Source organism: Breoghania sp., from assembly GCF_963674635.1.
In the GTDB taxonomy this organism is placed as follows: Bacteria; Pseudomonadota; Alphaproteobacteria; order Rhizobiales; family Stappiaceae; genus Breoghania.
In genome coordinates this window covers 2011381-2126723 of sequence record NZ_OY771475.1, presented here as the reverse complement: position 1 = coordinate 2126723, position 115343 = coordinate 2011381, and the positions used below count along the sequence as shown (strand labels likewise).

The 115343-nt window shown below is 63.3% G+C and carries 84 protein-coding genes (2 of these 84 only partly in view); 63 read left to right on the top strand and 21 right to left on the bottom strand.

Annotated features, from left to right (window positions below; translation table 11 throughout):
- Positions 1 to 1028, bottom strand: partial view of an ABC transporter substrate-binding protein gene (locus ABGM93_RS09175; RefSeq protein ID WP_321505543.1) — the 5' portion only. The gene continues 100 nt to the left of window position 1, outside the view; the window shows 1028 of its 1128 coding nt (coding positions 1–1028); the start codon lies at positions 1026 to 1028; the stop codon falls past the left edge of the window.
- Between the two features lie 387 nt (positions 1029 to 1415).
- Between ABGM93_RS09175 and ABGM93_RS09170 the strand changes: the two genes are divergently transcribed.
- Complete coding sequence (locus ABGM93_RS09170; protein WP_321505541.1) at positions 1416 to 1886, top strand: MaoC family dehydratase; 471 nt, start codon at positions 1416 to 1418, stop codon at positions 1884 to 1886.
- Between the two features lie 37 nt (positions 1887 to 1923).
- On the opposite strand, the gene ABGM93_RS09165 is transcribed toward ABGM93_RS09170, so the two are convergent.
- Positions 1924 to 2793, bottom strand: coding sequence for a MurR/RpiR family transcriptional regulator (locus ABGM93_RS09165; protein ID WP_321505534.1), 870 nt, complete (start codon positions 2791 to 2793; stop codon positions 1924 to 1926).
- Positions 2794 to 3164: 371 nt separating this feature from the next.
- On the opposite strand from ABGM93_RS09165, the gene ABGM93_RS09160 reads away from it, so the two are divergent.
- The 20 genes from ABGM93_RS09160 to ABGM93_RS09065 all read left to right on the top strand — a co-directional run bounded on the left by ABGM93_RS09160 (position 3165) and on the right by ABGM93_RS09065 (position 31401).
- A complete protein-coding gene (locus ABGM93_RS09160) occupies positions 3165 to 3941 on the top strand; it encodes an N-formylglutamate amidohydrolase (RefSeq protein ID WP_321505533.1) in 777 nt (258 codons plus the stop codon).
- A gap of 73 nt (positions 3942 to 4014) precedes the next feature.
- The gene (locus tag ABGM93_RS09155) at positions 4015 to 4524 is read left to right on the top strand and encodes a TRAP transporter small permease subunit (RefSeq protein WP_321505531.1); all 510 of its coding nucleotides are present in this window, start codon (positions 4015 to 4017) and stop codon (positions 4522 to 4524) included.
- Positions 4521 to 5846: a TRAP transporter large permease subunit gene (locus tag ABGM93_RS09150; RefSeq protein WP_319772171.1), complete on the top strand. Its 1326-nt coding sequence runs from the start codon at positions 4521 to 4523 to the stop codon at positions 5844 to 5846. The genes ABGM93_RS09155 and ABGM93_RS09150 overlap by 4 nt, the downstream gene beginning before the upstream one ends.
- Before the next feature lie 156 nt (positions 5847 to 6002).
- Positions 6003 to 7055 carry a TRAP transporter substrate-binding protein gene (locus ABGM93_RS09145; protein WP_321505529.1) on the top strand — a complete coding sequence of 351 codons (1053 nt, stop codon included), beginning with the start codon at positions 6003 to 6005 and terminating at the stop codon, positions 7053 to 7055.
- Between the two features lie 642 nt (positions 7056 to 7697).
- Positions 7698 to 9068 (top strand): glutamine synthetase family protein, encoded by a 1371-nt coding sequence (locus ABGM93_RS09140; RefSeq protein ID WP_321505527.1) that lies wholly within the window; start codon positions 7698 to 7700, stop codon positions 9066 to 9068.
- A gap of 260 nt (positions 9069 to 9328) precedes the next feature.
- The gene (locus ABGM93_RS09135) at positions 9329 to 10717 is read left to right on the top strand and encodes an aldehyde dehydrogenase family protein (RefSeq protein ID WP_321505525.1); all 1389 of its coding nucleotides are present in this window, start codon (positions 9329 to 9331) and stop codon (positions 10715 to 10717) included.
- 103 nt (positions 10718 to 10820) lie between these two features.
- Entirely contained in the window at positions 10821 to 11987 is a 1167-nt protein-coding gene (locus ABGM93_RS09130) for an iron-containing alcohol dehydrogenase (RefSeq protein ID WP_321505523.1), read from the top strand.
- Positions 11988 to 12755: 768 nt separating this feature from the next.
- The gene (locus ABGM93_RS09125; RefSeq protein ID WP_321505521.1) at positions 12756 to 13418 is read left to right on the top strand and encodes a pseudouridine synthase; all 663 of its coding nucleotides are present in this window, start codon (positions 12756 to 12758) and stop codon (positions 13416 to 13418) included.
- Positions 13419 to 13555: 137 nt separating this feature from the next.
- A complete protein-coding gene (locus ABGM93_RS09120; protein ID WP_321505519.1) occupies positions 13556 to 15169 on the top strand; it encodes a GMC family oxidoreductase N-terminal domain-containing protein in 1614 nt (537 codons plus the stop codon).
- A 56-nt stretch (positions 15170 to 15225) separates the two neighbouring features.
- Complete coding sequence (locus tag ABGM93_RS09115) at positions 15226 to 17292, top strand: 3-hydroxyacyl-CoA dehydrogenase NAD-binding domain-containing protein (RefSeq protein ID WP_321505517.1); 2067 nt, start codon at positions 15226 to 15228, stop codon at positions 17290 to 17292.
- A gap of 143 nt (positions 17293 to 17435) precedes the next feature.
- On the top strand, positions 17436 to 17879 hold the full coding sequence (locus ABGM93_RS09110; RefSeq protein WP_321505515.1) for a thioesterase family protein: 444 nt from the start codon (positions 17436 to 17438) through the stop codon (positions 17877 to 17879).
- 308 nt (positions 17880 to 18187) lie between these two features.
- Positions 18188 to 19300, top strand: a complete 1113-nt coding sequence (locus tag ABGM93_RS09105) for an efflux RND transporter periplasmic adaptor subunit (protein ID WP_321505513.1) — start codon at positions 18188 to 18190, stop codon at positions 19298 to 19300.
- Complete coding sequence (locus ABGM93_RS09100) at positions 19297 to 20406, top strand: efflux RND transporter periplasmic adaptor subunit (RefSeq protein WP_321505511.1); 1110 nt, start codon at positions 19297 to 19299, stop codon at positions 20404 to 20406. Before ABGM93_RS09105 ends, ABGM93_RS09100 begins: the two co-directional genes overlap by 4 nt.
- Positions 20403 to 23468 (top strand): efflux RND transporter permease subunit, encoded by a 3066-nt coding sequence (locus tag ABGM93_RS09095; protein ID WP_321505509.1) that lies wholly within the window; start codon positions 20403 to 20405, stop codon positions 23466 to 23468. Before ABGM93_RS09100 ends, ABGM93_RS09095 begins: the two co-directional genes overlap by 4 nt.
- A gap of 271 nt (positions 23469 to 23739) precedes the next feature.
- Entirely contained in the window at positions 23740 to 24462 is a 723-nt protein-coding gene (locus ABGM93_RS09090; RefSeq protein WP_319772159.1) for a response regulator transcription factor, read from the top strand.
- Positions 24459 to 25790, top strand: coding sequence for an ATP-binding protein (locus tag ABGM93_RS09085; RefSeq protein ID WP_321505507.1), 1332 nt, complete (start codon positions 24459 to 24461; stop codon positions 25788 to 25790). The genes ABGM93_RS09090 and ABGM93_RS09085 overlap by 4 nt, the downstream gene beginning before the upstream one ends.
- Before the next feature lie 9 nt (positions 25791 to 25799).
- Positions 25800 to 27338, top strand: coding sequence for an efflux transporter outer membrane subunit (locus ABGM93_RS09080; RefSeq protein ID WP_321505505.1), 1539 nt, complete (start codon positions 25800 to 25802; stop codon positions 27336 to 27338).
- 284 nt (positions 27339 to 27622) lie between these two features.
- Positions 27623 to 28852, top strand: coding sequence for an efflux RND transporter periplasmic adaptor subunit (locus tag ABGM93_RS09075; protein ID WP_321505503.1), 1230 nt, complete (start codon positions 27623 to 27625; stop codon positions 28850 to 28852).
- 2 nt (positions 28853 to 28854) lie between these two features.
- The gene (locus tag ABGM93_RS09070) at positions 28855 to 30828 is read left to right on the top strand and encodes a MacB family efflux pump subunit (RefSeq protein WP_321505499.1); all 1974 of its coding nucleotides are present in this window, start codon (positions 28855 to 28857) and stop codon (positions 30826 to 30828) included.
- A gap of 216 nt (positions 30829 to 31044) precedes the next feature.
- Complete coding sequence (locus tag ABGM93_RS09065) at positions 31045 to 31401, top strand: YbaN family protein (protein ID WP_321505792.1); 357 nt, start codon at positions 31045 to 31047, stop codon at positions 31399 to 31401.
- Positions 31402 to 31417: 16 nt separating this feature from the next.
- Here ABGM93_RS09065 and ABGM93_RS09060 read toward each other — a convergent pair whose 3' ends face one another.
- Positions 31418 to 34009 carry an ATP-binding protein gene (locus ABGM93_RS09060; RefSeq protein ID WP_321505497.1) on the bottom strand — a complete coding sequence of 864 codons (2592 nt, stop codon included), beginning with the start codon at positions 34007 to 34009 and terminating at the stop codon, positions 31418 to 31420.
- Between the two features lie 209 nt (positions 34010 to 34218).
- A complete protein-coding gene (locus ABGM93_RS09055) occupies positions 34219 to 34557 on the bottom strand; it encodes an Hpt domain-containing protein (protein WP_321505495.1) in 339 nt (112 codons plus the stop codon).
- A gap of 391 nt (positions 34558 to 34948) precedes the next feature.
- Between ABGM93_RS09055 and ABGM93_RS09050 the strand changes: the two genes are divergently transcribed.
- The 3 genes from ABGM93_RS09050 to ABGM93_RS09040 are packed head-to-tail and all read left to right on the top strand — an operon-like array spanning position 34949 to position 38006.
- Positions 34949 to 37129: a PAS domain S-box protein gene (locus tag ABGM93_RS09050; RefSeq protein ID WP_321505493.1), complete on the top strand. Its 2181-nt coding sequence runs from the start codon at positions 34949 to 34951 to the stop codon at positions 37127 to 37129.
- A 37-nt stretch (positions 37130 to 37166) separates the two neighbouring features.
- On the top strand, positions 37167 to 37568 hold the full coding sequence (locus tag ABGM93_RS09045; RefSeq protein ID WP_321505491.1) for a response regulator: 402 nt from the start codon (positions 37167 to 37169) through the stop codon (positions 37566 to 37568).
- Between the two features lie 57 nt (positions 37569 to 37625).
- Complete coding sequence (locus ABGM93_RS09040) at positions 37626 to 38006, top strand: response regulator (RefSeq protein WP_321505489.1); 381 nt, start codon at positions 37626 to 37628, stop codon at positions 38004 to 38006.
- Positions 38007 to 38166: 160 nt separating this feature from the next.
- Here the strand turns inward: ABGM93_RS09040 and ABGM93_RS09035 are convergent, their stop codons facing one another.
- From ABGM93_RS09035 to ABGM93_RS09020, 4 genes are read right to left on the bottom strand one after another with little or no spacing between them, the layout of a single operon-like run.
- The gene (locus ABGM93_RS09035; protein ID WP_321505487.1) at positions 38167 to 38514 is read right to left on the bottom strand and encodes an Hpt domain-containing protein; all 348 of its coding nucleotides are present in this window, start codon (positions 38512 to 38514) and stop codon (positions 38167 to 38169) included.
- On the bottom strand, positions 38511 to 39614 hold the full coding sequence (locus ABGM93_RS09030) for an HlyD family efflux transporter periplasmic adaptor subunit (protein WP_321505485.1): 1104 nt from the start codon (positions 39612 to 39614) through the stop codon (positions 38511 to 38513). Before ABGM93_RS09030 ends, ABGM93_RS09035 begins: the two co-directional genes overlap by 4 nt.
- Before the next feature lie 2 nt (positions 39615 to 39616).
- Complete coding sequence (locus tag ABGM93_RS09025; RefSeq protein WP_321338427.1) at positions 39617 to 40870, bottom strand: glycosyltransferase family 2 protein; 1254 nt, start codon at positions 40868 to 40870, stop codon at positions 39617 to 39619.
- 5 nt (positions 40871 to 40875) lie between these two features.
- Positions 40876 to 42720: a response regulator gene (locus ABGM93_RS09020; protein WP_321505483.1), complete on the bottom strand. Its 1845-nt coding sequence runs from the start codon at positions 42718 to 42720 to the stop codon at positions 40876 to 40878.
- Between the two features lie 473 nt (positions 42721 to 43193).
- Between ABGM93_RS09020 and ABGM93_RS09015 the strand changes: the two genes are divergently transcribed.
- A complete protein-coding gene (locus ABGM93_RS09015; protein ID WP_321505480.1) occupies positions 43194 to 43892 on the top strand; it encodes a type 1 glutamine amidotransferase in 699 nt (232 codons plus the stop codon).
- An 85-nt stretch (positions 43893 to 43977) separates the two neighbouring features.
- Here the strand turns inward: ABGM93_RS09015 and hpaR are convergent, their stop codons facing one another.
- Positions 43978 to 44436 carry a homoprotocatechuate degradation operon regulator HpaR gene (gene hpaR, locus ABGM93_RS09010; RefSeq protein WP_321505478.1) on the bottom strand — a complete coding sequence of 153 codons (459 nt, stop codon included), beginning with the start codon at positions 44434 to 44436 and terminating at the stop codon, positions 43978 to 43980.
- Positions 44437 to 44800: 364 nt separating this feature from the next.
- Here hpaR and ABGM93_RS09005 point away from each other — a divergent pair, with 364 nt between their 5' ends.
- Together ABGM93_RS09005 and ABGM93_RS09000 are read left to right on the top strand one after the other, a co-directional pair.
- Positions 44801 to 45940: a D-alanine--D-alanine ligase family protein gene (locus tag ABGM93_RS09005; protein WP_321505476.1), complete on the top strand. Its 1140-nt coding sequence runs from the start codon at positions 44801 to 44803 to the stop codon at positions 45938 to 45940.
- Positions 45941 to 46088: 148 nt separating this feature from the next.
- A complete protein-coding gene (locus ABGM93_RS09000) occupies positions 46089 to 47222 on the top strand; it encodes an amidohydrolase (RefSeq protein ID WP_321505474.1) in 1134 nt (377 codons plus the stop codon).
- A gap of 95 nt (positions 47223 to 47317) precedes the next feature.
- On the opposite strand, the gene ABGM93_RS08995 is transcribed toward ABGM93_RS09000, so the two are convergent.
- Positions 47318 to 48205, bottom strand: coding sequence for a LysR family transcriptional regulator (locus tag ABGM93_RS08995; RefSeq protein ID WP_321505472.1), 888 nt, complete (start codon positions 48203 to 48205; stop codon positions 47318 to 47320).
- A 123-nt stretch (positions 48206 to 48328) separates the two neighbouring features.
- Here ABGM93_RS08995 and ABGM93_RS08990 point away from each other — a divergent pair, with 123 nt between their 5' ends.
- The 8 genes from ABGM93_RS08990 (at position 48329) to ABGM93_RS08955 (ending at position 56096) form a co-directional block, all read left to right on the top strand.
- Positions 48329 to 49156, top strand: coding sequence for a putative hydro-lyase (locus ABGM93_RS08990; RefSeq protein ID WP_321505470.1), 828 nt, complete (start codon positions 48329 to 48331; stop codon positions 49154 to 49156).
- A gap of 19 nt (positions 49157 to 49175) precedes the next feature.
- Positions 49176 to 50222 carry a TRAP transporter substrate-binding protein gene (locus tag ABGM93_RS08985; protein WP_321505468.1) on the top strand — a complete coding sequence of 349 codons (1047 nt, stop codon included), beginning with the start codon at positions 49176 to 49178 and terminating at the stop codon, positions 50220 to 50222.
- Positions 50223 to 50233: 11 nt separating this feature from the next.
- Positions 50234 to 50767 (top strand): TRAP transporter small permease, encoded by a 534-nt coding sequence (locus ABGM93_RS08980; protein ID WP_319772138.1) that lies wholly within the window; start codon positions 50234 to 50236, stop codon positions 50765 to 50767.
- The gene (locus tag ABGM93_RS08975) at positions 50764 to 52044 is read left to right on the top strand and encodes a TRAP transporter large permease (RefSeq protein WP_321505465.1); all 1281 of its coding nucleotides are present in this window, start codon (positions 50764 to 50766) and stop codon (positions 52042 to 52044) included. Before ABGM93_RS08980 ends, ABGM93_RS08975 begins: the two co-directional genes overlap by 4 nt.
- Positions 52045 to 52056: 12 nt before the next feature.
- The gene (locus ABGM93_RS08970; RefSeq protein WP_319772136.1) at positions 52057 to 52710 is read left to right on the top strand and encodes a DUF2848 domain-containing protein; all 654 of its coding nucleotides are present in this window, start codon (positions 52057 to 52059) and stop codon (positions 52708 to 52710) included.
- Between the two features lie 120 nt (positions 52711 to 52830).
- Positions 52831 to 54114: an amidase family protein gene (locus ABGM93_RS08965; protein WP_321505464.1), complete on the top strand. Its 1284-nt coding sequence runs from the start codon at positions 52831 to 52833 to the stop codon at positions 54112 to 54114.
- Between the two features lie 220 nt (positions 54115 to 54334).
- Complete coding sequence (locus ABGM93_RS08960) at positions 54335 to 55129, top strand: enoyl-CoA hydratase-related protein (RefSeq protein WP_321338409.1); 795 nt, start codon at positions 54335 to 54337, stop codon at positions 55127 to 55129.
- A gap of 280 nt (positions 55130 to 55409) precedes the next feature.
- Positions 55410 to 56096, top strand: a complete 687-nt coding sequence (locus tag ABGM93_RS08955; RefSeq protein WP_321505462.1) for a TetR/AcrR family transcriptional regulator — start codon at positions 55410 to 55412, stop codon at positions 56094 to 56096.
- Positions 56097 to 56115: 19 nt separating this feature from the next.
- On the opposite strand, the gene ABGM93_RS08950 is transcribed toward ABGM93_RS08955, so the two are convergent.
- The 4 genes from ABGM93_RS08950 to ABGM93_RS08935 all read right to left on the bottom strand — a co-directional run bounded on the left by ABGM93_RS08950 (position 56116) and on the right by ABGM93_RS08935 (position 61618).
- Positions 56116 to 58107, bottom strand: a complete 1992-nt coding sequence (locus tag ABGM93_RS08950; RefSeq protein ID WP_321505460.1) for a TRAP transporter fused permease subunit — start codon at positions 58105 to 58107, stop codon at positions 56116 to 56118.
- Positions 58108 to 58267: 160 nt separating this feature from the next.
- Complete coding sequence (locus tag ABGM93_RS08945; protein WP_321505458.1) at positions 58268 to 59449, bottom strand: TAXI family TRAP transporter solute-binding subunit; 1182 nt, start codon at positions 59447 to 59449, stop codon at positions 58268 to 58270.
- 203 nt (positions 59450 to 59652) lie between these two features.
- On the bottom strand, positions 59653 to 60735 hold the full coding sequence (locus ABGM93_RS08940; protein WP_321505456.1) for a phosphotransferase family protein: 1083 nt from the start codon (positions 60733 to 60735) through the stop codon (positions 59653 to 59655).
- 13 nt (positions 60736 to 60748) lie between these two features.
- Positions 60749 to 61618, bottom strand: coding sequence for an enoyl-CoA hydratase (locus tag ABGM93_RS08935; RefSeq protein WP_321505454.1), 870 nt, complete (start codon positions 61616 to 61618; stop codon positions 60749 to 60751).
- A 617-nt stretch (positions 61619 to 62235) separates the two neighbouring features.
- Here ABGM93_RS08935 and ABGM93_RS08930 point away from each other — a divergent pair.
- The 13 genes from ABGM93_RS08930 to ABGM93_RS08870 all read left to right on the top strand — a co-directional run bounded on the left by ABGM93_RS08930 (position 62236) and on the right by ABGM93_RS08870 (position 75251).
- A complete protein-coding gene (locus tag ABGM93_RS08930; protein ID WP_321505452.1) occupies positions 62236 to 63546 on the top strand; it encodes a 3-hydroxyacyl-CoA dehydrogenase NAD-binding domain-containing protein in 1311 nt (436 codons plus the stop codon).
- On the top strand, positions 63543 to 64322 hold the full coding sequence (locus ABGM93_RS08925) for an enoyl-CoA hydratase-related protein (RefSeq protein WP_321505450.1): 780 nt from the start codon (positions 63543 to 63545) through the stop codon (positions 64320 to 64322). Before ABGM93_RS08930 ends, ABGM93_RS08925 begins: the two co-directional genes overlap by 4 nt.
- Before the next feature lie 29 nt (positions 64323 to 64351).
- Entirely contained in the window at positions 64352 to 65662 is a 1311-nt protein-coding gene (locus ABGM93_RS08920; RefSeq protein ID WP_321505447.1) for an acyl-CoA dehydrogenase family protein, read from the top strand.
- Positions 65663 to 65664: 2 nt separating this feature from the next.
- Entirely contained in the window at positions 65665 to 66438 is a 774-nt protein-coding gene (locus ABGM93_RS08915) for an SDR family oxidoreductase (protein WP_321505443.1), read from the top strand.
- 5 nt (positions 66439 to 66443) lie between these two features.
- Positions 66444 to 67235: an SDR family NAD(P)-dependent oxidoreductase gene (locus ABGM93_RS08910; RefSeq protein ID WP_321505440.1), complete on the top strand. Its 792-nt coding sequence runs from the start codon at positions 66444 to 66446 to the stop codon at positions 67233 to 67235.
- A 45-nt stretch (positions 67236 to 67280) separates the two neighbouring features.
- On the top strand, positions 67281 to 68483 hold the full coding sequence (locus ABGM93_RS08905; RefSeq protein ID WP_321505438.1) for an acetyl-CoA C-acyltransferase: 1203 nt from the start codon (positions 67281 to 67283) through the stop codon (positions 68481 to 68483).
- A gap of 70 nt (positions 68484 to 68553) precedes the next feature.
- Positions 68554 to 69741 carry an acyl-CoA dehydrogenase family protein gene (locus ABGM93_RS08900; protein ID WP_321505436.1) on the top strand — a complete coding sequence of 396 codons (1188 nt, stop codon included), beginning with the start codon at positions 68554 to 68556 and terminating at the stop codon, positions 69739 to 69741.
- 3 nt (positions 69742 to 69744) lie between these two features.
- Positions 69745 to 70815 carry an acyl-CoA dehydrogenase family protein gene (locus tag ABGM93_RS08895; RefSeq protein ID WP_321505435.1) on the top strand — a complete coding sequence of 357 codons (1071 nt, stop codon included), beginning with the start codon at positions 69745 to 69747 and terminating at the stop codon, positions 70813 to 70815.
- 37 nt (positions 70816 to 70852) lie between these two features.
- Entirely contained in the window at positions 70853 to 71362 is a 510-nt protein-coding gene (locus tag ABGM93_RS08890) for a MaoC family dehydratase (protein WP_321505433.1), read from the top strand.
- Positions 71362 to 72354, top strand: coding sequence for a nitronate monooxygenase family protein (locus ABGM93_RS08885; RefSeq protein ID WP_321505432.1), 993 nt, complete (start codon positions 71362 to 71364; stop codon positions 72352 to 72354). Before ABGM93_RS08890 ends, ABGM93_RS08885 begins: the two co-directional genes overlap by 1 nt.
- Positions 72351 to 73025 carry a histidine phosphatase family protein gene (locus ABGM93_RS08880; RefSeq protein ID WP_321505430.1) on the top strand — a complete coding sequence of 225 codons (675 nt, stop codon included), beginning with the start codon at positions 72351 to 72353 and terminating at the stop codon, positions 73023 to 73025. The genes ABGM93_RS08885 and ABGM93_RS08880 overlap by 4 nt, the downstream gene beginning before the upstream one ends.
- A gap of 12 nt (positions 73026 to 73037) precedes the next feature.
- Positions 73038 to 73475, top strand: coding sequence for a PaaI family thioesterase (locus ABGM93_RS08875; protein WP_319772117.1), 438 nt, complete (start codon positions 73038 to 73040; stop codon positions 73473 to 73475).
- An 81-nt stretch (positions 73476 to 73556) separates the two neighbouring features.
- The gene (locus ABGM93_RS08870) at positions 73557 to 75251 is read left to right on the top strand and encodes a long-chain-fatty-acid--CoA ligase (protein ID WP_321505426.1); all 1695 of its coding nucleotides are present in this window, start codon (positions 73557 to 73559) and stop codon (positions 75249 to 75251) included.
- Positions 75252 to 75378: 127 nt separating this feature from the next.
- Here ABGM93_RS08870 and ABGM93_RS08865 read toward each other — a convergent pair whose 3' ends face one another.
- The 3 genes from ABGM93_RS08865 to dctP form a co-directional block, all read right to left on the bottom strand.
- Positions 75379 to 76692 (bottom strand): TRAP transporter large permease subunit, encoded by a 1314-nt coding sequence (locus tag ABGM93_RS08865; RefSeq protein WP_321505424.1) that lies wholly within the window; start codon positions 76690 to 76692, stop codon positions 75379 to 75381.
- Complete coding sequence (locus ABGM93_RS08860; protein WP_321505422.1) at positions 76689 to 77282, bottom strand: TRAP transporter small permease subunit; 594 nt, start codon at positions 77280 to 77282, stop codon at positions 76689 to 76691. The genes ABGM93_RS08865 and ABGM93_RS08860 overlap by 4 nt, the downstream gene beginning before the upstream one ends.
- Positions 77283 to 77410: 128 nt before the next feature.
- On the bottom strand, positions 77411 to 78502 hold the full coding sequence (gene dctP / locus ABGM93_RS08855) for a TRAP transporter substrate-binding protein DctP (RefSeq protein WP_321505420.1): 1092 nt from the start codon (positions 78500 to 78502) through the stop codon (positions 77411 to 77413).
- A 479-nt stretch (positions 78503 to 78981) separates the two neighbouring features.
- Here dctP and ABGM93_RS08850 point away from each other — a divergent pair, with 479 nt between their 5' ends.
- The 4 genes from ABGM93_RS08850 (at position 78982) to ABGM93_RS08835 (ending at position 83792) form a co-directional block, all read left to right on the top strand.
- Complete coding sequence (locus tag ABGM93_RS08850) at positions 78982 to 79794, top strand: FkbM family methyltransferase (protein ID WP_321505418.1); 813 nt, start codon at positions 78982 to 78984, stop codon at positions 79792 to 79794.
- Positions 79795 to 79932: 138 nt separating this feature from the next.
- Entirely contained in the window at positions 79933 to 81234 is a 1302-nt protein-coding gene (locus ABGM93_RS08845; protein ID WP_321505416.1) for a cytochrome P450, read from the top strand.
- 63 nt (positions 81235 to 81297) lie between these two features.
- Positions 81298 to 82557, top strand: a complete 1260-nt coding sequence (locus ABGM93_RS08840; protein ID WP_321505413.1) for a cytochrome P450 — start codon at positions 81298 to 81300, stop codon at positions 82555 to 82557.
- Positions 82557 to 83792 (top strand): cytochrome P450, encoded by a 1236-nt coding sequence (locus ABGM93_RS08835; protein WP_321505411.1) that lies wholly within the window; start codon positions 82557 to 82559, stop codon positions 83790 to 83792. The genes ABGM93_RS08840 and ABGM93_RS08835 overlap by 1 nt, the downstream gene beginning before the upstream one ends.
- A 227-nt stretch (positions 83793 to 84019) precedes the next feature.
- On the opposite strand, the gene ABGM93_RS08830 is transcribed toward ABGM93_RS08835, so the two are convergent.
- A complete protein-coding gene (locus tag ABGM93_RS08830) occupies positions 84020 to 84919 on the bottom strand; it encodes an acyltransferase domain-containing protein (RefSeq protein WP_321505409.1) in 900 nt (299 codons plus the stop codon).
- A gap of 40 nt (positions 84920 to 84959) precedes the next feature.
- On the opposite strand from ABGM93_RS08830, the gene ABGM93_RS08825 reads away from it, so the two are divergent.
- Positions 84960 to 85796, top strand: a complete 837-nt coding sequence (locus ABGM93_RS08825; RefSeq protein WP_321505407.1) for a 4'-phosphopantetheinyl transferase superfamily protein — start codon at positions 84960 to 84962, stop codon at positions 85794 to 85796.
- Positions 85797 to 85805: 9 nt separating this feature from the next.
- On the opposite strand, the gene ABGM93_RS08820 is transcribed toward ABGM93_RS08825, so the two are convergent.
- Complete coding sequence (locus ABGM93_RS08820) at positions 85806 to 86627, bottom strand: metallophosphoesterase (RefSeq protein WP_321505405.1); 822 nt, start codon at positions 86625 to 86627, stop codon at positions 85806 to 85808.
- 240 nt (positions 86628 to 86867) lie between these two features.
- Between ABGM93_RS08820 and ABGM93_RS08815 the strand changes: the two genes are divergently transcribed.
- The 5 genes from ABGM93_RS08815 to ABGM93_RS08795 are packed head-to-tail and all read left to right on the top strand — an operon-like array spanning position 86868 to position 91664.
- On the top strand, positions 86868 to 88127 hold the full coding sequence (locus ABGM93_RS08815) for a cytochrome P450 (RefSeq protein ID WP_321505403.1): 1260 nt from the start codon (positions 86868 to 86870) through the stop codon (positions 88125 to 88127).
- Entirely contained in the window at positions 88124 to 89380 is a 1257-nt protein-coding gene (locus ABGM93_RS08810; RefSeq protein WP_321505401.1) for a hydroxymethylglutaryl-CoA synthase, read from the top strand. Before ABGM93_RS08815 ends, ABGM93_RS08810 begins: the two co-directional genes overlap by 4 nt.
- 19 nt (positions 89381 to 89399) lie before the next feature.
- Positions 89400 to 89645 (top strand): acyl carrier protein, encoded by a 246-nt coding sequence (locus ABGM93_RS08805; protein ID WP_319772103.1) that lies wholly within the window; start codon positions 89400 to 89402, stop codon positions 89643 to 89645.
- Between the two features lie 4 nt (positions 89646 to 89649).
- Positions 89650 to 90897, top strand: coding sequence for a beta-ketoacyl synthase N-terminal-like domain-containing protein (locus ABGM93_RS08800; RefSeq protein WP_321505395.1), 1248 nt, complete (start codon positions 89650 to 89652; stop codon positions 90895 to 90897).
- The gene (locus ABGM93_RS08795) at positions 90894 to 91664 is read left to right on the top strand and encodes an enoyl-CoA hydratase/isomerase (protein WP_321505393.1); all 771 of its coding nucleotides are present in this window, start codon (positions 90894 to 90896) and stop codon (positions 91662 to 91664) included. The genes ABGM93_RS08800 and ABGM93_RS08795 overlap by 4 nt, the downstream gene beginning before the upstream one ends.
- 356 nt (positions 91665 to 92020) lie before the next feature.
- On the opposite strand, the gene asnB is transcribed toward ABGM93_RS08795, so the two are convergent.
- Entirely contained in the window at positions 92021 to 93985 is a 1965-nt protein-coding gene (asnB, locus tag ABGM93_RS08790) for an asparagine synthase (glutamine-hydrolyzing) (RefSeq protein ID WP_321505391.1), read from the bottom strand.
- A 24-nt stretch (positions 93986 to 94009) separates the two neighbouring features.
- Positions 94010 to 94366, bottom strand: a complete 357-nt coding sequence (locus tag ABGM93_RS08785; protein ID WP_321505388.1) for an acyl carrier protein — start codon at positions 94364 to 94366, stop codon at positions 94010 to 94012.
- A gap of 353 nt (positions 94367 to 94719) precedes the next feature.
- Between ABGM93_RS08785 and ABGM93_RS08780 the strand changes: the two genes are divergently transcribed.
- The 5 genes from ABGM93_RS08780 to ABGM93_RS08760 all read left to right on the top strand — a co-directional run.
- On the top strand, positions 94720 to 96354 hold the full coding sequence (locus tag ABGM93_RS08780) for a cyclic peptide export ABC transporter (RefSeq protein WP_321505386.1): 1635 nt from the start codon (positions 94720 to 94722) through the stop codon (positions 96352 to 96354).
- A gap of 3 nt (positions 96355 to 96357) precedes the next feature.
- Complete coding sequence (locus ABGM93_RS08775; RefSeq protein WP_321335695.1) at positions 96358 to 98007, top strand: cyclic peptide export ABC transporter; 1650 nt, start codon at positions 96358 to 96360, stop codon at positions 98005 to 98007.
- The gene (fabD, locus tag ABGM93_RS08770; RefSeq protein WP_321505384.1) at positions 98004 to 100376 is read left to right on the top strand and encodes an ACP S-malonyltransferase; all 2373 of its coding nucleotides are present in this window, start codon (positions 98004 to 98006) and stop codon (positions 100374 to 100376) included. Before ABGM93_RS08775 ends, fabD begins: the two co-directional genes overlap by 4 nt.
- 13 nt (positions 100377 to 100389) lie before the next feature.
- The gene (locus tag ABGM93_RS08765; protein ID WP_321505382.1) at positions 100390 to 106149 is read left to right on the top strand and encodes an SDR family NAD(P)-dependent oxidoreductase; all 5760 of its coding nucleotides are present in this window, start codon (positions 100390 to 100392) and stop codon (positions 106147 to 106149) included.
- Positions 106150 to 106352: 203 nt separating this feature from the next.
- Positions 106353 to 115343 carry the 5' portion of an SDR family NAD(P)-dependent oxidoreductase gene (locus ABGM93_RS08760; RefSeq protein WP_321505380.1) on the top strand. It continues 5640 nt past the right edge of the window, so only the first 8991 of its 14631 coding nucleotides appear in the window; its start codon is at positions 106353 to 106355; its stop codon lies off the right edge, out of view.

Genomic DNA, 115343 nt, shown 5'->3' with positions numbered 1-115343 from the left:
ATATGCCGTATATCGGCGATCTCGGCTGCGATCGGGCGCGAGGGGATGCCCTGTCGGAAGCGGGTGCGAAGCGTCTCGAAGGTCGCCTCGTCCGCCGCCTTCATCGCCGGGCGCAGCGCCTCCCAGGCCTCATCGGAGGTCTTCAGAAGCGCCTTTGTCTGACGGGAGGCGGCGACGAACCCCAGCATGGCGCTGCGATGCGTGTCGGCCCAGGTCTCGTCGAACACGTAGCCGATGGCCGAAATCGCGCCTTCCGCACCCAGGCGGATGGCCGCGTCATTGGCATCCAGAATGCGGGTAAATCCCTTGGCTTCCAGGCGGGCGGCGTAGTGCCAGTAATTGAGGGTGGCGTCGAGTTCGCCCTGTTCCAGTTTCTTGGCCAGAAGCGGCGGCGCGCCGAAAACGATCTCGTTCTCGTCCGCCGGATCGAAGCCCGCTTCGCTCTCTGCCAGCCCGCGCAGGGTGAGCCACCCCTTGTCGAGGGGGCCGCCCGCAACCCCGATCTTGCGCCCCTTAAGATCCTCAAGCGACGTGATGGCGGAGGACGGCGCGACCATCAAGGCGGCAACGGCGGAGGAAAACGGCACGAATGTGTAGGGCCTGCCTGAGGCGCGCTGGCGCGACACCCACAGCCAGTCGGAAACGATCACGTCCACCTCGCCGCCTTGAAGCGCCACAAGGGTCGCCTGATTGGAGGCATAGGGCACCATTTCCACCGTGATGCCGTTGGCGTCATCGATCCCATTGTCGATGAGCGTGCTCAGCTCCCAGTTCACCGTGCCGTATTTGAGAACACCGACGCGAATGGTCTCGGTGGCTGCGGCGGACAGGGTGAAGATGCTCATGCTTGCCCAGAGAACGGCGAACAGAGCGAGGAGGGCGGCTGACAGGTCGGTCGTGGCGCGGCGCAGAGATGCGCACGTGCCCGTCCGGGCCATGGCTTCTCGGTCCATGGTTGCCCGGCCCATGGTTGCCCGGCCCATGGCTTCGCGATCCACGGTCTTATGGTCCATGGGTTTATGGCCCATTGCCTCCTCCCAAAACGCTTCCCCAACAACCGGCCAATCCTCGTGCGCGCTTCCGCGTCTCATGCGGGAATGCGCGCCGCGCGTGGCTTTTTTGATTGCGGAAACGATGGTAGCGGATCCAGCGCGTCGTTGAATATAGGTCCTATGATCGAGATCGAGGCGTCCCGGTTTACCCGTAAAACCCGTTGGCCAGAGCGTTGAAAAGTCAGTCGCATTTTCGCAGGTCCTGTCAGCGTGGGACATCTTGCGGGCCTGCGCTTCTGTAAAAAATACCATATGACACAAAACGAAATTTACCTCAGGCGCGCGGGTGGGCTAAGAGGGCGCTTCAAACAGAAGGGGGTGTCTTTTCATCCCTTGCGCATTCGGGAACTGGAGGGTTGCGACATGCCGAACCGGAAGATTGACGCGCATGCTTATGCGCAGCGGATTGGCGAGGAAATCGGTGTTTCAGGCTGGATGCCCATCACCCAGGACATGATCGACACCTTCGCGGACCTGACCTACGACCATCAGTTCATCCATGTGGATGCGGAACGCGCGGCCACCGAAGGGCCCTTCGGTGGCACCATCGTGCATGGGTTCCTGACCCTGTCGCTGATCACTCGCATGGCGCGCGAGGCCGAGCCTGGCATCGAGGGCGCCGGCATGCTGATCAATTACGGCTTCGAGAAGGTGCGGTTCCTGCACGTGGTGCCGACAGGCTCGCGGGTGCGAGGCCGCGTCGTGCTGACGGAGGCGCAGGAGAGAGAGCCCGGCGAGTTCACTTTCACCCATCGCATCACGGTGGAAATCGAGGGTATCGACCGTCCAGCCCTTGTCGCTGACTGGATGACAAGGCTGTACGTGCAGCCTTGAACGGCCGCGTCGTCCAATCGCTCGCTCGCCCGGACATTCAGTTGTTACGCAATTCCTCCAGCGTATCGATGCGCGGGCGCGCGCTCTCCCACATGGCTTCCGTCGTTGCCGCCACCAATGCCTCGACAAGCGCCAGCAGCGCGACGGAACTGTCCCAGTTGGACGGTGCTGCCACCCGCGCCGCCAGCACATGGCGGGCATGGGCGGCAATCGGCGAGAGCCACTGATCCGTCAGCAGGACGATGGGCACGTTGCGCTTGGCCGCAACCGCTGCAATCCGCGCCAGATCCTCCTGATAACGGCGGATATCGAAGACGATCAGCAGATCGCGGCGCGTGATGTCGAGAAGCTGATCGCGCCAGTTGTCGCTTTGGCCGGCCAGATGCACCACGCCCGGTCGCACGATGCGCAGATGCGCGGAGAGATAGCGCGCAAGCGCATCGGTGAACCGTCCTCCGATGATGTGAATGCGCGCCCGCGTCTGGGCGATCAGCGCCACCGTAGCTTCGAATTCGCCGGGCGGCAGAAGCGCGAATGTCTGCGTGATGTTGTCGTCGAGCGCCAGGCGGAACCGCTCCAGAAAGGCGCGCTCGCCATCCCCTCCGGCTCCACCTGCGGGCTCCGGCGGTGCATCGCGTTTGGCAAGCGGGGTTGCGAGCTGCGCATTCAGTTCCGCCCGCAAGGCGCGCTGGAAATCGGGATAGCTGTCAAAGCCGAGTTTGGAGACAAAGCGCAGAATTGTCGGGGCGCTGACGCAGGCATGGCGCGCGAACTCGGCAACCGTCTCCAGTCCGGTCACCGGGTAGCTTGCCAGAAGTGTCCGAGCCGCTTTTTGTTCTGTGGCGGTAAGTGCCTGAAGTCCCGTGCGGATCCTCTCCGCGACCGTTTGCTGTCTCCCATCCGTCACATCGCCCCTCCCGATATGTGTGACTTCCCCAGCGTATTTTCCCGTCAGACCAAATTGACAGGCCTGTCAGGCTCTGTAATATCTCAAAAACAAAGTAACCGAAATTCTCCTTTTGTAACATCCGTTACGGAAGTGATCTTCTGGGTAGTGGGTGTAGTGTTCGGGGCTTGACGTTGGTTTTCGGATAGAGGGAAAACTCAGCGTCATGCGCGGCAAGGGCATTGCGGCATGCGATCTTCTGCATGCGTTTCTTGCGTGCGTTTCTGGTGAGTGTCGGGGGCGGCCAAAGCGCGGTCGGCCTTTGGTGAGAGGCTGGACATACATCGATGGGTCTTGTCGATGAGGTGTCCGATCGGGCGGGGGGAGTGGCCATGGCGGTTGATACCGATCCGGCGGGAGAGCGGCCGGTCGTGTTGGAAAACACCTCCGGCAAGTCGGACTTCGTCATCCTGTGCGATCATGCGTCCAACCGGATACCGCCATCGCTTTCAGACCTTGGCCTGCCTGCCAATGCGCTTGAGGCGCATATCGCATGGGATCCGGGCGCGCTGGGCGTTTCCAAAGCGCTGAGCCGGATGCTCGACGCCACGCTCGTCTATCCGACGATTTCCCGCCTTGTGGTGGATTGCAACCGCAGGACCGATGCGCCGGATCTGGTGCCAGAGATCAGCGAGACAACGCTCATCCCCGGCAATGCCGGGCTCGATGATGAGGCCCGGGACAGGCGGATCAAGCTCGTCCACGAACCCTATCACGAGATGATCGACGCGGTACTGGAGGAACGGTCCGGGCAGGGCCGCGCCAGCATGCTGGTCGCCATCCATTCCTTCACGCCAGTCTACAAGGGCGTCGCGCGGCCATGGGAAATCGGCATCCTGTCAGATAGCGACCGTCGTCTTGCGGATCCGATGCTGGCGGATCTTCGCCGCGACGCAGGCCTGACGGTTGGCGACAACGAACCCTATGCGCCGGGCGACGGGGTCTATTTCACGCTGACCCGACATGGCGAGGCGCGCGGACTGGCTTGCGCGATGGTGGAAATCCGAAATGACGAGATCGCCGATCCCGAGGCCGAAGAGGCCTGGGCGCGGCGTCTTGCAACCACATTGCAGGCCGCTCGGGAGGCGGTGGTTTCGAAATCCGTCTGAGACCCGACGTCAGATCGGGCCGGACACCTCGCCCAAATGTTTGGGCAGGCGAATGCGACAGGGAACAGCGGCAGTGCCGAAAGCAATCAGGACATATGTGCGCTGGGTCGATGCGACAAACCGTTATGTCGGCCTTCTCGCCATGTATCTCGTCTTCGCGATGATGGGGATCCTTCTCTATTCGTCGTTCATGAAGTCGTTCTTCATCCCGCCCTTATGGGGGCTGGAAATGGCCCAGTTCCTGCTGGTGGGCTACTACATCCTCGGCGGGGCCTGGTCGCTGCAAAGCGATGAGCACGTACGCATGGATCTGATCTATGGCCGCTGGTCGCCGCGCTCGCGCGCCATCATCGACGCCATCACGGTCATCTTTCTGTTCGTCTATCTCGTGGTGCTGCTCTACGGCGGCATCTCGTCCACGTCCTACGCGCTCCAATATGGCGAGCGCAGCTACTCCGCGTGGCGGCCCTACATGGCCCCGATCAAGATCATCATGTGCGTCGGCATCGTGCTGATGCTGCTGCAGACGATTGCCGTGTTCTTCAAGGACGTGGCGGCCGCGCGCGGGGAGGACGTTCTGTGAGCTATGAACTCATCGCCATTTTGATGTTCTCCACCATGATGGTGCTGCTCATCACGGGCCAGCGCGTCTATGGGGCCATCGGCTTCGTGGCCGTTATTTTCTCGTTGCTGCTTTGGGGCGACGGCGGCGCGGAAATCGCCTTTTCCTCCGGCATCAAGCTGATGAAGTGGTATCCGCTTCTCACCCTGCCCATGTTCATCTTCATGGGTTACATGCTGTCGGAATCCGGCATCGCGGACGATCTCTACCGCATGTTCCACATCGCCATGGGCCCGGTGAACGGTGGGCTGGCCATCGGCACCATCCTGCTCATGGTCATCATTTCCGCCATGAACGGCCTGTCGGTCGCGGGCATGGCCATCGGCGCCTCGATCGCGCTACCGGAGCTGCTGCGCCGCGGCTATGACAAGATCATGGTGACCGGCGTCATCCAGGCCGGTTCTTCGCTCGGCATCCTCGTGCCGCCGTCGGTGGTGCTGGTGCTTTACGGCATGATCGCGCGCCAGCCGGTCGGCAAGCTGTGGCTGGCGGGTGCGCTGCCGGGCCTTCTCATGGCGGGCATGTTCATCGTCTATATCGCGGTGCGCTGCTGGATGAACCCGATGCTCGGGCCCGCGCTTCCCAGGGAAGCGCGCGAGGAACTGACCGCCCGGGACAAGCTGCGCTTCGTCGTGGCGGGCCTCATTCCGCTGGCGATCTTCGCCTCCATGATGGGTCTCTTTGTCACCGGCAAGACCTCGCTGGTGGAAAGCTCCGCCGTGGGGGCCGTCGGCGCGATGCTGGCCGCACTGGTGCGCGGGCGTCTCACCTTCAAGGTCATCCACGATACCTGCCAGAAGACGCTCGGCATCTCCTGCATGTTCATGTGGATCATCCTGGCTGCCCTTGCCTTCGGCGCGGTTTTCGACGGGCTCGGTGCGGTCAAGGCGATCGAGGCCTTCTTCGTGGACCGGCTGGCGCTCTCGCCCTGGGAGATCCTGATCATGATGCAGATCTCCTATCTGATCATGGGCATGTTCCTAGATGACACCGCCATGCTGGTCATCGTCGCGCCACTTTATGTGCCGCTCGTGGGCGCGCTCGATTTCGATCTCGTCTGGTACGGCGTCCTCTACACGATCACCTGCCAGATCGCCTACATGACCCCGCCCTTCGGCTACAACCTGTTCCTGATGCGGGCCATGGCCCCGCCGCAGATTTCGTTGGGCGACATCTATCGCTCCATCGTGCCTTTCGTGGCGGTGATGCTTGTCGCGCTCGTCATCGTGATGGCTTTCCCGCAGATCGCCCTTTGGCTTCCGGGCCTCGTCTACGGGCACTGATCGCGGGACGACGGATCGGGTCCGGTACGCCGGGCCTGCGACTGCCGGGCGCCTGTCGTCCGGATCAATGGAGAGAAAACGGAGGAGGTTCTCCGGGCGAAGGCGTCAGACCGTAAGTGCCCACGGAGCCGGACTATCACCAGGGGAATGAGAGACATGACCAACAGACGCGATTTTCTCAAGAATGCCGGTCTGGCGACGGCCGCCGCCGCCGGTGCCACCACGCTTGCCGCTCCCGCGGTGCACGGCCAGTCGCCGATCAAATGGCGCCTTCAGACCTATGCGGGCCCGGCTCTGGCCGAACACGTGATCAAGCCCTCTATCGATGCCTTCAACAAGGTCGCCAACGGCGAGATGGAGATCGAGCTTTATACCGCCGACCAGCTGGTGCCGACGAGCGAGCTTTTCCGCGCCATGCAGAACGGCACCATCGACGCCGTGCAGTCGGATGACGATTCCATCGCCGCTCCCGTCGATGTGTCGGTTTTTGGTGGCTACTTCCCGTTTGCCACCCGCTACTCGCTGGACGTGCCGGTGCTGTTCAACCAGTGGGGCCTGAAGGAAATCTGGGAAGAGGCTTACGCGGAAGTGGAGGGCGTGAAGTGGCTCTCCGCCGGGTCGTGGGATCCGTGCCACTTCAACACCAAGGATCCGATCCGTTCGCTTGAGGATCTCAAGGGCAAGCGCGTCTTTACCTTCCCCACCGCGGGCCGCTTCCTGTCGCGCTTCGGCGTCGTGCCCGTCACGTTGCCGTGGGAAGACGTGGAAGTCGCGGTGCAGACCGGCGAGCTTGACGGCATCGCATGGTCGGGCATCACCGAGGATTACACGGTGGGTTGGGCCGACGTGACGCCCTACTTCCTCACCAACAACATCTCCGGTGCGTGGATCGGTTCCTACTTTGCCAATTCCGAGCGCTGGGAAGCCCTGCCGGAGCATCTCAAGACGCTGTTCAACCTGTGCATGGACAGCTCTCACTACTACCGCCAGCACTGGTACTGGGGCGGCGAGGCGAAGCTGCGCGTGGAGGGCACCAAGATGCAGCTCACCACCATTCCCGATGCCGAATGGCAGACGGTGGAAAACGAGGCCCACAAGTTCTGGGACGAGATCGCACAGACCAGCGACCGCACGGCCCGGGTCGTGGAGATCTTCCGCACCTATTCGGCAGCGATGAAGAAGGCCGGTCCTCCGTATCGCTACAGCTGATCGGGTCTGGTCAAAAGCCCGGCTCAGTCACCTCTCCCGGGGGGAGAGGTCGGAGCGAAGCTCCGGGTGAGGGGGTGGAGTTCTCGGGGGTACGGAGAGATCGCATCCCCTCACCCCAACCCTCTCCCCACGGGAGAGGGGGCGGCTACGGAGAGGTTTGCGAGTGGGGGCGGATGAAGGTGCTTCTTCCTAACCCACCAAACCGGGCTGGAGAAAACGAAGACAAGTGCGGCCCACACCCATCACCTCTCCCGGTGGGAGAGGTCGGAGCGAAGCTCCGGGTGAGGGGATCAGGCCTCACGTGGGTACGGAGAGATCGCATCCCCTCACCCCAACCCTCTCCCCACGGGAGAGGGGGGGGATACGGAGAGGTTTGCGACTGGGGATGGATGAAGGTGCTTCTTCCTATCCCACCAAACCGGGCTGGAGAAAACGAAGACAAGCGCGGCACACACCCATCACCTCTCCCATGGGGAGAGGTCGGACCGCAGGTCCGGGTGAGGGGATCAGATCTCTCGTGGATACGGAGATATCTGGTCCTGCGCGCTGATCAACGACAGGACGGCGGGGGAACATCCCCTCCGCCGCTCCCATCACAGGAACACACGGGCCACTGTGCGCCGTAACAGAAGACGGTCTCCCATGACAGGCAATCTCTCTTTCGACGAACTCACGGCATTGGTAGACGCAGACGAGATCGATACCGTTCTGGTGTGTCTGGTCGACATGCAGGGCCGCCTGATCGGCAAGCGTTTCCACGCCCGCTTCTTCGTTGATGGTGGGTATGAGGAAACCCACGGCTGCGACTACCTGCTCGCCAATGACATCGACATGGAGCCGGTGCCGGGCTATGCGGCGACCAACTGGGCGACCGGCTACGGCGATTTCGTGATGAAGCCGGACATGAGCACTCTGCGGCGTGTGCCGTGGCTGGAAGGCACCGCGCTGGTTCTGTGCGATGTGCTCGATCACCACCATCACGAGCCGCTGCCTCATTCCCCGCGCGCGATCCTGAAATCGCAGATCGACCGGCTGGAAAAGCTCGGCTATCGCGCTTTCTTCGCCTCCGAGCTTGAGTTCTATCTCTTTGATGAGAGCTATGAGAGCGCGCGCGTGAAGCGTTATGGCGATCTGGACACCGCGGGACGCTATATCGAGGATTACCACATCTTCCAGACCTCCAAGGAAGAGGGCGTCATGCGCGCCATCCGCAACGGGCTTCAGGGCGCAGGCATTCCGGTTGAGAACTCCAAGGGCGAATGGGGCCCCGGTCAGGAGGAAATCAACGTCCGCTACACCGATGCGCTGGAAATGGCCGACCGGCACGTGATCATCAAGAACGGCATCAAGGAGATCGCGCATCTGGCGGGCAAGGCGGTCACCTTCATGGCGAAATGGGACTACGACCTTGCCGGAAGCTCTGCCCATGTTCATGCCTCGCTGTGGGACGAGGCGGGCCGCACGCCGCTCTTTCGCGATGAGAACGACCAGTATGGCATGTCGTCCCTGATGAAGAGCTTCATGGCGGGCCAGCTGAAATATGCTGCCGACATGACGGTGTTTCTGGCCCCCTACATCAATTCCTACAAGCGCTTCCAGTCAGGCACCTTTGCCCCGACCAAGCTTGTGTGGAGCCGAGACAACCGCACCGCGGGCTTCCGGCTCTGCGGGGAGGGCACCAAGGCCATCCGCACCGAATGTCGGATCGGCGGCGCGGACCTGAACCCCTATCTCGCCTTCGCAGCCCTTCTCGCCACCGGCCTTGCGGGCATCGAGGAAGGTCTGGACCTCGGCGCGCCTCACGTGGGCGATGCCTATGTGGGCGAGGATCTTCGCGAGATTCCAAAGACCTTGCGCGAGGCGACCGCCGCGCTCGATGGGTCGGCCCTCATGCGCAAGGCCTTCGGCGACGCCATGGTCGATCACTATGTCCACACCGCGAAGTGGGAGCAGATGGAATATGACCGCCGCGTCACCGATTGGGAGTTGAAGCGCGGCTTCGAGCGGTATTGAGTGGGGATCTGACGATGGGGGAGGCGGCAGGGAGTTCGTGCCGTCTGGCCCATCCTTCGAGACGGCCCTTCGGGCCTCCTCAGGATGACGCTGAGTGTGTTGCTGGCCTTTGAGGAACCAACTCCACCCGCCAACGTCATCCTGAGGAGACCGCGCAAGCGGTCGTCTCGAAGGATGGGCCGCTCGGGGAAGTCCGCCCCCTCCTTTCGAACTGCAAATGACGATTACCGGCGCAAAGCCGATCAACTCTGGAACCTGACATGTCGGAAACCGTGAAACTCGTCTCTCCCGTCGATGGCTCGATCTATATTGAGCGCCCCCTGGCCACGACCGGCGAGATCGCCGGCGCGATCGCCGCCGGAAAGGCGGCGCAGGCCGATTGGGCGCATGTCTCCATCGCTGAGCGCGGCAAGCTGTGCCTGGCAGCCCTTGAGGCGCTTCTGGCCATGGGCGAGGAAATCGTGCCCGAGCTTGCCTGGCAGATGGGCCGTCCGGTGCGTTACGGCGGCGAAATGGGCGGCGTGGAAGAGCGCGCGCGCTACATGGTCGAACTTGCCGAGACCGCGCTGAAGGACGTCGTGCCCGCGCCGAAAACCGGGTTCACCCGCTATGTGAAGCGCGTGCCTGTGGGCCTCGTCCTCGTCATTGCGCCCTGGAACTATCCCTTCCTGACGGCCATCAATACCATCATCCCGGCGCTGATGGCGGGCAATGCGGTGATCCTGAAACACGCCGCCCAGACCCTGCTGGTCGGTGAACGCTTCCAGAAGGCGTTCGACGCGGCGGGCCTGCCCAAGGGCCTCTTCCAGAACATCGTTCTCTCGCATGGCCAGACGGAGGCTTTGCTTGGCTCCGGCGATATCGACCACATCAACTTCACCGGCTCGGTCGCCGGTGGCCGCGCCATCGAGCGCGCGGCGGCAGGCACCTTCGCCACCATGGGGCTTGAGCTTGGCGGCAAGGACCCGGCCCTGGTCCGCGCCGATGCCGATCTCGACTACGCCATCGCCAATCTCGTGGACGGCGCTTTCTTCAATTCCGGCCAGTGCTGCTGCGGCATCGAGCGGATCTATGTCCATGAAAGCGTCTATGACCGCTTCGTCGACGGTTTCGTGGAGCTGACCAACCAGTATGTGCTGGGCAACCCGCTGGAGGAGGCGACGACGCTCGGGCCCATGGCGCAGGCGCGCTTTGCCGACTGGGTGCGCGAACAGACCGGCGAGGCCCTTCGCAAGGGCGCCAAGGCGATGATCGACACCTCGAAATATGATCTCGACAAGCCCGGCTCGCCCTATATCGCGCCGCAGGTGCTCACCCATGTCGATCACCAGATGTCGGTGATGCGCGAGGAGAGCTTCGGACCCGTCGTCGGCATCATGAAGGTGCATGGCGACGAGGATGCGCTGCCCTTGATGAATGACAGCCCCTATGGGCTGACGGCCTCCATCTGGACCTCGGATGCGGAGGCTGCTGCCGCCATCGGTGACCGGGTGGAAACCGGGACGGTCTTCATGAACCGCTGCGATTATGTCGATCCGGGGTTGGTGTGGACCGGCGTCAAGGACACCGGCAAGGGCGGGGCGCTGTCCTCCATCGGCTACGAGCATCTGACGCGGCCGAAATCCTACCACCTGAAAACGGTGCTCTGATCGCGGCGCGCCGCAAGCACGATCCGAAGCGCGGTCCGCCACGGCGGGCCGCGTCTTCCCTCCTGTCACAGCCTCCTCTTTGTGTCACAGCCATGGGTCCATCATGACGACATCGCCCACTGCAAACTGGTCCTACCCCACCTCCATCCGTTTCGGCGCAGGCCGCATCAGCGAGCTTGCCCGCGCGGCGAAATCTGCGGGCTTTTCGCGCCCGCTCTTTGTCACCGATCCCGGCCTTGCCGGTCTGCCGATCACAGCCGCCGCGATGGATGTGCTGAAGAGGGAAGGCATGGAGGCGCAGCTTTTCTCAGATGTGCAACCCAACCCCGTTTCCGCCAATGTCGCGGCGGGCGTAGAAGCCTACAAGGCGGGCGGGCATGACGGCGTGATCGCCTTTGGCGGTGGGTCTGCACTCGATGCGGGCAAGTGCATCGCCTTCATGACGGGCCAGACCCGCCCGATCTGGGATTTCGAGGATGTGGGCGACTGGTGGAAACGCGCCGATCCAGACGGCATCGCCCCCATCGTTGCCGTGCCGACGACAGCGGGCACCGGTTCCGAAGTGGGGCGCGCGGGTGTGATCTCCAACGAGGAGACCCACACCAAGAAGGTCATCTTCCACCCGCTCATGCTGCCCAAGGTTGTGATCTGCGATCCGGAGCTCACTGTTGGCATGCCGCCGGCCATTACAGCGGGCACCGGCATGGATGCGCTCGCCCACTGCCTTGAGGCCTATTGTGCGCCCTCCTATCACCCGATGTCGGAAGGCATCGCTTTGGAAGGCATGCGCCTGGTCAAGGAAGCCCTGCCGCGCGCCTATGCGGACGGAACCGATATCGAAGCCCGCGCGCACATGATGTCGGCGGCTGCCATGGGCGCCACCGCCTTCCAGAAGGGGCTGGGCGCCATCCATTCGCTCTCCCACCCCGTCGGCGCGATCTACAACACCCATCACGGCCTGACCAATGCGGTCTTCATGCCCTATGTGTTGATGCAGAACCGGGCGGCCATCGAGGCGAAGATGGGGCGTTTGTCGGCGTTCCTCGAATTGCCCAAGCCCGGCTTCGATGGTTTCCTTGACTGGGTCATGGAAATGCGCAGCAATCTCGCCATCCCCCACACGCTCGCCGAACTCGGCCTCAACAGCGACAAGGCGGATCTGATTGCGGAAATGGCTGTCGTCGATCCGACCGCGGGCGGCAACCCGGTGGAACTGACCGTCGAAGGCGCGCGCGCCATCTTCGATGCGGCGATGTCCGGGACGCTTTGATCCGTTAGCGGCGAGAAAAAATGGCAGGGGCGCGCGCATTGTGATGTGCGCTCCCGAGCCGGTCTTGCAAGTCCGGGAGCTGTGTGCCGGTCGAATTGCGTTGGCTCCGGCACCATCCTTGTCACATGCCCGTCAGACTTTTCCGGTAATGACTTCCCTGGATCAAGAAAATGCACGTATAGGTTGTATTTTCGTGGGTAACATACTGCGCCATTCCATCTGAATAGATTTCTGGATCAAATACTTGAGCTGCTTAATTTTTGAATCTTGCTCGAAATAGGCAAAAATAGTTACAACCATATATAGAAATATCGATTGGCCCGTGTTAGCTTCGTATTCGTCGGTAGGCAGTGGTTTCAATGTCTGTCCGGAGGGCAATCCCGGAAATAGCTCATAAAAATAGTGGGTTTAGGGGTTGTCTGGCAGAAATATATTTTAATGAATAAGTGCAAGTATAGTGTCGGGATCATGTATATTGTGAAAAATATATTATTATTTACAGTTCTTCCGTGAGTATGAATCGTTTTAAATCCCGGCATTTCGTCGCCGGTTCTCGCTCCCATTAGAGCCGGTTTACGGAAAACGTGGCCCTTTGCTTGGTATTCCCGAGAAGGCTTGGGGCTCAATTCCTCCATGTTCGTTCCCCCACTTTCGGGGCGGGCCGCATTTTTGAAAGCTGCGGTCCGTTCCGGCCTTTTCACCATCGCAGGGGCGAACGGCCTTCCCCAAATTGACCTGCCCGCCGGGGGCTGATATCGGCATGTCCCCATGCCCGACCAGCGTCCCTTCACATACGACCCGCCCGCGGGGCCTTTGACGATCCTGCACGAGGATGCCGACATCCTCGTAGCAGCGAAACCGTCCGGGCTGCTGTCCGTGCCGGGCAAGGCGGCGGATCACGCCGATTGCATGATCTCCCGGCTGAATGGGCTTTACCCCGAAGCCACATTGGTCCACCGGCTCGATTGCCCGACCTCCGGCGTCATGGTTTTTGCGCGAAATCGCGCCAGCCACCGTCATCTTGGTCTTCAGTTCGAACGCCGCAAACTCTCCAAGACCTATGTCGCCCGTGTCTGGGGCGAGGTGATGGAGGACGAGGGGGTGATCGACAAGCCCATGCGCTGCGACTGGCCGAACCGACCGCGTCAGATGATCGATTTCGAGCTGGGTCGCCCGGCGCTCACCCGCTGGAAGGTGGAGGCGCGCGAGGATGGCGTGACCCGTGTTCGCCTGTTCCCCGAAACGGGCCGCTCGCATCAGCTGCGCGTTCACATGGCCGATCTGGGGCACGCCATTCTGGGCGACGCCATTTATGCCGACGACGCGGCCTTCGCAGCAGCGCCACGCCTCCAGCTCCACGCCGAAACCCTGACCTTGCGCCACCCGCAAGGCGGGGCGGAAATGACCTTCCGGGACCCCTGTCCCTTCTGAGCGAACCGCTTGCCCGTCTGGGCCGAGCGTCAACTTCTTCCCGGTGACAACCATCGCGCGCTTGACGTTGCGGCGCGGCAATGCTCAACCCTTTTGACTACACGCTCAGGGAGAGGGCGTTAAAGGGGAGGGCGCTCATGGCGCGGGAGACGTACGACTATATTGTTGTGGGATCCGGCTCTGCCGGATCGGTGCTGGCCAACCGCCTGTCGGCGGATCCATCAAACCGGGTGCTCGTGCTGGAAGCGGGCGGCAAGGACAACTGGATCTGGTTCCACATTCCCGTTGGCTATCTATTCGCCATTGGCAATCCGCGGTCCGACTGGTGTTTCAAGACCCGCGCCGAGCCCGGCCTCAACGGGCGGTCCCTCATCTATCCGCGCGGCAAGGTCATTGGCGGGTCGTCGGCCATCAACGCCATGATCTATATTCGCGGTCAGGCGGGTGATTATGACCATTGGCGTCAGCTCGGCCTCAATGGCTGGGGCTGGGAGGATGTTCTTCCCATCTTCAAGGCTCACGAGGATCATTTCCTCGGATCGAGCGACATTCACGGCTCTGGCGGCGAATGGCGTGTGGAAGCCCCGCGCGTGCGCTGGGACATTCTCGACCGTTACCGCGATGCGGCGATCGAATGCGGTGTGCCGGACATTGCCGACTTTAACAGCGGCGACAATGAAGGGGCGTCCTATTTCCAGGTCAACCAGCGCCGCGGTGTGCGCTGGTCTGCGGCTCGCGGCTTCCTGAAGCCCGTCCTGAACCGCCCGAACCTCACCCTTGAAACGGGTTGCTCGGTCGACAAGCTGACGTTTGAGGGCAATCGCGTCACCGGTGTGGAGTGGATACAGGACGGAGTGCGCCGGTCTGCCACCGCGAAGCGTGAGGTGGTGCTTTCTTCCGGTTCCATCGGCTCGGTGCAGATCCTCCAGCGTTCCGGCATCGGTGATGGCGCGCATCTCTCCTCGCTTGGCATTCCGGTGGTGGCCGACAGGAAGGGCGTCGGCGCGAACCTTCAGGATCACCTCCAGCTTCGCATGATCTACAAGGTCTCCGGGGTGCGTACGCTCAACGAGACCTATCACAACCTCTTCCGACGGGCGTGGATGGGGGTCGAATATGCGGTGAACCGCTCCGGTCCGCTCACCATGGCGCCCTCGCAGCTCGGCATCTTCACCCGCTCCGGCGACGATGTGGACCGCGCCGACCTGCAATTCCACGTTCAGCCGCTCTCGCTCGACAAGTTCGGCGAACCGCTGCACAGGTTCCCCGCTTTCACCACCAGCGTGTGCAATCTGCGCCCCGAAAGCCGGGGCCATATCCGCATCACGACGCCGGAGCTGGATGCTGCCCCGGAAATCGCGCCCAACTACCTTTCTCACGAGCGCGACCGCGAGGTTGCTGCGCGCTCGCTTCGCATCGCGCGCAAAATCACCGCCGCTCCGGCGCTTTCTGCCTTCAATCCGCAGGAATATCTGCCCGGTCCATCGGTCGGGGAAGACGATGCCTCTCTGGCCAAGGCCGCAGGCGATATCGGCACGACCATCTTTCACCCTGTCGGCACCGCGAAGATGGGGCTCGCCTCCGATCCGGGCGCGGTCGTCGATGAACGGCTGCGCGTTTTCGGCGTGGAGGGCCTTCGTGTGGCGGATGCCTCCATCATGCCCACCATCACCTCCGGCAACACCAACTCGCCCACCATCATGATCGCCGACAAGGCGTCGAAAATGATCCTTGAAGACAATCGCGGCTGACACCGGCGTCACCGCTCTGAACGACTTTGAACAAAAGACAAGAAACGGGAATCCGCATGTCCAACGAGAAAAACACGGACACTGTTCACGTCGCCCACCGCACCGCCGCCACGGGCGAAATCGCGGTGCTCACCATCGACTTTCCGCCCGTCAACGCCGGCTCCACCGCCATGCGCACGGCCCTCATGGGGGCTCTGGAAGGCCTGGAGCCTGCGCGTCTTGCCGGTGTGATCCTGACCGGTGCGGGGGGCAATTTCGTCGGCGGGGCTGATATCCGGGAGTTCGACGCGCCCGCCGTTCCTCCGCATCTGCCGGACATCATCGCGAAGATCGAGGCATTGCCCGTTCCGGTGGTCGCCGCCATGGAAGGCGCAGCGCTTGGCGGCGGCTATGAACTGGCTTTGGGCTGCGATGCCCGCGTCGCCGGTCCGCGCGCTGTCGTGGGCCTGCCGGAAACCACCCTCGGCCTCATTCCCGGGTCCGGCGGCGGTGTGCGTGTCTCGCGTCTTGTGGGGGAGGTTCGCGCCATCGAACTGGTCACCTCCGGTCACCGGGTCAAATCGGCGGAGGCGCTGGAACTCGGCATGATCGACGCGATCGCCGAGGGTGACGTGGTGGAGGCCGCGATTGCCCATCTTGAGAAGATGGACGGTCAAAAGCGCATCCTGCGCGAACTGCCCGCCCTCCCGGGCGAGCGGCAGGCGGTGGAGGCCGCCAAGGCGGCTGCCCTCAAGAAGGGGCGCGGTTCGCTTGCTGTTGCCGAAGCCATCGAGGCGGTTCGTCAGGCGCAGACCCTGCCGGTAGGTGAGGCGCTGGCCGCCGAACGCGAAACGAGCCTGCGCATTCGCCGCGGCCCGCAATCGCGCGCCTTGCGTCACCTCTTCTTCGCAGAACGCGCGGCAACCAAAATGCCCGAAGGTGTTGAACCGGGCAGGGTGGAAACCGTCGGCATTGTTGGCGGCGGGCGCATGGGGCAGGGCATTGCGCTTGCCTTCGCGCAGGCGGGGCTCTCCGTGCGCATCGCCGAGCGCGACGCCACCTTCCTGGCCACCGCCATGAAGGCGCTGGAAACGGCTGCGCAGGATCTGGCCGCGCGCGGGCGCATTGCTTCCGCTGCGGCCCTCATGGAGCGCCTGCTTCCCGCAGAGCTTGAGGCCATGGCCGATTGCGATCTCGTGGTGGAGGCGATCATCGAGGACATGGAGGCCAAGAAGGCGCTCTTCGGCCAACTCGATCAGATCCTGCGCGACGATGCGATCCTCGCGACCAACACCTCCTATCTCGACATCGACGAGATCGCGGCGGCGACGAAGCTGCCGGGCCGCGTGGCGGGGCTGCATTTCTTCAACCCGGCCAATGTCATGCGGCTGGTGGAAGTGATTGACGCGGAGGCGACGACTGGCAAAGTGCTGGCCACACTGGTCGCGCTGGCCAAACGCATCCGCAAGCTGCCGGTGGTCGCCAAGGTCGGCGAGGGCTTTATCGGCAACCGGGTCTTTGCCGCCTATCGCCAGCAGGCGGAGTTCCTGATCGAGGAAGGCGCGCTTCCCTGGGAGATCGATGCGGCCATCGAAGACTTCGGTTTCGCGATGGGCTTCTTCAAGGTCTACGATCTGGCCGGTCTCGACATCGCCTGGGCCCGCCGCAAGCGCCTTGCGCCCACCCGCGATCCCAAGGCCCGCTATGTCGAGATCCCGGACGTGTTGTGCGAGATGGAGCGCTTCGGCCGCAAGACCGGAAGCGGCTGGTACGACTATGCCTCCGGCAAGCCGGTGCCCGACCCGAAGACGGAAGAGGTGATCGCGAAGGAGATGGCCCGCAAGGGCATCGAGCCGCGCACATTCACCGCGGATGAGATCATCTCCCGCATCATGGCGGCCATCGTCAACGAGGCAGCGCTGTTGTTGGGCGAGGGGATCGCCGCGCGCGCCTCCGATGTCGATATCGTGCTGGTCAATGGCTACGGCTTTCCGAAACTCAAGGGCGGCCCGCTGCATTGGGCGGCAGCCCAACCGCGCGAGGCGTTCCTTGAAAGCGTTGCCGCCATGGCGGATGCTTCAGGCCACGGCATCGAGCCTGCCGCCAATCTGGAGGCGGTGCTGAAAGAGGCGGAAGACCTGTAGCGATGCGCCCTTCTCTCCCGTCCGCTGCTAAGGGACGGGAGAGGGCGGCTTGTCTGGGAGGGGGAAGACACGATGTTGGGGAATGACCGGCGCGCGCGAAAGCCCGCGCGCATGTTCGCGAGTGCATGTCGGAAGGGGCGGACATGAGCCCGCGCCCGAAACCCTCCGCGCGCGCCGCCTATCGCGCCTTTCGAACCATCCAGACCCGCTGGATGGACAACGACATTTACGGCCACATGAACAACGTGGTCCATTATTCGCTTTTCGACACGGCGGTGAACGGCTGGCTGATCGAGCAGGGTGTGCTCGATATTCACGGCGGCGCGCGCGTCGGGCTGGTGGTGGAAACCGGCTGCCGTTATTTCGCGGAAATGGCCTTTCCCGACGTGATCACCGCGGGCATCCGGGTTGCGCATATGGGCACCTCCTCGGTGCGCTACGAGGTCGGGCTCTTTCGCAATGACGAGGATACAGCCAGCGCGGAAGGCTTTTTCATCCATGTCTATGTGGAGCGTTCAAGCCGAAAGCCGCTGCCGCTGGATCCCGGTTTGAGGGGCGCTCTGGAAGAGATTTTGGTGCTCACCTAAGGGCTGAGCGGCTGTGAGGTTTTGACGCAAGAGCGATGGAATGTCTCAGGCCCGGCGCAGGTCCATCGTGGGAGCACAGCCCGTTGATGACAACTTTTTGGTGAAAACGCGGTTGAACTACAAAGGGCTTTGGGCGTTTAACTGAAGTCGGTCGCGGGCTGGCCGGGGCGTATCCGGGCGGCACCGCGCATCATTCGCGTCGTGAGTTTTGCCGCAATGAACAGCCTGTCATTCTTCGAGATCTGCTCGGGAGTGTGCTCTTGAGCCGCCCGTGCGAAAGCGCGGGGGGGGTGCGAAGGCACACCCGCATGCGCGCCTGTGCGCTCGTGCTGGCGGCAACGGGGCTGTTGCTGCTTGGCGGATGCGGCCGGGAAGACAGCGCGGTGAGCAAGGAGCCCGCCCAGCGCGTCGAAACCGTCACCGTGGAAATGGAGCCCTACCGCAAGCTTTTCACCCTCACCGGCGAGATCGAAGCGCGCAACGAAGTGGCATTGTCTTTCGAGGTCGGCGGTCGCGTTCTGGACGTTCGTGTGGATGTGGGCGCGCATGTGGAAAAGGGACAGGTGCTCGCGCGCGTCGATCCGACCGAGCAGGAGGCCGACGTGGTCGCGGCCGAGGCGTCCGTGTCTGCCGCAGAAGCGCAACTGAATACCGCCAGGGCCGCCTTTGAGCGGCAGAAATCGCTTCTGGCGCGAGGGTTCACAACCCGCAGCGACTATGACGAGGCCGAACGCGTTCTGAAAACTGCGCAAGGCTCGCTCGATGCCGCGCAAGCGCAGGTCTCCTCCGCGCAGAGCGATCTCTCCGATACGACCCTTCGCGCCGAGGCGGCCGGTGTCATCACCAAGCGCAATGTCGATCCCGGTCAGGTCGTCGGTGCCGCGCAAAGCGTCTTCACACTGGCCCCGGACGGCGAGCGGGACGCCGTTTTCCTTGTTCAGGAACAGCTGCTGACACGCAAACCGCCACAAGACATCACGATCGAGCTCGTCTCCGACCCTCAGGTTTCGGTCGCTGGCTATCTGCGCGAAGTGTCGCCTCTCATCAGCGCGACCACCGGCACCGTGCTGATCAAGGTCGGGCTTGAGAACGCACCGCCCGCCATGCAGCTCGGCGCGGCCGTTTCCGGCACAATCACGGAAGAACTCGCCGCCTCGGTCGCCCGTCTGCCCTGGCAGGCGCTGGTGGCGTCCGAAGGCAAGCCGTCAGTCTGGGTGGTCGACGAGAAGGACATGACCGTCTCGCTGCGCGCGATCGAGATCGAGCGTTACGATTCCAGCACCATCCTCGTGCAGAGCGGCCTTGCCGTCGGCGAGCGCGTCGTCACCCGTGGCTCGCAGCTTCTGCGACCGGGCGAGACGGTGGCCGATGTGCCCCGTGACGCGGATCGAGACAACGATGCTGCGGAGGCAGGGCAATGAACGGAACGCGGGTGTCCTGGCTGAAACCGTTTTGCCTCCCATCCCTTGTGCCGCTGGTCCTGTGCGCCGGTCTGCTGGCGGCCTGCGGACAGGACGAGGAAACGACGGCGAACGATGCCGGCCCGCGTCCCGTCCTGACCGAAACCGCCCGACGCGCCGCTGAGCGCGTGGACGGGTTTTCCGGTGTCATCAAGGCCCGTTTCGAAACGCGGCTGGCTTTCCGCTCGCTCGGGCGCATCGTTGCGCTTCCGGTGGATGTGGGCGATCAGGTCAAGGCCGGGCAGACGCTCGCCCGCATCGATGCGCAGACCTATGAGGCCGCCGTGCGTCAGGCGGAGGCGCAGGCGTCCTCCGCCCGCGCGCGCGCCGAAAACGCTTCAGCAAGCCTCAGGCGCGCCCGCGCGCTGTTCAAGAAGAACACCATATCCTCCGCCAATCTCGATGTCGCCGAACAGGCAAACAGCGCCGCCTCCGCCGGGTTGACGGAGGCGCTGGCGACACTCGCCAAGGCGCGCAATGCGCTGGCCTATGCCACGCTCGCCGCGCCCTTTGCCGGTGTCGTCACCGAGCGTCCGGCGGAAAACGGTCAGGTGGTGGCCGCGGGCGAACCTGTGCTGACACTGGCGCGCAGCGATATCCGCGAGGCGGTTGTCGATATTCCCGGCGAACTTGTCGGCGGCTTGTCCATCGGCTCGCCCTTCACCGTCCGCCTGCAGATCGATCCCCGCATCGTGGCGCAAGGCGAGGTGCGCGAAATCGCACCGCAATCCGATGCCCTCACCCGGACCAACCGGGTGCGCATTCTGCTGAAATCCCCGCCCGACGCCTTCCGGCTGGGCGCGCTCATCACCGCCAATGCGCAAGGTGGCAAGGCGGATGCGCTGACCGTTCCCGCCGCCGCGATCTTCACCAAGGACGGGGCCTCCTTTGTCTGGGTGGTGGAAGCTGGCAAGGTGGCGCGTCGTGCGGTGACGACAGGAGCGGCTCTCGGCAAACGTCTTGTCATCCGCTCGGGGCTTGAACCGGGGGAGCTTGTCGTCATTGCCGGGGTGCGAAGCCTTGAGGACGGTCAGGCGGTAACGCTCGCCGAAGAGGTGCGCCCATGAAGTCGTTCAACCTTTCCGACTGGGCGTTGCATCACCGCTCGCTTGTCTGGTTCCTGATGATCATCGCGCTGGCGGCGGGCGTATTGTCCTATTTCAGCCTGGGACGCGAGGAAGATCCGCAATTCACGGTGAAGACCATGGTCGTCTCCGCCGCGATGCCGGGTGCCAACGTGCGCGAGATGGCGAGCCAGGTCACCGACCGCATCGAGAAGAAGCTCCAGGAACTCGACAGTCTCGACTACACCCGCTCCATCACCACGCCGGGAAAGAGCGTCGTTTTCGTCAACCTTCTGCCGACCACGCCAACGCGCGACGTGGAGGAGATCTGGCAGAAGGTCCGCAACATGATGGCGGACATACGCCCCACCTTTCCAAGCGAGTTTCGCGGCTTTGCCTTCAACGACGATTTCGGTGACGTCTTCGGTAATGTCTATGCCTTCACCTCCGATGGGCTGACCCATCGCCAGTTGCGCGACTACGTGGAGAACGTGCGCACCCGCATCATCGCGCTGCCCGATGCGGGCAAGGTCGAACTCGTGGGCGAGCAGGACGAGGTGATCTATCTGGAGTTTTCGCTGCGCAAGGTCGCGGCCCTCGGGCTGGATCGCCAGCAGATCCTCCAGACCCTCCAGAGCCAGAACGCCATCGCGCCCTCCGGTGTCATTCATGCGGGCAATGAGCGCATTGTGGTGCGCGTCGATGGTCAATACAGCTCCGAGGAGAGCCTTCGCGCCGTCAACCTGCGCGTCAATGACCGGTTCTTCCGCCTTTCCGACGTCGCCACGATCACGCGCGGCTATGAGGATCCGCCGGAAACGCTTTTCCGCTACAACGGCGAGCCGGCCATCGGTCTCGCCATCGGCATGCGCGCGGGCAGCAACATTCTCGATTTCGGCAAGGAGCTGAAGGCGGAAATGGCGCGGGTGGAAGCGCGCCTGCCGGTTGGCATCTCGATTCACTCGGTCGCCGATCAGTCGACCATCGTCACGCACGCCGTGGGCGGCTTCACACGGGCGCTGGCGGAGGCCGTCGGCATCGTGTTGCTGGTCAGCTTCGTCAGCCTCGGCTTCCGCGCCGGGCTGGTCGTCGCCATGTCCATTCCGCTGGTTCTCGCCATCACCTTTGTCGGCATGGACCTGATGGACATCAACCTGCAGCGGGTCTCACTGGGCGCTCTGATCATCGCGCTCGGCCTGCTGGTGGACGATGCAATGATCGCCATCGAGACGATGGTGTCCCGGCTTGAGGCGGGCGACAGCCGCGAAAAAGCAGCGAGCTTCGCCTGGACCTCCATCGCCTTTCCGATGCTGAGCGGAACGCTGGTGACCGTCGCAGGCTTTCTGCCCATCGGCTTCAACACCTCAATGGCGGGCGAATACACGTTTTCGCTGTTTCAGGTTCTGGCGCTCTCGCTGACCTTGTCCTGGATCGTGGCGGTCCTTTTCGCGCCGCTTCTGGGCGTGGTCTTCCTGCCGCGCCAGATGAAGAAACACGAAGAGACCCCCGGCCGTGTGCGCGCGGCCTTCTCAACCCTTCTGTCCACCGCAATGCGCTGGCGCTTCACCACCATCGCCGTCACCGTGGCGCTTTTCGCGATCTCGGTCTTCGGAATGAGTTTCGTACAGCAGCAGTTCTTCCCCTCCTCCGACAGGCCGGAACTGGTGGTCGATTTCACGCTTCGCCGCAACAGCTCGATCGAGGCCACGCAAAAGGCCATGGACTCGCTGGAGGCGACGCTTGTCGGCGATGAGGATGTGGACCACTGGTCGTCCTATGTGGGCCGATCCGCTGTGCGCTTCATCCTGGCCTACGACATCCAGCCCTCCAATCCGTTCTTCGGCCAGATCGTCATTGTGACCAAGAACCTCGAAGCCCGCGAACGCCTGCGCGCGCGGCTCGATGCCTTTGCGCAGGACAAGCTCTTCGATGCCGATGTCTATGTGAAGACGCTGGAACTGGGCCCGCCCGTCGGGCGTCCTGTCCAGTACCGTATCGGTGGTCCGGATATCGAGACCGTGCGCAGCAAGGCCCGTGAGCTGGCCGCCCTGATGGGCCGCGACGAGCGATTGAGCAAGATCGTCATGGACTGGAACGAACCGGCCCGTGTGCTTCAGGTCCGCATCCTTCAGGACAAGGCCCGCCAGCTCGGCGTCAGTTCGCAGGTTATCGCCACGACGCTGAAACAGATCCTCGATGGCGTCACCGTCACCCAGGTGCGCGACGACATCTACCTCATCGACGTGATCGCGCGCGGTCGCCAGTCGGATCGCGACACCATCTCCGCCATCGAAACCCTGCAATTGACCGGTTCCTCCGGTGTTCCCGTGCCGTTGGCGAGCCTGGTGAGCTATGGTTATGGCTACGAGGACCCGATCCTCTACACCCGCTCCAGAACGCCCACGGTCACCATCAGCGCCGCCATCGTGGGCCATCTCCAGCCGGCCACGATGGTCAAGTCGTTGCAGCCGAAGATCGATGCCTTCGCCGCCGCCCTGCCGGAGGGCTATTCGGTGGAGATCGGCGGTGCGGTGGAATCCAGCGCAGAAAGCCAGGGGCCCATTCTGAAAGTCGTGCCGGTCATGATTCTCGTCATGCTGGCGCTGATCATGTTCCAGATGCACAGTTTCGGTTCGCTGTTCATCGTGCTCAGCGCCGCTCCGCTGGGGCTGGTGGGCGTTGTGGCGGCCTTGGTGCCAAGCGGTGCGCCGCTGGGGTTCGTGGCCATTCTGGGTGTGCTTGCCCTGATCGGCATCCTGATCCGAAATTCCATCATTCTCGTCCATCAGATCGATATCCTGAAGGGGGAGGGGCTCGATCCGTGGATGGCGGTCTTCCGGGCGAGCCAGATGCGCGCACGCCCGATCCTGCTGACCGCCGCGGCGGCGAGCCTTGCCCTGATCCCGATCTCGCGGGAGGTGTTCTGGGGGCCGATGGCCTATGCCATGATGGGGGGCATCATCGCCGGAACGCTGATCACGCTGCTTTTCGTGCCCGCGCTCTACGTGGCCTGCTACCGGCTGCATGAGCCGGATGGGGAGCTGGAAGACGTGTCTCGGGCTTAGTCGCCGCTGCCGCTGCTGCCGCTGCTGCCGCTGCGATATGTGTGCGCAAAAAGACGCGGTGTGACCCAAAAAACGCCGAAATCACGTTGCGTTAGGTGGTTTCTCGGCTTGGTCAACCACCATTTTGCCCGAATCTCAGAGAACAGAACTCATTCCCTGATCTCAGGCAATTGGCCTTTTCCGATGGGAGGCGGAAATGCTTCGTTGCGGATCCGTACGCGTGCGTGCGCCGGGCTCGGGGCAGTTCGGATAGGCAACCGTTGGAAAGAACATGGTCCAGGCAACGCGCATTCTCGTGGTCGACGACGATCAGGAAATCAGCTCCCTGCTTGGGCGCTATCTGACGGAGCAGGGGTTCCGCATCACCTTGGCGGAGAATTGTCGGGAATGCGAAAGAGCGATTGCCGACACCAAACCGGATCTCATTGTTCTCGACGTGATGCTTCCGGACGGATCCGGCCTTGATATCTGCCGCGCCATGCGCAGCCACAGCCCCTCCGTTCCGGTCATCCTGCTCACCGCGCTGAAAGAGGATGTGGACCGCATCATTGGTCTGGAAATCGGCGCCGACGACTATCTTGCCAAGCCGTTCAATCCGCGTGAGCTGACCGCCCGCATCAAGGCGGTCTTGCGCCGGACAAATGCCGACGCCCGCGCCAAGGGCGAGGTTCGCGCCTACCGGGTCTCGGATCTGGTGGTCGAGCCGAGCCTGCGCAAGGTGACGCGCATTTCCGGTGAGGAGGTCGACCTGACAGGGGCGGAATTCGAGTTGCTGCGGGTGTTTCTGGATCGCCCTGGACGGCTGCTCTCTCGCGAACAGTTGCTCGATATCACGCAAGGGCGCGATTGCGAACCGGGGGATCGGTCCATCGATGTGTTGATGAGCCGCCTGCGGCGCAAGCTCTCCAATGGAAACAGGGATTCCATGTTTCGCACCGTGCGCAACGGCGGGTACCAGCTCGTCGTGCAGGTCGTGTGCGAGATGGTTGAATGACCTGCGCGTCCGAGGCCCATGCGACCTTGCCCAAAACCCGCGCCGTGAAAACCCTCGGCTTTCGCATCGCCGTCCTCCTGGTGCTCGCCATCATGGTGGTGGTCGCATTGGCGACGCTGGCCGCGCGGACCGCTTTCCACAAACCGCTGGAGCCGGAGGCCGTCAGACCTGTCGCCCGGCAGATCCATATTCTTGCCACGCTGGCCGACAACGACCCGCAGGCCGCGCTGGAAGCGGGGTTGGATGTCAGAACCGAACCGGCCAGGGGCGAGGTCGATCTCAGGGCGAGCCGGTTCCTTCAAAAGCTCCTCGCCGATACCGGCCGCGCCATGCACGCGACCGTGATCCGCAATCCCGACAGCCCCATTCTGGTCGCGTCTGTGCGCGTGAACCAAAACCACTGGCTGATCTACAGCGCGCTCGATTTCTCGCCCACCAATACCTGGCCCGTCTTTGTCGCCTGGCTTTTTCTGATCGTGGCGGGAAGCGGTGTGATCTCGGTGCTCGCCGCCATCAAGATCACGCGTCCCTTGCGGGTGATCGAGGAAGCGGTGGAATCGGTCGGCCCAAATGGCGAATTCCCGCCTGTTCGCGAAGATGTCGGCGGCAGCGAAGTACGGGCAACGGCACGCGCGTTGAACCGTCTGTCCGCGCGCCTGAAAGCGTCCATGGAAAGCCGCATGCGTCTTGTGGCGGCCGCCGGACACGACCTGCGCACGCCGATGACCCGCATGCGCCTGCGGGCTGAATTCCTGCCCGAGGAGGACCGGGAACGCTGGCTTTCCGATCTTGAGGAACTGGATCAGATCGCCGACAGCGCCATAAGCCTGGTGCGCGAGGAAATCGCGTCGGGTGACGAGGAAAACGTGGCGCTCGCACCGTTTCTTGCGAGCCTTGTGGCCGATGTCGCGGCGGCTGATCTGCCGGTCAAGCTGGGTCCCGTGGCCGATGTCGATGTGCATGTCGGCCCGCTCGCTCTCAGGCGCGCATTGACGAATCTGATCGTCAATTCGGCAACGCATGGGGGCGGTGCGTCGGTCTCACTTGAAAGTGTTGAAGGCCAAGCTGTGATCCGTATTCTGGACGAGGGCCCCGGAATCCCTGAAGAATTGATCCATCAGATCTTCGAGCCCTTTTTCCGTGTCGATCTCGCGCGCCGCAAAACAATTCCCGGCACCGGTCTCGGCATGCTAATAGCACGCGAGATAATTGAGCGTTTCAATGGAACGATCATGATTGCGAACCGCGTCCCGCGCGGCTTGCAACAGACGATAACTTTCCCTGTCGCCGGAGCGGCCCCGCGGCCTGCATCTGGCTCAAGACTTTGAGTGCACCCGATGACCAGATTGACCAATTCCCATGTTGTGGGCCAGTCCTCCTCGTGCCGGTTTCCGGTCAAGTTGGCGGCAAATAGGGGCGTTCGTGGCGCGGGCATTGCCCTGGCGCTGAGCGTGTTGGCCGGTTGCGCGGTCGGTCCGGATTATCGGGCTCCCGACATGCTGTTGCCGACGAAGTGGGCCCATGCGGGCAAGGAGCATTCGCGCGATCTTCCCAAGCTCGAAGCGTGGTGGACGGCGCTTGGCGATCCCATCCTGAACGATCTCGTGGACGAGGCCGTCGCCAGCAATCTCGACGTGGCCGCCGCCAAGGCGCGCATTCGCGAGGCGCGCGCGAGCTATCGTCAGTCCACCGGCGCCCTGTTCCCGAGCCTCAACGGGTCGGCTTCCGGCAAGCGCTCCAAGAGTTCGGCGGGCAGTGCGGATGCGGGGCCGGGTGTGGTCGGCAACCAGTTTGCCTCCGGTTTCGACGCAAGCTGGGAACTTGATATCTTCGGTGCCAACCGCCGGGCGCGCGAGGCGGCACGCTATTCCGCCGATGCGGCAGAGGACGATCTGGAGGATACGCTCGTCACGCTTATCGGCGACGTGGCCACCAACTACATCGAGGCGCGCGGCTATCAGGCGCGCATCGCGCTGGCCAGCCGCACCGCAGCCTCGCAAAACGAAACGGCGGACCTGACCCGCAAGCAGTTCGAGGCGGGCGGCACATCGGGGGTGGATGTTGCCAACGCGACAGGCCAGGCCTCCTCCACCGAAGCCTCGATCCCGACGTTGCGCATCTCCTATGCCGCCGCCGTGCATCGTCTGAGCGTTCTTCTGGGGCGTGAACCCGATGCGGTTGCTTCGCGCATGAAGAAGCCGCGCCGCATTCCCCACCCCAAAGCGCCGCTGCCCGCTGGCATCCCCGCCGACGTCCTCATCGCCCGCCCGGATGTGCGTCTGGCGGAACGTCGTCTTGCCCAGTACACCGCCCGCGTGGGCGCCGCTGAAGCCGCGCGCTACCCGGCCATCAGCCTGACGGGCGCCATCGGCACATCGGCGCGTGAAATCGGCGATCTGGGCCGCAACTCCACCATCAGCTGGTCCTTCGGTCCGAGCCTCAGCGTTCCGATCTTCAATGCCGGCAAGCTGAAGGCTGCCGTCGAAGTCGCCGAGGCGCAGCGGGATCAGTATTTCGTTGCCTATCATGCGGCGGTCCTGACCGCGCTGGAAGACGTGGAAAACGCGCTTGTCTCCATGCGCCAGCAGCGCATCCGCGTGGGCAAGCTGTCGAAGTCGGTCGCCAATTATCGCCGCGCGGTGAAGCTCTCGCGTTCGCTCTACCAGACGGGCTCTTCCAGTTTCCTCGACGTTTTGACCGCGGAACGTTCGCTCTATTCGGCTGAGGATGCCATGATCGCCAGCCAGGTGCAGATCGCCACCGCCTATGTGTCGCTCAACAAGGCGCTTGGCGGCGGCTGGAACGGCACTCTCGATGCGAGCAAGAAGATCGTTGAGGACACCAATACCGGCCCGCATCTGGCCAAGGCCAAATAGGGGCGGCCATCCGCTTGATCCATCAAACACCCGGGCAGTCCCAGCCCGGGTGTTTTTTTATGCGCGCTTGCGGCGGTTCATCCTGCGTTCAACTCCCCATATGCAATATATGCGAAGGGTCGGGACGGGCTCTGATGGTTCCCATCGCGGGGCGTTGTCCTAGTTCCCGTTCGGTTCGGGCCGATCTGCGCGCTTTCCTCCCCGGAAACGGTGCGCAGTCAGCCAAAATCTCCGGGGCGATTCTGCCCCCTTCGTTCAGTTCTTATCGGTTTCAGGCAGTCCAGATGACAAAACGGAAAAATGGCAAGACCGGGCGGCGTCTCCTCGTTGCGCTCTGTCTGCTGTTGATCGCCGGTGGCGCGGGATACTATTTCAGCGACAGGCTCTTTCCCGAAGAAACGCCCGAGATCATGACCGCCGCGGTCACCCGTGGCGACATCGAAACCAGCGTGCTTGCGACCGGGCTCCTGAAGCCGGTCAAGCTGGTCGCCGTCGGTGCCCAGGTCTCCGGCCGGATCACGTCGCTGAAGGTGGATCTGGGGCAGAAAGTGAAGACCGGAGATCTCGTGGCCGAGATCGACAGCATCACCCAGCAATACAAATTGCGCACTGCCGAAGCGACGCTTGCCAATGTCAGTGCCCAGCGGGTGGAAAAGGAGGCGACCCTTGCGCTCGCCCGCAAGACACTCGCCCGCCAGCGCACCATGGCGGCGCAACGCGCCGTCTCGCAGGCGGATCTGGAAAGCGCGGAGGCCGACATGAAGACGGCCGAAGCCCAGATCGCGGCGCTCGACGCGCAGCTTGTGGAGGCGCAGGTTGCGGTGGAGAATGCCCAGGCTGACCTGAATTATACAAAGATCACCGCGCCCATGGACGGCACGGTCTTGTGGATTTCGTCGCAGGAAGGCCAGACTGTCAACGCCTCCCAGGCCGCTCCCACCATCATCATTCTCGGTCAGCTCGACACGATGACCGTGCGCGCGGAAATCTCCGAAGCCGACATCGTGAACGTGAAGGCGGGCCAGCCGGTCTATTTCACCATCCTGGGCGATCCCGGCCGCCGCTATGACGCGACGCTGGAATCCATCGAGCCCGCACCGGAATCGATTACCGGCGACAGCCAGATCACCTCGTCCAGTTCGTCCGCGGCAAGCTCCACCTCCAATGCGATCTATTACAACGGCATCTTCAACGTGCCGAACCCCGATGGTCGCCTGCGCACCTACATGACCGCCGAGGTGCACATCATTCTCGGTGAAGCGCGCGATGCGCTCACCATTCCCTTCTCCGCCCTGCGCAACCGCAACAAGGACGGCAGCTACACCGTGCAGGTCGTGGACGACCAGGGCGGGATCACGCCGCGCCGGATCGAAGTCGGGATCAATGACAAGGTGCGCGCAGAGGTGACCGCCGGGCTGAAAGAGGGCGAGAAGATCGTCGCCGGTCAGCTTGTCCCCGGCGCCAAGGGCGCATTCAGCATGGGCGGTCGTCGCGGCCGGTCGATGGGGCTTTGATCATGGCAGAACCGCTGATCCAGCTCGACAAGCTGCGCCGCGAATTTCCGGCAGGCGAGGGCGTGTTGACGGTCCTGAAGGATGTCGATCTGACCATCGAGGCGGGCGAGTTCGTTGCCATCATCGGTGCGTCCGGGTCAGGCAAGTCGACACTGATGAACATCCTCGGCTGCCTCGACCGGCCATCGGGCGGCAGCTATCGCATTTCCGGGCGCGAAACCGCCGCGCTGGAACCGGATGAACTGGCGGCGCTCAGGCGCGAGCATTTCGGCTTCATCTTTCAGCGCTATCACCTGTTGGGCGAACTGAGCGCTCTTTCCAATGTCGAGATCCCGGCGATCTATGCCGGGCAGGCGGCGGCCGAGCGGGAGGAACGCGCCATGGCGCTTCTCGATCGGCTCGGCATGTCGGAACGTCTGGATCATCGCCCCGGTCAGCTTTCCGGTGGTCAGCAGCAGCGTGTCTCCATCGCGCGCGCCATGATGAACGGTGCCGACGTCATCCTTGCCGATGAACCCACAGGTGCGCTGGATACACATTCCTCCGACGAAGTGCTGCGCATCCTGTCGGAGCTGCATGCCAGCGGCAAGACGGTCATCATCGTCACCCATGATCCGGCGGTCGCCGCTCTGGCCGAACGCACCATCGAGATCAGCGACGGCGTGATCGTCTCCGACCGCCGCCGTGAAGGCAACGGGGTCGGGCAGACTGCGAAAACAGGCAGCCCGTCGCAAGAGCGTCAGGGCCTTCGCATTGTCCCGTCCTGGCAGCGTAGTCTCGACAGGTTTTTCGAAGCCTTCAAGATGGCGCTGCGCTCCATGAGCGCGCACAAGGTGCGCACATTTCTCACCACGCTTGGCGTCATCATCGGCATCGCCTCGGTGGTGAGCGTCGTGGCGCTGGGCAACGGCTCGCGCCAACAGGTGCTTGAGAACATCTCCAGCCTCGGCACCAACACGCTGGAAATCTTCGCCGGTCGAAGTTTCGGCGACGTCCGCTCCGGCAAGTTCACGTCGCTTGTGGTCTCCGATGCGACCGCGCTTTCCCGCCAGTCTTATGTGGCCGCGGTCACCCCCACGGTGTCCACGTCGGACACCGTGCGCTTCATGTCGACCACGGCCAACGCCCAGATCAATGGTGTTGGCGCGCAGTATTTCGACGCCAGGGCCACGAAGCTCTCTGAAGGCCGCTTCTTCGATGCGGACAGCGTCCTTTCCATGTCGCAGGAAGTCGTGATCGACGAGAACACGCGCAAGGCGTTGTTTGACGATTTCGACGGCAGTCCGGTCGGGCAGGTGCTCCTTGTCGGGGATATCTTCTGCCGTGTTGTCGGTGTCGTAAAGCAGCAGCAGGGTGGGTTCGGGCCTTCCAACAGGCTTTCGCTCTATCTGCCCTACACCACCGTCCAATCGCGCCTTCTTGGCAATCAGACCCTGCGCTCCATTACCGTGCGTGTGGCGGCGGATACCGAGATGGATCTGGCGGAACAGCTCGTCACGGCATTCCTGACCCTTCGCCACGGCAGCAAGGACTTCTTCATCGTCAACACCGACGACATCCGCGAGACCATAACCAGCACGACGGAGACCCTGACCGTATTGATTGCGGCGATTGCGGTCATCTCGCTGGTCGTCGGCGGCATCGGGGTGATGAACATCATGCTGGTCTCGGTGTCGGAGCGCGTCAGCGAGATCGGCGTGCGCATGGCGGTGGGGGCAAGGCGCTCCGACATCCTCCAGCAGTTTCTGATCGAGGCGGTGCTGGTGTGCCTGATCGGCGGCGTTCTGGGTATTGCCACCTCGCTGGGCTTCGGGGTGCTCTTCTCTCAGCTTGAAACGAGCTTTCAGCTTATCTATTCCGGCACCTCGATCGCGGCCGCGTTTCTCTCCTCAAGCTTGATCGGCATCGTGTTCGGCTATCTGCCGGCTCGCAATGCCTCAAGGCTCGATCCGGTCGTCGCGCTCATGCGCGACTAGACAGCAAGACCATCCGGGCCGGGCTTCGTCCGTCCCGGGTCGCCTCCCGCCATATTCGGGCGCGGGGCCTGAGAGGCGGGCGCCGCGGAGGCGGGTCGCGGGTCTTTGACGAAAGTCCGTCTTTTCATCTCGCGTCCGCAAACCATATAGCCAGGCACGCAAGGCGCGGTGCAAGATGCGGCTTGCGGGACGCGGAGCGTCGAAGAGGCAGGCATGATGCGGACAGTTTATCTGGTGGCCGGACTTGGGTTCGTGGGGCTGGGCTTTGTCGGCCTGTTCCTGCCCGTGCTGCCGACCACGCCGTTTCTCATTTTGGCCGTCGGCTGCTTTTCGCGCTCGTCCGAACGGCTTGAAACCTGGTTGCTCGATCACCCGACGTTCGGCCCGACGCTGCGCGGCTGGCGCGAACACGGCGCGATCCCGGTGCGCGCCAAGCTTGCCGCGCTGGCGGGGATGGCCGTTGGCTTCACGCTGTTTCTGCTTGGCTCACAGCCCGGACCTTTGGCAATCGCCGCCGTCGCGTTGCTGATGGCGAGCGGGCTTGCCTATGTCTTCACACGGCCCTCCCACTAGGGGGGGAGGGCGCATGTCAGGGCCTGCTGCCTGAGGCCGACGCGGCCGCCGAATGTTTGCGGATACGCGCTTCTTCCAGCAGATCCGTCAGTCGCTCAACGATCTCGGGTGTGTCGGTCCGCGATTTGACGATCGCCAGATCAACGCGCGGATCGGCGACGGGTTCGTCGATGGCGGTGACCACGGCGACGATCGGATCTGCGCCGGGCGGCAAGGCGTCCAGCAGAGACAGGCCGTCTTCGCCGGGAAGGTAACGGTCCAGGATCAGCAGGTCGAAATCATTGAACGCCAGATATTCATGTGCCTCGCTCAGATCGCGCGCAGGTTGGACATAGGCAATATCCTTGAGCGTTTCGCCCAGCATGGCCGTGAAATCCGCGTCGTCTTCCAGGTGCAGCGCCAGTCGCCGCGTGTCGCCTGCGGGCAGAACAATCCTGGACGGCGTTTTGAGCGCCGTGATGAGCGGGAGCACGACGCGGAATGTCGTGCCCATGCCCAGTTCGCTGACAAAGTCGATTTCGCCGCCCATTTCCTCCACCAGCCTCTTGGTTATGGACAGACCAAGGCCGGAGCCGCTCTTCTTGCGGGTGGAGGTGCTGTCGGCCTGCGAGAAGGGATTGAAGATCCGGCCATGGAATTCCTCGGGAATTCCTTCTCCGAAATCCACCACCTCGATCTCGGCCTGACCGTCGTGCTCCTGGGCACGCAGGATGACGGTACCCTTCTTGCGCGAGAACTTGACGGCATTGGACAGCAGGTTTGCGATGATCTGTTGGAACCGCCGCGCATCCACCTCCACATGCAGGGTGGTCGCGGGCAGCTCCGTCTTGATCTTGATGGAGAACTCGTTCGCATACCCATTGATGAGTTCCGCGGCCTGGACGAGTTCGTCGTTCAGATTGACGGTTGTCATCTCGTAGGTGACCTCCTGGCTCGACAGTTTCTCGAAATCGAGAATGTCGTTGACCAACGAGATCAGCCGGTTGGTGTTTTTCTGTGCCAGGGAGATCATCTGGTAGGCCGGATTGGGCAGGTCGTTTGGCAGCATGTTGTCGACAAGCCCGAGCGAGCCGCGGATGGAGGTCAGCGGTGTGCGCAATTCATGGCTCACGGTGGAGATGAATTCCGCTTTCACCCGCTCCATTTCGCGCCGTTCGCTGATGTCGCGCATCACGGCCGAATACTTGACCTTGCCATTGAGGTTCAATTCGTTGACGGAAAGCTCAAGAGGCAGAAGAGCCCCGCTTTTGGTCCGTCCCTCCACTTCGAACGTGTTGCCGTGATCTTGTGACTGCCGGGCATGGGTGATGAACTCCCCCCTGAACTCTTCACCGACTCCTTCCGCCACGAGTATGCCTACATGCTGGCCCACAACCTCCCCGGCCTTGTAGCCGAACATGCGTTCGCAACTGGGATTGAAGCGCTCGATCCGCCCGCCCGCATCTATCAGGATGAGACCGTCAGCGACGTTTTCCACGATGGCGATTGCGGTCTGGCTAAGCGGCTTCATGAGCGAGCGGGCGAAAAAGACCGAGCCCAGGACAAAGGCGAAAACCACGCCGATACCGGCGGCGAAGACCTCCGAGCCGATCTCGTTTGCCTTGGCGAAGAGTTTCTCGCTTGGCACCTGCACAATGATGCTCACCCGCGCGTCAAAGCCACCGTAGCCATCATCGTCATTGACGATGTAACTCATCATGTGGTCGCTCTCCACGCCCAGTTCCGGTTGCGTGCTCTCCAGCGCGTGCTTGACGATCGGGGGCGGTTCTTCCGTGTAGTTGCGATGCATCTGGAAAGGTTGGACAGATGCCTCCGGCCCGCCGGGATGCACCATGTAATCGCCTTGCCCGTTGACGAGGATTGTCCGCCACTGCGGCTTCATTTCGGCAAAGGCGCGCTTGAGAATGGCGGGATAGTCAATGTTGATGACCAGCATCCCGAAACGCTCGCCACGCCAATCGAAGACCGGCATCATGCCGCGCATGGTCGGGATTTCACGGGGATCGAGACTGTCATGTTCCCTGTTAAAGGTCACTTCCGAGAAGACAACGCGTCCCATTTGCGCGGAGGCTCCGAGCCGGAAATACGGTTCCGTCCCTTTTTGTTGAAGGTTCTCGGGTCGCACGACAAATGGGCCGAGGCTGTTGCGATCGACGCGAACCAGCTCGCGTCCCTGGTCCGCAAGTCCGATGTAGCGGACCTGAAAATGATCGGGACGCTGGACCAGGAATGAACGAAATATCCGCGCAAGGCGTTCGCGCCACTGGTTCTCCGTCGAGCCGTCTATCGGATCGATGCCGCCATTGCGTTGTGCCCGAATGATCCCCTGGATGGGGGGCATTTCGGAGATCATTTTCAGGTCCCTGGCAACTTCATGATAGGTGAAGCGAAATCTCTGGGCCATCAGCCGGGTCTCTCCCCCAAGCTTCTCTTTCGCCTCTTCAATCGCCGCCGAGCGCACACGCTCATAGGCGACGAAGCCCACGACCGCTGTGCTCACGAGTGCGCAGCACAGGATCAGAAACGTGAGCTTGTACTGCAACGATCTGCCGATGAGGCTTCTACTCGCCTCCGGCTTCCGCTTTTGAATGTCGATTGGCCCGGTCATCGACGTAGCCTTCCGCTATGGAAAGAATATTTTACGCCAATTGTTTGAATTGACGTAAGTGAAAATGAGTAACAGCGGCATTGACGTATTTATTATTGGAATAAATATCGCAGTTTAATGTGTATGAATAGTATAAAAGGAAAATAATGTGCAAATGGGTGGGGCGACGCAGTGGAGGGGCGGTCGGCGGGCGGGTCTAGGCTTGTGACTTAGTTCGGCGCTTGTGAGGCCATGGCTTGCCGGCACGCCTTGATCAGGTCCGCGGCCGGGCGGACCGCTTCTTCGAGCGTCAACGAAAAATCGAGCAGGTCATCTTCCAGGCGGCGCGCATGAAGGCTGACCTCATCGAAACCATAGGTCTTTCCGGAGCCCGCGATCTTGTGGGCATGAAACGTGAGGTCTTCGCGCAGAAGCCCGGGATCGTCGCTGTGTTCGATCTCACGCAGCAGGGTTAGGAGCGTTTCCACGCGTTGCGGTATGGCTGCCAGATACTTCGCCCTGAGCGTCTCATAAAGGGCGTCCCAGGTTTCCTGGTCAGTGCTCTGCATAATCGGCCGCCTTGTCACCAGATGGGGGGAACCGCGATGCTGTTCATGTGTCAGGCAATTAGATCAAATAAGAGAAAACTTGGGATTTATGATAATACCTAAGTAAAATAACAAATGCGCAGTTTACCTATAGTAAGAAAAATATTATACATCAGAATTTACTGTTTAATCACGAGATCGAATTAATTATATAGTGAGAGACGCCTTTCAACGGGTGAAAAATAATTGCGGGGTAGTCGTTTGATTGTTTCAATCATGTTTTTTCCCGTTTCGGTTCCACACCCTCGCAATATCCCGGCCTGCTTGCATGCCGGGGTGGGCTCATCAGCCGGGCTTTTGGCATCTTGCCGCGCGTCGCGGCTCGCTATTCGGTGAACGGCCGGAGCAAACCATGGTGAACTTCTCGCGAATGCGCTTTCTGCCCGGGGTGCTTGTGACGACGCTGCCTCTCGCCTTCGCCTTCACGGCATTGGTCGCGGGCGGGGCCTATTGGCAAATCAGCAGCGTCTTCAAGCAGGAGCTCGCCTACCGGATGGAACGCGAAAGCACCTTCGCCGTGAACGAGGTGGAAACGCGTATCGCCGGTCTCGGTGCGATCCTGCGCACGATGTCGCGCAATGCCTTTTTCATCGATACGATGGAGGGGGATCGGCACAACGAGGCGCATGTGCGGGAGTTCTTCGAAGGCTTGTCGCTGGTTCCCGTTCCCGGCGCGTTGGTTGGCCTCACCGATGCGTCCGGGCGTGTGCTGGTGACTAATGGACGGGCGCGCATAAGGGGGGATATCGAGCTTCCTCCCGGTTTCGCAGATGAAGTCTCGCATCTGGCACTTTCGCAGGAGAAAATGACCGTCGCAGTGCCCGTCCTCAGCGGGGGGGTGTTGCGCGGCAGTGTCTTTGCGCGTTTCGGCACCGACGCGCTGGTGAACTATCTCAATCTCTCCTATTCCAACAAGATCATCGTGCTGACGATCAACGGTCTCGTCATCGCCACAGATTCCGAGATGGCGGAAATCCTGAAGACGCCTGCAAACAGGTTCCAGGAAGACTGGATAACGCAGGAGGCCGCCTCCGCGCTCTATCCCGCGCTTGGCGTGCGGGTCTTCGCCCGGCGCGACGATCTGTTCGCCGCGCTCAGGGGGCTTGACCGGACATTGATCACGACTGCGCTGGCCAATCTCGCGATCCTTCTGGCCGGCCTTGTCCTTGCGGCGTTGCTGGTCGGGCGTCCGCTGGCGCGCCTCGCCAGCGAGGTGCGCAGCGTGCGCGAGGCCGACGACCTGACGCGCAACATCACGGTGGGCGGTTACCTGGAGGTGGCGCGGCTGGCCGAGGCCTTCAACGCCATGATGGCCAATCTGCGTTCAACCCTTGTCTCCCATGAGCAGCTGGCGCGCGAAAACCGCTATCGTCAGCAAGTGGAGCAGTCTCTGCGCGACAAGCAGGCCGAAAACGCCGCGATCGTCGAGACGGTCCACGACGCCATCATCGTGATCGACAAACACGGCGAGATCCGCTCCGCCAACCCGGCAACATCGCGCATTTTGGGCTATTCGAACGCGGAGTTGGTCGGGTCCAATGTTTCAATGCTCATGCCGGAGCCGCACCGTTCCCGGCATGATCAGTATCTGCACAACTTCCTCAAGACGGGCGAGGCAAAGATCATCGGCATCGGGCGGGAACTGGAAGCCTGCCGGCAGGATGGTGAGAAGTTCCCGATCGAGCTTTACGTCGCCGCGATCACGCTCAAGGCGGAGCCGCATTTCGTCGGCGTGATCCGCGACGTCACCGAGCGGCGCAAGGTGGACAGGATGCAGCGTGAGTTCATCGCTCTGGTCAGTCACGAATTGCGCACCCCGCTCACCTCGCTCACCGGCTCTTTGCGCCTGATTACATCCGGAAATATCGGCGAGGTGCCGGAGAGGATCGCGCGTCTTTTGCATCTTGCCCAGAACAACGCCATGCGGCTGATCGATCTCGTCAACGACATCATGGTCGTGGAGAAGCTCCAGGCCGGGGTTGTCACGTTGAAGATGGAGCCGGTCGATCTGTTGGTTCTGGCGCGCTCCGCGTTGGAGGATACGGCGCAATTTGGCGACAAGTTCGAGATCACATTTGAACTGAGGACCAGCCTGAAAAGCGCCTGGTCGATGGGCGATGGGCGCAGGCTGACGCAGGTGCTCGTCAATCTGCTGACAAACGCGGTCAAATTCAGCGAACCTGGTTCGGTGGTCGAAATCCACATCGAAAAACGCCAGCAATGCTACCGTCTCGCCGTGCGCGACCACGGCATCGGCATCCCGACCGAGGCGATCGAGGACGTCTTTTCCAAATTCGTCCAGCTCGACACCACCGATGCCAAGAACGGGCAGGGCTCCGGCCTCGGTCTGGCGATCGCGCAGGCGATCATGGAGCTGCACGGAACGAGGATCGAGGTGGACTCGCAAGTGGGCGCGGGGTCGACCTTCTATTTCGATCTCATTGAATTCCAACAGACGGAAAACGCTGTGGAGCTGTCGTCCCTGACGGGCGATCTCCTGGAGAATTCGGGCACTTCGATCGGAAGCGCCTGATCAAGCAGTCGTATCGAGTAGGAATGGGGAGCAGAAGATGGCTACGGCTTTGATCGTCGATGACGACCCTGATTGGCTGACGCTCATAGAGATCGTGCTTGGCAAGGAAGGCATGGGAACCATGAAGTGCACGGAAGGGCGCGGCGCGTTCGACGTGGCGCGGATGGAACACCCCGATCTGATCTTTCTCGACGTGTTCATGCCGGGGGTCGATGGCTTCCAGCTTCTCTGGCAGCTCCAGAACACATTTGAAACGAAGGATATTCCCATTGTGATGGTGTCATCGCGCGACACCACCATGGATGTCGCCTGGGGAGAGCGGCTGGGGGCCTTCACCTACATTTCCAAGAACGCCTCCTTCAAGGAACTGGCACCGTTGATCGCCGAGGCCGCCTCCGCGGCTCTGTCGTCCAGGCACGGCGAATATCACGACGCCTGACGGGCGGACGCGGATCGCGTCGGCCGGTCATGGCCGCACAACAAGGAGAACGATGAAATGCAGGTTCTTTATGTGGACGATGAGGATGATATCCGTGAAGTGGCGGCCTTGTCGCTGGGACTGGATCCGGAGCTGGAGGTCAATGTCTGTTCCTCTGGCCTTGAGGCTCTGGAGAAGGTGGAAACCTTGATGCCGGAGATCATCCTGCTCGACGTCATGATGCCGGGCATGGACGGGCCGGAAACCCTGGGGCGGCTCAGGGCAAGCGACGCCGTGCGCCATATTCCCGTGGTCTTCATCACCGCCCGCACGCAGGCCTATGAGATCGAGCGTTTTCTGTCGCTGGGCGCTGTGGGCGTCATCGCCAAGCCGTTTGATCCGTTGACGCTGGCCAGGCAGGTCCGGGATCATCTGGAGGCTGCGAAAACGGCGGCGTGACAGCAGCCGCTCCCGTTTGAACCGAGCGGCTCGATTTGAAATCGTGTGGTCCGCAAGGCCTTGCAAGGCCTTGCAAGGACGCCTCGCGTTGTGCGCGCCGGATCGAAGGCGCACCTTGGTGAGGCGGTACTGCGGGCGGGACATATGCGATCGGGTGGGGTCAGAGATTGCGGCCGTAGAGCGTGGAATCCTCCGGCTTCACCGCGTCCACCAGCTGCGCCGCTTCGGCGATTTCCCGCGCGATTTTCTGCTCAAAGCCATAGCGTGCGGCTTGCTCGGTGGGCCATGCCTTCAGCTGCTCGTGCAGCTTCGCCACATGGGCGTAAAGATCCTGAAATCCGATGGTGCCGCAGCTTCCCTTGAGCGTGTGCAGGGTCACCATCGCCTCGCTTCCCGGCGGTTCGCCAAGCGAGCGCGCGCCATATTGGGTGCGAAACTCCGCGAACATCTGCCGGATCGTCACGCAGTGCTTCTCGATCAAGGCTCTGAAGGACGATGTTGCTGTCATCGCGGGATCTCCCTGTCAGCAGTGCCCTGCGACGCAACGGCGTCGATTGTGAAGAGGCTGAGTGCGGTCCGCCACGCGCCGGAAAAGAAGGACATCACCGTTTCAAGGCTCTGGCTGGGGCGTGTCACGCGCACCTTTGTATGGAGCGGGAAGCTGGCGCCGTCCTCGATGACGATGCGCGCGAGCTGGCTGCGTTCGGCGGGCTTGAAGGTGTTTTGAAATTCGGCCGGCAGGGTGTCCGTGACCGGCAGGACCTCAACGATGCGCCCCGCAAGCGTCTGCTGACCGGACTCCAGGCGTACTTCCTCCCCCACTGTCACGGGCAGCAGATTATGCGCGGGCAGATAGGCCAGAACGTATTTGGGGCCGGTATAGAGGCTCAGGATCTTCTCCCCCGTCAGGAACACGTCGCCTTTTGCCGGCAGGTTGCTGTCGATGATGCCATCGACCGGCGCGCGCAGAACGCCGTCGTCGTAAAGGGCTGTCAATTTGTTGAAGGTGGTGCGCACCCGGTCGATCGCCGGTTGCAGGGCCTCGCGCGTGGCCGGGAAGCTGCGGATCTGGGCCTCAAGGCGGATCAGCATCTCCTCCGCGGAATTCTTCTCCGTCAGGGCTTCCAGCACACGGTCGGCAGGCGCCAGGCCCTTGCCGGAAAGATGTGTGAGGTTCTCCTTCACCGCGCGCGCCTCGTCCACCCGCACCTTTGCGATCGGCAGCAGGCTTTCGGCGATGTTCATCTGTTCCTGCTTCTCGATGGCCTGGCGGGTCAGTTCCGCGACCCTGAGCGAAAGCTGTGCCAGCCTTTCGGAAATCTCCACCGAGGACACGACCCCCAACACATCTCCGCTGTGGACACTCTGGCCGATCCTGAGCGGCAGTTCGTCAAGGCGTCCGACATATTGCGCCTCAACGTCGATGCGCTCCTGCAGGACAAGTCCGGGCGCGCGCAGGATCACGAAATCGCCCCACGCATAGTCGGCGACGCCAAGGCCGATGGCCAGAAGCATGGCGAGATAGATCCAGCGTCCAAGGGAGCGCTTGTTCGCGCGGCGCTCGTTGGCATGGTTGTCCGGGCGTTGGCGGGAGCGAAGCTTGCGCATGGTCAGGAGCTCCTGATGTCATGAACTTTCTGCGGCACATAGCTGTCCTGATAGGAGGACCAGAAGATCCACTCGTCGATATAGGCAGCAAGGCGGATGAACCGCATGACGAAACCGTTGAAGAGGGTGAAGCCGAACATGTAGGGCAGCAGATGCGCGCTCTTCACATGAGGGGTGAGCCAGGCGGCCAGCAGGAAGACCGGCAAATCGATCAGCACCAGCATGAATTGCAGGCCCGCAAGAACGACGAACCCGAACCCGCCATAGGTCACGAAAAGCCACGTCAGGTAGAAGGGCATCAGCGCCGCGGCCAGCACATTGAAGGTGAGGTACTCCAGATGGTGCAGCACCTCGTTCATCTTGAAACGCGGATCGAAGGGATTGAGATTGAAGCGATGCTTGCGAAAGCGCAGGCGAATGGCGTCGCGCTCCCAGCGAAAGCGCTGGCGCACGAGCGCGGCGAAGGTGTCCGGCACATCCGTGTAACACACGGAATCCACGCGAAAGCCGATCTTCCATCCACGGGCCCGCAGGCGCAGCGTCACGTCGAGATCCTCGCCGCCGCCCGCATCGCACCCGCCCACGCTTTCAAGGGCGGAACGGCGGAACGCGGAATAGCCGCCGGATGAGCACGTCACCTGATCGATGGTCAGCGCGCCCTGTTTGGCCAGCGCGATGGTGATCATGTATTCGATGGCCTGCATCGTGGCGACAAAGCCGCTTTGGGAATTGCGCACCTGAAGGTTGCCCGCAACGCTGCCCACCTGCGGGTCCTCGAAGGGCTCCATGATCCGGCGGAAGGCGTCGCGATCAAGCGAGCAGTCGCAGTCGATATTGATCAGGATGTCGCCGGTCGCCATGCGCTGGCAGATGTTGAACCCGGCCGACTTGCCGCCGCGCAGGTCGCTCCACAAGGCGCGGTCGATCTCGCCCGCCTCAAGAAGTTCGCGCAGCACCTTGTCCATGCCATCGGTGGAGCCGTCGGAAAAGACGATGATCTCGTCGGGCGGGCGCGACTGTTCGCGTATGGAGGCGATGCAGCGGCGGATGGAGTCGCGTTCGTTGTGCCCGGCCAATATGACCGACATCGTGTGCCGATAGGCAACCTCCAGCGGTTGCGGTTTCGGCTTGGGCGAGATCACGGCCAGAATGAAAAGAGCGAAATAGCGCGGGACTTCGAACACGACGACGACCATCGTCAGCAGCATCAGGCTGTGGAAGCTTTGCGAGGTGATGAAGTCGAGGGCTTCCGACATGGCGTTCACCCGAAAAGATCATTCGGGCCGAAGATGGAAAACCGCGTTTCCAGGTCGATCTTCAGACCCGATTGCGCGATCTCTTCATAGGCGTGCGTGTTGGCATGGAAGCTCTCCGGGGTCATCCGGTCGAGCAGGATGTAGTCAAAGTCCGTGCCCTGATGGATGGTGGCCGCATCGCCGAAATAGTTGCGCAGATTCTCGATCGACTGGCGGCGCGACAATTCCACCAGCCGCGGGCCGTGCTCGGCCAGTTGCATCCGGCGCTGGGGGTAGCCTGCGGTGACAAGGCAGAAGGGGCGCGCCTCCTCGCTGAAAAGGCGGGCTGACTTGTTGAGCGCAATCACCAGATCCAGCGGGAGTTCGCCGAATTTCAGGTTGCGCTGGGCCGCGCCGGTGACAATGAAGCCTTCCTCGGCAAGGGCGCGTCCCTTTTCGGTGAGTTCGAAGGCGTAAACGTTGTGCGTCCTGATCGCCTCGCCATCCGTGTGGGTGGCGCAATCAAGGCACTTGAAGCCGACCACCGCATCGGAGGATGTCGCGCCGCAATGACGGCAGGAAATGACCGTGCCCGGCTTGTCGTAGTCGACACCGAAATGGCGCAGTTCACGGGCGCATTTCGGGCACACCAGATCCGAACCCTGCTGGAAGTCGCGCAAAGGCCCCTGATAGGCGCACTTGAAATGGTGCACGATGGCGGTCTCCTCCAGATCGGGAGATCGGCATTCGAAACATTCCTCGCGCACATTGAGACGCACGGAAGCGCAGTTCGGGCACGCATGAAGCCGGTCCACGAAGCTCCGCTTCAGCAACCCTTCAGAGGTGAGATGCGCTGTCAGGCCGTCAATCTCCTCTTCCGCCAGCGCGATGTTGTAGGTGAACCCTTGCGGGGTCGCCCCGCTGAATTCCGGCGTCAGCTTGCGGCCGCGCACATAGAGGCTCGCCAGCAGCTTGTCGGACAATTCATCCGACTGGCGCACTTCCAGATGCACGGACGTGCGCGCTTCGGTGAATTCCTCCACACAGGCGCCGACGATCCGTTCGACCGAGCCGCGCGGGATCTTCGGCAGGCAGATATCCGCCTGATGGGCCAGTTGACCGGTTTCGTCGATGATTGGCAGCAGATGGAGATCGCCCATGCTCCACAGGGCCCGCAGATGGTCCGCGGAGGCGGGTTCGGTCACGACGACCACGTCGTAGTCGCCGCCGCTCGCCATGAACTTGCGCGCGTCCACGGAGAAACCAGCCGGTCCCATATCCTGCGGCCAGAACAGGGGGCGGTACTGTTCGTATCCCGCCGGGCGCCCCTTGATGGGAACGATCCGGTCGATTTGAGGGGCGTCGGGATCTTCCTCGTCCGGCTGCGTTCGGTTGGTGGGCGCGTCTGAAGTCTTGCGCCGGGCGAGCGTCGCGCCGCCATCGCGGGCTTTCTGCGCATCCATGGTTTCGAGGAAATCGAGCAATTCGTCGAAATCGAACGGCTTTTCGAAAATGTGGGCAAATCCGGCCTTCACATCGCCGTCGGCCTCCATGCTGGCAACGTCGGCGGTCATGGCGACGAAGACGGGCCGTCGCTCCGGCGCGCGTTCCGCCAGAACCCTGGCCACAACCTCGGCTCCGGACATTTCCGGCAGGTGATAGTCCATCAAGGCCAGATCGAACGGCTCTTCCAGCAGTCTGGTGAGCGCGATCTTTCCGTCATTGGCGACATGAACGTCATGCCCCTTTGCGGAAAGAACCAGCTTCAGGATGTCCTGCGTGACTGGGGAATCCTCGGTGATGAGGATCTTCTTGTGCCGCGAGGAGGTGGTTTGCCCGCCCTCGGGCAGTTGACTTGATATAATTGGCATAGTCTTGGAGCCTCCCGCAAGGTTCCAATATCACTAGAATACGCATTCAGTTTGCGTGGTAAAAATAAAAAATTGGGTTAAAAAACCTTATTCTAAATACTATAGATAGTGTACGTGTTCCTTACGTAATCATAAACCGCGATTGTTACGTATTACATCTGATAAAGACGCGTAGTTGTATTGTTCGGGATGTTTGAAATCGGATGTGTCAGGAATATGACGCTACGTATATGGTAAAATATGCTTATTGGTGTTTGGGGGGAGAGGCTGGCGAGCGAAGGGACGATGGCGTGCGGCGCAGCCATTGAGAAACAGACATTGCCTGTGCGGAGCGGGCAATGTCTGCTATTGGAAGTCGAACCCGCCTTTGCTGCCGTCTCCACGTTTCCGGTCGGCCACTGCGCGGTGGTGCCGGGCGCAGGCTTGATTTCGGCAACGCGACCGGGGGGGCTCGACAGCAGGATATGACGCAAGTGACGAAGACGACCATCGGCATTCTACAGCCCGGCCATGCGCCGACGAACCTGGCCCATGAACGCGGCGACTACGATCAGTGCTTTCGGACGCTGCTGGGTGAGGACGCCTTCACCTACATCATCTATGACGTGGAAGCGGGGGAGCTGCCGGCCAGCACGGCTGAAGCCGATGGCTGGCTGATCACCGGTTCGCGTCATGGCGCCTATGAGGACCATCCCTGGCGCGATCCGCTGGAGGATTTCATCCGCTCCGCCTATGCTGGCGGGCGTCCGCTTGTCGGCATCTGTTTCGGCCACCAGATCATTGCGCGCGCGCTTGGGGGCGACGTGGTGCGCGCCGATGGCGGCTGGATTGCCGGGCCGCAGACCTATGAGGGCCCCGGCGGTATGCGCTTTGCCGTCAACGCCTGGCATCGCGACCAGGTCACGAAGGTGCCGGTGGATCTGGAGGTCTTCCTGAAGGGCGAGGGATGTCCGGTGGCGGGCCTGTTCCAGCAGGGCCGCGTTCTGACCTTCCAGCCGCATCCGGAGTTTTCGCCCGATTACGCCGCCGCGCTGCTGGCCGAACGTGGCAGCGCGCTGCCCCAGCCTCTTCAGGCGGAGCTGCCCGCACGCATCCGCGATATCCCGCTCGATCAGGAGCAAGTCGCCAACATGATCAGGACGTTCCTGTCAGACGCCGACTATCGACCCTGATCACAGGCCTCGCTTTCCACGATCCTGCGATCGGGACGCCATAAACGGTCGGCGGAAAACAGTGCGCGGTGCGCAAGCTGCCGTGTCACTCTTGCGGGCGAACGGTATTGCGTTCGCGCAGCTCATCCAGAAGCTTCAGCAGGGTCTCAACCTTTTCCGGCCCGATTGAGTTTTCGAGCCGGACCTGGATGGCGTGGCTTTCCTCCGCATGCCGGTCGATCAGACCGCGCCCGGCATCTGTCAGCGCGATGATCGACTTGCGCCGGTCGGCCGGGTCGCTGCGCCGCTCCAGATAGCCGTCGGCCTCCATGGACGCCACGATGCGGGTCAGGCTTGGCAGCAACAGGCAGGCGGCCTCCGCGATCGCGGTCTGCTCCGTCGGTCCCATTTCATCGACGACGCGCAACACCCGCCATTTCTGCTCGCTGATGCCGCTTTTCGCCAGCATCTCCCGGAACGGCCCCATCACCGTCTCACGGGCGCGCAACAGGGCTATGGGCAGCGAGCGGGCCATTTTCGGGTAGAGCGGGCGGTTTTCCGGCATTGCCAGGCTATCCTTCGAATGACGCTGGCGAAGGGGTACGAACGCACAGCGACTCAAATATGAGATAATTTAACAAAGCAATCAATTATAGGCTCGTCATCCATGATGCCGGGGAAGGTCGGCATGCGCGCCGAGGGAATCGGTCCCTGGAACGCGGCTGACCTTAGGGTATTCTCATCCAGCCGGGCAAGGATTGGCTGAAACCGGCTGACGCTCCCGCCTTTGCCCTGTTCGTTCCATCTTGGGCGCGCGGCTGAACGCTCTGAGACCCATTGTCTTTCGCGCAGGCATGGCGTTTTTTTGCCATGTTGTGCCTTACGCTCTCCGCTCTCAGGTTTAAGGGGCGCCGGTTCGCGTGAGGCGCATGATCCAACAGGATGGGGAACGGCAGATGGTGAATGGCAAGCTCAGGGTGGCGGTCCTTTTTGGCGGGCGTTCGGCCGAACATGATGTGTCGCGCGCCTCTGCCGCCAATGTCCTGCGCTGTCTCGATCCGGACCGCTACGAGATCGTTCCCGTCGGCATCACGCGACAGGGGTGCTGGATGCTGGCCGATGCCGGAAACGGAGGTGGCACCGGCGCCAGCGAACTCACCGTGCCGGAAGATGGTCTGCAGGTTTCGTTCTTGCCCGCTGGTGGCGGACGCATGCTGGTGGCCGGCGATGGCGCCACCCCAGTGCGCGAGCTGACGCCTGTGGATGTGGTGATCCCGGTGCTGCATGGCCCCCACGGCGAGGACGGCACCGTGCAGGGGGCGCTGGAACTGGCCGATGTGCCCTATGTCGGTTCCGGTGTGCTCGGATCGTCGGTGTCCATGGACAAGGATGTCGCAAAGCGGCTTATCCGCGATGCGGGCCTGCCCACGTCGAAATTCATCGTCCTCAGAGCCAGCGAAAAGCCCGACTATGAGGCCGCCGTCGAGGCGTTGGGGGCCCCGGAGCTTTTCGTGAAGCCCGCGAACATGGGATCATCCGTCGGCGTTTCGCGTGCCCGCTCGGCTCAGGAATACGCCGACTGTTGTGCCCATGCTTTCCGCTTCGACAGCAAGATCATTGTGGAGGAGAGCGTTCCGAATGTGCGCGAGATCGAGTGCTCCGTGCTGCAGGATGCCGACGGTGTCGCCGGAGCGTCGGAACTTGGCGAGATCGTGCCGGACACCAAGCATGGCTTTTATTCCTACGACGCCAAATATATCGATGAAGGCGGCGCGGCGCTGCTCATCCCTGCGCCGGTCGCCCCCGAGCTTCGCGAACGCATCCGCGATCTGGCTGTGAAGACCTTTGAGACGCTGTGCTGCGAGGGGCTGGCGCGGATCGATTTTTTCGTGAGCGGCGACATGGTCCTTGTGAACGAGGCCAATACCCTGCCGGGCTTCACCGATATCTCCATGTATCCCAAGCTCTGGGAAGCCAGCGGTCTGCCGCAATCCGGCCTGATGGACCGGCTGATCGCCCATGCCCGCGCGCGCCACGAACGGACCCGCGCATTCTCCGTCAACCGATAAGGCGGCTGACCTTTCGGTCTGCGCGCCTGGCTTGACGGTCTTCCGCATGAATTGTGCTTGCGGACGCGAAAGGTGAGGGGCGGGCAGTTGCCGATGCACGTGCGCAAGGGTAATCAGGCTTGATAGCAACCAAAGCCGGACCTGCCCCATGTTCACTGCCGATCAGATCAATGAAGCCATCAGTTGGCGGCACGATTTCCATCGTCATCCCGAGATCGGCTTTGAGGAGACGCGCACCTCCGCCATCATCGCCGATCTTCTCGAAGGCTGGGGCTGGACGGTCCATCGCGGTATCGCGAGAACCGGCGTCATCGCGAAGCTGGGCGAAGGGCCGGGCATCGGCATCCGCGCCGATATCGATGCCTTGCCGATCCAGGAAGCCGGCAAGAGCGACCATTGCTCCACCTATCCGGGCAAGATGCACGCCTGCGGCCATGACGGGCACACCGCCATGTTGCTCATGGCGGCGCAGCAAATCGCGAAGCTCGATCTGGGTGGGCGCTCGGTCACGCTGATCTTCCAGCCCGCGGAAGAGAACGAGGGCGGGGGGCGTCACATGGTGCAGGAGGGCGTCTTTGACCGGTTCCCCTGCGAGGCGATCTTCGCCATTCACAATTGGCCCGCGCTGGCGCCCGGCCATTTCGTGGCGCGCGACGACCGCATGATGGCGGCCATCGGCATTTTCGAAATCGTGCTGCGCGGCACCGGTGGCCATGCGGCCATGCCGGAGCAAAGCTCAGGCGTTCTGACGGCGGCCGGGCGGCTGATTCCGATGTTGCAGGAAGTCCCGGCGCGGCGCATTTCGCCGCTTGAGACAGGTGTCATTTCGGTCACCACCATCCATGGCGGCACGGCCTTCAACATCTGCCCCGATGAAGTGAAGCTGACCGGCTCGGCGCGCTGGTTTTCCAAGGAAGTCGGCGAGGTGCTGCAAACCGCGATGGAGGAAATCACCAAAGCGGTTGCGCTTGCCCATGATTGCACGGCGGAAGTGAACTTCATCAGCGACTATCCGCCAACCATCAACACGCCGGAACACGCCGCCACCGCGCGCCGTGTGGCCGAAGAGATGGGGCTGTGCGTGAGCAACCCCGATCCCTCCATGGCCTCGGAGGATTTCTCCTTCATGCTGGAGCGTCAGCCCGGTGCCTATATCTGGCTGGGTGCGGGACGTGAGGGCAAGAACCCCGGACTTCACGCCGCCGATTACGATTTCAACGACGACGTGCTGGCGACGGGGGCGGAATTCTGGGTGCGTCTGGTGCAAGACAGCCTGAAATGAACGCGGATCGACGCCCGCACTGCGAAACGAAGCCCGGAAGCGTTTGACGCTTCCGGGCTTTTTGGTCTCACGCGGACAGCATGCGGGCGGGACCGCTATGCGTGGACGCCCGGGACATTGGCCTCATGCTCGATGGCGACGGTCTGCGCGATCTGGGCGGCCTGCGCCACGAATTCGTCCCGCGGCTCGCCGATATAGGTCGCGGTGAAACGCAGTGGCGTGGGCAGCCAGCCGGGATCGAATGTGGCGATCCGCTGCTCCTCGACCAGCCGCCGCCCCAGCGCGGTGGGAAAGATCCCGACCCCCAGCCCGGAGGCGACCATCTCGAAGCCCGTGGAGAGCGAGTTGGTGGGAAAGATCTGCGCCGTGTGGCCATAGCGCTTGTGCAGCTCGCGGGTCAGTTCGCGGTGCGGGCGGGAGTTGCGGTTATAGGTGATTACCGGTGTCGTGCTGAGATCGGGCTGCGCCATGTCGAGCGGGCGATACCAGTCGAGCTGGAAGGTTGGCAGGTCGAGATTGTCCGCGCTGTAGTCGGAAACCGGCCCCATCATGATGGCGAGGTCGAGCGAGCGGTCCAGCAGCATCTCGCGCATGTTCACCGAGATATCGACCGACACCTCGATCTTCAGTTTGGGGAATGTCTGGTGAAGCCTGCTCAGGAAGGCGGGCAGCCATGTCTGGGCGATGGTTTCCGCAACGCCGAGGCGCAACAGCGTGGAGACGTTTTCCGGCGGCATGACATCCGCCTTGATGCGTTCCACCAGCGCCGCGATCTGCTCCGCATGGGCGCGCAGCAGCACCCCCTGTTTGGTCAGCCGCACCCCCGTGGGGCCACGGGTGAACAGGCCCGCGCCCAGGTAATTCTCCAGCGATGAGATGCGCGAGGAAACCGCGGGTTGGGAAATGTTCATCTGTTCCGCGGCCTTGCGCACGCCGCCCAGCCGCGCCACCCAGAGAAAAGTGCGTAATTGTTCCAATGTCATGGGCTTGTATCTTCTTTGGTGATCCAAAAAGATGATCACTTTGGACAGATAATTGCGATTTGACTTTATACCTCTCGGCTATCAGCATTTTCCATAGGCAACCGTGGAAAATGAGCAAAAAAAGTGCAGTTCTCAGATCTTGCAAGCCAAAGCGCCGAATCCGTAAGGGCAGCAATCCGTTCAGGGAGTTACGCAGGTCACACCGCGGGCCTGGCGAAGGGGCTGTTGCAGTGCAATCTCGCCATTCTGCCAGCGGACCAGGCGGATGATTTTCTGGAGTTTTGCAGGCTCAATCCGAAATCCTGTCCGCTTGCCGGCGTCTCCAGGCCCGGTGAGCCGGTGATCGAGCGGCTGGGGGAAGCCGTCGATATCCGCACGGACGCCTCGCTCTACAACATCTATCGCAATGGCGTTCTCGATGCGCAGGTGAGGGATCTGAAGGCGGTCTGGCGTGATGATCTGGTGACCTTCGCCATCGGCTGCTCCTTCACCTTTGAAAATGCGCTGGTGAAGGCGGGCATCACCATGCGCCATATCGAGAACAACACGACCGTTTCCATGTACCGGACGAATATCGCAACGGCCCCCGCCGGGGCCTTCGGTGGCGGCATGGTGACCTCCATGCGCCCCATCGCCCGCGAGCGCATTGCCGAGGTCTTCGATATCTGCCGCAAGTTTCCGATTGCCCACGGCGTGCCCGTTCATGTCGGCGATCCGGCCGAGATCGGCATCGCGGCGATCGAAAAACCTGATTGGGGGCAACCGACCCCGGTCGCAGATGACGAAGTGCCCGTGTTCTGGGCCTGTGGTGTGACCCCTCAGGTTGCTATCATGCAGGCCAGGCCGGCCCTTTCCATCACGCATGCTCCCGGCGCCATGCTCATCGCGGATGTCGATGAAGCGACCGCGCCGCTCTATCCCTATAACGACAATAACCACCCCAGCATTTAATCTTCAGAGGATGACGAACATGAGAAAATTCCTGGCTCTTGCGACGATCTCCGCCGTGGCCCTGTGCGCCGGTGCTTCCGCCAATGCCGAGGAACTGTCGGTTGTCGGCAGCTGGTCCGGTCTGTCACTTCACAAGAAGTACGAGGCCCCGTTCTGGAACGAGATCCTGCCGGAAGTGAGCGGGGGCGATCTGACCGCGAACCTCACCACCCACGACCAGATGGGCATCTCCGGCGGCGACGTCTTCCGCATGCTCGGGCAGGGCGTCTTCGATGTCGGCATGACGGTCGCCGATTATGCGGTTGCCGACAGTGCGCCGCTTGAGGGGCTCGACGTGCCGCTGGTGGCCACCGATGCCGCCACCGCCAAGGCCGCTGTTGAAGCCTACCGTCCGATGGTCGACGAGATCTACAAGGATGTCTTCAACGCCAAGGTTCTGGCGATTGCGCCCTATCCGCCGCAGGTTGTCTTCTGCAATGCCGACGTCAAGTCGCTGGAAGACCTGAAGGGCAAGAAGATCCGCGCGTCCGGCCGCATGACCGCGAAATTCCTTGAGGCGCTGGGCGCCGAGGGCGTGAATGTCAGCTTCGGCGAGGTTCCCGGCGCATTGCAGCGCGGCGTCGTTGATTGCGCCGTGACCGGTGCCGGTTCGGGCTACTCCGCGGGGTGGTGGGAAGTTTCCACCCATCTGATGACCATTCCGCTGGGCGGCTGGGATCCGGTCGTGACGGCCATCAACATGGACAAGTGGAATTCGCTTTCCGAGAAGCAGCAGAGCGTACTTCAGACCGCCATTGCCGAGAAATTCGAGGCTCCGGCCTGGGCCGATGCGCAGGGCGCGCTGGAAGCGGATATTGCCTGCCTGACCGGCAACGGCGAATGCCCCTATGGCGATGCCCGCAGCATGACCCTTGTGACCCCGAGCGACGCTGACGTGGCCAAGGCCAAGGATGTGCTGGTCGCCGACGTGCTGCCGGAGTGGGCGAAGCGCGCCGGTGGTGACTGGGGCAAGCGCTGGTCGGATACGGTCGGCAAGGTGACCGGCGTCCAGATCGACGCCAAGTAAGGCCGCCCTCCATGACTTCGCTCATTAGATTGCTCAGGAAGGTCAATGACCGTATCGCCATTTGCGTCGGTCTGGTCCTGCTCGCCTGTGTCGCTTACACGCTCATGGAGATCATCGCCAGACGCCTGGGCGGATCCTTGGGCGGAGTCGATGAGATCTCCGGCTATGTCATGGCTGTCACCACAAGCTGGGGTGTCAGCTATGCCCTGACGGAGCAGGCCCATGTTCGCATCGACCTGCTCCACAGCCGCCTCAGGCCCGTCGGGCGTGCCTTGATGGACGCTCTCGCCATGCTCTGCCTGGCGGGAACGGCCCTGATGATCGCCTGGCGCGGCTGGGGTGTTCTGGCAAAGACGCTGTCGACCGGCGCGCGTGCAAACACCCCGCTGGAAACCCCGCTCTGGATCCCGCAGACCCTGTGGTGGGCCGGGTGGGCCTGGTTCGCGATCTCCGCGATCCTGTTGTCACTGTTTGTTCTCTACAAGATCGCGCGCGGCAGATACGAAGCCGTTGAGCGCGTGGCAGGTGCGAGGGCGGAAGCATGATCCCCTTTACCGCTCTCGGCCTTATGGGAATGCTGGCGCTGTCCATTCCCGTCGGCGTTGTCCTGTGCCTGCTGGCCTTTGGCATCGACGTCTTCTTCTCCCCCTTTCCGCTCATGCGCGGTCTGGGGCAGGTGGTGTGGTCCTCGTCCAACAGTGCCACCCTCATCGCCATCCCGCTCTTTGTGCTGCTGGGCGAGATCCTCGTCAGAAGCGGTGTCGCAAACCGCACCTATGCGGCGCTCGACAAATGGGTGTCGTGGCTCCCCGGCGGTCTGATCCACGCCAATATCGCCACTTCCACCATGTTTTCCGCCACCTCCGGCTCGTCGGTCGCGACGGCTGCCACCGTGGCGACCGTGGCCATGCCGCAGGCGCGCGAGCTCGGATACAACGAGAAGCTCTTCTCCGGCGCGATCGCCGCAGGCGGTACGCTCGGCATCATGATCCCGCCCTCGATCAATCTGATCGTCTATGGCTTCCTGACCGAAAGCTCCATTCCGCAGCTCTTCCTCGCAGGGCTTCTGCCGGGCCTGCTGCTGGCTGGCCTGTTCATGCTGATCACCGCCGTTCTGTGCACGATCTGGCCGCAGCTCGGCGGGCCGCAGCGCCATGCGACATGGGGCAAGAGGCTGGCGAGCCTTTTCGATCTGATCCCCATCTTCGGGCTCTTTGCCGCCATTGTCGGCTCCATCTACGCCGGATGGGCGACGCCGACGGAAGCCGCGACCATCGGTGTGGCCATCGCGCTCGCCATCGCCGCCCATCAGAAGGCGCTGAGCCGCCAGATGATTGCCGATGCCCTGCGCGGTGCGGTCAAGACCTCCGCCATGATCATGCTGGTGGTGATCGGCGCCTATGTGCTGAACTTCGTGCTCACGGCGGGCGGTGTGTCCCGCGCACTCCAGAACATGCTGAACGGCCTCGGCTTCGGCCCCATGGCGACGCTTCTGGTGATCGTGGTGATGTACATCGTTCTGGGCTTCTTCATCGAGACCCTGTCTCTGATGGTGGCGACCATTCCCATCGTCGTGCCGATCATCGTGCATATGGGCTACGACAAGATCTGGTTCGGCATCCTGATGATCATTCTCGTGGAGATGGCGCTGATCACGCCGCCGGTAGGGCTGAACCTCTATGTGGTCCAGTCCGCAAGGCGAGGGCGGCCCTTCGCCGACGTGATGCTCGGCTGCATCCCCTATGTCTTGGCGATGTTGCTGATGGTCGGCCTGCTCATTCTCGCGCCGCAGATCGCGCTCTATCTGCCATCAACCCAGTAAGAGGTTTGTTCCATGCAGTTCAAATCCCCTGAAGGGGTGCTCGAATGCACCCCTAACGCCCTTGTTGTTGCCGGATGGACAGGTCGCGACCGCGCCGCCGTCGATCATCACATCGAGGAACTGGCCGCCATCGGAGTGCCTGCGCCCTCTGAAGTGCCGCTCTATTACCGTTGTGCGCCGTCTCTGCTAACCCGCGACACGACCATTGCGGCCCTTGGCAAGGAAAGTTCCGGCGAGGCGGAGCCCTTCCTCATCCAGACCGGCGGCAAGCTGTGGCTGGGGCTCGCCTCCGACCATACCGATCGCGCGCTGGAGACCTATTCCGTCGCCCATTCCAAGCAGATCTGCGCAAAGCCGGTCGCGGAGGATGTCTGGGCCTTTGAGGAGGTCGCCGATCATCTCGATCAGCTGGAGCTGAAATCCTGGATCTTCGAGAAGGGGGAGTGGGTCGTCTATCAGGAGGGTACGCTGGCCTCCATCCTGCCTCTGACGCAGCTGATGTCGGGTGTGGAGATGGCCGATGGCACGGCAATGCTGTGCGGAACCCTGCCCGCAAAAGGCGGCGTTCGTCCGGCGGCGGATTTCAAGATGGCGTTGCACGATCCGATCCGCGGGCGGACCATCGAATGGAGCTATAGTGCGACGGTTCTGCCGGTCATTGCCTGAGTCGCCGCGGTCTGATTGCATGGCGCGCAGCATCATGCGGGGGAACGTGACGTGACACATGCCTGATAAACGGGGTCCCGATATTTCAACGGGGCTCCGTCCTGCCGAATGAGGATATCCATGAGCTTCAAACCGCCGTTTTCCTGGAGCACCGGCACCGCTCCCACCCGCCTCGGTGCGGCCTTGCGCCACTGTCAGGAAGACCCCTCGGCGAAATCCGTCTTCACCAAGACGCTGGCCAGACGCGCCAACATGCAGGCGGAAGCGGCGGAGCATAAATCCTCGCCGTTGGCGGGGGCCTTGATTTCCGTGAAGGCGCTTTTCGACGTGGAAGGCGAGGTCACGACAGCGGCCACCAAGGTCCTGCAAAAGGATGCGCCCGCGCGCGCCGATGCGCCCTGCATCGCGGCGCTTGATGCGGCGGGCGGTGTTTTCGTCGGCCTCACCAACATGTCGGAATTCGCCTATTCGGGCATCGGCATCAATCCCCATTACGGCACGCCCGACAATCCGGCCTATCCCGGCTGTGTCCCCGGCGGCTCCACCAGCGGCGGCGCCGTTTCCGTGGCGCTGGGCGTGTGCGATATCGCCATCGGCTCGGATACGGGCGGTTCCTTGCGCATTCCGGCTGCCTTCACAGGCATCACCGGCTTCAAGCCGACGCAGGCAACCGTGTCGCTGGACGGCGGCAAGGCGCTTTCCGATACACTGGACAGCTTCGGTCCCATGGCCAGGTCGGTCGCGGCCTGCGAGCTTGCATGGCAGGTCATGGCGGGTCTCGATCCCAAGCCGGTTGACCCCGCCCGCAGGCGCCTCGTCGTGCCGTCCAATTTCGGCATGAGCGAACTGGACGATGCGGTCGCCGCAGGCTTCGACGCCGTGATCGGCACACTGCGGGCGCACGGTTTCGAGATCGTGGAAAAGGATCTGGCGGCAATCGAGATCTACAATCAGGTCCCGCCCTGGCATCTCACCTCCGTTGAATCGCGCGCGCACTACGAGGATCACTTCCGGAAGACGCCGGAGCTTTTCGATCCGCGCGTACATGCCCGCATGAAGCGCGCCGACGAGATCAGCGCCGTGGACTACCGCCAGACGCTCAACCGGCGCGGCGACTTCGTGAAGGCCTTTGCCGACGAACTGGGCGAGGATCTGCTGCTCCTGCCCACAACACCCATCCTGCCACCCTCGCGTGAACTGCTGGAAAAGGACGACGAGGCCTTCAACCGACTGAACCTTCTGGCGCTCAGGAACCCCTCGCTCGCCAATGGCGCGGATGGATGCGCGATTGCGCTGCCCTTCGAAAATGCCGGCAAGGTGCTGAGCGCCATGCTGGTCGGCGCAAGGGGGCGGGACGCGCAGCTGCTCGCCTGTGCCAAGGAAGTCGAGGCCGCGCTGGCCTGAATTTTCCCCTGTGGCCGGGCGTTTTTCGCCCGGTCGCACTGTGCCTGAGGTCCGCCGCGCAAGGGGCATGCGTGCCGCTGCGGCATCTATCCGGCACCCAGGGCGCTTTGCGGCAGCACTGTGAGTGACGCCGATAAGCCGGGCGGCCTTGAAATCCCTCAAGACGCGTTCCATCCTTGCTTAGAGGAATGGTAATTTTAACGAGAATGGGGGGAATGGCATGAGCGCTCAGGCGGTCTTGTGGAATGTCGATGAGGAAAGGGGTGTTGCGACCATCACCTTCAACCGGCCGGAGGTGCTGAACGCGGTCGATGTGCCGACCGCGCAGGCCTTTCTGGCGGCGGTTCAGGCGGTGACGGCGAGCCCGGGCGTGCGCGCGATCCTGATATCGGGGGAAGGGCGGGCCTTTGTGGCGGGCGGCGATATCTCCGCCTTCGGTTCCGATCCGGGCCAGGCGGCGCAGGTGGTCAATGCAATTCTCGATGCCATGCACCCGGCGCTTCTGGCGTTGCGCGAACATCCCGCTCCGGTCATCGCATCCGTGCGCGGAGCCGCCGCCGGGGCGGGGCTCAGCCTCGTGCTGTCCGCCGATCTGGTGATCTGCGATGAAGGCGCGCGTTTCGTCATCGCCTATGATCGTCTCGGCGCGACACCCGATTGCGGGGCCACGTGGTTTCTCGCCCGCAAGGTCGGGCGCACGAAGGCGACCGAGCTTTTCGTGCTGTCGGAGGCGCTGGGCGCAGCCGAGGCGAAGGCCGCAGGCCTGGTCTCGAAGGTGGTGCCCTCAGACGAACTCGCAACCCAGGCGGAGGCTCTCGCCAGTAAGGTGGCCCGCGGCCCGACGCTTGCCTATGGCGGGTTCAACCGCCTGATGGACAGCGCCATGGAGCTTGATCTCGCCGACCAATTGGAAACAGAGCGCGCCCTCTTCATGGACATGATCGGCAAAGCGGATTTTCGCGAAGGCGTCTCGGCCTTTCTGGAAAAGCGCAAGCCCGTCTTCAGTGGCGCCTAGCCGCATGGAGGTCGGGCCGATGCCGCATCGGCCCGAATTTTCCGACGCCCGTGTCCTCAGTTGTGTTCCTTATGCCTGACAATCGTCAGGTTTTGCGCCATGCAAGCGGGAAGGTTGTTGCTATAGGCTTATAGATTATTGCATTTCTTCCCCCTTACCCGGCAAAATGCCGCCAATGGGGGTATCGTGAGCGAAGGCCGTCCCGGTCCTTTGTGCGCTCAGGGCTCCGATGGGCGGCCTCGTCGGATCGAGACCGCGAAGAGGCATCCGGAGCAGAGACGTGGCAGGCGACAAGAATTCCGACATCGCTGACGGGCTGGAAGACGGCACACCAGACAACAGCACTCTGGACGAAGCCGACATCCGGGTGGTTCAGAACGAGGATCTGAAGCAGAAGCGGCGGGAACAGATCTGCGACGCGGCGCTGGAGCTGTTTCTGGAAAAGGGCTTCGCCTCCACCACCATCCGCGATATCTGCGCGCGTTCCGGCGTCAATCAGGCGAGCATCTACGATTATATCGCCAACAAGAACGACATCCTGCGTCGCCTCCTCAACCAGCTCTGGTTTCGCCCCGACGTGACGCCCCTGCCGGAATTGCTGGGCCAGCTCGATCGCGATCTGGAGGATGTGCTTCGCGAGTATTTTCGCGAGACATGGATGAAGAAGGGCAAGGGCGCGCTGCTCGTCTACCGCACGGTGCCGCACATGCAGGCCCATGATCGCAAGGCCATGCGCCAGCGTGAAAGCCAGCTTATCGACGACGCGGCGGCGCAACTGCGCAAGCGTTTCAAGCTTGGTGAGGACGACCCGCGGTTCGAGATCCTGGCAAACCTGCTGGTCTATCTCGCGACCTTCGGTCCGATGCGCAGCTGGCTTCAGCGCGACCGGCCGCCCGAAGAGCTCATCAAAGCCTCGGCAACCGCCGCCGCCGCGATGATCCAGCAGGTTGTCGACACGCCGATCTGAGCCCTGCCGTGATCGGTGTTCAGGCCGGGCTTTCCACCGGCTTGCCATGCTTGCCCGTCACGCGCGGCTGGCGGTTGTCCCGCCACACCATCGCCACCAGAAACACCGCCAGGCTGCCGCCGGCGAGCGTCGTCCACAGGCCGGGAAAACTGAGCGCGAAGCCGACCGCGACCAGCGGCAAGCGCCAGATCGTGCGCACGTCTCCGACCCCGATCAGGTGGCGTTCGAAGCCCGCTGAAATCAGCGCGATGCCGATGATGATGGACGGCAGCACATGCACCAGTGGCAGGAGATCGCCCTGGAGCACAAGCGCGGGCTGGAACAGGAAGAACAGCGGCACGAAATAGATCACGATCCCGAGCCGCATGGCCGTCCAGGCGGTGCGCATGGGCTTGGCATTGGCGATGGTCGCCGCGAGAAACGCAGCCGCGCCCACCGGCGGGGTGATGGCCGACAGCATCGCGTAATAGACGATGAAGAAGTGAACCGCGACCTCGTTCAGCCCGCCTAGCTGGATGATGGCGGGGGCCAGCGTCACGGCTAGGAAGATGTAGGCGATGATCGCCAGTCCCGCGAGCCCCATGATGAAGCAGGCGATCATGCCGAGGGCGATGACGAGATAGAGATTGTCGCCGCCAAGCGCCACCAGACCGGAGGTGAGCGAGCCCGTCACGCCGGTGATCGTCAGGCCCGAAACCACGAAGGCGATGGGCAGGATGATGGCCGCCGTCTGCGTGATGAGCACTCCGATCTGGCGCGCGGTATGAAAGAGCCGGGCGGGCGTGGGCCGTGTCTTCTTGTTGAAGACGGCAAGGCCCAGCATCAGGGCGGACGCATACCACGGGGTGTAATACTCCCAGCGCATCACCAGCAGGCCCCAGATCAGAAAGCCCAGCACGAAGAGAAATGGCCAGCCCCGCTTGAGGATCGGCCCGATGGGCTCGCCGCGCTCCTTGCGGCCTTCAAGGCCCCGGCGCGCAGCGAAGGCATCCACCTGAAGCAGCAGCCCGAAATAGAACAGTGCGGAGGGCAGGATCGCGGCCAGCAACACGGTGGAATAGGGAACCCCGATGGTGATCGCCATGACGAAGGCGATCGCGCCCATGACCGGCGGCATTACGACCCCGCCCATGGAGGCGCAGGCCTCGATGGCGGCGGCATAATGGGGCGGATACCCGCCGCGTTTCATGGTCTGGATGGTGATCGTGCCGGTGCCCGCGATATTGGAAAAGACCGAGCCCGACAGCGATCCGAAAAAGGCGGACGCGACGACCGCGACCTTGGCCGGGCCGCCGCGAAAGCGCCCGAAGCCTGCATTGGCGAGATCGATGAAGAATTCGCCCGCCCCCGTCGCGATCAGCACGCCTGCAAAGACCAGAAAGCCCAGTACGATCTGCGCAACGATCTTGGTGGTGATGCCCATCAGTCCTTCCGGGCGGAAGACATGGGCCTCGATCATGGAGTTGAAATCGTAGGGAATGCCCATGAGGAGACCGGGCATCCGGTCGGCGACGAGCGGATAAAGCCCCAGCAACAGCACCACGAGGAAAAAGGCAGGCCCGCCAGAGCGCCGCGCCAGTTCCAGCATCAGGAGCCAGATGACGATCCCGGCGGGAAAGTTAGACCAGCCGAAAAACACCATGTTCCAGGCATTCGTGGCAAACCACACTGAGACGCCAAGGGCTATGGCGGCGGCTCCCATGTCGAGGACAGAGATCTTTCGCGACCCCGCGCGCGCCGGAATGGCGATGAAGGCGGCGGCGAGAAACAGGCCGATGAACAGCCAGTAATACTGCCCTTCCAGCATCACCTCGCCGGCGAGGCGGATGCCGAACGTGTTGATGAGCCCGAGCGTGATGCCGAGGGTGCAAAGCAGGGTGAAGAGGATGCTGCCGGGTGAATAGGAGGCCCCCAACCGGGTCACCTCACCGGGTGGCAGGTGCGCCTGCTGATCGCTTGAAGCCGCCCCCGCAACGCTGGCCTGACCCTGCGCGCTGTCGTCCTGAACCATGTCAAAAAAAACCCTGAATGCGCGAAGGCGCCCGCTCTGCGGGGGGAGGCCACACAATTCCAGCCTCGCCTTCGGCAATTGCCCGGACCGGAGAGGCGCAATGTGCCCCTCCGGCTGTTCATCGCGGCGTCAAAGCGCGTTCTCTTGGGCGAACCCCGCGCTAGAGGCGGACGCGGAAGCCTTCCAGATCCGCGGTATGCTTCTTCAGGATCGCCAGAAACGCTTCATCGTCGGGGGAGGGGCGGATGCCTTGCGACATGGCCTCCTTCAGCGCCGCGTTGCGCGCCGCGACCCAGGCATCCATGCGCGCGACGGCCGCGTTGTTCCACGCATCGTCCTCTTCGTCCCAGAGGCCGATTTCCTTCAGGTAGCGCACTGTTCCCGGATGCACCGGCAGGGGCGAACTGTTGAGGTAATGGCGGAACCGTTCGACCGACATGCGGGCCGCCAGCGGATGGGTGGACTTGTAATCGTCGAAGGATTCCGCGAACCACTTCGCCATGTGATAGGCGAAATCCTCGTCGGTGTCGGAACGCACCATGTAGAGGAAGTTGGAGGTGGAGCCCTCCACGCCGATGGCGCTCTTGACGCCCATGGAGATCGGGCCCGGCACGACCATGGGCCGCGCATTGCCATAGCCCTTCCAGCCGTCCTTGTCCGAGGTGTCCATCGGCAGCCACTTGATGCCGCCGGGAGCGGCTTCCATTTCCGAAAGAAGCGAGCTGATCGTGGCGCACAGCGCGATGTCTGCCCGGCCCTCGACCACCGCGCGACAGCTTTCCGCATAGCTGGAGGCGGGCACAAAGATGAACTTGTCCTGCGCCTCTTCCGGCGTCAGTCCGGCAAAGGCGGGAAGTCCCTTCTTCACCGAGGTGACAAGGGTGGGCGAGAAGACGCCGGTGGAGATGCGGTAGCCGCCTTTGGCGAGATCCTTCAGGCTGGTCAGGTCAGAGTTGCCGGAGGTCACATAACCCCACGGCGTGTCGTTGTGATGCCAGAGAATGTAGACGGGCTGCGCCGGCACCGCCGCATAGGCCCCGATACCTTCCACCTGGCTCCGGATTTCGGCGGACGAGGTGGAGGAAATCTGAATGTTCTTCTTCACGGTCAGGCGCTGAAGACGCGCCATCTCGTTGCCCTCCGGCACGATGCGCACGCTCATGCCGGTCTGCTTTTCCATGACCGGCCCCCATCCGTTGGTGGAGGCGAAGCTGCCCGTGGTGGTGCCCGGCGTGCCGACAACCAGCATCCGGGGCCATGCGTAGTTGTCCTGCGCCTGCGCAGGCCCGGCCTGCAGGCCGACCGCGATCAAGGCCGCCGCGGCGATAGCAAAGGTTTTCATGTGTTCCTCCCTCAGGTCCCTGTGGTGTTCCCCGTTCAATCCCCAAGATGGGGACCGGGCCTGCCTTATCGAGCAGGTCACCGGATGCCTTTCGGGACGAACCCGAAAGGACGGGCAGGGCTTCATCTAGATCCTGACAAATGACAGGATTGGGGCCAATCGCCTCCCTGTCAACAAGTTCCGCAATAAATACTACCGTAACGTCAACTTGAGCGTGTGTCGCCTTCCGCATCCAGCGCAATGTCGCGCCCGATGCGGGCGACCGTCATGGCCCGTTGCGCATCGCGGATCGGGTCGGCCCGCGCACTGCTGACATTCCCCTTGGCCGCCCGCGCCGCCACCCCATGCACGATGGCGGCGTAGCGGAAACAGGCAAAGGCGAGAAAGACCGGCCAGTGTTCAAGTCCCGAACGGCCCGAAGATGCCACGTAGCGCGCCAGCATATCGTCGTGCGTGGGCGCGCCATTTGTGGACGGGTCCTGCATGTGGGGCAGGTGATAGGGCAGCATCAGGTAAGCGAGATCGGAAAGCGGATGCCCGATCGTGGAAAGCTCCCAGTCGAGCACCGCCAACGGTCGCGGTTCATGCCGGTCGATGATCACGTTTCCGAGCCGGAAATCGCCGTGAACGATGGTTGCCTCGTCCGCGATGCAATCCTGCTCGGCCAGCCAGGCTGCCAGCCAGTCCATGTCGGAGTGATCAAGCGAGGCGGGCAGGGCGCTGCGCGCCGTCTCGTATTGCCCTTTCCAGCGCTTAACCTGACGGGCCATGAAGCCTTCCGGGCGTCCGAAATCGCCAAGGCCGACGGCCTCATAGTCCACCTTGTGAAGCTCCGCCAGCGTGTCGACCAGCGCGAAGGCGAGCGGACGGCGCTCTGCAAGGGGCACGGGCCCCATGGCCGGATCGGCGATCACCCGACCTTCCACGAAATCCATCAGAAAGAAATCGACGCCGATCACCGATATGTCGTCGCAAAAGGCGACCGTGCCGGGAACCGGCACGGGGGTCTCTTGAAGCGCGTTGATGATCCGGTATTCCCGGTCCACCGCATGGGCACGCGGAAGCAGCTCGCCCGGCGGCTTCTTGCGCAACACGTAGCGTTTGCCGGCACTTGTCGTCAGCAGGAATGTCGGGTTCGACATGCCCCCTTCGAATTGCTGCACATAGAGTGGGCCGGGATCCGTGCCCAGCGCCTCGCCAAGCCAGTCGCGCACGCGGGCCTCGTCGAAACGATGCGCGGCGCGCGGGGCTTCCAGTTCCGGTGATCCGGCATGGGCCATTGTCATCAGGTTCCTGCCGTCAAAGATCGGGAAAGGCGGGCGTGCGACGTTCCACGAGGCTTGCAACGCCCTCGCGGAAATCGGCGGAGCCGAAGCTTGCATGCATGGCGTCGTCCGCCACGGTGAGGGCATCGGCAAAAGCCTGTTGGCGCGCAGCGCGGATCTGGCGCTTCATCACCGCCATGGAGCGCGGCGAGGACATGACCGCCAGGTGCGCTGCCCTCTCGCGCACGACATCCATCAGGTCTTCGCCCGCACAGGCCGCGTTGACGAGCCCGAGGCGGGCCGCCTCTTCGCCGGTGAACTTGCGCGCCGTCAGCATCAGATCGAGCGCCGTCTGCTCGCCCACCAGCCGCGGCAAAAGCCAGGCGCTGCCATGCTCGGCAATCAGTCCGCGAGCGGCAAAGGCCGTGGTGAACTTGGCGTCGGCGGCGGCAAAGCGGAAATCGCAATAGAGCGTGAAAACGAGGCCAATCCCCGCGCAAGGTCCGTTGATCGCGGCGATCACCGGCTTGGGGCAGTCATAGAGATAGCCGAACCGGCCCGGATAAAGTCCGTCGAGATCGGGGGCGCCGGTCTCCGCGGTCACGTTTTCAAAGGCGATGTCGTTGGGGTGCAGCACTTCCTCGCCGCGCGTCTTGCCCCGGCTGGCCGTGATTTCGAGGTTCTGCACCTCGGCCCCTGCGCAAAAGCCACGGCCCGCGCCCGTCACCACGATGCACCGGATATCGGGATCGTGACCGGCACCCCCCACCGCATGACGCACCTCATCCGCCATGCGCGGCGTCCAGGCGTTCAGCCGTTCCGGTCGGTTCAGCGTGATCGTCGTGACGCGTTCCGTGTTCTCGACGAGAATCTCCTCGTAGGCGTTCCCCTCGTAGGCGTTCATTGGCTCCTCCCTCCCGTCCCGTCGTGGTCGAAGCCCTCCCGGCTCATGCCAACGCGAAACGTGCCGATGATTCCTGACAACTGTCAGGATTGATTCCTAGACGCGCTGTGCCGCAGGGTCAATGCACGAAATTTCCCAAACCGGTCTTTGGGGGCAGCTGTGTCGGGGGCGCGCCTGTGGCAGGGGCAGACGCTCCCGCGCCGGATCGCCCCGATCCGCAGGTCCCAAGCGAGACCATCCGAAATTCTGCTTGCTTTTCGTTTGGGCTTCTGCAAATCCTGACAAACGTCAGGGGCGCTGCTGGGAGGCTGCGATGCGCGTCATCGCCATGCGGTCCGGACGAAAAGGCAAGGCAAAGCGCCCCGTTCGCGTTGCGCCGCAGCCCCGCGATCCGTGGGGCGCTGCGCAACGCTCTGCGAGAGGCGAAACCTTGCGACAAGGGGAGGATGAAGGATCGTGCAAGCCGCGACGCAGCCCGTCATGGGCAAACCCGCAAGGATGCAGCCGCAACAACGCGGGCTGGGTCGGCTCGGTGCCGCCTATGCCGAGGCATGTCCGTCACCGCTCCCCGCCTTCAGCGAATTCAAGCATTTCCCGAAATCTTGCGAGCGATCATCATGACCAACACATTTGAGAACGCCGCCGCCTATGTGGCGGAGGCGGCGAAGGCTGCGTGGAACGTGCCGGGTATCGGTGCGGATGTTGCCCGCAGGCCCGTGAAATCCGTGGGCATCATCGGGGCGGGCACCATGGGTGGCGGTATCGCGATGAATTTCGCGACCGCAGGCATCCCGGTGAAGATCCGCGATACCACGCAGGAGGCGCTGGATCGCGGCCTTGGCGTCATCCGGGCCAACTACCAGCGCAGCTGCGACAAGGGGCGCTTCACCCAGGACGAGCTTGAAGCCCGCATGGGCCGCATCGAGGGTGTCCTCGACATGGCCGCCTTCGCCGATTGCGATCTGGTCATCGAGGCGGTTTTCGAGGATCTGGACCTGAAGAAGAAGATCTTCGGCGAGCTCGACCGGATCGCGAAGCCGGGCGCCATTCTGGCGACCAACACGTCCGCGCTCGACGTCGACGAGATCGCCACCGCCACATCGCGGCCTCAGGACGTGATCGGGCTGCATTTCTTCTCGCCCGCCAATGTCATGAAACTGCTGGAGATCGTGCGCGCAGAGAAGACGGCAGACGATGTCGTCGCGACCGCCATGGATCTTGCGAAGACCATCGGCAAGATAGCCGTCCTCGTCGGCGTCTGCTGGGGCTTCGTCGGCAACCGCATGCTGCGCGCGCGCAGGCTTCAGGCGGAAAAGCTGATGTTCTCCGGCGTCATGCCCTGGGATATCGACAAGGCGATCACCGATTTCGGCTTCCGCATGGGCCCCTATCAGATGTCGGACCTCGCCGGCCTCGATATCGGCTGGGCGCCGGGGGCGAAAACAGATTTCCCCGTGCGCGATGCGCTGTGCGAAATCGGTCGGCGTGGTCAGAAAACCGGCGCGGGCTGGTACGAATATGAAGGCCGCGAAGGCCGTCCCTCCACCGTCACCGCCGGCCTGATCCGCGAGATCACGGGCGCGGAGCCCCGTCAGATGGCGGCCGAAGACATCGTCGTCGCCTGCCTCTATCCGATGGTCAACGAGGCGGTGAAGATCCTGGAAGAGAACAAGGCCCAGCGCGCCTCCGACATCGATGTCGTCTGGCTCAACGGCTATGGCTGGCCCGCCGAAACGGGCGGCCCGATGTTCTGGGCCGATCAGGTCGGTGCGCCGCGCATTCTGGCTGCGATGGAAAAGCTTGGCGCGGACGATCCCGCCTTCGCTCCGGCGGAAGGCTTGCGCCGTCTTAGCGAGTCCGGCGGCTCCTTCCTCGATCTCGATTTCGGCGGTCTGAAGACGGCGTCCATGCGGGGGAAGGCAGCATGAGCGATCTGGAATTCTGCACCACACGCCGCGAGGGCCGGGTTCTTGTCGTCACCATGAACCGCCCGGATGTCATGAACGCGGTTCATGCGCCCATGCACCATGAGATGTCGCAGATCTGGGATGATTTCGCGGCCGATCCCGATCTCTGGGTCGCGGTTCTGACCGGGGCGGGCGAGCGCGCCTTTTCCGCCGGAAACGATCTGAAATACACCGCCCAGGGCGGGCGCATGAAGCCGCCTGCGAGCGGCTTTGCGGGGCTGACGTCCCGGATGGATCTGGAAAAGCCGATCATCGCCGCCGTCAATGGTGTCGCCATGGGCGGCGGTTTCGAGACCGCTCTTGCCTGCGACATCATCCTTGCCTCCAGCAACGCCACCTTCGCGTTGCCGGAACCCAAGGTTGGTTTCTTTGCGGCCACCGGCGGCGTGCAGCGTCTCACCCGCCAGATCGGGCGCAAACCCGCCGTGGATCTCCTTCTCACCGGCCGCAAGGTGTCGGCGGAGGAAGGCCAGAGGCTCGGCTTCGTCAACGAGGTCTTTGCGCCGGACGAACTGATGGCGAAGGCGATGGAGAAGGCGAACGAGATCGCCTCCGTCTCGCCGTCTTCCATCCGTGCCACGCTGCGTGTGCTGCGCCACATGGATGACATGGACAACCTGCGCACCAGCCTGCTCTACAGCCGCCAGGTGCTCATGGATCTGCGCGAAACGGAGGATTTCGCCGAAGGGGTCAATGCGTTCGTGGAGAAGCGCAAGCCTGAATGGAAGAACCGATAAGAAACGTCACGGCTCAGGGAGGAGCGACGATGGTTTCGGGACAATGGCCCGCAGAACTGAACAATCTCGCCATGTCGGAGGCGGCCCGTCCGTTGCTCGACAAGGTGGTCGCCCATGTCCGCGATCATTGCGATCCGGCATTGGAGGAATACGAGAAGCTGGGTGCCAATCGCACCGAACGCTTTTCCTATGCGCCCGGCCAGCTTGAGATCCTCGAAGGTCTGAAGGCCCGCGCCAAGGAAGCGGGGCTTTGGAACTTCTTCCTGCCCAATGCCGAGACGGGCGAAGGTCTTTCCAATCTCGACTACGCCTATCTCGCGGTTGAGCTTGGCAAGAACCCGCTGGCGGCGGAATCGCTCAACTGCTCCGCACCCGACACCGGCAACATGGAAGTGCTGGAGCGTGTCGGCACCCGCGAGCAGAAGGACACCTGGCTGAAGCCGCTTCTGAACGGCGAGATCCGTTCCGCCTTCGCCATGACCGAACCGGATGTGGCCTCGTCGGACGCCCGCAATATCGGCACCTCCGCGGTGCTTGAGAATGGCGAATGGGTCATCAACGGCGAGAAATACTACATCTCCGGTGCGGGCGATCCGCGTTGCAAGATCATGATCGTCATGGTCAAGACCTCGCCGGAGGCCGAGACCTTCCGCCAGCAGAGCCAGATCCTCGTGCCCATGGATACGCCGGGCGTGGAAATCCTCGGCCCCATGCATGTCTTCGGCCAGGACCACGCGCCGCACGGCCACATGCACCTGCGCTTCACCAATGTGCGCGTCCCGGCTGAGAACATCCTTTGGGGCGAGGGACGCGGCTTCGAGATCAGTCAGCTTCGCCTGGGGCCGGGCCGTATCCACCATTGCATGCGTTCGGTCGGCGCTGCGGAAAAGGCCCTCGACATGATGATCGCGCGCGGTCTCTCGCGGGAGGCCTTTGGACGCAAGATCATCGATCTCGGCAAGAACATGGAAACGATCAGCCGCGCCCGCATCGAGATCGAGGCCTGCCGTCTGATGGTTCTCAAAGCCGCCAAGGCGATGGACGTGCTCGGCAACAAGGAAGCCCGCGTCTGGGTCTCCATGATCAAGGCGATGGTGCCGGAGAAGGTCTGTTCCATCATCGATCAGGCGATGCAGGTCCATGGCGCGACGGGCTTGAGCCAGTGGACGGATCTGCCCGAGATGTACATGAAGCAGCGCACGCTGCGCCTGGCCGACGGCCCGGACGAGGTTCACCACGCCGTCGTCGCCCGTGCCGAGCGCAAGGCCTTCGTGGCCTCCAACGAACGTCGTCACGCTGCCGGTCTCAAGACCGCCAGCGAGATTTTCGAGGGGCCGTGACCATGACGAAGCTCTTCGATCTGACGGGCCGTGTCGCGCTTCTGACAGGCGCCTCGCGCGGCATGGGCCGGGCAATGGCCGAGGCGCTGGCCGCCCATGGCGCAACGGTGGTGATTTCCTCGCGCAAGCAGGACCAGCTCGATGCCGCTGCCGCCGAAATCAACGCCGCCATCGGTGCCGATCGCGTTCACGCGATCGCCGCCAATGCCGGGCGGCAGGCGGACCTTGAGGCACTGGTGGAGCAGACGCGTTCTGTGGCCGGGCCCATCGATATCGTCATCGGCAATGCGGGCGTGAACCCGCATTACGGGCCGATCTCGGAAATCCCGGACGATGCCTTCCAGAAGATCATGACCACCAACGTGCAGGCCAATCTCTGGCTGTCGCGTCTCGTGGTTTCCGACATGAAGGCGAAGGGGCGGGGCTCGCTGATCTTCACCTCTTCCATCGGCGCGTTCAAACCCTCGCCGACGCTGGGCGTCTATGGCGTCTCGAAGCTGGCGCTTCTGGGGCTTGTGCGAAACCTCGCGCTGGAATTCGGGCCCGACGGCATCCGCGCCAACGCGATCTGCCCCGGCGTGGTGCGCACCGAGTTTGCCCGCGCGCTGTGGGACAACCCGGAAGCGGAGGAGAAAGCCAACAGCCAGATCCCGCTGCGCCGTCTGGGCGAGCCGGAGGATTTCGCAGGCATCGCGACCTTCCTCGCATCCGACGCCAGCAGCTACATGACCGGCCAGGCGCTCACCGTCTGCGGCGGCTCCGCGATGTGGAGTTGAGGCCCATGCAGCTTGCAGGAAAGACGGTGGTTGTCACGGGCGCGGCGAAGGGCATCGGGCGCGAACTGGTGCTTGCCGCAGCCAGGGCGGGGGCTGCCAACGTGGTTGCCGCCGATATTGACGGGGAGGGCGCAAAGCGCGTTGCCCGCGAGGCGGGCGGCATCGCCTGGCGCGTGGACGTTTCCCAGGAGGCGGAAATCGCGGCCCTCATCGATGAGACGGAGACCCATATCGGTCCCATCGATCTCTTTTGCGGCAATGCCGGGATCATCCTGCGCGGCGGCTTCGAGACGCCGGATGCGGACTGGGAGCGCATCTGGAAGATCAACGTGATGGCCCATGTCTGGGCGGCGCGCCATCTGGTTCCGCGCATGACGGCGCGCGGCGGCGGTCATTTCCTGATCACCGCTTCGGCTGCGGGGCTCCTGAGCCAGGTCGGTTCGGCCCCCTACGCGGTCACCAAACACGCGGCGGTCGCGGTTGCGGAATGGCTTGGCCTCACCCACGGCGATGCTGGCATCGGCGTCACGCTTCTGTGTCCGCAGGCCGTGCGAACGGACATGACGGCGGGCCGCGAAAACGGTGTGGCCAGCGTCAACGGAATGATGGAACCGGCGGATGTGGCCGCGGCCGGTATCCGGGCGGTGGAGGCGGGCGAATTCCTCGTGCTGCCGCACCCTGAGGTGCGCACCTACATGCGCCGCCGGGCCGACGATACCGACCGCTGGATCGCGGGCATGCGCAAGCTCAACGCGGCTTACGGCCAGCTGAAGCCGGGCAGCCAGAAAACGAACTGAAGGACATAGCCCCGTGATATCGGGGCCAAGGGAGGAGACCTCAAATTGCGTGAGGCAGTCATCGTATCCACGGCGCGCACGCCGATCGGCAAGGCCTATCGCGGCGCGTTCAACAACACTCAGGCCCAGACCCTGATCGGCCACGCGGTCGAACACGCGGTCAAGCGTGCCGGGCTCGACGGTTCCGAGATCGAGGATTGCGTGATCGGCTGCGCGATCCAGCAGGGCTCCACCGGCGGCAATATCGGCCGTCAGGCGGCGATCCGCGCAGGGCTTCCCACCTCCGTTGCCGGCATGTCGATGGACCGCCAGTGCGCCAGCGGCCTGATGGCCATCGCCACAGCCGCCAAGCAGGTCATCAGCGACGGCATGCAGATCACGGTCGGCGGCGGCGTGGAATCCATCTCTCTGGTCCAGAACCAGAATTACCGCACCGATCACCGCTCCGATCCGTGGATCGAGGAACACCGTCCCGATCTCTACATGTCCATGCTGGAAACGGCGGAAGTGGTGGCGGATCGCTATGGCATCTCCCGCGAGGCGCAGGATGAGTATTCCCTGCGCTCTCAACAGCGTACCGCCGCAGCCCAGGCTGCGGGCAAGTTCGACGACGAGATTGTCCCGCTGGCCTCCACCAAGGCCATTGTCGACAAGGAAACCCGCGAGGTTTCCTATCAGGACGTGCTGCTGACCAAGGACGAGGGCAATCGCCCGCAGACCACCCTGGAAGACCTGTCGGGTCTCAAGCCCGTCTTCAAGGACGGCATGCGGATCCCGGAAGGCCGCTTCGTCACCGCGGGCAACGCCTCCCAGCTTTCCGATGGCGCATCGGCCTGCGTGATCATGGAAGCGGGCGAGGCGTCGAAGCGCGGGCTTTCCCCGCTTGGCCGCTATGTCGGCGTCATGGCCGCCGGTCTCGATCCGGACGAGATGGGCATCGGCCCGGTGCGCGCCGTGCCGAAGCTTCTGGCCGCCCATGGCCTCACCATGGACGATATCGGCCTTTGGGAATTGAACGAGGCCTTTGCCTGTCAGGTTCTCTATTCGGCCGACACGCTCGGCATTCCGCACGAGATCCTGAACGTCAATGGCGGCGCGATTTCCGTCGGCCACCCCTATGGCATGTCGGGTGCGCGGATGGTCGGCCATGCGCTGATCGAGGGCAAGCGGCGCGGGGCGAAGCATGTCGTCGTCACCATGTGCGTGGGTGGCGGCATGGGCGCTGCGGGCCTTTTCGAGGTTCTTTGAACCGGCAGGCATGAATTCCGCGCATCTTCGCGATGCGCGGCAACCCTAATGGAATGACAAGGATCGCATCATGGATCTGTCCTATACACCTGAGGAAGAAGCGTTCCGCACAGAGGTGCGCGCGTTTCTCGATGCGGAGCTGCCTGAGCATATCGCCGCTGCCGTTCGCTCCGGCGAAGAGCTGTCGCGCGAGATCTATCAGGAATGGCACGAAATTCTGGGCAAGAAGGGCTGGCTCGGCACGACATGGCCGAAGGAATATGGCGGGCCCGGCTGGACGCCGGTGGAACGCTATATCTTCGACGTGGAATGCAGCCGCTCTTACGCCCCGCGCATCGTCGCCTTCGGCCCGCACATGCTTGGCCCGGTGATCCAGAAATTCGGCAATGACGAGCAGAAACGCGAAATCCTGCCGCGGATCCTGTCCGGCGAGGACTGGTGGGCGCAGGGCTATTCGGAACCCGGCGCAGGCTCCGATCTCGCCAGCCTGAAGACGCGCGCGGACCGTGACGGCGATCATTACATCGTCAACGGCCAGAAGACCTGGACGACGCTCGGCCAGCACGCCAACCGCATCTTCTGCCTTGTGCGCACCAAGCAGGACGGCAAGCCGCAGGAAGGCATCAGCTTCCTGCTGATGGACATCGATCTTCCCGGTATCGAAGTGCGCCCCATCCGTCTGATCGAGGGCGGTCATGAGGTCAACGAGGTCTTTTTCTCCGACGTGAAGGTTCCGGTTTCAAACCTTGTCGGCGAAGAGAACAAGGGCTGGACCATCGCCAAGTACCTGCTGACCCACGAGCGGACCAACATTGCGGGCGTTGGCATTTCCATGCAGGCGGTGGAAGAGGTGAAGGCGCTGGCGCGCGCAACCAAGCGCCGTGGCAAGCCGTTGATCGAGGATCCGCTTTTCGCCGTGCGCATCGCACGCGTCGAAAGCGAGCTTGAGGCCATGAAGATCACCAATCTGCGCATGCTCTACACCGCGCAGAAGCAGGGCCAGCCTGGGCCGGAAACCTCGATCCTCAAGATCAAGGGCACGCTCATCGGGCAGGAACTGCGCGATCTGGCGCGCCGGGCGCTCGGCCCCGTGGCGGCTCCCTTCCCCGGACACATCACCGACGGCAATCTCGTCATGGGCCCGAAGGACACCGAGCACAACGCGGCCACCTACTTCAACAACCGCAAGACCTCGATCTTCGGCGGATCCAACGAGATCCAACGCAACATCCTCACCAAGACGATGCTGGAGCTTTAGATCATGAATTTCGATCTGACCGACGACCGGCAGATGCTGTCGGACAGCCTTCGCCGCTATCTGGCCGATAATTGCGGCATGGAACATCGCAACAAGAGCGCCTATGAAGCGCCCTTCCATGATCCGAAGGCATGGACGGAACTTGCTGCGCTCGGCATTCCCGGCGCGCTGGTGAGCGAGGAAGCGGGCGGCTATGGCGGCACGGGCTTCGACATCACCGTCGTCTTTGAGGAGCTGGGCCGTGTGCTTTGTCCGGAGCCGTTTCTCGCCACCTTGCTGGCAAGCCGCCTGCTGAGTGCTGCGGGCGCGGATCAGGAAGCCCTGATCGAAGGCGCCACGCGCTACGCGGTCGCTTTCTCGGAGATCGACGAGCCCTATGATGCGGCTTTCATGTCCACCACGGCCCGCGCCTCGGGCGATGCCTACATGCTCGATGGCCGTAAGACGGCCGTCTATGGCGGCCATGTCGCCGACACGCTTCTGGTGATCGCGCAGCTTGATGGCAAGCCTGCGGTTTTCCAGACCGAAGCATCTGCGGCCACCGTCACCGGCTATGGCATGATGGATGGCGGTGGGGCCGCCGAAGTCGTCTTCGACGGCACTCCGGCGACCCTGCTGATCGCGGATGCGGAAGCGGCGATCACCGACATGCTCGCCGCCGGGCGTCTCGCCCTTTGCGCGGAAGCTGTTGGCGCGATGGACACAGCCAATGCGCTGCTTCTCGATTACCTCAAGACCCGCAAGCAGTTCGGCACGGTGATCGGCAAGTTCCAGGTGCTTCAACACCGCGCGGTCGATCTCCTGTCGGAAATCGAACAGGCCCGCTCCATGACCATCGCCCTTGCCGCCTGCCTCGGTGAGCCGGAAGCCGCCCGCACCTCCGCCATGGCCAAAAGCCTGGTCGGACGTGTGGCGCGGCTTGTGGGGGAAGAGACCATCCAGATGCAGGGCGGTATCGCGATGACGTGGGAATACGCGTCGTCTCACTACGCCAAGCGCCTGGTGATGCTCGACCATCAGCTCGGCGATACCGACGCCTGCGAGGGCGAGATCGTCCGCAGCTACGCGGCCTGAGAAAAGGGCGACAGGGAAACCGGGGAGGGAGCCCGCGATGCGACCGGAGATCTCTCTTGGCGAGCTTGAAGCCAAGCTCGGCGAGGAAATCGGCGTCTCTGACTGGCTGGTCGTCGATCAGGATCTGATCGACGACTTCGCCCGCGTGACGCGGGACCACCAGTTCATCCACGTCGATCCTGCCCGCGCGGCCAGCGAGGGCCCCTATGCGGGCACCGTCGCTCATGGTCTCCTGACGCTTTCCCTGTTGCCGACCTTGTCGGAATCTGCTCTGCCCAAAATAGCGGGGGTCCGCTCAAGCGTGAATTACGGGTTCGATCGTGTCCGTTTTCTCGCGCCGGTCCCTTCGGGCGCGCGTGTCCGCGCGCGCTTCCGCCTCAAGACGATCAATCTGCGCGCACCCGGCGCTGTTCTGACGACCTGGGAGGTTCAGGTGGAGGTGGAGGGTGCCGAACGCCCGGCCATCGTGACCGACTGGCTGGGCCTGCGTTACATGGAGGCCGGGGCAGCGGACGCGCCGACGGCTTCGAGGGAGGAACGAACCTGATGCGAGCCAACAGCCGCCTGCCCGGCATTCTTCAAAACCTGCGTCTGCCGATGGTGGCATCGCCGATGTTCATCATTTCGGGCCCGGAACTGGTCATTGCCCAGTGCAAGGCCGGGATCGTGGGGAGCTTTCCCGCGCTCAACGCGCGCGAGGCGGAGGGCGAGGCGCCCATGCTGGAGACATGGCTCAAGCGCATCACCGAGGAACTCGACCGTCACAATCAGGAAAATCCGGACAGCCCCGCCGCTCCCTTCGCCGTCAATCAGATCGTTCACCGTTCCAACCAGCGTCTGGAGCGTGACGTGGAAATCTGCGCCCGCTGGCGGGTGCCCATCTGGATCACCTCGCTTGGCGCGCGCCCGGAAGTCAACGATGCCGCCCATCAGGCCGGCGGCATCGTGCTGCATGACGTGATCAACAATGTCTTTGCCCGCAAGGCCATCGAGAAGGGCGCGGACGGTCTCATCGCGGTCGCTGCCGGTGCCGGTGGTCATGCCGGGCCGCAATCGCCCTTCGCGCTCATCTCTGAAATCCGGGAATGGTTCGAAGGCCCGCTGCTGCTCTCGGGCAGCATCGCCACGGGCCGCGCGCTTCTGGCGGCGCGCGCGCTGGGGGCGGATCTCGGCTATGTCGGCTCCGCCTTCATCGCGACGCAAGAGGCCAATGCCGATCCGCAATACAAGCAGATGATCATCGATTGCGGGGCGGACGATATCGTCACGTCGTCGCTCTTTACAGGCGTTTCCGGCAACTACCTGAAACCCTCCATCGCGCGCGCAGGCCTCGATCCCGATGCGCTTCCCGACGGCGATGTCGAGAGCATGAATTTCCGCGAAGGCCAGTCCAAGGCCAAGGCGTGGAGCCAGATCTGGGGCGCGGGGCAGGGTATCGGTGCGGTGCATGATCTGGTCACCGCCGGTGCGCTTGTCGACAGGATCGAGGGCGAATATCGCGATGCGCTGGCGCAGCTTTGCGCGGAAGGGGGCGCATGAGCGAGCTTGTTCTGGTTCGTCACGGGCAAGCCTCGTTCGGACAGGCGGATTACGACCGCCTGTCGCCGCTCGGCCATGAACAGGCGTCCCGCCTTGGGGCGGCGCTGGCCGCGCAGGGATTTGCGCCGGACTGCGTTTTTCGCGGCGCCCAGCGCCGTCACCGCGAAACGCTGGACGGCATGGCCCCCGCGCTCGGCCTCGATCCGCAGCATGCGGTGATCCATGAGGGCCTGAACGAGTTTGACGCCTCCGCGCTTCTGGCCGCCCGCTTTCCCGGCGGGCTCAGCGAGGAAGAGCGCCGCGACCGGCGCACCTACTTCCGCATTCTGCGCGAGACCGTGATCGCCTGGCAGAAGGACGAGGTCGACGGCCCGCCGGAGAGCTTTTCCGCCTTCACCGCCCGCGTTCTGGCCGCCCGCGATGCCATGCTCGCGGCCTCCGAGGCGGCGGGCGGGCCGGTGCTCGCCGTCAGCTCCGGCGGCGCGATTTCGCGGCTTCTTGTCGATGCGCTCTCGGCGCCTGCCGAACAGATGATCCTGTTGCAGCTTCAGATGAAGAACTGCGCGGTCTCCCGGCTGGTGGGCGGCCCGGATGCCCGCTACCTGCACGCCTTCAACGAAACGCCGCATATGCGTGAGCGCGCGGATGCGCGGCTTCTCACCTATGCCTGAGCAAGACTGGACATGACGCCGATGGATGACGTGATCGACACTGCGCTTATCGAAGAGCCGACCTATCCCTTCCAGGACATGATCGGGTTCCGCATGGTTGGCTGGAAGCCGGACTGGGCGCGGTTTGAACTGCCCATCACCGGGGAATTCGACAACCGCCACGGCATTCCCCATGGCGGAGTCTATGCCGTGCTGCTCGATACGGTGATGGGCTTTGCGGGCTGTTACACCGGCGACAAGGATGTGCGCCGCAGCGCCATCACCCTGTCGCTGACCACCAACTATCTGTCGCGGCCCAAGGGCAAGCTGCTGATCGCGGAGGGCTGGCGCACGGGTGGCGGCAAGTCGACCTATTTCGCGGAAGGTCGCGTGACGGATGAGACCGGTGAAGTGCTGGCGAAGGGAAGCGCGGTCTTCAGATATCGAAAGAGCGCATTGCCGGGCAGTTAAACCAGCCGCGTCCCCGCCCGTCGCTTTTCAGCAGACGATGCGCGGGATGTGAGGAGAGAACAAAAAGGGGAGGGAAATCCGATGTTTGACCGGCATCTTGGAGTGTGGCCAGCCGGAGTACCGCACCATATCGACGTGCCCGAGCGCAATCTGTCGGAAAACCTGCGCCTGACGGCCGAAAAAACGCCCGACGCGACCGCGATCCATTACTACGGCGCGGACATCACCTATCGCGAGCTGCAGGAGACGGTGCTGCGTATCGCGGGCTGGCTTCAAGATGAGGCGGGGGTTGCCAAGGGCGATCGCGTCCTACTCTACATGCAGAACAGCCCCCAGTTCATCATCGGCTATTACGCGATCCTGAGAGCCGATGCGGTGGTCGTGCCGGTCAACCCGATGAACCGCGACCATGAGCTGGATCACCTGATCGCCGACACTGGCGCGAGCGTTGCGCTGGTCGGGCAGGAGCTGCTCGCCCACATCGCACCTTTCGCGAAAGCCGGACGGCTCGCGCATATGCTCGTCGCCGCCTATGCCGACAAGGCGGGCCGGGACCCGGAGACACCGCTTCCCGCAGGTCTGGAAGTTGCCGGGCGCGAGGACTACGACATTCCCGGAACGCTTGGCTGGCCCGCAGCGGAGGCCATGGGATTGATGCCGGGTCCGATCACCGCCGGCGCGGACGATCTCGCCGTCATCCCCTATTCCTCCGGCACGACGGGGCAGCAGAAGGGCTGCATGCACTCGCATCGCACCGTCATGACGACGATTGTGGGCGGTGTCATCTGGAACCCGCGCGGTCTCGGTTCGCCCTCTCTTGCCGTTCTGCCGCTCTTCCACGTCACCGGTATGCAGGGCTCGATGAACGGGCCCATTTTCGTCGGAGAGACAGTGGTCCTCATGTCGCGCTGGGACAGGCGCGTCGCCGCCCAGCTCATCCGCCGCCACGCCGTCGGGCGCTGGCGTAGCATTTCCACCATGATGATCGATCTGCTGAACGATCCGGACGTGGACGCCTCCGCCCTGTCCAGCCTGCAGGTGGTTGGCGGCGGTGGGGCCGCCATGCCGGCTCCCATCGCGCGCCGCCTGAAGGAGCTGACGGGCCTCGACTATATCGAAGGCTACGGCATGTCGGAGACCATGGCCGCCACCCACATCAACCCCATCGATGCCCCGCGCCGGCAGTGCCTCGGTGTTCCAGTCTTCGATGTGGACAGCCGTGTGATCGACCCGGAAACGGGCAAGGAACTCGGCCCCGGCGAAGTGGGCGAGATCATCATCAATGCGCCGCAGGTTTTCCTGGGTTACTGGAACAACCCGGCCGCCACCCGGGACGCCTTTGTCGAACTGGATGGCAAGTCCTTCCTGCGCACAGGCGATATCGGGCGCTATGACGAAGAGGGCTATTTCTACATCGTCGACCGCATGAAGCGCATGATCAACGCCTCTGGCTTCAAGGTCTGGCCGACGGAGGTGGAGGCGATCCTGCACGATCATCCGGCGATTGCCGAAATCTGCGTCGTTGGCCGCCCCGATCCGCGACGCGGCGAAAGCGTGATCGCCTATGCGGTCTTGCGCGGGGAGGTGAGCGAGGAAGAGCTGATCAGTTGGTGCCGCGAACACATGGCCGCCTACAAGGTGCCGCGCCAGGTGGTGTTCACGGACACCCTGCCGCGTAATGCCAGCGGCAAGCTGCAGTGGAAGGAAGTCGCCGAACTGGCGGCCCGTGACGCCGAGGCGCTGGCCGAAATCCAGAAACTGTCCCAATTGGATTGACCCGACCCGGTCGACGGGAAATCCCGTCCAGGACGAGGACCGCGCGGCTCTCAGGACTGAAACGCAAAAAGCGCCCCCGGATCTCTCCGGGGGCGCTTTTCTTTTGGGCTATCGGGGCGCCCGTTTCTCAGCTGAAGAACAGCCGCGGTGCGTAGAGCGCGATTTCCGGGAAAATCATGATCAGCGCCACGCCCAGAAGCGTCACCAGCACGTAAGGGATCACCGATGCGTAGATGTCGCCCATGGTCACGCCCGGAGGCGCGACACCGCGCAGGTAGAACAGGTTGAAGCCGAAGGGCGGCGTCATGTAGCCCACCTCCATCATGATGATGAAGAGGATGCCGAACCAGATCGGGTCGAAGCCGTTGGCCTGCACGATGGGCAGGAAGACCGGCAGCGTGATCAGCATGATGCCGACCGGATCAAGCACCATGCCAAGGACGAAGAGCGTGCTCAGCATCATCAGAAGCGCGCCCCACCGGCCGCCGGGCAGATCGCTCATCAGATCCTCGATCAGGCTCTGCGCGCCAAGGGCGGTATAGGCGGTGGAGAAGGCATGCGCGGCGAACAGGATCCACATGATGAGCGCCGTCAGCTGCAGCGTGGAGAAGGCCGTCTCCATCATGATCTTGGTTGACAGTCGCCCGTTCACCGTGGTCGCGACGAGCGCCCCGAAGACGCCGATGGCCGCTGCTTCCGTCGGGGTCGCAAAGCCGCCGAAAATCGCCCCCAGCACGGACAGAACGATCAGGATCGGCAGGATCACGGCCTTCAGGGACCGGAACTTGGTGCCCCAGTCCGCGCGTTCTGACACGGGAAGGGCCGGGGCGAGGTTGGGCTGGAAGAAGCAGCGGATCAGGATATAGGCGGAGACCAGCGCAAAGAGCAGCAGGCCCGGCCCGATGCCGGCTGCGAACAGCCGCCCGACGGAGACTTCGGTGAGCAGCGAGAACAGCACCATCAGGATGGAAGGCGGGATCAGGATGCCCCAGCCGCCGCCCGCGTTGATCGCGCCCAGCGCCAGCTTCTTGTCGTAGCCGCGCTCCAGCATCTTCGGCAGCGCGATGGTGCCCATCGTCACGACCGCCGCGCCCGAAATGCCGGACATGGCCGCGAAGATCACGCAGATCATCACCGTGCCGATGGCAAGCCCGCCGCGCACGCCGCCCCACCACTGGTGCATCATGTCGTAGAGATCGCCTGCGACGCCGGATTTCTCCAGCAATGTCGCCATGTAGACGAAGAGCGGGATCGCCATCAGCATGGGATCATGCATCGCCTCCCACATCTTGGACGACAGCAGGTAGAAGCCGATGGTGCCCATCTCGAAATAGAGAAACACGACAGAGACACCGCCCAGCACGAAGGCGAGCGGGGTGCCGAGGAGCACGAAGACGAACAGCGATCCGAAGAACAGAAGGGTCAGGAGTTCGACGCTCATTTGCCGTTCCCCTTTGCATCATGAGAAGACGTTTCGCGGGGATTTACGGACAAGACCTCTGGCTCCTCCTCCTGGCGTCCGAAGGTGTCTTCATCCACGGGAAGTCCCAGCACCACGCGGATATCGCCATAGAGCCGCACGGCGCCTTGCGCCAGCAACAGGACGGCGGCAAGGGGGATGAAGAGCTTGGTCGGCCACAGCGGGGCCTTCCAGACGGAGTTGGAACGCTCAAAGGTCGCAAGCGAATCTGAGGCGATCTCCCAGCCCTGCCACAGCAGCACGGTGACAAACAGCATGAAGAGCGGCCAGGTGGCGATATCGACCATCGCCTTGCGCCGCCGTGAGAGCGATCCATAGAAGATATCGACATTGACGTGCCCGCGCCGGGCGAGAAGGTTGCCGCCCGCGATCACGGCGTAGGCGCCGAAGATCAGCACCGCCAGTTCCGCGGTCCAGATGGCGGGCCGTCCCACGATGTAGCGCAACGCCACGTCGCAAAGCAGCAGGATGAAGATGGGAAAGATGGCGAGCGCCGCCCATTTCCCGATCCACAGGTTCAGGCGCGTGACCGCTCGGGCGACAGCCTGCATGAAGATGCACCTCATTCCACGGCGAAGAGGACGGGAGTGACCCCGCCCGACGCCTGTTTTTCGATTTTCGTGGAAACGAAAAGGGGCCGCGTGGTCGGGCCCCTCTCCAAAGGGAGCAAAGGCCCCGTTCAGGCGTAGCCGAGGTCGCGCATCAGGCCCTTGTAGATATCGGCGGCCTGTTCAGCCCGATCGCCCTTCTGGGCTTCCGTATCGAGGATCTCGATGGAAGCCTTGGCGAGAAGGTCGAGCACGTCCTGCGGCAGGGTGATGACCTCAAGGCCATTTTCCGCGATGCCCTGCGAAAGCGCGATCGCTTCGGCATGCACATATTCCACCGAGCGGGCGTAGAAGCGGGTCTCGATGGCATCGAGAAGCGCCACGCGCATGGCGTCATCGAGCTTTTCGAGCTCGTTCATGTTGAGGATGAAGGCATCCGTCGTCTGCGCCAGCGGCGGCTTGACGTGATACTTGCAGACCTCCCAGAGCGACATGGACTTCGCGCCAACCGCTGCGCCCCAATGCGCGCCGTCAACGGTGCCGGAGGAGAGCGCCTGATAGAGCTCCGAGCCGGGAATGTACTGCGGAGCCGCGCCCGCCTTGGCGAGATAGTCCAGCATCGTGCCGGAAGAGCGCAGCTTCAGCCCGCGGAAATCGTCCACGTTTTCGATCTTCTTGGTGACCGTCAGTTCCGTCGGCAGCACCTTTTCGGCCAGGATCTGCACGCCCTGCTTGGTGAGGTCCTCATTGACCAGCGCCTCGATGCCGAGGTTCTTGACGATGTGCTGCATCTCCCAGCTTTCGCGCAGCGTGCCGGGAATGCCATAGAGGAACGAGGCGGCCTGCGCATCGTCCTGGATGTAGGAGGGGCTGATGGTGCCCATGGCAACCACGCCCTTGCGCACCAGATCATAGATGCCCGGACCCTTGGCGAATTCGCCCGCGCCGAAAAGCTCCAGTTTGAAAGCGCCGTCGGTGCGCTTGGAAACCTCGTCCGCCAGAACGCCGAGGCTCGCGGTGAACGAGCTTGACGCCTTGGGCCAGTGCGACTGCACACGCCAGCGCACCGAGCCCTGAGCCATGCCCTTGCCGATGAAAGCCGGTGCGGCCAGCGCCGCGATGCCGGCCCCGCGCAGCAGGGCGCGCCGGTTCGTGCCGCCGGTCGTCTTGCCCGCGCGCGCGTTGGTGGTCCCCTCAGTGGTCCCGTCAGTGGTATTCGTCATGGAGTCCTCCCTCAAAGTGAACAGGCGGCCCAACTCCGGCGCCTCTTGTCGTTCCGGCAGAGCCCGTTCAGGACCACACCGCCTTTTTCCTTGTGTCCGGCCTGGCCGATCCCCGCGCCCGCCCGGAACTCCCAACCCCGGACGCGCCCGCCGATCATGCTCCCGAGCCGATCCGGACGGCGCGAAGCCTGACACATGTCAGGATCGCAGGCAACAGAGAACCTTTCTCCTTGTGATCAGGGCGGAAAAGCAGGCGCAATCCGCGCTCCACAGGGCGTTGCGGGGCACCGGGTGCGCCTGGCCGCGCATATCCTTACGTTAGGGGATGGAAGTCGCGCCCGTTTTGAGGGAACAATATGAGGGAATCGCTTAGAGGTGGAGCCGGCGTCGCGGCGCGCCATCCGCATCAAGGCCCTTCGCGGGCGCGCAGGCGGATTGGGGGTGGCTGATGCGGGTTCAGGCAGAGGGGAACCCCACGCATGAGCATTGCGATGACAGAACTTCCCGATGGGCGGCGGATCCATTGCGTCAACGCCTATGAGGTTGGCTTCGGCTGGCACGAGATCGTCTCCGACGATCTTACCGAACGCGGGCTCGATCTGCCGGTGGATGGCGTCTTTTTCGATGTCGGCGCGAATATCGGGCTCTTCTGTCTGCGGCTGCACGACCTGTGCCCGGATGCGCGCATCTATGCCTTTGAACCCATGCCCGCCGCCTTCGAGGCATTGAAGAACAACTCCGAGCGCATGGGCGGGATGGTGGAAGCCTGCCGTGTGGCGCTGGGAGCGGCTCCCGGCCGGGCCGAGTTCGATCACTATCCCGCACTGTCGGCGCTTTCCACCGGTGACAGCGCCGTCGGCGAGACCCTTGCCGGTGGCCTGCGCAGTCTTCTTTTCGGGCAGGGCGCCAGCGAGGATATCCGGGCGATCATCGACAAGACCGGCGCCCATGATCGTCTCGATGAAGAAGCCTTCATCGATCAGCTTTTCCGCAAGGAAACCGTCACCGTCGATGTCGACACGCTCGACAATGTGGTCGCGCGGTTCGGGATCGACGAGATCGACCTTCTCAAGATCGATACCGAGGGGCAGGAGCGCCCGGTTCTGGACGGTATCGGCGAAGGTTTGTGGCCGAAGATCCGCCAGCTTCTGGTGGAGGTCCATCGCGGGCCGGAGGAACTGAAGACCATTCGCGAGGAGCTTGAGGCGCGCGGATACAAGACCGTCATCGGCGATCACCCGATGGCGCAGGGTGGGGCGGCCGTTTTTCACATCTATGCCCATCGCGCCTGAAGAAGCCGTTCCGCGTCTTGCGTGACGGGAAACGCAAGGGCACTATCGCGGAAGAACCTATCTTTGCGTGTATTGCCTGTATCCGCAATCTTGTTGCGGTTCGATGATTTCTAACAGGAATTTGACCGGAGCGTACTCATGTCTGACGCGCAACTGGAAAGTGCCGAAACAAGCGGGATGGCGGCTGCGGCAGGACGCGTCGCGTCCGTGCCGCCTTCCTTCAATATCGACTGGTGGACGATGCTGGCCGATCCCGGTTTCCTCACCAATCCCTATCCGGACCTGAAGAGGATCCGCGAGCTTGCCCCGGTGCATTTCGATCCGGTCTCGGGCGTCTATTTCGTCATGGGGCACAAGGAATTCGGTCAGATGGCCAAGACGCAGGCCATGGGGCGCGACACGACCTATTGGGCGAATGGCTGGAGCAGTCCGGAAAACCGCAAGAACGATCCGGAGACCTACGAGCTGTTCATCGACTTCCAGCCGCAGATGATCAACGCCAACGCCCCCGATCATCGCCGCATGCGCGGGGTCTTCGACAAGGCGTTCCGTCCGCGCGACATGATGCGCCATTTGCCGATGATCGAGGACGAGTGCCGCAAGCTGCTGGACGAGATGCCGGTCGGCGAGCCCTTCGATTTCATGGCGGGTCTCGGCAATCCCTTGCCCAACCGGATTTCGCTGAAGCTCTTCGAGATCCCGGAGGAGATGGAAGGCCAGATCGGCAAGTGGATTTCCGATCTCTCCTGGCTCGGCAACATCGTCATGACGCCGGAGCAGAAGCGCAACGCCAAGCAGTCCAACAAGGACTTCAAGCAGTTCGTGAAGGAGCATCTTGAACGGTTGAAGGCGAACCCGGGCGACGGGCCCATCTCCATGGCGCTGGCGGCGGCCGAAGATGGCACGATGGACGAGGAGGAGACCCTCAACAACGTCGTCATGCTGATTTCCGGCTCCAAGACCTCGCTGACCCTTCTCGGCAACGGCCTTGTGAGCCTTCTGAAACATCCGGATCAGTTTGCGCAGCTTCGCGCCGACCGCTCGCTGATGCCGCGCGCCATTGAGGAAATGCTGCGGTTTGAACCCGGCAGCAGCATCATCCCGCGCGCCGGTGTCGAGGACTTCCAGTGCGGCGAGGTGCTGATCCCGGCGGGTTCGCTCGCCATCGGCCTTGTCGGCTCCATCAACCGGGACCCGGAGCGTTTCGAGGATCCCGACACCTTCGACATCACCCGCAAGCCCAACCACCATTCGGCCTTTGGCGGTGGTGCGCATATCTGCATCGGCAAGGCGCTGGCCCGCATGACCACGGAAGTGGCCTTCAACGCCCTGATGGACCGTTTCGGGCGCATCGACCTGGCGGGCGAGGCGGAGTGGTGGACCGACCGCTCCGACCAGCGCGGGCTGTGGTCGCTGCCGTTGATCGTGTCGCCGGAGTGACAAGCGCGCCGGAGTGCGGGGCCGTTGGGCCCACAGGGCGGGGAAACAGGGAGCATCTCCACTGTGTCTGTTGACAGCCAGCGTACCGTCGGAGCGATTGAAAGTGACGTCGACTGGTGGTCGATGCTGACCGATCCGGAATATCTCAAAAGCCCCTATGCCCAGCTCAATGCCCTGCGCGACAAGGGGCCCGTCCACCGCGATCCGGCAACGGGCGTCTTTTTCGTTCTCGGCCACAGCGCCTTTCGCGCCATGGCAAGCGCGCGCGAAATGGGCCGCGATACGCGCCTTTGGACCCATGGCTGGAACCGGCAGGAGGTGCGCGAGAACGATCCGCTGACCTATGAGCTGTTCCGCGAATTCCAGCCGCAGATGACCAACGCCAACCCGCCCGACCATCGCCGCCAGCGCGGGATCTACGAAAAGGCATACCGGGCGGACGGTCTGGCGCAGCCTGTGCGGCTGGCGGAAGCAGAAGTCTCCCGTCTGCTCGATGCCCTGCCGGTGGGCGAACCCATCGATTTCATGACGCAGGTCGCCAATCCGCTCTCTCGCAGCATCGCCCGCGATGTCTTCGACATCCCGCCGGAAATGGAGGAACAGCTCGCCGACTGGGTGACGGATCTGGGCTTCATCGGCAATATCATGATGAGCGTGGAGCAGAAGCAGAACGCGCAAAAGTCCATGCGCGAATTCAAGACTTACCTGCGCCAGCGCTTCGCGTCCGGCACGGATCGGCCGGGCGAGGGCTTTGTTGGCATCGCCCTCAAGGCCTGGGCCGATGGCACAATGGATGAGGAGGAAACCCTCAACAATCTCGTGACGCTGATTGCGGGCGGCACGGCGACCGCAACGCTTCTGGGCAATGGCCTTCTGACATTGCTCCGCCATCCCGACCAGATGGCGAAATTGCGCGCAGATCCTGACCTTCTCGCCCCGGCGATAGAGGAGATGCTGCGTTTCGAGCCTGGCTGCAGCTTCATCATCCGGGTTGCCATCGAGGATTACGAATGCGCGGGCGCCCGCATACCTGAGGGCGCGCTGGCCATCGGCCTGACGGGGGCGACCAACCGCGACCCGGAACGCTTCGACGATCCCGACACATTCGACATCACGCGCCGCCACAATGCGCATCACGTCTTTGGCGGGGGCGCGCATATCTGCCTCGGCAAGACGCAGGTGCGCATGACGGCGCAGACGCTGTTTGCGCATCTTCTTGAACGCTTTGCGCGCATCGAGCTTGCAGGCGAGCCCGTGTGGTGGACCCACCGCAGCGATCAGCACGGTCTGCATACCCTCCCCATCAAGCTAGGACAGGCGTGATGAGCGAAACCATTGCCCCGGCGATTGACTGGTGGACCCTGCTCACCGACCCGGATTACCTCGCCAATCCGCATCCCGACCTGACGCGCATCCGCAAGATGGGGGCGGTGCATCTGGATGAGCCGTCCGGCATCTATTTCGTGCTTGGTCACGAGGCCTTCAACGCCATGGTGCGCGCGCCTGAAATGGGCCGCGATACCCGCCTGTGGACCAATGGCTGGAGCCGCCCGGAAAGCAAGGCGCGCGATCCGCTGAGCTATGAGCTTTTCAGCGAGTTCCAGCGCCAGATGGTGAATGCCGATCCGCCCGATCACCGCCGCATGCGCGATGTCTATGAAAAGGCCTTCCGCCCGGCCGAGATCCCGCCGCTGCGCCCGATGATCGAGGCGGAAGCGCGCGAGCTGGCCGACGCCCTGCCAGAAGGGGAGCCGGTCGACTTCATGACCGGCTTTGCCAACCATCTGCCCCTTCGCGTCGTGCGCAATCTCTTCCGCATCTCGCCCGAAATGGACCCCGCCCTTGCCCGCTGGAACGCGGCGCTGGTGAAGATCGGCGACATCATGATGTCGCAGGACCAGAAGCGCGAGGCGCTGGAGGCGCTGCGCGCCTACAAGGCATTCCTGCGCGAACATCTGGAAGCCGAGCGCGGCAATGCGGAAAACCGGCTGATCGCACTGGCGCTCGAAGCCCTTGATGACGGGATCATGGATGAGGAGGAAACCCTCAACAATCTGAAGGGTCTCGTCTCCGGCAACGAGACCACCGTCAACGTGCTCGGCAACGGGCTCCTGACCCTCATGCGCAACCCCTCGCAATTTAACCGCCTGCGCGCCAACCCAGATCTCATGCGCACCGCGATTGAGGAAATGATGCGCTATGAGCCCGCCATCAATTTCATCCTGCGCGTGGCGATCAGGGATTTCGAACTGGATGGCATGACGTTGCCTGCAGGCTCGCTGGCATTGGGTCTCATCTGCGCGATCAACCGCGATCCGGCGCGCTTTGCGGATGCGGAGACCTTCGATATCGCGCGAAAGCCCAATGCGCAGGTGATCTTCGGTGGCGGTCCCCATGTCTGCATCGGGGCCGCCCTTGCGCGGTTGGAAGTCGATGTCGCGCTGAGCGTTCTGATGGACCGCTTTTCCCGCATCGAGCCTGCGGGCGAGCCTGTCTGGTGGACGGATCGCACCAACCAGCGCGGCCTCGAACGCCTGCCGGTTCGCCTCTGGCGGTAAGGAGGCAAGCTTGGTCCTTGCGGTGTGCTTGGCTCCGGCAAACACGATTTGAGCGTGTGGCCGATCCTTCGAGACGGCCCGTTGGGCCTCCTCAGGATGAGGTTGTGTGTGTTGCTGGCTCCCGAAAAGCCCCCCCACGGGAACGTCATCCTGAGGAGCCTGCGAGAGCAGGCGTCTCGAAGGATGGGCCCCCATACTCAGTCCCGGTGCCGAACAAAGCCTCCGCTTCAGGCTTTCTCGCCGCAAAGCGCATCCAGCCGCTTCAGATCCCCGCCGAAGGGCGACATCAGCGGGCTGATCTTCGAGGTCGAGCTTCTACGCAGGTCCTGCCGGAGCACGGCAACGAAGGTGCCCGTCGGGCTGAGATCGACATAATGCGCCCCGCCATCAGCCTCGATGGCTGCAAATGTCGCCTGCAGCTGCATCCGGTCGCGCACGATCCGCCACAGAAGGGGGCCGTCGGCGGCTTGAACAGGACGTCCGAGACAGCACGACCAGACCGGCCAGAACGGCGTCTCGAAGCGCAAGTCCGAGACGGCCTGCAAGAAGGTGTCCTCCGCCCCGTCGATCCAGCGTGAATGAAAGGCGAAGGGCACGGGCAGCGCCTGAAAGGGCGTGTCGAGGCGGCGCAATTCATCGCTGACCGCGCCCGTGTTCTCTGCCTCGCAGGCCAGCACACAATGGCGCTCGGCATTGATGCCGGCGATCTCGGTTCGCTCTCGCAGGAGAGGCGACGCATCGCGGATGCTCGGCGGCGCAAGGGCAGCGATCAGCGCGCCGGGCTGGCAGGTCTTGCGAAAGGTCTTCGGCTGGTCCGCGACCGCTTTCAACGCGGTTTCAAACGGGATCATCCCGGCCAAACTCATGGCGACGAATTCGCCAAGGCTCACGCCCACCAGCAGGTCGGGCCTGAGCCCACGCGCCTGCAACATCTTGGCTGCCGCGAATTGCACCATGAAGAGGGAGGGGTGGGAATGCTCCAGATGATCGAAGGCGTCCGCACGGCTGCGCGCATCGTCATGGATGGCGGCAAGCGGCGAAAAGCCTTGCGCGTCTTGAACGATCCTGTCGCCTATTTCCATCCACTGTCGGAAGACGGCATCGGTGTTCAAGAGATCTGCCGCCATGTGATAATACTGCGAGCCTTGGCCTGCGAAGCAGAAGGCCGTGGGTAGGGACGACGATGAGGAGCGCATGGAAAAGACCTTGAGCGGCAATGAGATCGGCGACGGATTCTTGTCGCACGGCCCGGCCGTCGGCGGCAAGGCGCTGATTGACCGCGACCGCGCCGCCGCCTGGTGGCTGCCGCTTGAAACCATCGGTGAGGCTGATTGGCCGATCCTCTCGTCCCTTCTTACCGAGGCAGAACGGGAGCGGTCCGAACGTTTCCATTTCGAACGCGACCGCCTCGTCTACATCGCCGCCCATGCAAGTTGCCGCGGGCTTTTGAGCTATTGCCTGGGCGGCGCCCCGCTGGACTGGCGTTTCACGGTGGAAGAGCACGGCAAGCCGGAACTGGTCGCGCCCGAGGCGGGCCCGCGCTTTCGCGTCAACATTTCCCACACCCGCGGGCTGGCCGCCGTTGCGCTGACGCAGGAACATGATATCGGCGTGGACGTGGAATGGCTTGAGCGCACCGTGGAGGCGGAAAAGCTCGCCGAACGCATGTTCGCGGAACCGGAGCGCCGGAAGATGGCGGAGGCGTCCGACGGCGAACGCCTCGACACGTTCCTGAAATTCTGGACGCTGAAGGAGGCCTATGTGAAGGCCATCGGCAAGGGGCTTTCCCAGCCGCTCGACGCCTTCGCCTTCGATCCCGACGCGCTTGAAATCAGCTTCCGCGATCAGGTGGCCGACGACCCGGCAAACTGGCACTTCGAGCACTACCGGCCAGGCCCGAAATACCTGATGACGCTGGCTGTGCGCCATCCGGCAAAGCGACGGCTCGTTGTTGATACGAGGCCCGCGCCGCTCGATTATCTGCGCGATCTGGCGAAAGCCTGAAAGCGTCGCTCAGCCCGGCAGGATCTCGCGCAGATAGGTCTCAAGGCCCTGGCTCTGGTCCCACTGGCGCGGATAGCCGAGCGAGACTTCCTCAAACCGCGTCCCGTCGCGCCAGTCCGTGCGCCGTGTGTGGAGATGGCCGGAAATGACGACGCTCGCATTGTAGCGGGTGTGCCAGTCATGGGTCGCCCGCGTTCCGCACCAGGGCGTGAAGCGCGGCGCGCGCGGAATGTGGATGAGATCCGCGCGCATCGGGAAGTGATTGATCAGGATGGTGGGCAGATCATCTGGCAGTTCGCCAAGCCGCGCCTCGGTCTCCGCGATCCGGCGCGCGCACCACGCATCGCGGCTTTCCCACGGCGCGGGGTTCAGGAACATCTCGTCGGCGCACACGGCACTTCCCTCTTTCGCCCATGCGACCACCTCGTCGCGCGCGATATGGTCGGGCCGGAAGCTGTAATCATAGAGCAGGAACAGCGGCACGATGGCGTGCTCGCCGCCGGGGCCCGTCCAGATTTCGTAAGGGTCTTCCGGCGTGAGGACGCCGAACTCGCGCGCGATCTCCACCAGTGCGCGGTAGCGCGCCTCGCCCACAACGGCCGGCTGGCCCCGTTCTTCCGAAATCGCCCACAGATCGTGATTGCCCGGGACCCAGAAGACCTTGGCGAATTTCCGCGTCAGGCTTTCCAGCGCAAGGCGCATATGGCTGAATTTCTCGGCGATGTCGCCGGCCACGATCAGCCAGTCATCACCGAAATCGGGCAATGCGGCAAGCGCCTCGCGGTTGGCGGGACTGGCCAGATGGAGGTCGCTGATCGCTCTGATTTTCATGGGACTTGGGAAACTGTGGTCTGGGAGTCGGAAGGGCTAATCTGCACAATATGGGGTTGCTCTCACAAGAGGCGAACCTGGGGCGGGGGAAAACCGCAAGTTGGCCCCTCATTCCTTGACGCTGCCCCCCACATGGAAAACACTTCCTCCTGCAGGTGTGAAAACCCACCCCGATCCTTTTCATGCGGGGCGGAAACTGGCGGGATTTTGCCCATTCGCGGGAGCGAGCCGATTTCAGATTTGAGCAAAGACATTTCGAGCACAGGTGTTTCCGGCGGGATCGACTGGTGGTCGGTTCTCTCCGACAGGGATTTTCTGGCAAATCCCTATCCCCAGTTGCGCCGCCTTCAGGAAAAAGGGCCGGTGCATTTCGATCCGGCAAGCGGCATCTATTTCATCCTCGGCCACCGCGCCTTTGCCCGTGTCTCCAAATCGTCCTCGATGGGGCGCGACACGCGCAACTGGCTGGGCGGCTGGAATTCCGACGATTACCGCGCCCATGATCCCGTCGGCTACAAGCTCTTCAGCGAGTTCCAGCCCCAGATGATCAATTGCGACGGCGAGGAGCATCGTCGCATGCGCAAGGTCTATGAACCGGCCTTCCGCGCGCAGGCCATGTCGCGCATGGCGCCCCTGATCGAGGAACAGGCCGCACGACTGCTCGCCGCCATGCCGGATGACGGCGAGGTGGATTTCATCGAGGCCTTCGCAGCTCCCCTGCCGCTTCGCGTTCTGTGCGAGCTTTTCGATATTCCCGAAAGTCTCGATGAGACGATCTCGCGCTGGAGCGCCTCGCTGATCCGCATTGGCGATATCCTGATGACGCCGGATCAGAAGCTGGAGGCGCAAGCCGCGCTCGCCGAGTTCAAGGATTTCCTGCGCGAACAGATCCGGGCGCGCGAGAACCGGCATGAGGACAACCTCATGGGCCTCGCGCTTCATGCCTACAAGGACGGCACGCTGGATGAAGAAGAGACGCTGACGAACCTCGTCTCCATGCTCGTTGCGGGCCACGAGACAACGGTGACGCTGATCGGCAACGGCCTGCTGCTTTTGTTGCGCAACCCTGCCGAGCTTGCCCGCCTTCGAACCGAGCCCGCCTTGACACGTACCGCTGTGGAGGAGTTCCTTCGCATGGAGCCCGGCGGCAACATGATCCTGCGTGTCGCGCGGGAGGATTTCGAGGTTGAGGGCATGACCATCCCCAGGGGCGCGCCGGTAATCGGCCTGATCGGCGCGATCAATCGCGACCCGGCCCGGTTTGAGCGCGCCGACGAGCTTGATGTGGCCCGCCCCGCCAATGCCCAATTCACCTTCGGCGGCGGCGCGCATTTCTGCATCGGTGCGCCGCTTGCCCGTCTTGAGGCGCAGATCGCCTTTTCCAGGCTCTTGGAGAAATACGCCCATATCGACCTGGCCGGGACGCCCGAATGGCGGCTTGACCGGATGAATGCCCGCGGCCTCGGCCATCTGCCCATCCATGTGAGGAAAGCTGCGTGAGAGGACCCGTTGGTATCGAGGCCATGAATGTCTTTGGCGGCATGGCCTATCTCGATGTGCGTGAACTGTGCGACCATCGCGGCCTCGACATGCCGCGTTTCGAAAACCTCCTGATGCAGGAAAAGACGGTCGCGCTTCCCTACGAGGATCCGGTCACCTTTGCGGTCAATGCGGCAAAGCCGGTCGTGGACGCCTTGAGCGCGGAGGATCGCGCCCGCATCGAGATGGTGATCACCTGCACCGAATCCGGCATCGATTTCGGCAAGTCGCTCTCCACCTATCTGCACCGGTATCTGGATCTGCCCTCCAATTGCCGTCTCTTCGAGATCAAGCAGGCCTGCTATTCGGGCACGGCCGGATTGCAGATGGCGGTGAATTTCGTGCTCTCGCACACCTCGCCCGGCGCAAAGGCGCTGGTGGTGACGACCGACATTTCCCGTTTCGCCCTGGCTGACGCCGCCGCGGTTCAGGAATGGGCCTATTCCGAACCCAGTTCCGGGGCCGGTGCCACGGCGATGCTCGTCTCCGACACACCCCACATTCTGGCGCTCGATGCGGGCGCCTATGGCAATCACGCCTTTGAGGTGATGGATACCTGCCGTCCGGGCCCGGATACGGAAGCGGGCGATGCCGATCTGTCGCTGATGGCCTATCTCGATTGCTGCGCAGGCGCCTTTGAGGACTATGCGCGCCGCGTGGAGGGCGCGGATTTCCGGGAAACCTTCTCGCAGCTCTGCTTCCACACGCCCTTTGGCGGCATGGTGAAGGGCGCGCACCGCCACCTGATGCGCAAGCTCTACAAAACGCCGCCCGCCGAAATCGCGCAGGATTTCGAGACCCGCCTCGGCCCGAGCCTCGCCTATGGCAAACGGGTGGGCAACACCGCGGGCGGCTCCGTCTATGTGGCGCTGGCAGGCACCATCGATACGGTGGAGCTTTCCCAGCCCCAGCGCATCGGCCTTTTCTCCTACGGCTCGGGCTGTTGTTCGGAGTTCTTCTCCGGCGTGGTCTCGCCGGAAGGAAAGACGCGTCTTCAGGCCATGGGCATCTCCAAGGCGCTGGATGAACGCTATCGCCTGTCCATTGCCGAATATGAAAAGCTCCTCACCGGCAAGGAAGTGGTGCGCTTCGGCACCAGGAACGCGGAGCTTGATCGCCAGGTCATTCCCGGCGCATGGCCGACGGTGGGCAAGGGGGATCGCCTTGTCCTCGACAGCGTGGTCGACTACCACCGCAACTACAACTGGATCTGATTTCAGGGGAATTCGAACGTTGGACAGCACCCGGATCGCCGAAATGATCATCGCGGAAATTCGCGAAACCGTGCCGGAACTGGCCGATCAGCCGATAACAGCGGCGGATTCCATGGCCGAGCTTGGCGTCGATTCCATCGAGCGCAGCGAGATCATTCTGGCGACCATGGAAAAGCTCGGCCTGAAAATTCCCATGGTCCAGCTGCACGGGCCGAAAAACATCGGCGAGTTGGCCGACCTGCTCCTGTCCAAGAGCGCCGGCTGACATCATGACCTACCCAGTTGCCAGTCCTGTCGCCATCACCGGAATGGGGGTTGCCTGCGGTCTGGGCTACGGCAAGGCGGCCTTCGCAAAAGGACTTTTTGCGGCCCCGAATGTCTTTGGCGTCTTGCGCCGCGAAGGCCGCGAGCAGCCTGAGGACGAAACGCCCTTCATCGGCGTGGAGCTTCCCGATGAACCTGAAAGCCTGCCGCCGCGTCTTGCCCGAACAACCACCTTTTCCGCCCGCGTGGCACTGAAGGTTCTTCGCGAGGCCTGGGCCGATGCGGGGCTTGAGGATGTCGATCCCGAACGCATCGGTCTTGTCGTCGGCGGGACCAACCTGATGTCGCGCGAACAGGCGTTGGCCGCGTCCCGCTATGCCGACCGTCTCGCCTATGTCCCGCCGCGCCACGGGCACATGTTTCTCGACACCGATATCGCGGGCCTTTGCGCCGCGACCCTTCCCATCCGTGGCTTCACGCTGACGGTGGGCGGGGCCTCGGCCAGCGGCTCGGTGGCCGTGATCGAGGCCATGCGGGCGATCCGGGCAGGTGACATCGATATCTGCATCGCCCTTGGCGCCTTGCAGGATCTTTCCGGTTACGATCTTCACGCCATGCGCTCGCTGGGCGCGATGGGGTCGGAGCTTTTCGCGGATGATCCTGCGCGCGCCTGCAGGCCGATGGACAAAGACCATGACGGCTTCATCTATGGCGAAGCCTGCGCGGCCCTCGTTCTCACGCGGGAGAATTTCGCAGCTTCCAACAAGGTCTATGCGCATCTGATGGGCGCAGGCCATGTCGCCGACGGATCGCGCGGGCCGGAACCCGATACGCAAGGCCAGCAGCGCGCTGCCGAACTGGCCCTGGATGAGGCCGGGCTCACCGCCGCCGATATCGATTATGTCAACGGCCATGCCACCGCAACGCCGGCGGGCGATGAGGCGGAACTGGAGACCTATCGCGCGCTCGGTCTTGCCCACGCGCGCATCAATGCCACCAAATCCATCATCGGCCATGGGCTGAGTGCGGCAGGCGCCATCGAGATTGCCGCCGTCCTCGCCCAGATCGCGGAAGGCCGCCTTCATCCGACCCGCAATCTTGAGGCTCCGCTCGATGATGGGTTCGGCTGGGTCGGCACGCAAGCCGAGGCTCATCGCATCCGCCATGCGCTGAAATTCTCCTTCGGCTTCGGCGGCATCGACACCGCGCTGGTGATCGCCGCGCCTGCAGACGGGGAGGGGCGCAGGCCATGACCTATGAAACCCTCAAGGTGACATGGACCGACGGCCTCTGCCGCATCGCGCTTGACCGGCCCGACGTCGGCAACGCCATCAACACGGCGATGGTTGAGGAACTCGGGCGCGTTCTGGCCCGGTGCGAGGCGGCGCCGGGGCAGGGCGAAAAGCCCATCAGCGTCGTGGTGATCGAGGGCGGGGCGGAGACTTTCTGCGCGGGCGGCGACTTCGAAGCGGTTGCCGAGAACGGGTCCGCAGGCGATCCCGGCCCGCTCTATGATATCTGGCTGAAACTGGCCGAAGGCCCCTTCGTCTCCGTCTGCCTCGTGAAGGGGCGGGTCAATGCGGGCGGGGTCGGCTTCGTCGCCGCATGCGATATCGTGATTGCCGAAAAGACGGCGACATTCGCGCTTTCGGAACTGCTTTTCGGCCTTTTTCCGGCCTGTGTCCTGCCGTTCCTCATCCGCCGCACCGGTCGTCAGCGCGCCCATTACATGACGCTGATGACCAGGCCGGTTTCGGCCCCGGATGCGCTTGCCAGCGGGCTTGTCGATGTCATCGCGGAAAACGGCGAGGCGGCGCTGCGCCAGCATCTGGCGCGGCTTCGGCACCTGCAACAACCCGCCATTGCCCGCTACAAGGCCTATATGGCGGGAGCGTCCGGCGACCCGGCCAAGGACCGCGCGCGCGCGCTTGCGGCGAACCGGGAGATCTTCTGCGATCCCAAGGTCCTGGCCGATATCCGCCGCTATGTGAGCGATCTCACGTTCCCCTGGGAGGACTAGGGGCGGGCTTTTGTTATCGGTTTTGAGTGTGTGGCCCATCCTTCGAGACGGCCTTCGGCCTCCTCAGGATGACGTTCTCGCGTTGATGGTTGTTGGCCAATAGCTCTTGTGGATGCCGGCTACACACTCAAACCTCATCCTGAGGAGCGACCGAAGGGCGCGTCTCGAAGGATGGGCGACAGTCTGCGAACACGGAGCCTCCCACATCCACAACGTCATCCTGAGGAGCCTGCGTCAGCAGGCGTCTCGAAGGATGGGCGGCACTCCCCGAGCACGTTTCCTTCCCACTCATAACGTCATCCTGAGGAGGCCCGAAGGGCCGTCTCGAAGGATGGGCCACAACCCCAAACGCAGCCCTAGGCCAGCGCCCCTTCCGTCAGATCCACGACCCTTTCAAGCCGCGGCAGCCTTGCCTCCGGCAGGCCCTCGCGCTTCACGAAGGCGCGGTTGAGCAGGCAGATGGAGAGCTGGTAGAGGAAGGTCTGGTTTTCCTTGGTGCTGATCTCGCTCGCCGGTTTGCTCAAGACCTTGTTGGCAAGCTTTTGCGCGAACTTCGCGTTCAGGAACGGAATGGCGGAAAGCTCCGCCTCGCTCAAGACGAGATCGAGATAGTCGGGACGCCGGGCTGCAAAGGCTGCCGCGTCGGGGGCGCGATAGGGGAACTTGCGCTTGTCGATGATCCGATCCGGCAGACGGCCCCGGAACGCCTCGCGCAACAGGCGCTTTTCGACAAATCCGTCATCGAATTTCAGATTGATCGAGGTCGCCAGCGCAAAGACGTCCGGGTCGAGGAACGGGCAGCGGTTTTCAACCCCATGCGCAAGGCTCATGCGCTCGCCTTGTGTGGAAAGCAGGTAGCCGGGAAGCAGGGTCTTGTATTCAAGCCACTGCGCCTTCTCCACCGCCGACAGCCGCTGATAGCCGCATTGCGAGGCGACGAGCTCCGATATCGCGGCAAACGGCTGCCCCGCCTCCTTCACAAGGCGGGCGGAAAAGAGCCCGTTCTGGAACCTCAGTTCATGGGAGAAGAGCCCCGGCATCTTCTCAACCGAGAACTGGTGATAGAGGCCTGTCACGGCTGCGATATCGTCCGGCCCGTAATGGGCGAGATGCGGGTAGAGCGTCTCGATGCGCGCCCGGCGCACATCGTCGGGAAGCTCGCTCCAGGCCTCGCGCAGCAACGTCTCCTTGAAGAGATCGTAGCCGAGAAACGCCTCATCCGCCCCTTCACCGCTCAGAATGACCTTGATGCCTTCGGCCTGTGTGCGTTTCGACAATATGAACATCGGCACGAAGGCGCTGCGGAAGGCGGGGACCTCCGCATGAAAGACCGCATCCGGCGTCTTGTCCGCGATATCGGCATGGGTGATGCGTTGGGCGTGATGGCGTGTGCCGAGATGCTCGGAGACGAGCCGCTGGTCGGCGGATTCGTCGAATTCGGCATCCTCGAATTCGACCGAGAAGGTGGAGAGCGGCCTCGTGGCGAAATCCTTGGCAAGTCGCGCCACAATGGCGGAATCGACCCCTCCGCTCAGATAGACGCCCACCTCCACGTCGCTTCGAAGGCGCAGTTCCACCGACCGGGTCAGCCGCGCACGGATCGCGTCAAGCGCCTGCGCCTCGCTTGCCACTTCCGGGCCCTCATCGAAGCGCAGTTCGGCATAGGTGTGTAACGTGATCTCGCCGCCGCGAAGCCTGAGCCACTGGCCCATCGGCAGGCTTTCAACGTTGCGAAAGCCGCTCTGGTGCGGCAGCGGCGTCCATTGGCCGAGAATGGAGGAAAGCTGCTCCGGGTCCTGCTCGAATTCAAAGCCAGGCACCGCCAGAAAGGCCTTCATTTCGGAAGCGAACAGCAACCTGCCGCCATGGCGGGCATAAAACATCGGCCGCTTGCCGAAGCGGTCACGGGCAAGAAACACATCGCCGGTTTGCCGGTCATAAAGCGCGAAGGCGAAGCCGCCATTGAAGCGCGGCAGGCAGTCCGGCCCCCAGGTGATCCAGGCCTTGAGCACCACTTCCGTGTCGCAATGGGTGGTGAAGCGGCAGCCCAGCGCCTCCAGCTCGGATCGAAGCTCAAGGTAGTTGTAGATCTCCCCGTTATAGCTCAGCCAGTAGCGCCCGCGCTCATCGCCAAAGGGCTGCGCTCCCGCATTCGGGTCAAGGATCGCCAGCCGCACGGTGCCCATCGCGAAGCCGTCATCGACCACATAGCCCGCGCCGTCCGGGCCGCGATGGCCGATCCGCGCGAGCATCTGCTCGATCTGGCCACGCAAGGCTCCGGCAGGTTGGGTCTGGTCGACGATGCCTGCGATACCGCACATATGGCTACCACTCGTCCGGGGTCATCAACTGGCGCGCGCCGCCACCTTGCGCTGCACGGCCTGTTCGATCTGGGTCAGGCTGACCATCACACCGCCGGTAATCTCCTGCTCGGTGAACTTGATGTCGAATTCCTTTTCCAGAAAGCGGATCAGCTGGATGTAGCCGAAGGAATCCATCACCCCTTCCTTGAACAGATCCGACGTCTCGGGAAAGCTTTCATCGAACTCGATAAGAAATTGTTCTTCGATAAATTCACGAATTTTATCCATGACGCGCGAATGCCCCGCAAAAACTGCAAGCAGCGCCCCCGTCAAGATAGCCGGTTGATTTTGCGCCGGTTCTCGATCGGTTTGGCTCCCGGTAAGGTTAGCCAATCCCACGCAGCGGCGACAGTCCTTGATGCGGCTTATTTCAAGGATTGCACGAAAAACGCGCCGATAAAGGGCTGAAGGATGCAGCCCTGCCCGATTTGGGAGGGTTTCGCACGTCACCTTGCGTTAACCATAGGTATAATTGCAGATAATTACTGCAATATAATGTGCAGATACGAGGGCATGTGGTTGCGCGCGCCCTGTCCGCCGCATAGCATTGAAAGTTCATCGGATACGGGGGGGCTTGCCTGAGTGCCGCCCGCCAGTATGCCCGCCCGCATGCGCTGGATTTCTCAGTCATGCGACGGTGGGATCACGTGTTTCCGGTTGGGGGCGGATGTGTCGGCAATGGCAGGGTGTGTATGAATATCTTCCGCCTGCTCCGCGACGGACCTCCCGCCAGCCGAAGGATGGTCCTCGTCCTCGCCACCCTTGCGGGCTTTGGAAATGCCGGGCTGGTCGGCCTCGTCAACGAAGCGGCGGAACAATCGCTCATCGGGGTCTCGGTCGATCTGCAATTGCTGGTCGTCTATGTCCTGACGCTGACCTTCTTTCTCATCTCCAACCGGTCTGCGCTGCATCAGGCGAACAATTTCGTCCAGTCGCGGCTGGAAATGACCCGGCGGCGCATCGTCAATAAGATCCGCAAGTCGGACCTGAGAACCCTTGAGCGGCTGGGGCAGGGCGATGTCTATGTCACCGTCGCGCAGGAAACCGATCATCTGTCCCAAACGCTGCCGCTCCTGATCGGCGCGGCCCAGAGCGCGCTTCTGGTCTTCTTCCTGTTTCTCTACATCGCCACCCTGTCCCTGATGTCCTTCGTGGTGATCGTGGGGTTCACCGCGCTCGGGGCGCATTTCTTCATCGCCCGCCAGCGTGCGCTCACCAGATCTCTGGTGGAGGTGCATCACCGCGAGGCGGAAATGCTCGACAGCCTGATGCATTTCACGCTCGGCTTTCAGGAAATCCGTCTGAATGCCGCCAAGAACGAGGCGCTCTACGACCATTTCTCCGATGTGACCGGTCGCCTGCGCGACGTGGTGATCCGGCTTGGCGGGCGCTGGGTGGCGCTCCTGCAATTCTCCAACGCCTTCATCTTCCTTCTGGTCGGCGTCGTGGTCTTCGTGCTGCCGGTCTTCTTCGAAGGCTACACCGACACGATCTACAAGATCACCGCGGCCTCGGTTTTCTCGCTCGGGCCTTTGGCGGCGATCATCTCCGTGGTGCGCCTTGTCAGCCGCGCCGAAGCGGGCCTTGGCCATGTCTATGCGCTGGAAGCCCGCCTCGACGAGGGGGCGCTGCCGAAGGCGGACAAGGACCCGCGTGAAAACTCGCCCTTCCGGGGCTTTTCGGAAATCGAGCTGAGTGACGCAACGTTTCGCTACATCGATGCGGCGGGCAACATCACCTTCCAGACTGGCCCGCTGAACCTGTCCTTTGCGCGCGGCGAGACCGTGTTTCTGACCGGAGGAAATGGCAGCGGCAAGTCCACCGCACTGAAACTCCTGTGTGGTCTCTACAAGCCCGGAACGGGCAGGCTCCTGTGCGACGGCGTGGAGATTGCAGACGAGAACCGCCAGTCCTATCGCGAGATCTTCTCCTCCATCTTCACCGACTTCCATCTCTTCGACCGTCTCTACGGGCTGGAGGATGTGGATCAGGCCGAGGTGGAGCGGTTGATTGCCCGGATGGAGCTTTCCGACAAGGTGGGGTTTGAGGATGGGCGCTTTTCAACCAGCGAGCTTTCCACCGGCCAGCGCAAGCGCCTCGCTCTGATCGTCGCGCTGTTGGAAGACCGCGAGATCTACATCTTCGATGAGTGGGCCGCCGATCAGGATGCCCATTTCCGTGAGGTCTTCTATACCGAGCTTCTGGCCGATCTGAAGGCGCGCGGAAAGACGGTTCTCGCCGTCACCCATGACGATCATTACTGGAACCACTGCGACCGCCGCGTCTCGCTCGATCTCGGCTCCATCCTGCCTGAAGGGGAGGGCTGAGCCATGGTCTTGCGCGATTTCATAGGGCGCGCCGAGCCGGGCCAACGCCGCCAGATGTGGCTTTTGACGCTGGTGGCGGGATGCGCCAATGCCGGCCTGATCGTGGTGGTGACCAATGTCGCCAAGACGGTTGCCGCGGCCCAGCGGCCCGGTCTTGTCGACTGGGTCTCGTTCCTTTGCATCTTCGCGCTCTACTACATCACCAACCAGTTCGCGCTGGTCCGCTCCATGGCGATCATCGAAGAGCTGCTGAACCGCGTCCGGCTCGATATCGCCGACAAGCTGCGTAAATCCGAATTGCTGGTGGTGGACAAGCTCGACCGGGGCCGCCTCTACAATCTGGTCGCCAAGGAGACCAACCACCTCTCGGTCACCTTCCCGCTGATCGTCGATGCCATCCAGCAGGTCGTGCTGCTCGTCGTCTCGCTTCTCTACCTGCTCTATCTCTCGCCCGCCGCCTTCTTCGTCTTCCTGATCACGGTGGGCGCGGGCGTTCTGGGCTACAAGGTCATCGACAACCGCTACCGCGAGATCCTGCGTCTTGTCGAAAAGATGCAGGCGAAGATGCTCGACGCCATTCTCGACATCATCCATGGGTCCAAGGAACTGCGGCTGAATTCTAGGCGCAGCGAAGCGGTGGGGGCTGCCTATCGCAAGAAATCGCTGGTGCTGGAACGCCTTCTGGTGCGTTCGGTGGAACACTGGGTCTCGCTCATCATGCTGGGCAGCGTGACCATGTTCTCCATGCTCGGCATCGTCGCCTTCGCCTTCCCGGACTATGTGGCCGGGCACAAGGCGACCATTTTCCAGCTCGTGCCGGTGCTGCTGTTCTGCATGGGGACGCTCGGCAAGACGGTCACCCAGTCGCCCATGTTCCTGCGCGCCGAGGTCGGGCTTCAGTCGATCCTCGCAATCGACAAGGAATTGTCGCAAGGCGCCTCCGCCACGCCGGAAGAGGCGCGCCGCCATGCGCCCGCCTTCCTCGATTTCTCCACCATCACCTTCAATGGCACCCGGTTCAGCTACGACCAGACAAACCCGGACGCCTATGTGGTCGGCCCGCTCAATCTCACCATCACGCGCGGCGAGGTGGTCTTTCTGGTTGGGGGCAATGGCAGCGGGAAATCGACCGCGCTTCGCATGATGACCGGGCTTTATCCCGTCCAGTCCGGCTGGATCGGGGTGGATGAGGCCGCCGTCTCCGGCAAGGCGATTGCCGGGTATCGCGAGCTTTTCTCTTCCGTTTTTGTCGATTTCCATCTCTTCGACCGGCTCTACGGGGTCGAGGATGTGGATCCCGGACGGGTGAACCGGCTGATCGCGGATATGGGTCTTTCCGACAAGGTGACCTTCGAGGACGGTCGTTTCGACCAGCTTCATCTCTCCACCGGCCAGCGCAAACGCCTTGCTTTGATTGCGGCCCTCGTTGAAGATCGTCCCGTCTATGTTTTTGACGAATGGTCGGCGGAACAGGACGTCCTTTTCCGCGACCATTTCTACAACATTTTGATCCCCCGGCTCCGCGAGCAGGGGAAAACAGTCATTGCGACGACCCATGACGAGAAATACTGGCCGCTTGCCGATCGTGTGGTGAAGCTGGATCTGGGCCAGATCGAATGGGTCAAAACCAAAGCCGAGCTGGAGGCAGAATGACCGTCTGCATGTTCCCCGGCCAGGGTGCGCAACGTCTGGGTATGGGGGAGGGCGTTTTCTCCCGCTACCCCGATCGGCTTCGCGTGGCCGATGACATTTTGGGATACAGCCTGGCGGAGCTCTGCCGCGAAGGCCCGATTGAAAAGCTGAGCCAGACCCAGTTTACCCAGCCAGCGCTCTATGTCGTCAATGCCCTGAAATATCTGGCCCATCGGGAAGAGGCCGGATCGGACCCGGATTACCTGCTCGGTCACAGCGTGTCGGAATATGTGGCGCTCTTCGCCTCCGGCGTTCTCGATTTCGCCTCCGGCCTGCGCCTTGTGCAAAAACGCGGCGCGCTGATGGCGGAAGCCCGCGAAGGCGGCATGGCGGCGGTGCTGGGGCTTGAAGCCTCAGCCATCGAGGCGCTTTTGAAAGCCGAAGGCATCACCGACATTTTTGCGGCCAATTTCAACACGCCGAAGCAGATCGTCGTCTCCGGCAGGCGGCAGGCGGTCCATGAGGCGGAAGAGCTGTTTTTGAAGGCGGGCGCCAGCCACTACAAGGTGCTGCCGGTGAGCGGGGCCTTCCACACCCCCATCATGGAAGAGGCGCGCGCGGAGTTCTCACGCTTTATCGCGGGGTTCGAGTTCGCAGCGCAAAGCGTGCCCGTCATCTCCAACGTCACAGCCCGCCCGCATGTGGACCGCGAGATCGCCCGCCGCATGATCGAGCAGATCACCGCGCCCGTGCGCTGGTCGGAAAGTCTGCGCTATCTGATGGCCAAGGGGGTCGCCTTTGCCGATGCGGTGGAGATCGGCCCCGCGGGCCCGCCGGTCGTGCGCCCCATGTTCAAGCGCACGGAACTGGAAGCCGGTCCGCTTGATGCCGCGGACCTGGCGGCGGAAGAAGCTGCGGCGGACCAGGCAAAGGCCGAGATGCCCGAACCGCCCGCGCCGCCCGAACCGCCCGCGCCATCCGAACCCATCGAGCCTGAGCCATCCGAACCTCTGCCGCAAAAGATGAATGGGGCCACGCATAGTCTGGGCCGCGTCACGATGGACACCCTCGGCTCGCGCGCCTTCTGCGATCTCTTTGGGCTCAGTTACCCCTATGTCTCTGGCGCCATGTATCAGGGCATCGCCTCCACGGGGCTAGTCATCCGCATGGCGAAGGCGGGTCTGTTGGGCGTCTTCGGTGCCGCCGGTCTGCCTCTGGTTGAGACCCGCCAGGCCATCCGCGAAATCCGGGCGGCGATCCCTGAAGGCGCGTCTTTCGGGGTCAATTTCATCGCCCATCTGAACCGCCCGCATCTGGAAGACGAGCTGACCGATCTTCTGATCGCGGAAGGTGTCACAATCGTCGAAGCGGCTGCCTTCATGGAAGTGACGCCGGCCTTGGCGCGCTACCGGGCGAAGGGGCTTGAGCGGGTGAACGGCGCCATCCGCGCGAAGAACCGGATCATCGCCAAGGTCTCGCGTCCCGATGTCGCCGCGCAGTTCCTGGCCCCCGCGCCAGAGCACGTGATCGAGAAACTTCTCGCAGCCCGCACGATCTCGCCGGATGAGGCGGAGATGCTGCGTGGGGTGCCGATGGCCGATGCGATCTGCGTGGAGGCGGATTCCGGCGGTCACACCGATCAGGGCATGCCCTTCGCGCTCATCCCGCCGATCGTGAAGCTGCGCGATGCGGCGCAAGTCCGCTTCCCCGATTTCGGCCCGCTTTTCGTGGGCGCTGCGGGCGGTATTGGTACGCCGGAGGCAGCCGCCGCCGTCCTCGTGCTGGGCGCGGATTTCATCGTCACCGGCTCCATCAACCAGTGCACGGTGGAGGCGGGCACCAGCGACGCGGTCAAGGACATGCTGGAAGGCATCAATGTCTACGACACGACCTATGCACCATCGGGGGAGATGTTCGAGCTTGGCTCCAAGGTGCAGGTTCTCAAAAAGGGCGTCTTCTTCCCCGCGCGGGCCGAAAAGCTGGTCTCGCTTTACCGTCAGCACGAAAGCCTCGATGAAATCGATCCGAAGCTGAGGAAGCAGATCGAGGAGCGCTATTTCGGGCGGAGTTTCGAGGATGTCTTCGCCGATGTGGCGCAGGTCTATGGCCCTGCCGAGATCGAACGCGCCGAACGTAGCCCCAAACACCGCATGTCGCTGGTTTTCAAGCGCTACTATCGCGACACCACCGAGTGGGCGCTCACGGGCGAAATGAGCCGCAAGGTCGATTTCCAGATCCATTGCGGCCCGGCGCTGGGCGCCTTCAATCAATGGGTGGCGGGAACGGAGCTTGAAAGCTGGCGCAATCGCCATGCCGACACCATTGGCCTCCAATTGCTGGGCGAAACGGCGGATCTCTTGAGCCGCCGCTTGTCCGCGCTGGTGCGATAGGGAGACGGCGCGCATGGCAAGGGGTTTCAAACGCGAACCGGTTGCCATCATCGGGCTCGGCCTGCGCCTTCCCGGAGCCGAGAGCCTTGACGGGTTCTGGCAATATCTCGCCAGCGAAACCTCGCTGATCACCGAGGTGCCGCCTGAACGCTGGAGCGCCAAGGATCTCCACGGCGATCCGTCAAAAGGCGACAAGACCGTCAGCATCCGGGCGGGCTTCCTTGAGCATGCCGATTGTTTCGATGCGGAGTTCTTCGGCATCTCGCCGCGCGAGGCCGCATGGATGGACCCGCAACAGCGGTTTGCGCTGGAAATGTCCTGGCAGGCGTTGGAAGACGCGGGCTATCGCGCGTCTGAACTGGCAGGCTCCCGCACCGGCGTCTTCATGGGCGTGTGCCACTGGGATTACGCGGAACTGGCCGAAAAACACCTGGCGACCGTCGATGCCTACACACCCACCGGCATCGCCTTTTCGATCATCGCCAACCGGGTCTCGCATTTCTTCGATTTCCACGGCCCCAGCATCACCAACGACACCGCCTGCGCGGCCTCCATGACGTCCCTTTACGAGGCGGTGCGCGCGCTGCAGGACGGCACCTGCGACATGGCGCTGGCAGGCGGCGTCAATCTCGTCTGGTCGCCCAACCATTTCATCGCCTTTTCCAAGGCGGGGATGCTCTCGCGCGATGGCCGTGCCAAGGTCTTTGATGAGGCAGCCGACGGCTATGTGCGCGGCGAGGGCGGGGCGGTGCTGCTTTTGAAGCCGCTGTCTCAGGCCCTGGCCGACAAGGACCCGATCCACGCCGTCATCCGCGGCATTGGTGTGAACCATGGCGGGCGCACGAATTCGCTCACCGTCACCAACCCGGCGGCGCAGGCAGACCTGATTGCAGAGGTGCACCGCGAGGCGGGCGTCTCCCCGGACAAGATCGACTATGTGGAGGCCCATGGCACAGGCACCCCGCTCGGCGATCCGATCGAGATTTCCGGGCTGAAACAGGCTTTCGAGACGCTGGCTGCGGAGACAAAGGTCACGTTCAGCCCAGAGACCTGCGGCATTGGCTCGGTCAAGACCAGTATCGGGCATCTGGAAGGGGCGGCAGGCGTTGCGGGCATCGTCAAGGTTCTGGCCGCGCTGAAGCACGAACGGCTTCCCGCCAATGTGGATTTCTGCGAGCAGAACAGCCTGATCGACCTCGCGGGCTCCCCGTTCCGCATTCAGGCCCGGCCGACCGATTGGCCGCGCCGCGAAGATCGTCCGAGACTTGCCTGCGTCAGTTCCTTCGGTTTTGGCGGCAGCAACGCCCATGTGCTTGTGGAAGAACCACCCGCTCCGGAGCCCGCTGACAGATCCAGCGCGACAGGCCTCCACGCCGTCCCGCTTTCCGCCCGCGACGAGGGCCGCCTCGTCCATGCGGTCGCAGCCCTTCTGCGGTTTGTGGAAGCGGCGGACCGGGAGGCGGTCGCGCTCGCCGATGTCGCCCACACCTACCAATGGGCGCGCGAGCCGATGGAGGCCCGCGCCGTCTTCTGCGCCCATGATCTGGCTGAACTTGAAGGCGCGCTTCGCGGCTTTCTGATTGAAGGCCGCCCGGATGATGGCGTGCTGCCCGCAGGCATCGAAGGCGACGGGGGGCTCGCAAAAGCCCGCCGCTGGGCTGCCGGCGAGGATGTGGTGTGGCCGAAGGCGGGCCGCCGCATCCATGCGCCCGTCTACGGCTTCGAGCGCAAGCGGCACTGGCTCGATCTTTCCCTGGGCGCGAAGGACCAGAGCCCGGTCCCCCATCCGCTTCTCCACCGCAACACCTCCGGTTTTGAGGCTAGCCGTTTCGAGACCCGGCTGACCGGCGACGAATTCGTCCTCGCCGATCATCACGTGGAGAGCCGCATGGTCCTGCCGGGTGTGGCGTGTCTGGAAATGGCGCGGGCCGCAGCCACGCTTGCGGGCGGGCTGACCGAGGATGCCTTTGCGCTGGAGGATGTGGTCTGGCGCAAGCCAATCCTGCTGGAGCATCGCGAAGCGATCACGGTGGAAACCGTGCTGGAACGCGGCGTGGCGGGGGAAATCGGCTTCATCCTCCGCATGGTTTCACAGAACGAGAGCCCGTCCAACACCGAAACCCCGCCCAACGCCACCGGCACGATCCGCCGTCTGACTGACGCGCCCACACCGGAAGCCCGCGATCTCGATGCCCTGAAGGCCCGGATTTCCGATCCGGTCGAGCCGTCTCTTTGCTACGACTGGCTGCGCTCAAGCGGCGTCGATCATGGCCCCGCCTTCCGCGCCCTGTCGCGTGTGACCCGTCAGGGCGATGAGGTTCTGGCGCAGATCCGTCTGCCGCGTCGTCTGGCCCCGTCACTTCAGGCCATGCCGCTTCACCCGGTTCTTCTCGATGCCGCCATTCAGGCATGGGTGGCGACGGGCAGCGAAGCCCCGAAGGGCGCCGCAGTTCCCTTCGCCTGCCGCCGGATCGAGGTTTTCGGGCCGTGTGAACAGGTGATGTGGGCGCATGTCACGATGCGCCCCGGCAAGGGCGAGGATGCGCCGGTGCGTACGCTCGATATCGAGCTTCTCGACAAGTCCGGCAATCCCCGCGTCGCCTTCCGCGATCTGGCGCTGCGCGTTTTGAAGACGGAGAGACGAGCTCCAGACGAGGAGACCCTGCCACCGGTCGTTACCGATGGAACCTGGCAGTCCATGCCGCTCCATCTGAACCCGGATGGCCCATCGGCGACGGTTCGCCTGCTTCTGGCGGGTTTCGACGCAGAAACCGTGGCCGTCCTTACCGAAGATGCCCGCTGGACGGTGGAGGTGTTGCCGGACATCTCGGGTTTCGATGAGGCGGCGGCCGCCTTGACCCTCTATCAGGCGGCGCGCGCTTCCGTCAGAGCCGCCCTGAAGGCGCGCGCTGCCGAACCGGTCAATTTCCTCGTCCTCGCCGCAGCCGATCTTCCCGCACCCTCCATCGCGCCGCTGGCGGGTCTTTTGAAAACCGCAGCCACCGAAAGCCCGAAGATCTCAGGCCGCGTGATCTCGATTGCGGGCAAGATCACACCGGGCCGCCTTCGCTCCATTGCGGCGGCCGAACTGGCGGCGAAGGACACCTTCACCGAATTGCGCTATGACGCGGGCGGCATGCGCCGGGCATGGCTTCCGGTTTCAGATAGCGTTCAGGGCGAGGCCGATCTGTGCGCAATCGACCCCGAAGGGGTCTACTGGATCACCGGTGGGCTCGGCGGTCTGGGCCGCATCTTCGCCGAGTGGCTGGTGGGGCGCGGCGCGCGAAAGCTGCTGTTGACCGGTCGCCGCGAGACCACAGACCCGAAGTCCGAGACATGGCTTGCGCCCTTGCGCGGGCGTGGTGCGGACCTCCTCTATCGCCCTTGCGACGTCACCGATCAGGGGGCCGTCGCGGCACTGGTGGAGGAGGTTTCCCGAACCCTCGGTCCGCTCAAGGGCATCCTCCATGCGGCGGGCGTCCTGGATGACGGCTATATCCTGACGCAGGGCCCCGAAAAGGCGGCCTCCGTTTTCGCGCCCAAGGTTTCCGGCTCCGTGAACCTCGACCGCGCGACGCGACAACAGCCGCTCGATTTCTTCCTGCTGTGTTCGTCCATCGCCGCCGTTTTTGGCAATGCCGGGCAGGCCGATTACGCCGCCGCCAACGCCTTCATGGATGCCTTTGCCGAAACACGCTCGCTGAGCGATGCCCCGGGCAGGACGGTGGCCGTCGCATGGCCGCTGTGGGCAGAGGGCGGCATGTCGGCGGACGCCGCCACGCAAGATGCCCAACGCCGCCGCCTCGGCCTGACGCCCCTGCCGAAAAAGGCGGGGATCGAGGCGCTGGAAGCGGTCCTTTCCGGCACGGGCGCCCCGCGCAGCACTGTCTTTTACGGTGATCTGGGGCGCATCGACGAGGTGTTGGGCGCGTTCGGTCAGGTGCCGGAAAAGGCAGAGAGCGCAACTCCGGAAGCCGAGATCTCCACTTCCGAGGGGTCCCCCGAAGCCGCTCCCGATATCGATCCCCCGACGCTTCGTCAAAAGACCATCGATCTCGTGCGCGAGACGCTGGCCGACGTTCTGGAAATGGACGCTGCGCGCATCCGCGCCAACCGCAAGCTTGAGGAATACGGCCTCGATTCCATCGCCATCGTGGAGAGCACCAACCGGCTGGAAGAGGCGCTGGGGCCTTTGTCCAAGACGCTGTTTTTCGAATATGTCGATCTGGAAGGCGTCGCGGGCCATCTGGTCGCGGAACACGGGGGCGCGCTGCGCACCCTCTTTGCCGATGAATTGAAGCCTGCCGCGAAACCCGCCACCAAGTCCGCCATTCCGGCCAGAGCCGCTCCTGTCGAAGCGGTCGTCTCTGAACCCGTCCCCGCGCCCCAAAAACCCGCCTCCGACGACCGTCACGACATCGCCATTGTCGGGCTGTCGCTGCATGTCTCCAACGCAGACACGCAGGATGCCTTCTGGGAGATGCTGTCGAAAGGCATGGACGGCTTCGAGCCCGTGCCGCGCGCGCGTTGGGATCATGCCGCGATCCATCACCCCGAGCGCGACGTTCTCGGCAAGACGGTGGTGAAGACCGGCTGCTTCCTGCCCGATATTGACAAGTTCGACCCGCGCTATTTCCGCATCTCGCAGGCGGAAGCGGAACTCATGTCGCCGGAGGTGCGCCTCTTCCTTCAGGCGAGCGTGGAAGCGTTTGAGGATGCGGGCTATTCGCGCGAGACCATGGCGCGAAAATTCGGTGGCGAGGTCGCGGTCATCGTCGGCTCGATGACCAACGAATACGACCTCTACGGCTTCCAGAACATGCTGATGCGCGGCGCGCTCGCAAGCGGAAGCTACACCGGCACCGTGCCGAACATGGTCTCCTATTATTACGGTTTCACCGGCCCGTCCTATTTCCTCGACACCATGTGTTCGGCGTCCTCAACTTGCGTGCATGAGGCCGTGCACATGCTGCGCGCGGGCCGTTGCCATATGGCGCTGGCGGGCGGCGTTTCGCTGCTGCTCCATCCCCAAAAGCTCATCGCCACCTCGCAGGAACATTTCACGACGAAATCGGCCGATGTCATCCGCGGCTATGGCCTCGGCGCGGAAGGCACGATCCTGGGCGAAGGCGTCGGCGCGCTGGTGCTGAAAACGCTGGCCGATGCCGAACGCGACGGCGACCATATCTACGGTGTCATCACCGGTTCCGGCATTTCGAACGCGGGCGTGCGCAACGGTTTCACCGTGCCCAATCCGAACCAGCAGGCGGCGGCAATCGAGCGCGCGCTGGAAGATGCGGGGATTTCAGCCGGAACCATCTCCTATATCGAGGGCCACGGCTCGGGCACGGCGCTGGGCGACCCGATCGAGATCAAGGCGCTGACGCAAGCCTTTCGCAAGCACACGGACGCCGTGCAGGCCTGTCCCATCGGCACGGTGAAGAGCAATGTCGCCCATCTTCTGGGCGCGTCCGGGCTGGCGGGCCTCGTGAAGGTGCTGGCACAGTTGAAGCACGGCCAGCTCGCGCCCTCGCTCCACGCCGAAACGCTGAACCCGGATATTCCCTTCGCGACCTCGCCCTTCTACGTCCAGCGGGAACTGGCCCCTTGGACACGGCTGATCGACGAGGCAGGCCATGAATTGCCACGCCGCGCGGGCGTCACCTCCATCGGCGCGGGCGGCATGAATTCCACATCATCATCGAGGAACATCAGGCTGCAGAGCGCCCCGAGGCGCAGGACGAGCCGGACCTTCTGGTCTTTTCCGCCCTGACGGATGAGCGCCTGAAGCTGGTCCTGGAGCGGTTTGCCGATCATCTGGACACCCACCCGGAAACACGGTTTGGCGATGCCGCCTTCACGCTGCAGGCGGGCCGAAACGAACTGACCGCGCGTCTCGCGCTGCTTGCGGACAGCAAGGCGGATGCGCTTTCAAGGATCCGCACATATCTGGAAACAGGCGCGCTGGCTGAGGGCATGATCCACGTGCCCTCCATCCTCGAAGTAGACCCGCCGCGTGATCGTGATCAGATCGCCGCCGATTGCGCCGCCCGCAATCTGGATAGCATTGCCGCCGCATGGGCAAACGGGGCCGCGATTGACTGGGACATGCTCAATCGGGGCCGCGATGTGCGCCGGATCTCGCTGCCCGCCTATCCGTTCGAGAAGGTCCGCTGCTGGTATCCCTCCGAGCCGGATGCGCCCTCGGTCATCAATCCGCTGGGATCGCGCGAAAAGCTCCATCCCTTCATCGGCCTCAACCGGTCGGATGCCTCGGGCCTGCGCTTTGAGACCGCTATCCATCTCAAGGAACTGCGCGACTACGTCTATCTGGAGGCTGGCCGCGAGACCGTTCTGCCCACAGCTCTCCCGGAAATCTGTGCCGCAGCCGCAAGGCTTTCCGGCATCGCAACCCGGCCCGAGTTGACCGACCTGCGCATTGGAGACAGTCCCGACTGGCCCAATATCCGCGCTCTGGAAATCGCGGTGGATGCGCAGGGCTCTGCGGTCTCCATCGATCTCGTGCGCAAGGACGACACCCGCATCCGCTGGGGGGAGGCCCGTGTCCGCGAAGCCCTCCCCGGCCCCGGCGAGACCGTCGATCTGGCGCGTTTGCGCCGCGAGGCCGTCGAGGTTCTGGACCATGCCGCCGTCTATGCGGCGCTGAAAGAGCGTCGCCTTGCCTGCGGCCCCTATCTGGAGGCCATCGCGGAAGTCTGGCGGCTGCCCGATGGCGGTGTGCTTGCGGGGTTGCGCCAAGACCCGCCGCAGCAGGATTTTTTCAAGAAGAACATCGCCTGTCCCGCCCCGGCGCTGGGCGCGGCGCATCAGGCGATTGCCTTGAGCAGCGCTGCGGGCTCCCCGCGCACGATGGAACATGCGCAGTTCAATGGCACCGACATTGCCCATGTGCTCTGTCAGCCGGACACTTCGGGCAGGCTGACCGTCCGCTTCCTCGATGGGGCTGGCCGGGGCGTCGGCACGCTGTCCGGCGTGGCGATGGGGGAGGGCGTCTCGATCCGCGCCCCGGCGCGCCCCGAGCCTTCCGCCAGCGCCGCGCCGTCTGAGAGCCTTCAGGCGGATTTGCGCGAGAAGGCGGCTTCGATCCTGAAGTTCGATGCGGCCAATATCAGTGCGCGCGAGGCGTTCCACGATCTCGGCTTCGATTCCATCTCGCTGACCCGTTACGCCAACGATCTCTCCGCCGCCTACGCAATCGATCTGTCGCCCGCGGTCTTCTTCGAGTGCGAGCATATCGAGGCGCTGGCCGACCACCTGATCAAGCGCCACGGCGTCCGCCTGCCGGAGGCGACGCCGCAACCAGCTCCCGCCGCCGCGCCCGCCGTCCGGCCTGCGGCCATAGCCTCTGCGAAGATCACGGTGGAACCTGCCTTCGACGACACCCGCATCGCCATCATCGGTATGGCGGGACGCTTCCCGCAGAGCCCGGATATCGAGAGCTTCTTCGAAAACCTGCTTGCGGGCCGCGATCTGACAAGCGATCTGCCGCTGGATCGCTATTCGCCCGCTTATGCCGAACGGATCGCCAAGGCGGACTTCGCCCGTCACGGCGGGTTCCTGGAGGATATTGATCGCTTCGATGCTGCGCTCTTCAAGGTCTCGCCGGTCGAGGCCGAACGCATGGACCCGCAAGCCCGCCTCCTTCTGGAAAGCGCATGGCGCACGTTAGAGGATGCCGGGTATCGGCCAGAAGAGCTTCCACGCGAGACGGGCGTCTTCATCGGCATCACCACGCTCGATTATGCCTCGCTGTGGCGCGCGGAAGGGCTGGCGGCGGATGGCTATCTCGCCACCGGCAATTCGCTGGCCATGGCGGCCAATCGCATCTCGCATGCGTTCAATCTCACCGGCCCGAGCCAGGCGATCGACACCGCCTGTTCAAGCTCGCTGGTTGCCCTCCTGCGGGCCCGCGATGCGTTGAATGCGGGCCAGTGCGCTGCCGCCATCGTTGGCGGCGTGAACCTGTGCCTTGCGCTGGAAGGTTTCGAGAGCCCGGCGTTAGCGGGCATGCTGTCGCCCACCGGCCATTGCAGCACCTTCGGCAAGCGGGCCGATGGCTATGCGCGCGGCGAAGGCGTGGCAACGCTGCTCCTGAAGCGGTTTGCCGATGCACAGCGCGACGGCGACCGCATCCTCGGGCTGATCGCGGGTGGGGCGGAAAACCATGGCGGGCGCTCCGGCGCGCTGACCGCCCCCAATGCCAAGGCACAAGGTCGCCTCATCGCGGACGCCATGCGCGGCATGGATCCGGCATCGATCAGCTATATCGAGGCCCACGGCACCGGCACGGAACTGGGCGATCCGGTCGAGATCAACGGCTTGCGTCTCGCTTTTGAGGAACTTGCCGGCGCCGAAGGCGCGCCGGACCTTTCCATTGGCCTTGGCGCGGTCAAATCCAATATCGGCCATCTGGAAGCCGCAGCCGGGCTTGCGGGCGTGATCAAGGTCATCATGGCGATGCGCGCGCGGGAACTGCCGACGACGCTCAACAGTGAACCGCTCAATCCGCATATCGCGCTTGAAGGCAGCCCCTTCCATATCGTGACGGCGCGCCAGCCGTGGGTCAGCAAGGACAGCGACCATCCGAGGCGGGCTGGCGTCAGCAGCTTCGGCTTCGGCGGCTCCAATGCCCATGTGGTTCTGGAGAGCTTTGAGGAGGAGGGCGTCGCGGCCCGGTCGCCGCTCGCGCCGCGCCCCTTCGCCGACACCCGCTTCTGGCTGCCGAATATCGCGCGCGCGGCCCCGAAAGCTGCGTCGGAAACCCTGTTCTTTGCGCCCGATTGGCAAAAGGCGGAAACTTCGGGCGCGCCCTTCGAGGGCCGTCGCATGGTCATCGGCTGCAATGTGGCCATCGCCGCCGATCCCGGTTTCGAGACCCGCGAACTGACGCCGCAAGGCGAGGGGATCGCGTCCCGCTACAAGGATGCCGCCCGTCAGCTTCTGGGCTTGTTGCGCGCGGAAATGGCTGCCACGAGCCATGCGCCTGCGCTGATCCAGCTCGTCGTGCCGGACGGCGCGCTTTTCGCCGGTCTTTCCGGCATGCTGCAAACGGCGAGCGAAGAAGACCCGCGCCTCCACACCCAGCTTGTCGAGGTGCCCGAGAGCGCAAGCGCCGCGCAGGTGGCCGATTGGCTCGCAGCGGAGACCGGCGCCGACACCCATATCCGCTTCCGCGATGGCAAACGCGAACGGCGCGTCTGGACCGAACGTCCGGCTTCCGCGTCCACGCACCCTTGGCGACAGGGCGGTGTCCATCTCATTTCGGGCGGCATGGGCGGTCTGGGGCGGCTTCTTGCCCGCCATATCGCGCGCACCGTTCCGGACGCGGTGCTGGTTCTGGCGGGCGCAAAACCGCTTGATGCGGAACGCACGGCGTTCCTTGAGGCGTTGCGCAAGGACGGCGCGGTCGCGGCCTATCGGCAGGTGGATCTGCGCGATGCCGCCGCCGTCGCGGCTCTGGTTCGCCACACCGTCGAGGTCCATGGCGGCCTGAACGGCGTCTTCCACTGCGCGGGAACCTTGCGTGACGGCTTTATCGCCACGAAGCAGGACGCCGACATCGAAACCGTTCTCGCCCCCAAGGTCGGGGGCGCACTGGCGCTCCGCGATGCAGTGGCCGGGCATGATCTCGATGCCTTCGTTCTGTTCTCTTCGCTCGCAGGTCCTTTTGGCAATGCTGGTCAGGCCGATTACGCCGCCGCCAACGGCTTCCTCGATGCGCTGGCGCGCAACTCCGGCGGTAAAGTCACCGCGATCAACTGGCCGCTCTGGCGCGAGGGCGGCATGCGTGTCGATGAGGCGACGCAAGTCGCGCTCCGCCGCCGGATGGGACAGGAACCGCTTGAGACCTCCGCCGGGCTTGCGGCCCTGGACCGCTGCCTTGGCGCGCCCGCATCGCAATGCGCCGTCCTTGCAGGCGACGCCATCCGCATCCGCGCCTTTTTTGCAGGTGCTGCCTCAAAACCAGCAAGGCCCGCGCCTCAAGGTCAGCCCGTTTCCGCCGATTTCGCGGCTGAGACCCGCGCCCGGCTGGCCGCGCTTTTCGCCCGCGTCAGCGGCCTTTCCGCCTCATCCATCGCGCCCGACGCTTCGCTTGAGGATTACGGCATCGACTCCCTGATGATCACCCGGCTCAACAACGAGCTTGGTGATATTTTCGAGGATCTGCCGAAAACGCTGTTCTTCCGCCACCGCACATTGGCAGCCGTCGCCGACTATCTGATCGAGGCCCAGCCCGCCGCTTGCGCCGCATGGTGCGGTGTCTTGCAAACACCGTCCTCTGCGGCCCGGATCTCTGCGCCCGCTGTCCTTTCCGCACCAGCCGTCTCGCCCGATGATCCCATCGCCATCATCGGCATGAGCGGCACCTACCCGGATGCGCCAGACCTCGATGCCTTCTGGCAGAACCTCGTCACCGGCCACGATGCCGTGCGCGAAATCCCGGCGGATCGCTGGAAAGTGGATGGCTTTTTCGAGACCGACCCGGACAAGGCGGCGGCTGAGGGCAAGAGCTATTCGCGCTGGGGGGCGTTCCTGGACGGTTTCGCCGACTTCGACCCGCTCTTCTTCAAGCTCTCGCCGCGCGATGCGGCCGCCATGGACCCGCAGGAGCGCCTCTTCCTGACAAGCGCCTGGCAGGTGCTGGAAGATGCGGGCTACACCCGCGCCCGGCTGAAAGAGGTGGCGGGCAGCGAACATGAAGGCGCGCGCGTCGGCGTCTTTGCGGGCATCACCAAGACCGGTTACGCGCTGCACGGGCCCTTCCGGACCGAGAGCGGCACGACGGTCAGGCCCGCAACCTCCTTCGCCGCCATCGCCAACCGGGTCTCCCATGTCTTCGATCTCGCAGGCCCGAGCCTGCCGGTCGATACCATGTGTTCCTCCTCGCTCACCGCGATCCACGAGGCTTGCGAGCATCTCAGGCGCGGAAGCTGCGCCATGGCGATTGCGGGCGGGGTCAATCTCTATCTCCACCCCGCCAATTACGTCGAACTGAGCGCCGCCCACATGCTGAGCCCCTCCGGCCGCTGCCGCAGTTTCGGTGAAGGGGCAGATGGTTTCGTGCCGGGCGAGGGCGTCGGCTGTGTGCTCCTGAAGCCGCTCTCAAACGCCCTGGCCGATGGCGACCGTATCCATGCGCTGATCCGCGCAAGCGCGGTCAATCACGGCGGGCACACCAATGGCTTCACCGTGCCGAGCCCCACCGCGCAAGCAGACGTGGTGCGCGCGGCGCTGGAGCGGGCGGGGCTTCGTGCCGGTGACATCACCGCCATCGAGGCTCACGGCACCGGCACCGAGCTTGGCGACCCCATCGAGATCGATGGCCTGAGCCAGGCTTTCGCGGCGGATACCGATGCCACCGGCTTCTGCGCGCTTGGCTCGGTCAAGTCGAATATCGGTCATCTGGAAGCCGCAGCAGGCATTGCGGGGCTGACGAAACTCGTCCTTCAGATGAAGCACCGCACACGCGTTGCAAGCCTCCATGCAGCGCGGGTGAACCCGAATATCGATCTGGCGAAAACGCCGTTCACCCTGCAGCGGGAGACGGCGTCTTGGATCGGGCAAGGCCCGCGCCGCGCGGGCGTCTCCTCCTTCGGGGCAGGCGGCGCGAATGCCCACGTGATCGTGGAGGAATGGTGCGAACCGGATGGCACTAGGACGTCCGAGGATGGCCCGCAACTGATCCTTCTTTCCGCGCGCAACGAGGATCGCCTGAAGGACCACGCGAGACGGTTACTGGCCTTCTTGCGCAAGGCGCTGAAGCCGGAGCCGGAGACGCCCGATGCGGCGGAGATCGCAGCCTCCCTGACCGCCTGGATCGCCGATCTTCTGAACGTCGCGCCCGTCGACATCGATGCCGACGACAGCTTCGAAACCCTTGGCCTCGATGCGTCCCATATTCCGCCGCTGCGCCAGTGGTGCGAGGCGACGTTCGGCGTGTCTGCGAACCCTTCGGATCTGGAACTTGCGGGTTCGGTTGCCGGGTTGGCGGCCTTCATCGGCGGGACGGGCGGCAATATGGCGGGGCCGGGCGATGTGTCCGCCTTGGCCGATATCGCCTACACGCTTCAGGTGGGGCGCGAGGCGATGGAGGCCCGGCTTGCACTCATCGCGCAAACCACGTCCGAACTGGCCGGGGCGCTGGAGGCGTGGCTTGCCGGTCGCGCGGCGGACGTGCCGCTCGCCATGGGCCGCGCCGATGGCAACCGCAACGGGCTCTTGGGTATTGCAGGCGAGGCGATCCTGCGCGATGTCGCCGCCCGCGCATGGGAGACGGGCGACCTTCAGAGCCTGATGGACCTGTGGGCCGAAGGCGTTGCAATCGACTGGTCCGCCTTGCGTCGCGATGCGCCTGCGTGCATCGTCTCGCTGCCGACCTATCCCTTCGAGAAGACCCGCTACTGGATCACGCCCGACAGCGCCCGCGATGAGAGGGAAGCCCTTGCGCAATGCGTGGAAGCGGCGTCCGGCGATGCGGCGCTTGAGGCGGAACAGGACCGGCTGGAAGCAGCCATCGCCGAAGTCCTCCGCGCCATTCTTCACGATCTCGATGCGGCAACAATCATCCCGGATTTCGGCCCCTGGTGGGACGCCGCAAACGCGCTTCTTGAGAGCGGTTCCGATAACCCGGTCCTTGCGCTCGATCAGGCATGGACGCGCTGGGAGACGTTGAAGCGGGAGGGGCTTGCCCCGGCGCAGATGGCGCTCGCCGAAGCCGCCTTGCGCGATCTCCCCGCTATCCTGACAGGCACCCGGCGGGCAACCGACATCCTCTTCCCCGAAGGCCGCCAGAGCCTCGTGGAAGCTGTCTACAAGGAAAACCGCGTTGCCGCCCGCTTCAGCCGCACACTGGCGGCGGCGGCCGCGCGTTTCGTCTCTGAGTGGTCCGGCCAGAGCCGCAAACTCCGCATTCTGGAAATCGGGGCGGGCACCGGCGGCACCAGCGAGCCGGTTTTCGAGGCGCTCGCACCCTTTGCAAGCCGGATCGGCGACTATCTCTACACGGATGTCTCCCGTGCCTTCCTGATCCATGCAGATCGGCATTACTCGGCCCGCGTACCGGGCCTGAAAACCGCGCTCTTCGATATCGAAAGGCCGCTCGCCGAGCAGGATGTCGAGCCGGGTGGATACGACCTGGTCATCGCCGCGAATGTGCTCCACGCAAGCGCCGATATCCATGAAACGCTTGCCCATGTGCGCGAGACCATGTCAGGCGATGCGCTGCTGCTCCTGAACGAAACAGCCAGGCCCACGGTCTTCACCCATGTCACCTTCGGCCTGCTGGAAGGCTGGTGGCGCTTCACCGATCCCGAGCGCCGCATCCCCGGTACACCTTCTCTGACGGCGGAAAGCTGGCGCAAGGCGCTGGAGGCGAACGGCTTTGAATGGGTGGCAGGCTCTTCAGCGCGCGAACAGGCGCTTGGCCAGCAGATCGTCGTCGCCCGCGCGAGCGGGCAGGGGGCCGCGCAAGTTGCGCCGCAATCTCCGCCGCAAGCATCGCGCGTTGGTCTTCGCGAGCGCATTCTCGAAAAGCTCGGCGAAACACTGAATATGGCCCCGGAGCGTATTGCGCCCGATCACAGCTTTGCCGATTACGGGCTCGATTCCATCCTCGGGGCGGAATTCGTCCATCTCTTGCGCAAATCGCTCGGTATCGATCTCGACCAGACGACGCTCTTCGACTTCGCCACTGTCGCGCGGTTGGAAGCGCATCTTCTGACCCAGCATCCCGAATTGGCCACACAGGCTGCGCCCGTGTCCGCCGCGACACCGGCTGCCGTCAAGCCGTCTCAAGCGATCACGCAACCGCTTGAAACGCCCCTGGCAAGGCCGGATACCGCCCACGCCCCCATCGCGATTGTCGGCGCAAGCGGGCGTTTTGCGAAGTCCGAAACGCTGGATGAACTCTGGACGCATCTGGAAGCGGGCGACGATCTGATCGAACCGGTCAGCCGCTTCGATCTCACGCCCTTCTACAAGGACGTGGAGCCGGGCACCTATGGCCGTCACGGCAGCTTCATCGATGGGGTAGACCGCTTCGACCCCGTCTTCTTCGGCATTTCCGGGGTTGAAGCCACCTATATGGACCCTCAGCAGCGGCTCTTCCTGGAAGAGGCATGGAAGACGCTGGAACATGCGGGCCACGGCGGGGCCGATATGGTGGGGCGGCGCTGCGGCGTCTTCGTGGGCAGCGCTCATGGCGACTATCAGGAGCTTTTCACCGAGCAGCCGCCGGGCCAGGCCTTCTGGGGCAACACAACCTCGCTGATCCCGTCCCGCATCTCCTATCTGCTCGATCTCAAGGGCCCGGCTGTCGCCATCGATACCGCCTGCTCAAGCTCGCTCGTGGCGCTCCATATGGCCTGTCAGAGCCTGCGGGCCGGTGAGTGCGACATGGCGTTGGCCGGTGGTGTCTTCGTGCAGTCCTCGCCGCGTTTCTACCTCTATGCCAATGAGGCGAACATGCTCTCGCCCACGGGCCGCTGCGCCGCCTTCGGGGCGGGGGCGGATGGCATGGTGCCGGGCGAGGCGGTGGGCGCGGTGCTTCTGCGCCCGCTGGCCGATGCGCTGGAAGACGGCGACAACATCCTAGCCGTGGTGATCGGCTCGGGCATCAATCAGGACGGCACCACCAACGGCATCACCGCGCCGAGCGCGGCCTCGCAGGAAAGTCTGATCCGGCAGGTCCATCGAGATTACGGCATCGATCCGGCCACCATCGGCTATGTGGAAGCGCATGGCACCGGCACGGTTCTGGGGGATCCCATCGAACACACGGCCCTCACACGCGCTTTTGCCGATGGCGGGGAACACGAAATCCTGCTCGGTTCCGTGAAATCGAATATCGGCCACGCCACCACGGCGGCGGGCTTTGCGGGGCTGGCAAAGGTGCTGTTGAGCCTGCGCGAAAAAACGATCCCGCCGAGCCTGCATTTCGGCACCGGC

Coding starts and splice junctions, on each gene's coding strand:
- ABGM93_RS09110 (WP_321505515.1), top strand. CDS start 17,436: ATGAGCCCGCGCCCGAAACCCTCCGCGCGCGCCGCCTATCGCGCCTTT.
- ABGM93_RS08900 (WP_321505436.1), top strand. CDS start 68,554: ATGGATCTGTCCTATACACCTGAGGAAGAAGCGTTCCGCACAGAGGTG.
- ABGM93_RS09040 (WP_321505489.1), top strand. CDS start 37,626: ATGCAGGTTCTTTATGTGGACGATGAGGATGATATCCGTGAAGTGGCG.
- ABGM93_RS09140 (WP_321505527.1), top strand. CDS start 7,698: ATGACAGGCAATCTCTCTTTCGACGAACTCACGGCATTGGTAGACGCA.
- ABGM93_RS08880 (WP_321505430.1), top strand. CDS start 72,351: ATGAGCGAGCTTGTTCTGGTTCGTCACGGGCAAGCCTCGTTCGGACAG.
- ABGM93_RS08820 (WP_321505405.1), bottom strand. CDS start 86,627: ATGAAAATCAGAGCGATCAGCGACCTCCATCTGGCCAGTCCCGCCAAC.
- ABGM93_RS08970 (WP_319772136.1), top strand. CDS start 52,057: ATGCAGTTCAAATCCCCTGAAGGGGTGCTCGAATGCACCCCTAACGCC.
- ABGM93_RS09020 (WP_321505483.1), bottom strand. CDS start 42,720: ATGCCAATTATATCAAGTCAACTGCCCGAGGGCGGGCAAACCACCTCC.
- asnB (WP_321505391.1), bottom strand. CDS start 93,985: ATGTGCGGTATCGCAGGCATCGTCGACCAGACCCAACCTGCCGGAGCC.
- ABGM93_RS08830 (WP_321505409.1), bottom strand. CDS start 84,919: ATGGCGGCAGATCTCTTGAACACCGATGCCGTCTTCCGACAGTGGATG.
- ABGM93_RS08775 (WP_321335695.1), top strand. CDS start 96,358: ATGGTCTTGCGCGATTTCATAGGGCGCGCCGAGCCGGGCCAACGCCGC.
- ABGM93_RS08920 (WP_321505447.1), top strand. CDS start 64,352: ATGGTTTCGGGACAATGGCCCGCAGAACTGAACAATCTCGCCATGTCG.
- ABGM93_RS09125 (WP_321505521.1), top strand. CDS start 12,756: ATGCCCGACCAGCGTCCCTTCACATACGACCCGCCCGCGGGGCCTTTG.
- ABGM93_RS08965 (WP_321505464.1), top strand. CDS start 52,831: ATGAGCTTCAAACCGCCGTTTTCCTGGAGCACCGGCACCGCTCCCACC.
- ABGM93_RS09105 (WP_321505513.1), top strand. CDS start 18,188: ATGCGCGCCTGTGCGCTCGTGCTGGCGGCAACGGGGCTGTTGCTGCTT.
- ABGM93_RS09170 (WP_321505541.1), top strand. CDS start 1,416: ATGCCGAACCGGAAGATTGACGCGCATGCTTATGCGCAGCGGATTGGC.
- ABGM93_RS08910 (WP_321505440.1), top strand. CDS start 66,444: ATGCAGCTTGCAGGAAAGACGGTGGTTGTCACGGGCGCGGCGAAGGGC.
- ABGM93_RS08780 (WP_321505386.1), top strand. CDS start 94,720: ATGAATATCTTCCGCCTGCTCCGCGACGGACCTCCCGCCAGCCGAAGG.
- ABGM93_RS08915 (WP_321505443.1), top strand. CDS start 65,665: ATGACGAAGCTCTTCGATCTGACGGGCCGTGTCGCGCTTCTGACAGGC.
- ABGM93_RS09025 (WP_321338427.1), bottom strand. CDS start 40,870: ATGTCGGAAGCCCTCGACTTCATCACCTCGCAAAGCTTCCACAGCCTG.
- ABGM93_RS08930 (WP_321505452.1), top strand. CDS start 62,236: ATGACCAACACATTTGAGAACGCCGCCGCCTATGTGGCGGAGGCGGCG.
- ABGM93_RS09145 (WP_321505529.1), top strand. CDS start 6,003: ATGACCAACAGACGCGATTTTCTCAAGAATGCCGGTCTGGCGACGGCC.
- ABGM93_RS09035 (WP_321505487.1), bottom strand. CDS start 38,514: ATGACAGCAACATCGTCCTTCAGAGCCTTGATCGAGAAGCACTGCGTG.
- ABGM93_RS09005 (WP_321505476.1), top strand. CDS start 44,801: ATGATCCAACAGGATGGGGAACGGCAGATGGTGAATGGCAAGCTCAGG.
- ABGM93_RS09030 (WP_321505485.1), bottom strand. CDS start 39,614: ATGCGCAAGCTTCGCTCCCGCCAACGCCCGGACAACCATGCCAACGAG.
- ABGM93_RS08850 (WP_321505418.1), top strand. CDS start 78,982: ATGAGCATTGCGATGACAGAACTTCCCGATGGGCGGCGGATCCATTGC.
- dctP (WP_321505420.1), bottom strand. CDS start 78,502: ATGACGAATACCACTGACGGGACCACTGAGGGGACCACCAACGCGCGC.
- fabD (WP_321505384.1), top strand. CDS start 98,004: ATGACCGTCTGCATGTTCCCCGGCCAGGGTGCGCAACGTCTGGGTATG.
- ABGM93_RS09065 (WP_321505792.1), top strand. CDS start 31,045: ATGCGGACAGTTTATCTGGTGGCCGGACTTGGGTTCGTGGGGCTGGGC.
- ABGM93_RS09085 (WP_321505507.1), top strand. CDS start 24,459: ATGACCTGCGCGTCCGAGGCCCATGCGACCTTGCCCAAAACCCGCGCC.
- ABGM93_RS09060 (WP_321505497.1), bottom strand. CDS start 34,009: ATGACCGGGCCAATCGACATTCAAAAGCGGAAGCCGGAGGCGAGTAGA.
- ABGM93_RS08870 (WP_321505426.1), top strand. CDS start 73,557: ATGTTTGACCGGCATCTTGGAGTGTGGCCAGCCGGAGTACCGCACCAT.
- ABGM93_RS08890 (WP_321505433.1), top strand. CDS start 70,853: ATGCGACCGGAGATCTCTCTTGGCGAGCTTGAAGCCAAGCTCGGCGAG.
- ABGM93_RS09050 (WP_321505493.1), top strand. CDS start 34,949: ATGGTGAACTTCTCGCGAATGCGCTTTCTGCCCGGGGTGCTTGTGACG.
- ABGM93_RS09100 (WP_321505511.1), top strand. CDS start 19,297: ATGAACGGAACGCGGGTGTCCTGGCTGAAACCGTTTTGCCTCCCATCC.
- ABGM93_RS08935 (WP_321505454.1), bottom strand. CDS start 61,618: ATGAACGCCTACGAGGGGAACGCCTACGAGGAGATTCTCGTCGAGAAC.
- ABGM93_RS09090 (WP_319772159.1), top strand. CDS start 23,740: ATGGTCCAGGCAACGCGCATTCTCGTGGTCGACGACGATCAGGAAATC.
- ABGM93_RS09000 (WP_321505474.1), top strand. CDS start 46,089: ATGTTCACTGCCGATCAGATCAATGAAGCCATCAGTTGGCGGCACGAT.
- ABGM93_RS09120 (WP_321505519.1), top strand. CDS start 13,556: ATGGCGCGGGAGACGTACGACTATATTGTTGTGGGATCCGGCTCTGCC.
- ABGM93_RS08995 (WP_321505472.1), bottom strand. CDS start 48,205: ATGACATTGGAACAATTACGCACTTTTCTCTGGGTGGCGCGGCTGGGC.
- ABGM93_RS08925 (WP_321505450.1), top strand. CDS start 63,543: ATGAGCGATCTGGAATTCTGCACCACACGCCGCGAGGGCCGGGTTCTT.
- ABGM93_RS08950 (WP_321505460.1), bottom strand. CDS start 58,107: ATGGTTCAGGACGACAGCGCGCAGGGTCAGGCCAGCGTTGCGGGGGCG.
- ABGM93_RS09045 (WP_321505491.1), top strand. CDS start 37,167: ATGGCTACGGCTTTGATCGTCGATGACGACCCTGATTGGCTGACGCTC.
- ABGM93_RS09080 (WP_321505505.1), top strand. CDS start 25,800: ATGACCAGATTGACCAATTCCCATGTTGTGGGCCAGTCCTCCTCGTGC.
- ABGM93_RS09160 (WP_321505533.1), top strand. CDS start 3,165: ATGGCGGTTGATACCGATCCGGCGGGAGAGCGGCCGGTCGTGTTGGAA.
- ABGM93_RS08960 (WP_321338409.1), top strand. CDS start 54,335: ATGAGCGCTCAGGCGGTCTTGTGGAATGTCGATGAGGAAAGGGGTGTT.
- ABGM93_RS09070 (WP_321505499.1), top strand. CDS start 28,855: ATGGCAGAACCGCTGATCCAGCTCGACAAGCTGCGCCGCGAATTTCCG.
- ABGM93_RS09115 (WP_321505517.1), top strand. CDS start 15,226: ATGTCCAACGAGAAAAACACGGACACTGTTCACGTCGCCCACCGCACC.
- ABGM93_RS08940 (WP_321505456.1), bottom strand. CDS start 60,735: ATGACAATGGCCCATGCCGGATCACCGGAACTGGAAGCCCCGCGCGCC.
- ABGM93_RS08800 (WP_321505395.1), top strand. CDS start 89,650: ATGACCTACCCAGTTGCCAGTCCTGTCGCCATCACCGGAATGGGGGTT.
- ABGM93_RS09135 (WP_321505525.1), top strand. CDS start 9,329: ATGTCGGAAACCGTGAAACTCGTCTCTCCCGTCGATGGCTCGATCTAT.
- ABGM93_RS08795 (WP_321505393.1), top strand. CDS start 90,894: ATGACCTATGAAACCCTCAAGGTGACATGGACCGACGGCCTCTGCCGC.
- hpaR (WP_321505478.1), bottom strand. CDS start 44,436: ATGCCGGAAAACCGCCCGCTCTACCCGAAAATGGCCCGCTCGCTGCCC.
- ABGM93_RS08895 (WP_321505435.1), top strand. CDS start 69,745: ATGAATTTCGATCTGACCGACGACCGGCAGATGCTGTCGGACAGCCTT.
- ABGM93_RS08865 (WP_321505424.1), bottom strand. CDS start 76,692: ATGAGCGTCGAACTCCTGACCCTTCTGTTCTTCGGATCGCTGTTCGTC.
- ABGM93_RS08985 (WP_321505468.1), top strand. CDS start 49,176: ATGAGAAAATTCCTGGCTCTTGCGACGATCTCCGCCGTGGCCCTGTGC.
- ABGM93_RS08835 (WP_321505411.1), top strand. CDS start 82,557: ATGAGCGAAACCATTGCCCCGGCGATTGACTGGTGGACCCTGCTCACC.
- ABGM93_RS08845 (WP_321505416.1), top strand. CDS start 79,933: ATGTCTGACGCGCAACTGGAAAGTGCCGAAACAAGCGGGATGGCGGCT.
- ABGM93_RS08860 (WP_321505422.1), bottom strand. CDS start 77,282: ATGCAGGCTGTCGCCCGAGCGGTCACGCGCCTGAACCTGTGGATCGGG.
- ABGM93_RS09095 (WP_321505509.1), top strand. CDS start 20,403: ATGAAGTCGTTCAACCTTTCCGACTGGGCGTTGCATCACCGCTCGCTT.
- ABGM93_RS08875 (WP_319772117.1), top strand. CDS start 73,038: ATGACGCCGATGGATGACGTGATCGACACTGCGCTTATCGAAGAGCCG.
- ABGM93_RS09075 (WP_321505503.1), top strand. CDS start 27,623: ATGACAAAACGGAAAAATGGCAAGACCGGGCGGCGTCTCCTCGTTGCG.
- ABGM93_RS08945 (WP_321505458.1), bottom strand. CDS start 59,449: ATGAAAACCTTTGCTATCGCCGCGGCGGCCTTGATCGCGGTCGGCCTG.
- ABGM93_RS08885 (WP_321505432.1), top strand. CDS start 71,362: ATGCGAGCCAACAGCCGCCTGCCCGGCATTCTTCAAAACCTGCGTCTG.
- ABGM93_RS08975 (WP_321505465.1), top strand. CDS start 50,764: ATGATCCCCTTTACCGCTCTCGGCCTTATGGGAATGCTGGCGCTGTCC.
- ABGM93_RS08765 (WP_321505382.1), top strand. CDS start 100,390: ATGGCAAGGGGTTTCAAACGCGAACCGGTTGCCATCATCGGGCTCGGC.
- ABGM93_RS09055 (WP_321505495.1), bottom strand. CDS start 34,557: ATGCAGAGCACTGACCAGGAAACCTGGGACGCCCTTTATGAGACGCTC.
- ABGM93_RS09130 (WP_321505523.1), top strand. CDS start 10,821: ATGACGACATCGCCCACTGCAAACTGGTCCTACCCCACCTCCATCCGT.
- ABGM93_RS08980 (WP_319772138.1), top strand. CDS start 50,234: ATGACTTCGCTCATTAGATTGCTCAGGAAGGTCAATGACCGTATCGCC.